The following is a 113,519-nucleotide window of genomic DNA, read 5'->3' on the forward strand; positions in this document are numbered from 1 at the left end:
CCTGCTATGCGGTCACATCGCTCTATCCGGCCGAGGTGAGCCTGGAAGACCAGACCGGCCTTGATGCCGCATATGCAGAACTGATCCGTGACGAAGCGGCAAATGTCGGCCTCGTTCCGTTGTTCAACTCGAACTATTCCTATGATCAGGAATGGTGGTTCGAAGAACCAATCGACGATATCGGCAACCTGGACGGCAAACTTGTCCGCTCGATCGGACCGCTGGTGAGCCTGATGATCGAAACCTGGGGCGGAGAGCCGGTCTTTGTCGCACCGAAGGAAGTCTTCCAGTCTGCCGAGCGCGGCGTTGTGGACGGCATCAACATGGGTGTTGCGACCTACTCGTCCTGGAAGCTCTGGACCGTCATGCCCTACATGGTCAATGCCAACCTGTTTTACGGCAACATCCAGTACATGATGAACAAGGACAAGTTCGACTCGCTCAGCGCCGAAGAACAGCAGGCGATGGTCGACGCAGCCGCCGAAACCGAAGCCTGGCTGAAACCGCGCTATGAAGCCTGGGTGGATCAGCAGGTCGGCAATGCGGTCATGTCCGGAGGCGGCCAAGCCGTCTCGATCCCGGACGATCAGCGCAAGGCACTGATTGCCAGCGTCAAGGATCAGTGGGACGTCAAGGTCGACGAAGCCTGTGGCGCGGAACTGGCTGGCAAGGTGCGCAACCTGCTCGCAAGCCACGCACCCTAAGCCGGTGCCAAGACCGGTGGCCCCCGATCTGCCTGGGGCCACCGCATTCCCTTCTCAAAAACGAGGCTTGCCATGGACACGGGGTTGGACCGTCTGATCCGGGGCGTCGAGCGTATCGTCATATGGGCCGCGGCCCTGGGCGGGATCGTCGTACTGGTGCAGATGATTTGGATTTCATACGGGGTGTTTACCCGCTATGGGCTGGGTAAACCTGACCGGCTTGTAACCGAAGCGACCGCGCTTTTGCTTTTCCCGGTCGCCTTCGCCGGGCTTGCGTTTGCACTCAGGGAAGATGCGATGCCGAAGGTCACCATGATGATCGACCTCTTTTCGGCAAAAGCACAACGCCTCTTCGCCATCATCAATCACATCATCATGCTCGGCGTCGGACTGTTCTTTGCCTATGCCGGGGTCAGCGCGACGATCCGCTCGTTCAATTCGGGCGTTGCCTCCGAAATCCTGCACTGGCCGCGCTGGTGGTTCTGGGCGCCGGGCGCCACGGCTCTGGTCCTTTTCGCATTCTATGCAGCGCTGAGACTGATCCGCCTTTTCCTCACCCCCGCATCGGAAGGAGACGACTGATGGAATGGTATACCGTCGGCCTTGGCCTTCTGGCTTTGCTCATGATCTTCATCGTGATCGGCCTGCCGATCCCGTTCGCACTGGCGGCCGCGTCGCTGCCCTTTCTCTGGGACATCCAGGGCTGGAAAACCTCGGTCGTCTCGTCCGAGCTCAAACTATGGGGGGTGTGGATTGACTATATCCTACTCGCTGTCCCGTTATTCGTCTTCTTAGGAGAGTTAATAGGCAAATCCAACATCGGCCCGAACCTCTATCAGTTCCTGCACCAGGGGGTGCGGATCAAAGGGTCGGCGGCCTATGGCTCGATCGGCGCCAGCGCCGGATTCGGGGCCGTCTGCGGCTCGTCCATGGTGGGCGCGCTGACCATCGGCGGCGTGGCCCTGCCCGAGATGCTGCGGCTGGGCTATGGCAAGCGGCTCTCGTCCGGTGTTCTGGCCGCGGGGGGGACGCTTTCGGTGCTGATCCCGCCAAGCCTGATCCTGCTTTTTTATGGCATCGTGACAGACCAGAGCATCGGCGACCTCTTTATCGCAGGTGTCATACCCGGGATCATTCTTGTGACCGGTTTCGTTGTGGTCGTCTTGGCCTGGGGCGTGTTGAAGCCCGAGGACATCCCGTCGAGCGAGGACGCGCAGAAGATGCCTTTGGCCATGATCCTGTCCACGGTCGGCCCGGTCCTTCTGATCGGCCTGGTGATCACGGTGGCGATCTATGCGGGCATCGCAACACCCACCGAGGCGGCCGCTGTGGCGGCTCTGCTGACGGTGATCCTCGCCTTTGGCGTGGGTGGCCTGACCTGGGATGGGTTCAAGGCCGCGCTGTTTTCGACCATGCGGACGATGGGGTATCTCGGCCTTCTGCTGTCGGCGGGTGTGCTGTTCGGGTTTGTGCTGACCTATTACCGGGTACCACAGCAATTCACCGAGCTGTTCCTGTCCTTCGATCTGTCGCCCTATACGGTTCTGGCCATCGTCATCGTGTTCTACATCGTGCTCGGGATGTTCCTCGAGCCGGTCTCGATGACCTTCATCACGCTCCCGACGATCTTTCCTCTGATGGCGGCCGCCGGGTTCGACCTGATCTGGTTCGGCGTCGTTTACACGATCACCATGGAGATCGCGGTGCTGACGCCGCCTGTGGGGTTAAACCTCTATGTCATACAGGCGATCAGTCGAGATGAAGTGTCGATCGGCGATGTCATCATCGGTTGTCTGCCCTTCATCGCCGCCATGGTCCTGCTGATCGCCATTCTCATTGTGTTTCCGGAGGTTGCCCTATGGTTGCCCGAACAGATGAATTGATCCGGCTGGACCCCGCCCCGCATCGCCGGGCCGGATCCGGAACACCTCTGGTTCTGGTCCACGGTTTTCTGGGGGGATCGGCGCAATGGGAAGCCGAGATCGAGCGCTTCAGCGGCAGCCATGACGTCATCGCCCCCGATCTGCCCGGCTTTGGCGAAGCCGCCGGACTGGCCGCCCGCAAGGGCGTTGATGGACTGGCCGATTACGTGATCGAGTTCCTGGACAAGCTGGGGATTTCCACCTTCGCACTGCTCGGGCATTCGATGGGCGGGATGATCGTCCAGACAATCGCCGCGAAGATCCCCGACCGGGTCGAAAAACTGGTTCTTTACGGGACGGGTCCGCTCGGGCTCATGCCGAACCGGTTTGAGACGATTGAGGAATCCCGTCAACGGTTTCGCGCCGATGGCGTCGCGAAAACCATTCGGAGAGTGGGCGCAACCTGGGTTCTGGACGCCGAAACGGATGCCGGTCGCGCCGTCGTCGCGCAATTGGCCCGCGTGGGCGACCCAGCCTCCAGCGAGGCGGCGCTCATGGCCTATGACGGCATGGAAACCTGGGACGGACGGGGCAATCTCGAAGGTATGTCGATGCCAACCCTGATCCTCTGGGGGGACACCGATCGTTCCTATCGCTGGCCTCAGGTTGAGGAAATGTGGACGAAGATCCCCAATGCGAAACTGGCGGTCATTCCCGGCACATCGCACGCGGCGCATCTTGAGAAACCGTGCCTGTTCCACTGCCTGCTTGCCGATTTTCTGAACTGACGCGGTCCGGGCAGCCCGGGCTTGCGGTTTTGCCGACCGCGTCAGTCTAAGATGACAAACTCCCGCCGCTTGCTGCATTAACAATCAAACCGGACCACCCGATGAGGACACGCCGCACCTGCGCCCGGGGAATCCGGCATGGATGTACGCGAGGCGCAAACATGGTTATCACGGACGAAAGCCGTTAGATGCGAAGTCCCCGCGCTGATGTATCCGATGCGGCCGGGCAGACACAGGGACCATGACATGAGCCACATCACCGTCGACCAGATCGAGCAGGCTCGGAAACGCATTGCCTCGACCATTCATCCCACGCCGGTGGTGCCATCGGACACGCTGAGTGCGCTGTGCGATACCTCTGTTTATCTCAAGCTGGAACATCAGCAGCGCACCGGGTCGTTCAAGCTGCGCGGGGCGACCAATGCAGTGCTGAGCCTCTCTGAGGACGAGCGCGCGCGTGGCGTGGTCGGCGTATCGACCGGAAATCACGGGCGAGGCCTCGCCTATGCGGCGCGTCAGAACGGGGTGAAATGCATCATCTGCATGTCCAACCTCGTGCCCCAGAACAAGATCGACGGTATTCGTGCGCAGGGGGCAGAGGTCCGCATTATCGGCCAGAGCCAGGATGACGCGCAGATCGAAGTGGACCGCCTCGTGGCCGAGGAGGGGATGACCATGATCCCCCCCTTCGATCACCCCGATATCATTGCCGGGCAGGGAACCGTCGGCCTTGAAAGCGCAGAGGCCGTACCAGAGCTTCAGATGGCGCTTGTCCAGGTGTCGGGGGGCGGGCTCATCTCGGGTGTCGCCGCAGCACTCCGATCGCGTATCCCGGGCATTCACATCATTGGCGTGTCGATGGAACGCGGTGCCGCGATGCATACATGTCTGAAAGCCGGAAAGCCGATTTTCGTGGAAGAAAAAGCAACTCTGGCGGATTCCCTTGGCGGGGGTATCGGGCTCGACAATGCCTATACATTTCCCATGACCCGGGATCTGGTGGATGAGATTGTCCTCGTCTCCGAAACCGAGATCGCCCAGGCAATCCGCCATGCCTACTGGAAAGAGAGCCAGATCATCGAAGGATCGGGCGCCGTGACGCTGGCCGCCCTTCTCTCGGACAAGGTGCGCCCGACAGGTCCGGCCCTTGCCCTTCTGAGCGGTGGTAACATCGACATGTCGCTGCACCACCGCATCATCTCTGGCGAAAATGTCGATGTAACGGAACAGGACTAAGCCATGCCCAATGTAAAAATCGTCTCCGAAGCCGAACTGCGCGCCTTGATCGCGCTGGACGCAGACGCCGTCGATTGCGTCGAACGCGGGTTTTGTGCGCTTGCCGAGGGCAAGGTCGTGATGCCCCCGATCATGTCGATGCCAGTCCGCGAACATAATGGCGAAATCTGCGTCAAGGCCGCCTATGTTCCGGGTATGGACAGTTTTGCCGTCAAGATGAGCCCCGGCTTTTTCGACAATCCCAAGCTGGGCCTGCCCAGCTCGACAGGGATGATGGTGCTGTATTCGGCGCGCACTGGCATGCTGGAAGCCCTGTTGCTGGACAATGGGTATCTGACGGATGTGCGCACCGCAGCGGCCGGGGCCGTCGCCGCGCGTCATCTCGCGCCCGCAGCCGCGGCCACCGCTTGCGTGATCGGCGCCGGGATGCAGGCACGGCTGCAACTCAAGGCACTCTTGCTGGAGCGCCCCATCACCTCGGCCACGCTCTGGGCACGTGACCCTGACAAGGCCCGGGATGTGGCAAGGGAATTGACTGACGAGCTTGGCATTCCAGTGACCGTGCCAGGTGAACTTGGCGAGGCCGTGTCGGCCGCGGATGTGGTGATCACAACGACGCCGTCATCAACCCCGCTTGTCATGGCAGACTGGCTCCGTCCGGGGCAGTTGGTCATCGCCATGGGATCGGATCAGGGGCACAAATGCGAATTGGAGCCTGCCTGTCTGACCCGCGCGGATCTCTACGTGCCCGACAGCCAGGCCCAGACCGCCGAACGCGGGGAATTGCGCGCAGCCATCGCGGCCGGGATCATTTCCGAAGACCAGAGTTTTGTCGAACTTGGACAGGTCGCCGCAGGGCTGGCACCGAAGCACACGGGCGACGACGCAATCGTGATCGCCGATCTCACCGGCACCGGCGTACAGGATACCGCAATCGCGACCTATGCTTTTGCAAAGGCCGCCGAGGCCGGGCTTGGCAGCGACTTCGCGAATTAGAGCCCCTTTCGCTCCGGTTCCCGACCCGCGCCACAAAGCGATGTCAGACGGCATGCTCCGGCGTGAAAATCTGCCTGCCGCCGCCATTGAACCGGTTGAGGTCAAATTCCCAGCGGGCTTTCGGCCAATGGATGTCCAGCCTGTGCTTTCTGGGCCGGTAGACCGCCGTATAAAGCGTGCCGAACCCTTCGGTGAAGGCCGTCGAATAGAGCGGCGGCCGCAGGAACGCACTGATGAACTTCTCCTGCGGTTCGACGTGAAGCGTCAGCCGTTGCAGCAGAAACCTTTCGCGCTCGACAGTGGCCGTAAACCTGGCGTGGCTGGCCCATTCGACACGTTCCTGATGGTTCGTGGCCACAGCGGCACTGGTGATCAGGGTCTCACGATCAGGCGCCATCAAGGCGGTCAGGTACTTCCGGTTCGCATCCAGAACAGTGACGTTATAGCTCATATGGGTCGGAACCCGCCTGAGCACTTCCCCCGCTTCCTTTGCGGTCTCGCAAGTCTGCAGCACGTATCTCAGGATCAAGGGGACGCCAAAGCCATCCCCAACCACCCTCCTGCCACCAAAGGTCAGCGAGACGGCCAGCCCGGCATCATTGATGCCATCGACAAGACCCCACATGCCATCGCTTGTACCCATCACTTTGCGGCCTTGCCAGCCGGTGTGCAGGATCAGCGAGTCGAACGCACCCGGATTGTAATCGTAATTCCGCACGAGCATCGGCTCGGCCCCGGGCCAGATCGCCTGACTGCAGCCCGAAAGGTAGGGAGGCGGGCAGTAAAACGACAAAAACCGGGAGCTGTGGTCTCCTCCGCCGACCAGCTCGCACAGCGTCTCGTAAAGCGGCACCAGCTCGGGCATATGCGCCTTGAGCGCCTTGAGGCTGTCCCAGTATCCCGGCCGCGCCTCGGCCCCTTCGCGAAGCCACCAGCGGTGATAATCCGGCCAGTACTCATGGAACAACCCGGCCCAGATGGGGCCGGGTTCGGCTTCCGATATGGCGCGCCAGTTCAGTTGCATCAGCGCGCAGGCACTACATGATCTTGAACGCCGGATCCGCGAAGGCAGGCCCTGCTTCGGCCACGGGCAACGGTCGGCCCTCGACCCCCTGTTTGATCCCGTGAATCCAGCGTTTGCCGCGCTCGTTCAACTTGAAGCCCGGTGTCATCGAGCGTCCGCGCGTCACGATGATCCCGATGTCGGCCCCCTCATAGCGGTAGTCGCCGGGTTGCAGGATACGCAGGAAGAACGCTTCGTTCTCGCTCTCGACAGCGCGGCGGTGATAGTCGAACCGGTCGAAATTGATGCTGCCATCCTCGTTCATCTTGTAGATGCCAGTCTCGGGCACCTTGGTGGCGATATCGACCGTGTCGTCTGTATGCTTGATCACCATCTGCGACCAGCTATCGATCATCGCCGGGTCCGCCCAACGCTGGTTCAGCTCCTCCACATCCAGGTTGAATTTCTTCTTCGAGAACTCAAGCAGGTGGAACAGGAAAAGCGGTGCGTCGGCATGGGCAAAGGCCGCATGGTTCGTCATGGACGATGCCCCGGTGATGCGCGGATTCAACTCGCCCAGCCAGATATCGTTGGTTTTCTTGTCGATCAGGAAATCGAGCTCGAAATACCCGCGATACCCCTCCTTGCGAAGCTGCTCGCCAAATTTGAAGGTCAGCTCCCGGGCCTGCTGGCGCACCTTGGGCGGGAAGGCGGTGGAGAAAATCTCGTTGCCGCACCAGCCGCCGCGATAGGGTGTCAATTCCTTGAAACCGACAAGCTCGGTCATCAGCGGGCCGACAATGGTGCCCTCCTTGGTGGCGCAGGCCTCGATGGCCGACCCGCGGCAGTCGATCCGCTTCATGATCTTGATCTCGCCCTCGCCGACAATCTCATGTTCATGGCGGCGGAAATCGGCCTCATTCTTGATAAAGAACGTCGTGTGCCCGCTATCGCCGAAGGCCGATTGCAGCACCAGATCATGCCCGATCCCGGCTTTCTCGCAGGTCTTTCGCAGGTCTTCGTAGGATTTGACCTCGGCCAGCACATTGGGCACCGACGGCACACCGGCCTTGTTGCCGATCCGCACGGTTTCGATCTTGTTGTCCATGCTCTGACGCAGCTTCGCCTTTGGGAACCAGACCTCGGCCCCCAGCTCCTTACTCAGACGCTCGGTCTCCTCATCGAACATCAGAAAGACAAATTTGGGTTTGCCGCCACGGCGTTTGATCAGGTCGATCACTTCCTTGTGCTGCAACAGGTAGTTGTTGATATCCTCGATCGACTGGAATTCGGCATGCGGCTGCTCGGACGGGCAGAACACGTTCGGATGCTTTCCGCCATAGCAGTCGATATAGCATATGTATTTGAAATTCTTGCACCATTCATCCAAACCCAGCAGGTTGAAATTGGTCGCCGAGATAAAATAGATCGGGTCCTCATTGCGGTGAAAGTGGCGGCGAATTTCAGATATGTTCTTCAAGACGGCCTTTGGCATGTGTGTCCTCCCTGCGTTTATTACTTATGGCGTTCATTATTGAGTTTCAGCCGCGCGGCATTTGTTTTGGCCTGCTGTTTCAGCGCCTTCTTGGTGAACACGCGAAGCCCGAGATCGTCGCGGTAGCCATGAATCTCGCTCACATCCAGTGCGCGCATGAAGGCCAGGATTTCCTTGCTCACCACCTGCCCCGGCACCAGGATCGGGAAACCTGGCGGATAGGGAATGATGAACTGGGCTGAAACCACATCATCGCCGCTGTCCAGCGCATCGTTGATCGAGCCGTCAAGCTCCAGATAGTCGCAATTCTTCTCATCATAGCTAAGGAAGAAGGCCGAGCGGATATCGCCTTCGCTGGTCATGTCGTCGGTACGGAACGCGTCATGGAAGCGGCTGAAATCCGGCAGCGGCGGCAAGTCATGCATCAGGTTGGCGACGCGCTTTTCGAACCCGCGACGCTCCATGATCGACGCATCATCCAGCAACTCGTCCAGCTCCTTGGCGATCTCGACCAGCACTTCGATCAGATAAGCCACGGAAGAGCGCGTCGTGCCGATATTCGTCATAAACAGCACGGTATTGCGCGACGTCTTGTTGATCTGAATACCGTATTTGTCCATCAGGATATCGGTCTTGAACGTGTCTCCGTCCCACCCCGTGCCACCGACCGCCAGAGTCACGCGGGTGGCGTCAAGAACGAACTCGTCCTTCTCCCAGCAATCCCAGATATCGGCCCAGCCCTGATCCGGGTCATAATAGCTTTGAAGGCCGCTTTCGCGGTGCTCTTCCGGGATCATGTCTCCGGCCGTCAGCACCTTGAAATACTTCTTCAGCAAGGGGTGCGTGTGGATCGCGCGGCGCATCGACATGGCCGCCTCGACCTGACGCTGGACAAACTCGAACCCTTCCAGTTCCACCTGCCGCCGCCCGACATCGAGGCTGGCGATGATCTGATAGTTGGGCGAGGTCGAGGTGTGGGTCATGTAGGCTTCGTGAAAACTTGCCTCGACCTCACCTTTGAAATCCTGGTCGTTGACATGGATCATCGAGCCTTGCCGCAGGGAGGTAAGCGTCTTGTGGGTCGATTGCGTCGCGTAGGTGCGCACGCGCGCATCTGGCGGGGGCAACAGCCTGGTATTGAGCAACGTTTCATCATCCGCACCGGCCAGTTCCGCCTGCTGCGCATCGTAAGCGGCGATGTGGCTGTCGCTGCGCAAACGTTCGCGCAGGTTATTGGCAGCGTTCATCGCGGTGCGCTGGCGATAAGTGGGGCCGAAACGGGCAAAGCCGAACCAGGCTTCGTCCCACAGGAACACGAGGTCCGGCTTGATCGCCAGACATTCTTCCATCACCCGCTCCACATTGTAGACGATCCCATCGAAGGTGCAGTTGGTCAGAAGCAGCATCCTTACCCGGTCGAGCTTGCCTGCCGCCTTGAGCTTCAGAAGCTGATGCTTGATTTCGCGAAGCGGAACCGCGCCGTACATGGAGTATTCATTGAGCGGATAGCTATCGAGATAAACGACCTGCGCCCCGGCAAGCACCATCCCGTAATGGTGCGACTTGTGACAGTCCCGGTCGACCAGCACGATGTCACCGGGCCGCACCAGCGCCTGCACCACGATCTTGTTGCAAGTCGAGGTGCCATTGGTGGCAAAATAGGTCTGCTTTGACCCGAACGCCCGGCTTGCCAGTTCCTGCGCTTCCTTGATGGGACCGTGCGGCTCAAGCAGGCTGTCGAGCCCGCCGGATGTGGCCGAGGTTTCCGCAAGGAAGATGTTGGGCCCGTAAAACGCCCCCATGTCCTGAATCCAGTGACTGCGCGAAATGGATTTGCCCCGGCTGATGGGCATGGCATGAAACACGCCGGTCGGTTGTTTGGAATACTCCACAAGTGCCGTGAAAAACGGCGTTTTGTAACGCGCCTGCACCCCGCGCAGAATATTCAGATGCAGCTCAAGGAAGTCTTCCTGATTGTAAAACACCCTCCGGCAAATACCCAGATCAAGCCCCGCGATATCCTCGACGGACCGGTCCGTGACCAGATAGGCATCAAGCTCGGGCCGGACCTTGGCGATCAGGCGGCAGAGTTCAGGGCCGTAATCCTCGGGGCTGAGCGCCTCGATGGTGTCGATCCCCCCTGCCCGGTCCAGATAGCGCGTCAGGATCGGCAGTTCGACCTTGGATTCCATGATCAGACCCGGCCGCACGACGATGGCCTGAATGTTATGATTGAAAAGAACCCCGATCAGCGCATCCTGAAGGCTGGGCACCACCACCGTTTCATAATGGAACGGGTCTTCGATCCGCCGCATTCTGGAGAAGTTGCTTTTCAGCCATCGCTCCTGGTGCTCATTGACGTCGTCAACGATCATCACCTCGAAATAGGGTTTGGCCAGTGCGCGCGCCTCGACGGACTGGATCACCTCATCTTCGTGTTCTTCGGCATCCGCGCTGTCGCGTTCAAGAGGGATATGGCGCCGCCGGTAGGCCCCGGTGGTCAGGGCACGGGTGATGCGCTGCACCGCAAAGGCCACGTCGTAATAGTTCTTGTGTTCGAATTGACGCCGGAGGTGATCGAACACCTGCATACCAGGAAAGGCCCAGTAGGCTTCGATCAGGGCAAGGGACTCAAAAAGCCCTTCGATCTTCTTCACTTGCGCTTCAGAGCGTGCTCCCTGAGGATCGCGGGACAGTGCGGAAGACGCTTCTCGCAGTGCGCTCCATCGATCAGATCGAAGCTGAATTGCCGAGTAATAGTCGCTCATTGACTGCATGGCAGGGCCCTCGCGTTATCGACAACGGACGAGCCCTCCATAGTGAGGGTTTATCGTCTGACGTCAACCGCCGGAGGTTTTGACGGGATCGAAAAGTTCCTGATGATCCCTCGGATGAGTACGGTGTGCATAGGGTTTCACAGGCTTTGCAGAGGTGCCTGCATCGTTCAACAGGATGCCCGCCCGCGACCCCTGTTTGGGTGTTTCAAGCGGCCCCAACTGATGCAGATACGCATCCGTGCCGCTGGCCCGGTCATAGACAGAAAAATCGACCGAGCGGTCGCGGAAACTCTTGAGCACCTGCCCCAGCCCTTTCATCCCCGTCTCGCGCTGGCGGCGCACCTGGTTCAGATCCAGCTCCAGCGGAAACATGTCCTCCTGCCCCGCGGATTGATGCAGCACCGTCGCCGACGGGTCGACGACGCAGGACCGGCCAACACCGCCGGCCCCCAGACCGTTCACATCAACCACATAGCATTGAAATTGCGCCGCCGTGGCGCGGGCAATCGCAAGTTCGGCATCGCGGTCGGTCGTGCCTGTCAGAACCGGGTGCAGCAAAACCTCCACGCCCTGGCTGGTGAGCTGGCGCGTGGTTTCGGGAAACCAGATATCATAACAGATCGAAAGGCCGAACCGCCCCACCTCGGGCACATCGAACACGCAGAACCCGGTGCCCGCCTCAACCCCCACCTCATACGGGCGGAACGGAAACATCTTGCGGTAAACGGCGACCGTCTCGCCGTAGGGATTGAGAACCGTCGAGGTGTTGTAGATCGCTCCATTTTCGGTGCGCTCGAACATCGAGCCGGGGATAAGCCAGATATTGTGCTTGACCGCCGCTTCGCGGAACCGGTCGATCGCCTCGTTGTGCAGCGGCAGTGCGGTCTTTGTCAGCGGCCCGTAGGGGGCCAGCTCACTGAACAGCACCATCTGTGTCCAGGGAAACCGTGCCATAAGAACATCCAGACGGTGGATCATGCCGTCTACATTCGGCTGCAATGCATTCACGTACATCTGCACACCGGCAACTGCGAAGGGCGTCATCTGGGTTGATCTCCGTAAGATGTCAGACGCGATGCTGACATGACAATGTTCCAAGTCAGAGGCACGTGATTGCCCCGGCACACTCGGTATATCGTTCATAAAGACTGTTCAAAACCGCTGCAATCGCAAAGAACCCCGTCTTTCATCGACGCCGGAGCGCTCCGTAGCATGGCGGTCGGCCTCGCCGGTCTCGGCGACAGCCCCAGGAACACAGGCACGGCCCGGGATCTCACACCGCGCTAAAAGGCGCGGCCCCGCGGCACGATCCTGCGATTAAAAGATGAAGTCGTCTGCGGTGAGACTGTGAGACGACACGCCCGAAACGGTGATCGTGAAATCCCCATATTCAATGACCGCACCGTTCGCCGTGTCCCTGATATCGAGATTTTGCATCGGGTTATGGCCCAGATCCAGTCCAACCAGCTTGATATGGTCGATCCCGACCTGGAAGTCGGTGATCACGTCATTGCCGTTGCCGGAGAGCGTGTTGAAGACAAACTCGTCCTGCCCCACCCCTCCGGTCAGCGTATCACTGCCGTACCCGCCGTTGAGCGTATCCTGGCCCGCTTCTCCATCGAGCACATCGCGACCGTACCCGCCCCCGAGGAAATCGTTGCCATCGCCGCCAAGCAGCGTGTCGTCATGATTGCCCGCACCGATCTGGTCATCTCCGGCTCCGCCATTGATCCTGTCGTGCCCGTGTCCTGCGCCAATCGTGTCATTGCCCGCGCCACCGGTCACGGTGTCATTGCCATAGCTCGCGGCGAGCCAGTCATGGCCATCGGCCCCCTGAACAAGGTCGTTTCCGGCACCGCCCGAGAAAATGTCGTCGCCTTCCCCGGCGTTGATGACGTCATTGCCCTCGCCACCGCCGCCCTGATCGTTGCCGGCGCCGGCGTTCAAGGTGTCATCGCCCAGACCGCCGCCCAGCAAATCATTGCCAGCGCCGCCGGACACCTGATCATCACCCTCTCCTCCGGGCAGGTTATCGTCTCCGCCATAGCCTGAAAGGGTGTCGTTTCCGTTGCCGCCTTTCAGGCTGTCGTTGTAATTGCTTCCATCGAGCAGGTCGGCCCCATCTCCACCTGCAATAAAGAGACCGGTTGTCGAACTGGACGGGCCCGGGCTCGTGGCGTTCGACGATGTGGTCGAGTTGCTTGGATCCAGCTCTCGCACTTCGGAACTGGTCAGCGTCTGATTGGAAAAGGAAAAGAACTCGACATTTCTGTATACATCGGTGCCCTCTGCGGATGTCACGATAATGTCGTTGCCTGATATCTCGACGGTAACCTCTGACGATCCGGCGTTGATTTTGACGGTGTCCACCCCTGCCCCACCGTCGATTGTATCGTTGCCCAAACCGCCGGCCAGCATGTTGTCACCGGCATTGCCGGTCAGATGGTTATGCCTCGAATTGCCGTAAAGAGACAGATCCTCAAGCCCCAGCAGCACGGCGTCAGTCGCTCCACTCAGAAGCGTCAGACTGGAAGACGACCGCAAGACCGTCTCATCGATCAGGTCGAGCTTCACGTTTTCTGACCCGATGTGAACAGCGGCGCTGATCTCGGTCGTGCCGTATGCGATCGTGACGGTCTGCGTGCCGCCCGACGTCACCTTCACGGAATAGCCGCCCGCCCCATAGGTTGTGTCGCTTTTACCCGAGAGGCTGAACGTGACGCCCCCGACGCCCTCGCCAACCGAGTAGAAATCATCGCCATTGATGTCATTATACACCACGCCCGTGAGGAAAGTTGCCCCGTTGCTCGTGGCGAAGTTCTGCGTGATCATGGTGGCGTCATAGCCCAAGTAATCGCCATTCGCCTGACCGATACCGACCTCCCGGAAGACCGGGTTCAGGAGGTTGGCTCGGTGCCCGTCACTGAGGATGAGGGCGCGATTGAGATGGTAGATCGCCTGCGTCGTGTCCAGCGTCCCTGAAGAGGCGCGATAGCCGATGTTTTCACCCCAGTGATAAGACCCGGAAAACACATATCCTGCGTCTTCCATTCTTTGACCGGCACTCGATCCGCCTGCGCCCGTGTGCGAAAAATCGTCATTGGCGATCATCCAGCTGGAATGCTGGCCCGCCGCAACATGCAGCGTATACGTTCCTGCGAGGGGGGAAGCAGAGCCTTGTGGCAAACCCAGAGCGGCTATTTCCTGAGACGTCAAACCGATGCGGACTGCTTCACCATACGGGTCCAGCCGAAAACTGTTCACCAGTTCGATCATCAGTTGTTCGTTACTCGAAACGGTCATTATCGACATCCAGGCAGTTGCGTAGCGCCGGACGAGAAAACCGCTTCTTTGGGGCTCCAATATGGAGCAAGTTTGACTTTTTGGCGTAAGTAAGACCGCCCAAGGTCTTATCTCGAACACAATTTAAACGGGGGGCACGCGCGTTGCAGCGCACGGTCATCGCGGTCTGCCGACATGCTCGCGCGACCTGACCCGAGCGCGGCTCAAACCATCGCTGAGGCGTCAGGCGTCACGGCCCGGCCTCTGCGGATGGCCGTCACGAAACCGGGGTTGGCGGGCGCGTTCCTCCCCTCGGACAAAAGCACCCGTCGGGGTCGGCCAAAAACGTGCAGGAGATCACTTCCGGTTCTATGGGGACGGGCATGGCGGCAAGGATCACCCTCGCCCGCCACCTGGAAAGCCGATCATTACCCGGTCACGAACCTCGGAAGCAGTTAACCGATTCTCAACGAATTGTGGTGATTCTGTGAGTTTGGACCAATCCGCCAAATTGCACTGTTGTGCTCACTTGAGACAATATCACAACATCTAGTGAGACTGTTTCCAAAAGCGCTCCAATTATGGCAAAATTATGGCGAGATTGCAGTAATTTAGGCCAAATTGCAGCATTTGTTTGGCCATTTCCAACTCAGCCGTTAACTTGAATTCCTGCCGAGACACCGGTCAGTGCTCGGCGATTTTTTCGCTCATCCGGTGGTTGCACCAAGGGGCTGGGTATTGGGGGTTGTTATGCGATTTCTGGCATATAATCTGATTAAGACGTTTTTGTTTGCTTCAGTTCGGAAAGGCCTGAGCCAATTCATCCGAACGCGGGTTCTGTCGAAACTGGTCTCAGGTGCCGCCGCCTTGTGCGCGCTGGCCTGGGTTGTCCTGATGTCGGCCAGCGCCGCGCAGGCACAGGACGGGGTCTGGGGATTTGCCGATCCGAATTACAGCCCAGCAGGGAACTGCGTCGCAAACAATGCGGAACTCATCAGCATCACCCCCGATCCGGGTTCCGCGCAGGGCAGCTGCACCTCGATCAATGACACAATCCAGCTGCCGGTGGATGTGACCTATAGCCTGAACGGTAACAATGTCCGAGATTTGCTGATCGCCTACGGTGTCGGTGGCTCCGGAACAATTGCATGGGATGATTGTCTCGCTCAGCCCGGTGCTTCCGATACCGATGGTTTGACCGATATTGACGGAGATACCTGCCTTGACGGCGCTGGATTGGTCGGCACCTACACAATCTCGCGGATCATCGATGTTGGGTGTGATCTGGATAATGACGGCACGATTGATTCCGGCACCGCCGTTGATCTTTGGGCTGCTTGGAAAAGCAACAACAACGGTGGCGAGCTGTTCGACGTCACGTCCCCGCAGTGTTTCGGGCCGACGGGCGGTACCGTTCTGTCCATCGCACCCAAGCTCACAGTCGCCAAGACCACGGTGAATGGAACCGGAACGTTCAATTTCACCGTTCAGGGTGCCCAGAACAGCGACCCATTCTCGCTGACCACTACGGCGGAGAATACGCCGGTTTTGAATCCCAATGACATTCTGCCTTCGCGGACTGGCGGTGGTTTCAACAATATGATCATAACCGAAACCGTTCCGGATGGCTGGACGGCGTCGGCCGTATGTACCGGATTGACTGCTGGCGTGGACTATACCGACGACGGCAATGGTGTGCTGACGATCAATGGGTCCGCCTTTGTCGATACAATTCCGCAGCAGGTAATTGAATGTACTTTCACCAATTCCCGCGATACTGCATCGCTGACGCTCGACAAGGTGGTCGAGAACGGCGTTGGCGGTACGGCGGTTGAATCTGACTGGACGATCTTTGCATCGACCGATGGCACGCTGGCCAATGCCGAACTGAGCGGCGCAGGCGCGGCGGGCTCCGTCGACGTCACCGGCACGCTCACGACAGACACCTACATTATCGGGGAGTCCCCCGACAATGCGGATTACGACCTGACCACGGTCTGTACAGGCATGACGAATTCCACCTTCGATCCGGGAACCGGAGAGCTCGTGCTGGCTGCCGATGAGGATGTCACCTGTACCCTTACCAACAGCTACAACAAATCGTCGCTGACGCTGATCAAGAACGTGATCAACGATAGCGGTGGCACCGCGGCACCGGGCGACTTCACGCTCAACTACAATGGTATTGCCGCCGCTCAGGGCGTGGCCATTGAGGTCGATCCTGGCAGTTTCACGCTCACCGAAACCTTGGTGACCGGGTATGCCGCCGGCAGCCCTGACATCAGCTGTGTGATCACCGGAACCAACAGCAGCTTCACCAGCCCGACCCTCACTCTGGCGGCAGGCGAAGGGGCTGTCTGTACCTTCAACAATGACGATATTGCGCCCACCTACGATATGGCGAAAACGGCAGACGTGCCTGCCGCAGGGGCCGGGGATACGGTCACCTATACCTTTGCCTTCACGAATAATGGCGACTGGCCGATTTCCAATCTGACGCCCGTCGACACGTCGTTCCCCGGCCTGAGCGTCATCGATTGCGGCGCAGGCGCGACCTCTATCGCATCGCTGGCCGCTGGTGCGACGGAGAGCTGTACAGCCACCTATCTGGTCACCCAGGACGATGTGGATGGAAACGGCAACGGGACTGTGGTTCCGACCGGCACCTGCGCCTCCGGCTTTGCCCTGGTGAACAACGCCACCTCGACAGCCGAAGAATCCGCACCCGACGCGGATCCGCTGACCGAACCCGACCTGACCAATAACAGCGCGACCGTCTGCCTCCCTGTCCGGGACGAGCGCTATACGATCACCAAGGTCGTGGACGATCTGGAGATCGACGCCCCGGCGCCGCTCACCTACACGGTGACCGTGGTCAATACCGGCAATGTGAGCCTGACCGGCGCGGTCTTCACCGATGCGCTGCTGCAGAACGGCGCCGCGCAGGCCTTCACCGAGAGCGATCTGAACCTCTCCGAGGGCGCCAACAGCGACGGCATCCTCGAGGTCGGCGAGACCTGGACCTATACCGGCACCTACAACGCCACCCAGGCCAATATCAACGACGGCAATGACCTGGTGAACACCGCCTCCATCGCCTTCGATCAGCTGCCCACCCCGCAGGAGGACAGCGCCACAACGACGATCACCCAGAACGAGGCCTATACGATCACCAAGGTCGTCGACGATCTGGAGATCGACGCCCCGGCGCCGCTCACCTACACGGTGACCGTGGTCAATACCGGCAATGTCGAGCTGACCGGCGCGGTCTTCACCGATGCGCTGCTGCAGAACGGCGCCGCGCAGGCCTTCACCGAGAGCGATCTGAACCTCTCCGAGGGCGCCAACAGCGACGGCATCCTCGAGGTCGGCGAGACCTGGACCTATACCGGCACCTACAACGCCACCCAGGCCAATATCAACGACGGCAATGACCTGGTGAACACCGCCTCCATCGCCTTCGATCAGCTGCCCACCCCGCAGGAGGACAGCGCCACAACGACGATCACCCAGAACGAGGCCTATACGATCACCAAGGTCGTCGACGATCTGGAGATCGACGCCCCGGCGCCGCTCACCTACACGGTGACCGTGGTCAATACCGGCAATGTCGAGCTGACCGGCGCGGTCTTCACCGATGCGCTGCTGCAGAACGGCGCCGCGCAGGCCTTCACCGAGAGCGATCTGAACCTCTCCGAGGGCGCCAACAGCGACGGCATCCTCGAGGTCGGCGAGACCTGGACCTATACCGGCACCTACAACGCCACTCAGGCCAATATCAACGACGGCAATGACCTGGTGAACACCGCCTCCATCGCCTTCGATCAGCTGCCCATCCCGCAGGAGGACAGCGCCACAACGACGATCACCCAGAACGAGGCCTATACGATCACCAAGGTCGTCGACGATCTGGAGATCGACGCCCCGGCGCCGCTCACCTACACGGTGACCGTGGTCAATACCGGCAATGTCGAGCTGACCGGCGCGGTCTTCACCGATGCGCTGCTGCAGAACGGCGCCGCGCAGGCCTTCACCGAGAGCGATCTGAACCTCTCCGAGGGCGCCAACAGCGACGGCATCCTCGAGGTCGGCGAGACCTGGACCTATACCGGCACCTACAACGCCACCCAGGCCAATATCAACGACGGCAATGACCTGGTGAACACCGCCTCCATCGCCTTCGATCAGCTGCCCACCCCGCAGGAGGACAGCGCCACAACGACGATCACCCAGAACGAGGCCTATACGATCACCAAGGTCGTCGACGATCTGGAGATCGACGCCCCGGCGCCGCTCACCTACACGGTGACCGTGGTCAATACCGGCAATGTCGAGCTGACCGGCGCGGTCTTCACCGATGCACTGCTGCAGAACGGCGCCGCGCAGGCCTTCACCGAGAGCGATCTGAACCTCTCCGAGGGCGCCAACAGCGACGGCATCCTCGAGGTCGGCGAGACCTGGACCTATACCGGCACCTACAACGCCACTCAGGCCAATATCAACGACGGCAATGACCTGGTGAACACCGCCTCCATCGCCTTCGATCAGCTGCCCACCCCGCAGGAGGACAGCGCCACAACGACGATCACCCAGAACGAGGCCTATACGATCACCAAGGTCGTCGACGATCTGGAGATCGACGCCCCGGCGCCGCTCACCTACACGGTGACCGTGGTCAATACCGGCAATGTCGAGCTGACCGGCGCGGTCTTCACCGATGCGCTGCTGCAGAACGGCGCCGCGCAGGCCTTCACCGAGAGCGATCTGAACCTCTCCGAGGGCGCCAACAGCGACGGCATCCTCGAGGTCGGCGAGACCTGGACCTATACCGGCACCTACAACGCCACTCAGGCCAATATCAACGACGGCAATGACCTGGTGAACACCGCCTCCATCGCCTTCGATCAGCTGCCCACCCCGCAGGAGGACAGCGCCACAACGACGATCACCCAGAACGAGGCCTATACGATCACCAAGGTCGTCGACGATCTGGAGATCGACGCCCCGGCGCCGCTCACCTACACGGTGACCGTGGTCAATACCGGCAATGTCGAGCTGACCGGCGCGGTCTTCACCGATGCGCTGCTGCAGAACGGCGCCGCGCAGGCCTTCACCGAGAGCGATCTGAACCTCTCCGAGGGCGCCAACAGCGACGGCATCCTCGAGGTCGGCGAGACCTGGACCTATACCGGCACCTACAACGCCACCCAGGCCAATATCAACGACGGCAATGACCTGGTGAACACCGCCTCCATCGCCTTCGATCAGCTGCCCATCCCGCAGGAGGACAGCGCCACAACGACGATCACCCAGAACGAGGCCTATACGATCACCAAGGTCGTCGACGATCTGGAGATCGACGCCCCGGCGCCGCTCACCTACACGGTGACCGTGGTCAATACCGGCAATGTCGAGCTGACCGGCGCGGTCTTCACCGATGCGCTGCTGCAGAACGGCGCCGCGCAGGCCTTCACCGAGAGCGATCTGAACCTCTCCGAGGGCGCCAACAGCGACGGCATCCTCGAGGTCGGCGAGACCTGGACCTATACCGGCACCTACAACGCCACCCAGGCCAATATCAACGACGGCAATGACCTGGTGAACACCGCCTCCATCGCCTTCGATCAGCTGCCCATCCCGCAGGAGGACAGCGCCACAACGACGATCACCCAGAACGAGGCCTATACGATCACCAAGGTCGTCGACGATCTGGAGATCGACGCCCCGGCGCCGCTCACCTACACGGTGACCGTGGTCAATACCGGCAATGTCGAGCTGACCGGCGCGGTCTTCACCGATGCGCTGCTGCAGAACGGCGCCGCGCAGGCCTTCACCGAGAGCGATCTGAACCTCTCCGAGGGCGCCAACAGCGACGGCATCCTCGAGGTCGGCGAGACCTGGACCTATACCGGCACCTACAACGCCACTCAGGCCAATATCAACGACGGCAATGACCTGGTGAACACCGCCTCCATCGCCTTCGATCAGCTGCCCACCCCGCAGGAGGACAGCGCCACAACGACGATCACCCAGAACGAGGCCTATACGATCACCAAGGTCGTCGACGATCTGGAGATCGACGCCCCGGCGCCGCTCACCTACACGGTGACCGTGGTCAATACCGGCAATGTCGAGCTGACCGGCGCGGTCTTCACCGATGCGCTGCTGCAGAACGGCGCCGCGCAGGCCTTCACCGAGAGCGATCTGAACCTCTCCGAGGGCGCCAACAGCGACGGCATCCTCGAGGTCGGCGAGACCTGGACCTATACCGGCACCTACAACGCCACCCAGGCCAATATCAACGACGGCAATGACCTGGTGAACACCGCCTCCATCGCCTTCGATCAGCTGCCCATCCCGCAGGAGGACAGCGCCACAACGACGATCACCCAGAACGAGGCCTATACGATCACCAAGGTCGTCGACGATCTGGAGATCGACGCCCCGGCGCCGCTCACCTACACGGTGACCGTGGTCAATACCGGCAATGTCGAGCTGACCGGCGCGGTCTTCACCGATGCGCTGCTGCAGAACGGCGCCGCGCAGGCCTTCACCGAGAGCGATCTGAACCTCTCCGAGGGCGCCAACAGCGACGGCATCCTCGAGGTCGGCGAGACCTGGACCTATACCGGCACCTACAACGCCACCCAGGCCAATATCAACGACGGCAATGACCTGGTGAACACCGCCTCCATCGCCTTCGATCAGCTGCCCATCCCGCAGGAGGACAGCGCCACAACGACGATCACCCAGAACGAGGCCTATACGATCACCAAGGTCGTCGACGATCTGGAGATCGACGCCCCGGCGCCGCTCACCTACACGGTGACCGTGGTCAATACCGGCAATGTCGAGCTGACCGGCGCGGTCTTCACCGATGCGCTGCTGCAGAACGGCGCCGCGCAGGCCTTCACCGAGAGCGATCTGAACCTCTCCGAGGGCGCCAACAGCGACGGCATCCTCGAGGTCGGCGAGACCTGGACCTATACCGGCACCTACAACGCCACTCAGGCCAATATCAACGACGGCAATGACCTGGTGAACACCGCCTCCATCGCCTTCGATCAGCTGCCCATCCCGCAGGAGGACAGCGCCACAACGACGATCACCCAGAACGAGGCCTATACGATCACCAAGGTCGTCGACGATCTGGAGATCGACGCCCCGGCGCCGCTCACCTACACGGTGACCGTGGTCAATACCGGCAATGTCGAGCTGACCGGCGCGGTCTTCACCGATGCGCTGCTGCAGAACGGCGCCGCGCAGGCCTTCACCGAGAGCGATCTGAACCTCTCCGAGGGCGCCAACAGCGACGGCATCCTCGAGGTCGGCGAGACCTGGACCTATACCGGCACCTACAACGCCACTCAGGCCAATATCAACGACGGCAATGACCTGGTGAACACCGCCTCCATCGCCTTCGATCAGCTGCCCATCCCGCAGGAGGACAGCGCCACAACGACGATCACCCAGAACGAGGCCTATACGATCACCAAGGTCGTCGACGATCTGGAGATCGACGCCCCGGCGCCGCTCACCTACACGGTGACCGTGGTCAATACCGGCAATGTCGAGCTGACCGGCGCGGTCTTCACCGATGCGCTGCTGCAGAACGGCGCCGCGCAGGCCTTCACCGAGAGCGATCTGAACCTCTCCGAGGGCGCCAACAGCGACGGCATCCTCGAGGTCGGCGAGACCTGGACCTATACCGGCACCTACAACGCCACCCAGGCCAATATCAACGACGGCAATGACCTGGTGAACACCGCCTCCATCGCCTTCGATCAGCTGCCCACCCCGCAGGAGGACAGCGCCACAACGACGATCACCCAGAACGAGGCCTATACGATCACCAAGGTCGTCGACGATCTGGAGATCGACGCCCCGGCGCCGCTCACCTACACGGTGACCGTGGTCAATACCGGCAATGTCGAGCTGACCGGCGCGGTCTTCACCGATGCGCTGCTGCAGAACGGCGCCGCGCAGGCCTTCACCGAGAGCGATCTGAACCTCTCCGAGGGCGCCAACAGCGACGGCATCCTCGAGGTCGGCGAGACCTGGACCTATACCGGCACCTACAACGCCACCCAGGCCAATATCAACGACGGCAATGACCTGGTGAACACCGCCTCCATCGCCTTCGATCAGCTGCCCACCCCGCAGGAGGACAGCGCCACAACGACGATCACCCAGAACGAGGCCTATACGATCACCAAGGTCGTCGACGATCTGGAGATCGACGCCCCGGCGCCGCTCACCTACACGGTGACCGTGGTCAATACCGGCAATGTCGAGCTGACCGGCGCGGTCTTCACCGATGCGCTGCTGCAGAACGGCGCCGCGCAGGCCTTCACCGAGAGCGATCTGAACCTCTCCGAGGGCGCCAACAGCGACGGCATCCTCGAGGTCGGCGAGACCTGGACCTATACCGGCACCTACAACGCCACCCAGGCCAATATCAACGACGGCAATGACCTGGTGAACACCGCCTCCATCGCCTTCGATCAGCTGCCCACCCCGCAGGAGGACAGCGCCACAACGACGATCACCCAGAACGAGGCCTATACGATCACCAAGGTCGTCGACGATCTGGAGATCGACGCCCCGGCGCCGCTCACCTACACGGTGACCGTGGTCAATACCGGCAATGTCGAGCTGACCGGCGCGGTCTTCACCGATGCGCTGCTGCAGAACGGCGCCGCGCAGGCCTTCACCGAGAGCGATCTGAACCTCTCCGAGGGCGCCAACAGCGACGGCATCCTCGAGGTCGGCGAGACCTGGACCTATACCGGCACCTACAACGCCACCCAGGCCAATATCAACGACGGCAATGACCTGGTGAACACCGCCTCCATCGCCTTCGATCAGCTGCCCACCCCGCAGGAGGACAGCGCCACAACGACGATCACCCAGAACGAGGCCTATACGATCACCAAGGTCGTCGACGATCTGGAGATCGACGCCCCGGCGCCGCTCACCTACACGGTGACCGTGGTCAATACCGGCAATGTCGAGCTGACCGGCGCGGTCTTCACCGATGCGCTGCTGCAGAACGGCGCCGCGCAGGCCTTCACCGAGAGCGATCTGAACCTCTCCGAGGGCGCCAACAGCGACGGCATCCTCGAGGTCGGCGAGACCTGGACCTATACCGGCACCTACAACGCCACTCAGGCCAATATCAACGACGGCAATGACCTGGTGAACACCGCCTCCATCGCCTTCGACGAATTGCCTGAACCGCAAAGCGACAGTGCCACAACGACGATTGCGCAGAATCCGGCCTTCACGATTGAGAAGGTTGCTGACAAGGACTCTGTCGGCCCCGAAGCCGAAAGCATCGACTATACCATCACGGTCGTGAACACGGGCAATGTCACGCTGACCGAGGTGAGCCTTGTCGATGAAACGACACAGGCCAATCTCGACGAGACCCAGACCTTCCCCATTCCGCTTGCATCCGGTCCGACACTGGTAAGCGGCGACGCGAACAATGACGGGAACCTGGATGTTGGCGAAACGTGGGTCTATGAGGCTTCCGTTGATGTCACCGACAGCATGCTTCAGATCACGGACAGCTTCAGCCCGGGACGCATCACCAATGTCGCCACCTTCGACGCATTGCAGGTCGATCCGGACTCGTCCGAGGCCGTGACAGATGTCGAACCGCAGTTCGTCAATCCCGCAGAAGCGATCGACCTGGTGATTTCCAAGACCGCCCCGCGTGAATATGTCCTTCAGGGCGACGTGGTTCCATGGGTGATCGAGGTCACGAATAACGGTGTCGTCGACACGCAAACCGTCAATGTGATCGACCGTCTTCCGGCTGGCTTCCTCTATCAGGACGGCAGTGCCACCATCAACGGTGCGGTCGCAACAGTCACGGTCAATGACGGGGTCGTCGCCTTCCCGCCGGTCGATGTCGCGCCCGGTGCAACCGTAGTGCTGCAATTGTCGACCTTCGTGTCGAGCAGTGTGCAGCCGGGCATTCACACCAACTATGCTGACCTGATCGATCCCGACGGGAATGTTGAGACGGCATCAGCCTCGGTCGTGCTCTCGGCGGAACCGGTGTTTGACTGCGGGACCGTGATCGGCAAGGTGTTCGACGACGTGAATCAGAACGGATACCAGGACGAGGCAAGAGAGCCCGGTATTCCGGTGGGTCTGGTTGCGAATGACGATATCTATCTCGGCGGCAAGGGCGGCAAAGGCAAACTTGCCCCGCCGGCGCGCGTCGAACCTCAGGGCGAGCCAGGTATTCCCGGCGTGCGCATCTACACGGTCAAGGGCGAAGTCTATACCACGGATGAGCATGGGCGCTTCCACGTGGCCTGCGCCGACCTGCCGCGCGATATCGGCTCGAACTTCACCATGAAGATCGACACGCGGTCGCTGCCGGCCGGTTACCGGCTGACCACGGAGAACCCGCGCGCGGTGCGCCTGACGCCTGGTAAGACGACCAAGCTGAACTTTGGGGCCACCATCTCGCGTCTGGTCCGGATCGATGTCGCGAACAATGCCTTCATTCCGGGCAGCAACGATCCGAAACCCGAATTCACTGCGGCCCTGGCGCGTGCTGTGATGAAGTTCAGCAATCAGCCTTCGACCGTGCGGATCAGCTATCTGCTGAAGGGCGAGGACAACCGGACTGCTCGGGTGCGCATGCGCAAGGTCGAAGCAGAGTTGCGGCAAATTTGGCGCAAGGAAGGGAAATTCAGGCTTATGGTTGAAAAAACGCTTCAACGCCCCAAGGGCTGAGGTAGGTTTACCATATACAGGCAATTCGAGCGGGCGTATAACAACATAAGCCAATTGCTAAGTTAGGGGAAACTTATTTAGGCGGGATATGATGCGTGTTTTGAAGATGCCCTTGGTGCTGGCACTGGTCATGCCAGGCACCACTTTGGGACAACCGATTAGTACAGACTGTACGCTGGTAAATGGAGTTCTTCCTGAAGCGTGCAAACAGCCAAACGCCGGAACTGTCGTCTCCATGCCAAGAGGCGAAAACACTGAATTAGAAGAGTTTTCCGGAGATCTTGGCGAAGAGGGGTTCTCGATCTCCATCGACGCGGTCGAGCCGGGAGCCGATCCTGTTGTCCTTGAGGGCAACGCGACGAGAATTAACGAGACGCGGCGCATTGACCGGCTGCTCAGCGATGCCAACGTGCAGGTTCGCATGGATGGGCTGACCATCGACCAGCGACTCGCCGTGACGACAAGCGACCTGAGAAGCACCTATACCGCCGGTGACACGGTGAATTTCCGGCTTTCGACGAATTATCCGGCCTATATTCAGCGGGCAGAGATCAGAATTTCGGAAGCCAGAAACCCCGGCAAGGTGATTGCCGTGGTTCCGGTGACGCCGAATGGCACCGCAGATTGGCAGATGCCCGATACCGGCACGACGGATATGCTCTATTCGGCACGCGTCTATGATGCGCGCGGCCGGTATGACGAAACACGCAGCCTGTCCCTGTCGCGCACATCGCGCCGCTTTGCAGATCCGCAACTGGACGGGCCGATAGTAGCGGCGGGCGAAACCGAAGACATGACGCGCCGCCGGACCATCCCGGTTCATGGCGGCTCTGTCACGGTGTTCTCCGATGGGCTGGCCCCCGGCAGCAGTGTCACCGTCATGGGTGAACCCGTGCCTGTCGACCAGAATGGCGCGTTCCTCGTACAACGCATCCTGCCGGTCGGAGATCAGACCGTGCGCGTCGGCGTCGGCCCGAAAGTGATTGAGCGCAATGTCGAAATCCCGAAGGATGACTGGTTCTATATTGCCACTGTCGATGTGACCATCGGCGAAGAGAGCGGCGACACATACGAAATCGGCCGCGTTGCCGGCTTCGCAAAGGGCAGAACCGCCAGCGGCTGGAACCTGACCGGTGCGGTGGATACGCGCGAAGGCGATCTCGATGTCATCTTCAGCGATCTAGACGCACGCGAACCGCTGAACCTGATCCGGTCGATCCGGGACGAAGACGTGTTCCTGACATTCGGCGACGATTCCACCTTCATCGAGGAAGCGCCGACCTCCGGCAAGATATTCCTGAAGGCCGAAAAAGACGGCTCGCATGTGCTGATCGGCGATTTCAAGGTGGCCGAGGAGCGTCTGAGCCTTGTTCGCAGCGACCGGACCCTGTTCGGCGCCCAGGTCGTTTATGAATCCTCGCAAAACCTGACCGAAGAAGGTCGGCCACGGCTGCGCTTCACGGGGTATGGTGCGTCGCCGGACCGCCTGGTTCAGCGCGACGTGTTCGAGGCGACAGGCGGCACGGGGTATTTCCTCAAGCGCCAGGGCCTGCTCAGCGGTACGTCGAATGTCTATGTTCAGTATGTCGATCCGGTGTCGGGTCGCATTGTCCAGCAACAGACGCTGGTCGAAGGGCGGGACTACCGGATCAACCATTTCCAGGGTGTCGTCATTCTGACGCAACCGCTCAGCCCCTATGCCGGGGACACGCTGCTTAACGATAATACATTGGGTAAATACGAAACCCGCCTTGTCGTGCAGTACGAATATGTGCCCACCCTGGGCAATGTCGATGGCACGTCCTTCGGTGGACGCGCCGAAGCCTGGCTGAGCGACAATATCCGCATCGGTTTCTCCGCACAGCACGAAGAAACGGGCCTGGCGGATAACAAGCTCTACGGTGCCGACGTTCTGCTTCGCAAAAGCGATCTGACCTATATGAACCTGGAAGTCGCGCAAAGCGAGGGCCCGGGTTTCGGCTTCGATACATCGATCAATGGCGGGTTTGACTTCATCACCATGCCCACGGTTGGCGCACCCGGAACAAAGGCGATGGCCTATTCCTTCGATGCGCGCGCGGATCTGTCCGAGCTGACCGATGGCCGCGTATCAGGCAGCTTCTCGGCCTATTACGACTATAAGGAAGCCGGGTTCGTTTCTGCCGATTACAACGTTGCCAACACCCAGACAGCCTATGGCGTTGCGGCGAATGTCGATCTCAGCGACCGCGCTTCGGTGCAGCTTGAACATGATCACTATGACGACTCGACCGGCAAAGAGCGTGACGATACCCGGGTTGGCCTGACCTTTGCGCTCAACCCGATGTGGACGACCGAAGCGGTTGTTCTGCATACGGACCGCAAGGATCCCCTCGCCCTGCCCGGCCTGAACGGAAGCCGCACAGACGCGGCGCTGCGTTTCACCTACTCTCCCAATGACGACTTCAGCGCATGGGTGTTCGGTGAGGCCACGCTGGAGCGCAGCGGAACGCTCACCAAGCGGGATCGCCTTGGTTTTGGCGCGCGTGCGCGCGTGTCGGACAAGATGACCGTCGAAGGCGAGATTTCCGATGGGTCGCTGGGGACGGGTGGCTATGCCAACCTGACCTACGACAAGGACGAGCAAACACAGTATTACTTCGGTTACCGGCTCGATCCCGAGCGCAAGCTGGAGGATACGACCTTCTTCGGCAGCGACGGCGGCACCTGGGTGGCCGGGGCCACCTCTCAGCTGAACGACAATGTGACCATCCGCGCCGAGAACACCTATGATGTCTATGGCAACCGCCCATCGCTGGCGTCGACCTATGGCGTCACCTACACGCCCAGCGAATATTGGGTTCTGGACGGTGGGATCATCTATGGTGAACGCGAAGACCCGGTGGGTGGCGACCTGCGCAGAGAGGGCCTGACCTTCTCCGCTCATTACACCAATGAAGATATCACGCAGGCCGGGATTTCGCTCGAATATCACCGCGAGAAGAACAACCTCTTCCCCGCTCAGAATCGCGAAACCTGGGGCGCGAGCGGATACCTGAGATATCAGGCGTCCGAAGAGTTCCGGCTTCTGGCAAATATCGACACGATCATCTCGGAATCCAACCAGTCATCCTTCCGCGATGGCCGCTATATCGAGGGTAAGATCGGTCTGGCCTATCGTCCGATCAACAACGACCGCTTCAACGCCCTGTTCAGCTATACCTATCTTGAGGATCTGCCGGGCACCGATCAGGTGAATATCGAAGGCGACCTGAACGGACCCCGCCAGAAGAGCCACATTCTGAATGCGGATGTCAGCTATGATCTGAACCGCCAGTTCACCCTGGGCGCGAAATACGGGTATCGGATGGCCGATGTCGAGACAGTCCGGGGCTCCGGCGTCTTTACCAGCAATACCGCGCATCTGGGTATCCTGCGGCTGGATTACCATGTGGTCCACAACTGGGACATCATGGTCGAAGCCCGCATTCAGAAGTTCGAAGAGGCGAATGTGACCGAGACAGGGGCCGTGATCGGAGCCTGGAGGCACTTTGGCAACAACGCCAAGATCGGGGTCGGCTATCAATTCGGCGACGTGGACGACGACCTGCGCTATATCGACGGGCGCAAGGAAGGTCCGTTCCTGAACATTCTCGCCAAGTTCTGATCCAGAGGCGAAGGGCGCCACGCGTCCCGTTAACATCGCGCAATCACCATATAGGGCGTCCAAGAGCTGGGCGCCCTATATTTTGTAGATTTCGCAAACAGAGTGTTTCGGGAAATTATCCATAAATTATGGTATGTTAGACGATGTATTGATTCGTATTCCTTGGGGGAGGAAGATGCGAGTTTGTCGTAGACATTTTTTAATTACCTTGCTTTCCACTCTGGGCACATCCGCTTACGCATCTCAGGGGTCGTATTCGCTCAAAGACCGGGCTCGATGGAAAAGTTTCGGGGTTGAAGACTGGGTTCTCAACGATCCCTTTGAGCGCGCTCTTCCAGGAGCTCAGAGGCAACCCTATTCAAGCTGGTCGCTGGCACATAGCGAAAGCAGGACGGATCAGGTGCTGGCCCTGATCGGTTTCGCCGAGGCTGGAAAGCTTCAGTATGATGCCATTCACGTGTCTGCCAGACGGCGCCCACACAAGCGCCCGACTGAGATGACCGTCGGCGAAGTGTTCCACTGGATCCGGAAAACACCGGGCCAGCAACATGCCATCGGTCGGTACCAGTTCATCCCGTCCACCCTTCTCATGCTGACAGACCGGGCCAATGTCGCGGCCCAGTCGCGTTTCAATCGCCAATTGCAGGACAAACTGGGTGTGATGCTGCTGCATGATGCGGGTTATCGTGAGTTTCTGAACGGCGAAATCACTTTGACCAAGTTCATGGATAATCTGGCCTGGATCTGGGCGGGGCTTCCCCTGCGCAACGGCAGGTCGGCATATCGCGGGGTTGCGGGAAACCGCGCGACGATTTCAAGAACGTTCTACGCAAAGCAGATGCAAAAGATCTTTTCCTGAACGGGGCCACCGCCCCTTCCGTGATCTTCAGGCAAGGCTTGTCCACAAATGGCCCGACCGACCGGCGCTGTGCCGCGGTAGAGCCGGGCTATGCTCAGACGCGCCGCCCCGATGTATCGAAATGCATCTCATCCTTTGCATCCCAGGCAAGCCCCACCTCGGTGCCTTCGGCGGGGATATCGGCCGCCGCCTCCTGGCGTACGGTAATCTGGGTTCCGTCCGCGCATTTCACATGGATCAGGCTCTCAGCGCCGAGCGCCTCGCTGAACGCCGCGTGACCGTTCAGCTTGCCACTACCGACAGCGGACAAACGCAGGTGCTCTGGCCGGATACCGATGCGCCGGTCGCCTGTACCGCCGATCAGGCTGCTGGACAGGAAATTCGTCGGAGGCGACCCGATGAAGCCTGCAACAAACTCGGTCGCCGGATTGGAATACACCTCAAGCGGCGCACCGATCTGGTCCGCGACCCCGCCGTTCATCACGATCATGCGGTCGGCCATGGTCATCGCTTCGACCTGGTCATGGGTGACATAGAGCGCCGTGACCCCAAGCGCACGTTGCAGCGCCTTGATCTCGAGCCGCATCTGCACCCGCAGCTTGGCGTCAAGGTTCGACAGGGGCTCATCAAACAGAAAGACCGCCGGTTTGCGCACGATGGCGCGCCCCATGGCGACGCGCTGACGCTGTCCGCCCGACAATTCGCGCGGCTTGCGCTGCAGATATGGCTCAAGCTGAAGCAGCTTCGCCGCCTCCGCGACCCGCTGCTCGATCTCCGGGCGCGGGGTTTTGGCGATCTTCAGCCCGTAGGCCATATTGTCGAACACCGACATGTGCGGATAAAGCGCGTAGTTCTGGAACACCATGGCGATATCGCGGTCCATAGGCTCGACATCGTTCACACGCCGGCCACCGATCTGTATCTCGCCCGCCGTCACTGTCTCAAGCCCGGCCACCATCCGAAGAAGCGTGGACTTGCCGCAGCCGGACGGGCCGACAATGACGATGAACTCACCATCCTCGACGTCAATCGAAACGCCGTGAATGACATCGGTCTTGCCAAAGGATTTCTTCACGTTTTCAAGGGTCAGTGTCGCCATTTGTCTTATTTCTCGCTTTCGACAAGCCCGCGGATAAAGAGCTTTTGCATCGCCACGACCACGATAACCGGAGGCACCATGGCCAGGATCGACGTCGCCATGATCACAGGCCAGTCGGCCACGTCATCGCCCGAGGGGAACATCTGTTTGATCCCCATCACGATCGTGTTCATCTCGGGATCGGTGGTGATCAGCAACGGCCAGAGATACTGGTTCCAGCCATAGATGAAGAGGATCACGAAGAGCGCCGCGATATTCGTCCGGCTCATCGGCAACAGGATATCGAAGAAGAACCGCATCGGCCCTGCCCCGTCGACACGCGCGGCCTCGGCCAGCTCGTCCGGGACCGTCATGAAAAATTGCCGGAACAGGAATGTGGCGGTGGCCGAGGCGATCAGCGGCAGGATCAGCCCCTGATAGCTGTTCAGCATTCCAAAATTCGCGATCACCTCATAGGTCGGCACGATCCGCACCTCGACCGGCAGCATCAGCGTCAGGAAGATCAGCCAGAAGAAGACCTTGCGCCCCTGAAACCGGAAATAGACGATGGCAAAGGCCGACAGCAGGCTGATTGCAATCTTGCCCAACGCTATCCCCAGCGCCATGACCAGCGAATTGCCCAGCATTGTCGCCACGGGCGCGTTCACGCCCGAGGTGAGCGCCTTTGCGTAATTGTCGAAAAACTGGTCGCCCGGCAAAAGTGGCATCGGCGGACGCACGATGGCCTGCTGATCGACGGTCGAGGCCACAAAGGCCAGCCAGATCGGAAAGAAGATAAACGCCACCCCGATGATCAGCCCCAGATGGGTCAGCCAGAGGCCCGCGCCGCGTTTTTCGACCATGCCGTTGCGCTCTGCCATCAGTAATGCACCCTGCGTTCGATATACTTGAACTGCACCACCGTCAGGATCGACACGATGACCAGCAGGATCACGGATTGCGCCGCGGATGACCCCAGGTCCTGCCCGACGAACCCGTCGGCGTAAACCTTGTAGACCAGAATGGTCGTGGCCTGTTGCGGGCCGCCGCTGGTGATGGTGTGGATCACGCCGAAGGTTTCGAAAAAGGCATAGATGATGTTCACCACCAGAAGGAAAAACGTGGTTGGCGACAACAGCGGAAAAACGATCGTGCGAAACCGCGTCCAGAAATGCGCACCATCGATCGCGGCGGCCTCGATCACCGATTTCGGGATCGCCTGAAGACCCGCGAGGAAAAACAGGAAGTTGTAACTGATGCGCCCCCAGGCACTGGCCACAACAACAAGGCCCATCGCCTCGCCCTCGTTCAGGACATGGTTCCAGTCATAGCCCAGAAGGCCCAGGTACCACGTGACCACCCCGACGCGCGTGTTGAACATGAACAGCCACAGCACCCCCGCCACGGCAGGGGCCACGGCATAGGGCCAGATCAGCAGCGTCCGGTAGGTGCCCGAGCCCTTGATCAACCGGTCAGCGAGAATAGCGAGGTAAAGCGCCACGCCCATCGAAACGACCGTCACAAGAACCGAAAAGATCGCCGTGGTCACGAAAGAGGCGCGGTAATAGGGATCCGAGAGCAGAAACTCGAAATTGCCAAGCCCGACCCATTGCATCGACAAACCGAAGGGATCGGGAATGTACAGGGACTGCCAGATGGCCTGCCCCGCAGGGTAAAAGAAGAAGATCGCCGTGATCAGGATCTGGGGCAGCACCAGAAGCAGCGGCAGCCAGATACCCTTGAAGGTGACGCGTTTTTCCATGAGCCATCAAAGGGGCAGCCCCGGCATGTGCCAGGACCGCCCTTTTCTCAGATTAACGGGCCGATTGCTCGAAACGGCGCAGCAGGGCGTTGCCACGCTCCACCGCCGAATCCAGCGCGGTCTGAGCGTCCTTGTCACCCGACCAGACCGCCTCGAGCTCTTCGTCGATGATCCCGCGGATCTGATCGAACGAACCAAGGCGCAGCCCCTTGGAATTGGCTGTCGGCTCTTTCGCGGTCATCTGGATCACCGCGATATCCGTGCCGGGGTTTGCGTCATAGAAGCCCTGCTCGCGGGTCAGGTCACCCGCTTCGGACGTGATTGGCAAATAGCCGGTATCCTGGTGCCATTTCGCCTGAATCTCGGGCGATGACAGGAAATCCATGAAGGCGGCAACGCCTGCGTATTCCGCATCCGTCTGCCCCTCCATCACCCAAAGCGACGCGCCGCCGATGATGGTGTTCTGAGGCTCATCCGCCACGGCCTTCCAATAGGGAAGCGGGCGTACTTCGAAATCGAACTCCGCTTCGGCCTTGATCCCGGCATAGCCTGCCGAGGATTCGGTAAAGAGCGCGCATTCACCGGCGCGGAAATTAGCCCCGCCTTCATTGCGGCGACCGGCATAGATAAACTTGCCATCCTTCGCCCAGTCGCCCAAGGCGCCGATATGCGCCACCTGTGCCGGGCTGTTAAAGGCCAGCTCGGTATCCGTCCCGTCAAACCCGTTCGATTTGGTCGCGAAAGGCGTGTCGTGATAGGCCGAGAAGTTCTCAAGGTGGATCCAGCTTTGCCAGGCCGTGGTCAGCGGGCAATCGACGCCCGCGCCCTTCAGCTGATCCAGCACATCGCCCACCTGCTCCCAGGTCGACATATCGGTATCCGGGTCGATCCCCGCCTCGGACAGCTTGTCACGATTGACCCAGAGCACGGGGGTGGACGAGTTGAACGGCAGCGACAGCATGTTGCCATCCGGCGAGGTATAATACCCTTTGACCGACCCGATATATTTGGACTGGTCAAAACCGTCGCCCATCACTTCATAGACAGGTTTGATCGCGCCCTTGGCCGCCATCATCGTGGCCGTACCAACCTCGAATACCATCAGGATATCGGGTTGCTCGCCTGCGCGGAACGCCGCGATCCCGGCATTCAGCGTCTCAGAGTAATTTCCCTTGTGGGTGGCGACCACTTTGTAGTCGGATTGCGAGGCGTTGAACGTCTCGACCTGTTCGGCAACCAGCTCCCCCAAACGGCCGGTGAATGCGTGCCAGAACTCAATCTCGGTCTGGGCCATCGCGGCCTGCGCCGATCCCAGCACAGCCGACGCGGCCAGGATACTCATCGTGTGTTTCATATTGTCCTCCCTTTTGGCAACTTTCAGAATGGAAAACCCATCCGGTACAGCACGTTTACCCGCGCTCTTTGAAAAGTTTACGACGATAGCATAGGTCAAGGAATCTTCCTTAGGAAGTCTAAGGCTATGCCGAATATGTCCCCCGTCAAGCCGTTACCCGGTCACGCCAATCGGCCCCGTGAAGAGACACGAAGAGGGGGGGCGTGCTCCATTTCGGAAAATCGGTTAAATCCTCAAGAAACACCGTGGAGTTTGCGCGCAGTCAGTCTTTCGCTTTGGACAGGATCAAACCCGCTGGATTACCACGCCAAGGGGCGCTCCCGGCGCTACCCGGTCCGCCCTGCTGTTCGGCTGTTAGCCCGAATGCTCCATGGCGATACCGCCTTGCAAGATCAGCCGGCCAAGCGGGTTCTGGACATGTTCCGGCACCGGGATCGGCAGGCAGGCTTCAAGCGCCGCAAAATCCGGCACGGTGTACTCGGTCGGCGACAGAAACTTCACCAGGCCCTCTTTCTTCACGCGGCTCATGATCCGGCTGACGGTTTCCGCATTCAACCCGAGGTAATCGGCAATATCCTCTCGTGACATCGGCAGCGCGGTATAGGCGTCATGTTCAAACCGGTGGATATTCCGGCGCGACATCTCAGCCAGAAACAGAATGACCCGTTCGCGACTGTCCAGCCGGCCCAGAGCAGAAACACGCCGCGACAAGGTTTCGAGCCGCTGATGCGTCACCGCGAAAATCGCCGCGATGAAGGCGGCGTTATTGTTCATCTCCGATGCCTGAGCTGAAAAATCCAGTTCGCAGATTGTACAGTCATCAAGCGCCTCCAGCCACAGGGGCGCATCGACATCCGGCAGCAGTCCGCAGACCATGTCGCCATCGGATTCAAGCCCGACGATCTGTCGGCGACCGTCTTCGAAGGCCCGGCAGATTGCGGCCGTGCCGCGCATGATGGTCAAGAATTTCAGACAATCCTGTTCCCGTCCGGTGATACGATCCCCTCGCTTGAGTTGCCGTGTTCTGGGCCGGTTGGAGACATGGCGTGGTTCAAGAAACTGGCACAGCCGACGACTGCATGCGATGCAATCATCGGCTTCTGCCTGTGCGGAATGTGTTTCGAGTCTCAGGTTCAATGCGGCGGCCGGTTCAAGGTGGACAGTTAAACATTGATCTCATGGTAACCTTTGATCGCGCCCAGGTATTTGACTTTGGTCAAAGTTTTCACGTTTTCGGCAAAGTCCCGCTTGTCGCGGCCCGATCCCGCCCCAGAGGCGGTAAAACGGCGCGGGTTCCACCCGCAAAACGCCGGTTTTCCTCGGCGCCCGCGCCGCAATGGATCAAAGCGGCGCGCCTTTCAGAGGGGCAAGCATGACCCCCTGCCCTTCCAGTTTCTCGCGCACAGCCCGCGCGATTTCGACGGCCTCGGGCGTGTCGCCATGCAAACAGATCGTATCGATCCGGGTGGGCAAATGTGCGCCGCTTGTGGTGATGATGGCGCCCGCCTGCACCATGTTCAGCACACGCATGGCGGCCTCGGAAGGGTCATGTATCACCGCGCCGGGCAGGCTACGGTCGACCAGCGTCGCATCGTCGTTATACGCGCGGTCCGCGAAGATCTCACAGGCAATCTTGCACCCCAGGGCGGAGGCCGCATCCTGCTGTGCGGTGCCGGCAAGTACCATGATCGTGATCTCGGGCGCAACGCCAAGCACCGCCTCATAGCAGGTCCGCGCCATTGCTTCATCTTCGGCGGCCATATTGGCCATGGCTCCGTGCAGTTTCACATGACGAAGCTCGGCCCCTTCGGCGCGTGCCATAGCCTGGGCCGCGCCGATCTGGTAGCGCACCAAGTTTGAGAGGCTCTCCGGGCGCAATGTCATCCGCTGGCGGCCAAATCCCTGCAAATCGGCAAAACCCGGATGCGCGCCGATGCCCACACCGCGCTTCTGCGCCGCGCGCATCGTGCGCGCCATCACATCCCAATCGCCGGCATGTAACCCGCAGGCGATATTGGCCGAGGTCACGATGTCCAGCAGGGCCAGGTCGTTACCCATGACCCAAGGGCCAAAGCTCTCGCCCATATCCGCATTGAGATCGACCGTCTTGCCCATCATGGCCTCCGTTCCAACTCGTCGCCCGCGCTCACACCGCTGATCAGTTGATAGGCCAGAAGGTCGGCCATGTCATGGGGATCGCGCAGAAGCGGGCGCACCGTGCTGCCAAGCGCCGCGCGCCGCGCCGCCTCGCGTCTTTCAATATCCGCAGCCTCCTTGAGCGCGATGAACTCAAAACGCAGCCTCGTCCCCGGCACGGCCTGCGCCACAATAGGAAGGTCGCTTGGAATCACCGAGCCGATACGGGGATAGCCCCCGGTCGTCTGGCATTCGCTGAGCAGCACAAAGGGCGTGCCGTCGCCGGTGATCTGAATGTCACCCGACACGATGACCTCCGACAGAACACTCAGCCCCGTTTGGCTGTGAAACCCCTCTCCATCGGGCACCCAACGCACGCCCATACGGTTGCCGCGCATGTCGCGGGTGAAGGTCGTTGCGGCAAAACGCTCCTGATCTTGGGGATTAAAAAAGGCCGTTTGCGGGCCGGTCACAACACGCACGGTGCCGCCCTCGTACCGGGGTACGGGATCAAGGGTCAGACCGACGCCGTTCAGGCCCGCGTCCTCTCCGACAGGAAGCCGTTCACCGGCCTGCACCGCCCGGCCGACAGATGCCGCCAGATGCACGCCCCGCGCGCCCAGAACCAACGGGGTCGCCACACCGCCGCCAAGATGTAGATACCCATAGCTGCCCTGCCGCGCCGCTCCGATCACCAGCCGCTCGCCCGCCCGCAGAAGATGACTTGCATTCCAGGCAAGGCTTTTACCGTCGATATTCGCCCGCATAGGCGCGCCGGTGAGCGCGATGCGCATATCTTCGGTGGCCTCGAACGCTCCGCCCAGACCCGCCAGCTCCAGCGCCGCCAGTTCCGGGCCTTGCCGAAGAAGAGCGGCCCCCTCCGCAAGGGCAAGCCGGTCCGCCGCCCCGCCGCGCGACACACCCTGCGCCAGGTATCCGGGCCGCCCGGCATCCTGCACCGTGACACCGGGGCTCGCGTGGTGGCAAATCAGCGCGCGGGTCATGTGAGCGGCTCGCAGGAGGCCCCGCCTTCGGGGTCTTGACGCATATTCTCCAAGGCCTCGGCGCTGGCCTCGGGAAAGAGCACCTCATCGCCCGGGCGCAAGGTGAAGGGGCTGTCGCTTTCGGGGCGAAACAGGCGAAAGGCGGTTTGTCCAATATGCCGCCATCCCGTCGGCGTGGTCACGGAAAACAGCACAAGCTGCCGGATCGCCACCACCAACGCCCCTTGCGGCACGTTATCGGTCAGCTTGGTCTGGCGCGGAATGTCCCAGTTTTCGGGCAGCTCGCCAAGATAGGGCTGACCTGGCGCGAAGCCGATGGTCTGCACACGCACGCGTGTCCGGCTGAGCATGGCGACCGCCTCTTGCGCGCTGACGCCTGCCGCGCGGGCCGCCTCCTCCAGCTGCGGGGCGAGCGCGGTGCCATAAACCGTGGGAATGCGCCACAATCGCCGCCCACCGGGCAGGTCCGCCGCACACCAGTCCTGCGCGTTCAGAAGCCCCTCAAGCCGGGCCTGCATCTCAACATGGGTCGCTGCGGCCAGATCAAATCGCAGATAGGCCGAGGCCAGCGAGGTCGAGCTTTCTTCCACGCCTCGCCAGCTTTCCCGCTCCAGCGCGGCCCGAAAGGCCAGCGCCGCACGGTTGGCAGGCTCCGCCAGCTTGTCACCGAAGCTGACAAGAAAACCGTCGACACCCAGAGGGCTGATCCGGGGAAAGCTCTGTGCGATCATCGGGGCCTCAGTAGAAAAGGGATGGCAGCCAGGTGGCCAGCCCCGGGAAGGCCAGAAGCAGCGCCAGCATGACAAACATGGTCAGCACGAAGGGCAGCGCGCCTTTCATCACATCGGTCATCACACCGGTCTTGCGCAACCCCTGCACCACATAGAGGTTGATCCCGATGGGCGGGGTGATCAGCGCGGTTTCCAGCAGCACCATCAGCAGGATGCCGAACCACACCGGATCAAAGCCCAGCGCCACCACGATGGGCGTTACCAGTGGGGCCATCGTGAGAAGCATCGACAGCGTTTCCATGAAGCAACCGATCACGACCAGAACCAGCACGATCATCAGCATCGTGCCCATCGGCGACCAGCCAAGCCCGGTGACGAAATCGGTCAATGCCTGGGTCAGTCCAATGATCGACAGCACGAAATTCAGGAACACCGCCGCAATGATGATCAGCATGATCATGGCCGTAGTGCGCATCGTACCTTCGATCGCCTGGCGCATCATGTCGATCGACATCTTGCCATTGGCCCAGGCCAGCGCCATCGCCGCCACCACACCAAGCGACGCGGCCTCGGTCGGGGTGGCAATCCCCGCATAGATCGAGCCGACCACGACGAGGAAAATCCCCAAGGGCGGGATCAGCGCGGGCAAGGCGCGTATCCGCTCCCCCCAGCTATAACGCAGCCGCTCCCCGCCCCAATCGGGCCGCATCGTGCAGGCGATGACCACGGTGATGATAAAAAGCGCCGCCAGAAGAAAGCCGGGAATGAAGCCCGCCAGATAAAGCTCGGGCACGGAGGTGTTGGTCAACAGCCCGTAGAGAATGAGGTTGATCGAGGGCGGGATCAGGATCCCCAGCGTGCCGCCTGCCGCAATGGTGCCCAGAAACAGCGGTTCGTTATAGCCGCGTTTCTGGATTTGCGGGATAGCCACGGTGCCAATCGTGGCGGCCGTGGCCACGGACGAGCCGGAGGTGGCGGCAAACAAGGCGGAAGACCCGATATTGGAATGCATCAGCCCGCCGGGCAGCCAGCCAAGCCATTTGACGATCCCGTCATACATCTTCTCGGTAATGCCCGCGCGCAGCAGGATCTCGCCCAGCATGACGAACATCGGGATGGCGACCAGAAGGAAGTCGGTCGAGGTTTGCCACGCCATGTCCGAAATGGCGCGGTGCAGCGGCATCGGACTGTCGGTCCATTGCAGGATCAGACCCAGCCAGCCGAGAGCGGCAGCGATGGGAACGGCCAGACCGATAAGGCCCAGAAGAATGAGGAGTGTTTTGATCAGCATGGCTCAGACACTTTCATCTTCGATCTGTTCGTCGATGGATTTGACGCCGATCAGCTCCTGCACGCCGTCCGTGTCACCCGCGAGGAACCGCTTCACCGCCACCAGCCCAAGCAACACGCCGGTGGCGACAAACAGCATCCAGCCGATCAGCCAGGGGATTTGCGGGATGGCCAGCGGCACGCGCATCGGCGTGATCGAGCGCGACCCATGTTTGAGCGTGTCGCCCACCATGGACCAGACCATCGTCGTGACCACCAGAGCAAAGCCGATAAGAAGCACCAGCCCCAGCATGTTGACAAACGGGTGCAGGCGGCGCGGGATCACCCCCATCAACGCATCCACCCGGATATGCGCGCGTTCGAACAACGCAAAACTCAGCGCAAAGGCCGTGGCCACGCCAAAGGCATAGCCCGAGATTTCATCCGCCCCGCCCAGGGACACATTGAGGAGCTTGCGCAGGATCACCTCCAGCGTGACCAGAAAGGCCGACAGCACGATCAGCGTGCCGCCGATCCAGGTCAGGATCAGGCTCAGCCTGCGGGACCGGGTGAGAAGAGCTTCGAGCATGAGATCAGCCTTTCGGATGGATTAAGGGCGGCCAATTCGTCTTGGCCGCCCTCTTGACTTACTTATTCAGCCTTGGCCGTGAGCCCGAGGATCGGACCCACCGTGTTGTTCCAGTTCTCGGCGCACTCCGCCCCGCAACGTTCAGCCCAACGGGCGAGAACGACCTCGGTCGCGATCTTGTCGCGTACGGCGAGGTCCGACTCGGAAGGTTGCACCAGTTTCATCGCACCGGGCTCGCCAATGCTGCACTCGCCGCCGGTGATGCAGGAAATGGCGATCTCGTCCTCGGTCGCCGTCTCGGCCCACATCCGGTCATTGAGTGCGGCAATCTCCTCCTGGAACAGTGCCTGCTGATCGGCGGACATGGAGTTCCACTTGTCCATATTCATGGCCCCAAAGGCGAGACCCCAGCCGACGCGCAGCGTGTAGGCATGGGTCGCCACCTGCTGCCAGTTGGCGGTATAGGCCGACATGGTGCCGGTGATCCCGCAATCCACCACGCCTTTTTCCAGCGCCGGGATCACCTCGGAGAAGGCCACCGTCACGGACGTGCCGCCAACGCCTTCGACGAAATCGCCCAGCGTGGTGGCGTAAACGCGGATTTTCTTGCCGTTGAGGTCCTCGATGCTGTTGATCTCAGCATTGCACCACAGTGTCTGGCTCGGGAACGGGTAGAGCATCAGCAGCTTGGCGTTGTAGATCTCGGCAAAGGCCTTTTCCAGCGTCGGAAAATACGCTTCGGCCACCTTGCGCTGGGTGTCGATATCCTGCGTGAGCGAGCTCAGATCCGCCCCTTCGAAGATCGCGTTTTCCGCCGCCACATAGCCCGGCAGGCCGAAGGCGAAGTCAAAGACGCCGTTCTTGACCAGCCGCATGATCTCAAAGCCCTTCAGGCCAAGACCCGATTGCGATTTGATCTCGCCAACGATCTGCCCGCCCGAGGCTTCGGCCAGACGTTCGTTGAAAAACGGGCCTTCATGTTTCTGATAATTGGTCAGGCTCGACCAGGTGCCAACGGCTTTCAGCACGACCGGATTATCGGCCATCGCTGTACCCGCCAGCATCGCCAGAGCGGCGGTTGCGGTGATCAGTTTCTTCATCGGTTCACTCCCTTGGGTTCATTGAGTTTGTAATTGGGAACCTCGGCGAACTCGCTGACATCCGTGATCAGCATATGGCCGGGTTTATGAGTAATGCAGAGCGGCAGGCCCGCGCTTTCGATCGCCACTTGCGGCGTGACCCCGCAGGCCCAGAAAACCGGGACCGCACCAGGGGTCTCGGGGGCCGCATCGCCCCAATCGGGCGCGGCGAGGTTTGTGATCCCGATCTTTGCGGGATCACCCACATGAACCGGCGCGCCATGAGCCAGCGGATACTTGGACGAGATTGCGATCACTTCGTCCACCCGCGCCTCGGGGATCATGCGCATACTGACCACCATCTTACCCGAGAACGGCCCCGCAGGCACGGTGTCAATGGAAGAGCGGAACATCGGCACCGTGGTATTATGATCGATGTGCCAAAGCGCGATGCCCGCCTGTTGCAATGCATTCTCGAAGGTAAAGGAACAGCCCAGCGCGAAGGCCACGAAATCCTCCTGCCACAGATCAAGGATATCTGTGACCGATCCCGCAAGCTTGCCGTCGCGATAAATGTTGTAAGCCGGAATATCGGTCCGGATGTCGATATCCGCGCCCAGGGTGAACATCATCGGGTTGCCCGTATCCGACACGCCCGAAATCGGGCAAGGCTTCGGATTGCGCTGGCAGTACCGCATGAAGTCAAGCGCATGAGACTCCGGCAGTATCGCCAGATTGGCCTGCAACAGCCCCCGACCCAAACCGGCCGTGTGCGAGGCATACTCACAGCCGCGAATGGCCGCACGCACCTCGCTTGCCGGGCGCTCTTTCAGAATGTCATAGCCAATTGTCACTGGTGTCCCCCGTTTGCGATAGAGCCTGACGGGGGCAAAAAATAAAATCAAATCTTAATTTTTTTCACATTTACATAAAATTTATTTATTTCTCGAATATCGCAACCCTACCTCGCGTGCGGTTTTTGCCGCGGTTTCAACGATATGCCGCCTGGGCTCACCCAGATAGGAGGCGGTAAAGGTCAGTGGATTGGGCACCCAGCCCGGATCAAACTCTCGAATCGTCCCGCGTGCCACATAGGCCGCGCCCAGCGCGCGCGGCAGAGCCCCCACACCCAGCCCGGCCTCCACCAGCCGAAAGCACGCTGACAGTGACGACGAGGGAAACATCGCCACCCCGGCCCCCACCCTCTCGGACAGCATCTCCTTGAGCTCACGATAGGGCCGTGTGTTGCGCGCATAGGTCAGCACCGGGCGGGTCAGATAAGCACTGGCCTCTTCCCCCTCAGGCGCATCGGCGGCGATGTACCAGGCCATATCGAAGCCGGGCAATTCGATATTGTCGACCGTATATTCAGAAATCGGCCCAAGCAGGATCGCCAGGTCGATCTCGCGGTTGAGCAGACCAGCGCGCAGATTGACCGATATGTCGACGTTGAATTCGATCTCCAGGCGCGGGTAAATCTCGTGCAGTCGGGTGATCAGGTCAGGCAGCCAGCACTGCGCAATCGTCTCCGAAACCCCGATCCGCAAATGTCCGTCCACGGCTTCGGGCGCGATAACCTCCCGTTGCATCTGATCGCTCAGTTGCTCGAACTGTTCGGCATAGCCCAGCAGTTTCTCGCCGCGTTTGGTCAGGATCATGCCGCCACCGCCGCGCTCGAACAAAGCCGTGCCCAGGCTCTCCTCAAGGTTCTTTATCCGCGTGGACACCGCAGGCTGGGTGAGGTTCAGCGCGACCGAGGCTTTCCCCACCCCGCCCAGCCGGACCACGGTCAGGAATGTTCGAAGATGTTCAAAGTTGATCGCGCTCATCTCATTCCCCTATCGCGGCCCAGACATATCCGAGAAACCGCTCCGGTTGCACAAAAATTCCACTCGGGCATTTCCCCGACAGTTTTCCATCCGAACAAGCCGGTCAGAAAGCTTGACTCCTCTCCGGATGCAGCATTTGATCAAAACCATAACAGCGTATTTGGGGGGTGCTGCATGATCGAAATCGACGGGGCGACCAAGATTTTCGGCGCAGGGGCTGACGCCTTTACCGCGCTTGATGATGTGACAGTCACCATTGATTCAAATGAGTTTTTTACGCTCCTTGGCCCCTCTGGCTGTGGCAAGACCACGCTTCTGCGGGTGATCGCGGGCTTTATCGATCCGACCCGCGGCAGCGTAAAACTCGATGGTCAGAACCTGCTCGATCAACCCCCCTACAAACGCCCGGTCAACACGGTTTTCCAGTCTTACGCTCTGTTTCCGCACCTCACCGTTGCCCAAAACATTGCCTTTGGCCTGGAGATGCTGAACCGCCCCAAGGCAGAGATCAAATCCACCGTCGAGGAGATGCTGGCCCTCGTCAAAATGGAGCCGATGGCCGACCGCAAGACCTCCGAGATCAGCGGCGGCCAGCAACAGCGCGTCGCACTGGCCCGCGCGCTCGCCCCCCGGCCCAAGGTGCTGTTGCTCGACGAGCCGCTTTCGGCGCTCGACTTCAAACTGCGCAAGGAGATGCAGCTTGAGCTCAAGCGACTACAGAGCGAGACCGGTATCACCTTCATCTTCGTGACGCATGATCAGGAAGAAGCGCTCACCATGTCAGACCGCATCGCCGTGATGAATGCGGGCACAATTCGCCAGATCGGCGGGCCGCGCGACATCTATGATCATCCCGCCGAGCGTTTCGTTGCAGACTTCATCGGCGACACCAATTTCATCGACGCCGAGCTTCTGAGCGCCGAAGGCAGCGCGGCCACCGTGCGCCTTGCATCCGGCAAGGAGATCATGGCCCGGGCCAGCGAGGACGGCCCCCCCGCCGGTGGCCCGGTGACGTTGGCCATCCGCCCCGAACATGCCAAGCTTGATGATCCCGACACCGCGCTTCTGCCCGGCACACTGCGCGAGGTGGTCTATTTCGGCACCGACACGCATTTTCATGTCGATCTTGAGGATGGCGGCTCTTTCGTGCTGCGCCGCCAGAACCAGCCCGATCAGGAAACCACCCTGCAAAACGGCGCACGTATCGGGGTCAGCTTCCCCGATGGGGTCGGCCAGGTGCTGAGGGATTGACACCATGAGCGACGCCGCCCTCCACCGCGCCCGCGCCGAGCGCCGCACCCGCCGCCTGCTGCTGGCTCCGTCCATGCTGATTCTGATCTTCGCCGCCAGCGGTCCGCTGCTGATCGTGCTGATCTACTCTTTCCTCACGCCCGGTGCCTATGGCGGGGTCGAGTGGGAGTTTTCCGCGCAAGCCTGGTTCAACGTGGTGGCCGAACGCGACTTTTTCACCGAAGAACTGACATTCGCCGACGCGCATCTGAGCGTGTTCTGGCGCTCGTTCAAGCTATCTCTGATCACCTGCATCCTGTGCCTGATCGTGGGTTTCCCGACCGCGTATTTCATCGCCACCCGGCCTGCGGGCAAGCGCGATATGTGGATGCTGCTGATCATGATCCCGTTCTGGACCAACCTGCTGATCCGCACCTTCGCCATCATGGAACTGATCCGCAACGAAGGCACGGTGAACACGATCCTGATCGGGCTGGGCATCATCGACGAACCGATCCAGCTACTCTTTACCGAATTCGCGATCCTGGTGGGGATGACATATGTCTATCTGCCGCTGATGATCCTGCCGATCTATGCCTCGATGGAACGGCTCGATTTCAATCTGGTGGAGGCGGGCTATGACCTCTACGCGACACGGCTCCAGGTGCTGCGCAAGGTCATCTTCCCGCTGGTGAAACCCGGCGTCGTCGCCGGATCCATCCTTGTCTTTGTGCCCTGCCTCGGGGCCTATGTGACCCCGCGTGTGCTTGGCGGGGGCACGCAACTCATGCTGGGTAACCTGATCGAGCTTCAGTTCGGCCAGCTCCGCAATTGGCCTTTGGGGGCCGCGCTTTCGCTCACGCTTCTGGTGGTGGTGATGGTGGCGCTCATCTTCTATGTCCGCGCCGTGGGCAAGGAGGAGACCGGCCATGGCCACTAGAGGCTTCAATGTCCGCAAACAAACCGGGTTCACCGCCATTGCCGTTCTGTGCTTTGCGATGCTCTACCTGCCGATCATTCTGCTGGTCGCCTACTCGTTCAACGCGGGCGAAAGCATCGCGGTCTGGGAAGGGTTTTCCTGGCGCTGGTATGTCTCGGCCTGGCAGAACGAAACCGTGCAGGATGCCACGATCCGCTCGGTGATCATCGCCACCTGTGCCTCGCTCATCGCCACCTCCGCCGCCGTGCTGGCCGCGCTCGCCACCACCCGCGTGAAGCCGTGGCGGGGACAAACCGTCGCCTTCGCCCTGATCAACCAGCCGCTGATGGTGCCCGAGATTGTCACCGCCGTGGCGCTTCTGATCTTCTTTGCCATGATCAAGGTCTGGACCGGCTATACCGGGCTTTGGTATCTGATCATCGCGCATTCGGCCTTCTGCATTCCGTTTGCATACATGCCCATCCGCGCGCGGCTGCAGGGCATGGACCTGAGCCTGGAACAGGCGGGCGCGGACCTCTACGGCACCCCCTTCAAGGTCTTCCGGCACATCACCCTGCCACAGCTCTTCCCCGGTATTCTGGCGGGGGCGATGCTGGCCTTCGTCATCTCGCTTGATGACGTGGTCATCACCGAGTTTGTCAAATCCGCCGGGCAGGATACACTGCCCACCTACATGCTGGGCCAGCTGCGCCGCGTCATCACGCCTGAGATCAACGCCATATCGACGGCGCTGCTCGCCGTGTCGGTGCTGATGGTCACGGCCTTCTTCTTTCTCAACCGGACGCGCAAATGATCCGGGTCACATAACCAACACCCAAGAAAACAGAGGAGATACATATGAAATATCTGTTGGGAACCACCGTGGCGATGACCATGGTCGCCGGGGCCGCGATGGCCGAAGGCGAATTGAACCTGTTCAACTGGGGCAACTACACCAGCCCCGAACTGATCGAGAAATTCGAGGCCGAGACCGGCATCAAAGTCACGATCACCGACTATGACAGCAACGATACCGCCCTCTCCAAGGTGAAAGCGGGCGGGCACGGCTTTGACCTTGTCGTGCCGTCCTCCACCTATATCCCGATCTGGATCAGCGAAGGGCTGCTGATGGAAGCCAAGCCCAACGAGATGGAAAACTTCAAGCATATGGACCCGCGCTGGGTCGATGTGGAGTTCGATCCGGGCCGCAACTACACCGTGCCGTGGCAATGGGGCACCGTGGGCATCACCGTGAACACCTCGGTTTACAGCGGCGACCCGCATACCGCCGCCGTGATCATGGACCCGCCGGATGAGCTCAAGGGCAAGATCAACGTCGTGCCGGAAATGAACGATGTGATGGGCATCGCCATCAACTATGTCGGCGGTGAGCAATGCACCGACGACAAGGAAGTGCTGAAACAGGCCCGTGACGCTCTGGTCGCCGCCAAGCCGCACTGGCTGTCGATGAACTACGGCAATATCGAAAGCTTCGTGAAAAACGATATCTCGGCCGGTGTCTACTGGAACGGTGCCAGCCTGCGGGCCCGCCTGCAGAACGAAGACATCGTCTATGGCTACCCCAAGGAAGGCTTCCCGATCTGGGCCGATAACGTGGCCCTGCTGGCCGATGCCAAGAACGTGGAAGAGGGCAAGGCCTTCATGAACTTCATCATGGCGCCTGAAAATGCCGCGATGATCTCGAACTTCGCGCGCTATGCCAACGGCATCAAGGGCTCCGAAGAGTTCATGGACCCGGTCATGACCTCGGCGCCCGAGGTGATCATCCCCGAGGAACTGGCCGGTGCCGGCTATGTCGCCAAGACCTGCCCGCCCGAGACGCAGGCGATCTATTCGAAGATCTGGACCGAGCTGACCAAGTAATCCGGTCAAGCCTTATGCGTGGCCGTGCCCTATCCCGGTGCGGCCACGTTTTCCTTTTTGCGACCTTGTTTCAACATTGGAGCCCACCATGGCACAGCCTGCCGATACCGTCATCCTGAATGGCAAACTGATCACATTTGACCCCGCTCAGCCCCGCGCCGAAGCGCTGGCCATCACCGGCGGGATGATCACCGCCGTTGGGTCCACCGCCGACATACGTGACCTGGCAGGGCCGGGTACGCGCGTGGTGGATTCGGGCGGAAACACGGTGCTGCCCGGTTTTATCGACAGTCATGTGCATCTTTTCGGTGGCTCGGTCGAGATGGGCTATCTCGATCTCTACGGCGTGCAGGGGCTGGAAAAACTGACCGAGGTCGTGCGCCCCTATGCCGCCGAGAACCCGGACGAGCCGATGCTTTTTGCCGTGCAGGCCGATTACTCGCTGATGGGGCCGGGCCGGTCCACCACGCGGCATGATCTGGATGCCGTTTTGCCTGACCGGCCCTTTGCCGTCTTCTCGCCCTGCCACCATACGATCTGGGCCAACACCAAGGCGTTGGAAATGGGCGGCGTACTGCATGGCGGCGAGGTGGATGAAGGCGCGCGCATCGTCATGGGCGAGGATGGCCTGGCCACGGGCGAGCTGCAGGAGCCATCGGCCTATGCCCCCGTGTTGCGCCACACCCGCCATGCGGGCCGTGACATGGCCGGACTGGTCACCGGGGCCAGCCCCGTACCAGCGCCCGGCCCCTCAGACCGCGCCCGCGACAAGGACGCGATCGAGCGCGGAATGAAACACTGCGCCAGCCATGGCGTGACCGGCCTGCACCTGATGGATGGCAACCTTTATCAATGCGAGCTTTTGTCAGAGATGGCCGATGAGGGCCGCAGCGCCTGCCGCGCGCAGGTGCCCTTTCATTACAAAAGCTTCGATCCCCTGGACCGGTTCGAGGAAGCCGAGGACATGCGCCAGCGGTTCAACACCGACATGGTCTGGTCCGGTATCACCAAGATGTTCATGGATGGCGTGGTCGAAAGCCGCACCGCCCTGATGCTTCAGCCCTATCCCGGCACCGACCATATCGGCGACGCGGTGTTCGAGGCCGAGCATTTCACCGAAGCCTGCATTCGCGCCGATGCGATGGGGTTGCAGATTGCCACCCATGCCATCGGCGATCTGGCGATCCGGCGCACGCTCGATGGCTATGAAGCGGCGCAGAAGGCCAATGGCAGGCGCGATGCGCGCCACCGGGTCGAGCATATCGAGGTGCTGCACCCCGACGACCTGCCGCGCTTTGCCGAGCTGGACGTTGTGGCCTCGATCCAGCCGGGCCATGCCCCCTTTGGCGGGTACTTCAACCCTGAAGGGATGAACACCGTCCTGCACCCGCATCAGATCCGTCTGGCCTTTGCCTGGCAGGACATCCGTAACAGCCGGGCAAAAGTCTGTTTCTCAACCGACTGGCCTGTGATCCCGGTCGACGTGATGCCCAATATCAAGGGTGCGGTATCCCCCACTCCGCTGGACGGCTATCACAACCAGGCGCAATCTCTGATGGACACGCTTGAAAGTTACACTGCCGCAAATGCCTGGCTGGAATTCCACGAAGGCAGCAAGGGACAGCTCAAGGCCGGGATGATGGCCGACGTGGTGATGATGTCTCATGATCTGGAGGCGGTCGAACCCAGCACATTGGGCGACACCCGCGCGGCATTGACGCTCTGTGGCGGGCGCGTAACCTGGGAGGCCTGAGGCCAAAGGCGACCCCCGGCGCCATTTGAACGCAGCGGGCCAGCATCCCACAGAGAGGGCCGGAGACCTCCCGCGCCCTACGGCAAAGAAAAAGGCGGGCCTTTCATGGTCCGCCTTTCCTCTGCATTCCTGACTGAAAAGCTACTTGCGCAGATAGGCGTCGCCAAAGCCCATCGCCCGGACCTGCTGCAAGGCGGCGCTCAACTGTCCCTGGGTGGCGAAAGGTCCGGCGACAACCACCTTGTACTGTCCTGATGACCCCATGCGGGCCGGAAGCCCGGCATTGGCCAGACGTTGCGCCGTGCGCTTTGCATTGCCCGGGTCACCGAACAATCCCACCTGCACATAGCGATGCGTCGCCGATGAGGGACTTGCCTGCACCTTGGGTTTCGCCGCGCTGGCGCGGGTCGAAACCGTGGCTGAGACCCCCGCGATCATCGGTTTACTGGCGCTCTTGGCAGGACCGTTCTCCATTCCGTCCCGCGACGCCAGCGGCGAGGCCCGGCGCACCGGTTGTTCCACCATCGCCGTCGCCGCGCGCGAAACCGGTTCGGTAGCGGAGGCCGAAACACCCGCCACGATCTGCGGCTCATAGCTTGTGTTGGGATATTGCAGATCGGGGTAGAGATAACGCACCTCTTTGCCGGTCCTGGCCTCAACAAGCCGCCTCGGCACGGTATTGGTCCAGCGCAGCTCCATCTGCGCCTTTCCCTCAAAGGTCTGATGCGCGCGCATCGGGTTCAGGCGGTCGTCATCCCAGGCGGCCTTGTACCCCTTGGGAATGTAGACGCCTTGGGTGGCGTTCTGCTGATCACGATAGACATGCTCAGGCACAAAGCGGGTCTGCGGGGTCGGCGCCATGGCCGCCCGTGTCAACGGTGCGGGCTGCGCATAGCCTGTGGTCTGGGCCGATCCGGTGGTCACCACAATGGCGGTCGGCATGGGCGCCGTACGCACCAGCTTATGTCCGGTATTGCCGTTGGCGATTGTCACATGCGAGGTCGCCTGCGGACCGCAGCGCACGGGCAACGAAGATTTCAGGTATTGGCTCGAAATGGCGCTCGCTCCGCGACAGGTGCTCTGACGCGGGGCCATCGTCTCGGCCTTGGGCGCCGGCTTGGCGGTCGCGATCGTGACGGTTGTCGCGGTCGGCTTGGCTGCAGGTTGCGGCGCGGGCTTGATCCGAACGATTGTGGGCTGCGCTTTTGGTTGCGGCTCCGGTGTCACCCGGATCACTTTCGGCTGTGTGCTGGCCACAGGCTTGGTCGCGGGCTTTGATTTGGCCACGCTCACCGTTGCGGCGGGTTTTGGTGCAGCCGGTGCCGGGGCCGGTTTGGCCGCCGGTTCCGGCTCCACGGTGATCATCACCGGTTCCTGCGCGGGTTGCGCCGCCACGACCGTCTGCCCCGCGATGCCGGGCAGGCTGGGCTGAAAACCGCAGATCACTTTACGGTTCCGGCTGACACGCGGCACCCAGGTGACATTCCCGTCAATCCCGGCACGCACAAAGACACAGCCGTTGCTGTCGACATATTGCCGACCCGTGTAGGACGCTGGTGGAAATTCCGCCGGGGCCTGCACACTCGAAACATTCTGAGCCTGAGCAGAGCCACCGCCATAGGTCATCGCGATCAGCGCGATCGCAAGCACTCTTTTTACGTTCACTATTCTTCCCCGCAAGTGTGGGGAAACAGTGCCTCAAATCGGCATTTGAGTAAACAGTTTATAGCCGTTTCGAGAACGGATTATTCGAAAAACAGGGACAATTATTGGCTTATTTAGTGCCAAACATCCTGTCACCCGCATCCCCTAGTCCCGGAAGGATGTAACCAACGTCATTTAGACGATCATCCAGAGCCGCCGTGACAATGGGCACATCGGGGTGATTTTTCTTCATCGTTTCAACCCCTTCAGGAGCCGCCAGAAGACACAGAAAACGGATGTCCGTGGCACCCGCCTTCTTGAGCAGATCAATCGCAGCAGAGGACGAATTGCCGGTGGCGAGCATCGGATCCACCACGATAACCAGCCGGTCCTCCAGATGATCCGGCACCTTGAAATAGTACTGCACCGGCTGCAGCGTTTCCTCGTCACGGTACAACCCGACAAAACCGACCCGGGCAGAGGGAATCAGCTCGAGCATGCCATCGAGCAGCCCGTTGCCCGCGCGCAGGATCGAAATCAGCGCAAGTTTGCGACCGGCAAGCACCGGGGCATCCATCTCCATCAGCGGCGTTTCGATCCGCTTGGTGGCCATCGGCAGGTTATCTGTGACCTCATAGGCCAGCAGCTGAGATATCTCACGCAGGAGCTGACGAAAGACCGCAGTCGAGGTGTCTTTCTCGCGCATCAGCGACAGCTTGTGCTGAACGAGCGGGTGCGAAACGATGGTCAGATGGTCGGTCATGTCCTCTCCTTCGGGCAGCGAAAGCGTTTCGGGCCGAATGATGTCTCATTGCGAAGGCGAAACGCGCCAGGCTCTTCTGTCTTCTCAGAAACCGCGGCGAAGGGCAACGCGTGTTTCAGCCCAGTTCCGCATGCACCAGCGGCGGCAGGGGAACGGCATCATCGCTGATCGTGATCGCCGCGCGCAAGGCCAGGGCGGCGCGTTGCGCATGATCCACCCGCGCCGCATGGATACGCAGCAGCGCATCGCCTTTCTCCACGCGCGCGCCAAGAGGCAGCACATCGCTAAGCCCCACCGAGGGGTCCACCGTGTCGGTCTCGACCTGCCGGCCGCCACCAAGGCCGATCACCGCCAGGCCCATCGCCTCGCCGTCCATAGCCGTCACCACACCGGCCCGCTCGGCCTTGAGTTCACGGATGACCGTGGCCTCCGGCAGAAAATGCGCCCATTCCTCGACAAACCGCACCGGCCCGCCCATGGCCGCCACCATCGAGCCAAACCGTTCCGCCGCCGAACCGTTTTGCAAAGCGGCACGGATCGCCTCTGCCCCCGCATCCACATCCTCGGCCAGCCCCGCCCCGGCAAGCGCCATCCCGCCCAGAGCCGCACTCAGCCCCGCCAACGCACCAAAGCTCTGACCGGTCAGCACGCGCATCGCTTCGGCCACTTCCAGCGCATTGCCCAGCGCCGGGGCCAGCGGCTGGTTCATGTCAGTCACCAGCGCCGAGGTGCGGCAACCTGCGGCATTGGCCGTTTCCACCAGTGCCTGCGCCAGTTCCTGTGCTGCCTGCGGCGTCTTCATGAAGGCCCCGCTGCCGCATTTGACATCAAGGACCAGCCCCTCCAGCCCGGCAGCAAGTTTTTTCGACAGGATCGAGGCGGTGATCAGGTCGATGCTCTCAACCGTCCCCGTCACATCCCGGATCGCATAGAGCCGCCGGTCGGCCGGGGCGACGTCGCCGCTCGCGCTTACGATGGCACATCCCGCCTGCCCCACGATCTGCCGGAAGCGACCTTCGTCAAGCGTGGTGCGCAGCCCCGGGATCGCCTCGATCTTGTCCAGCGTGCCGCCCGTATGGCCCAGCCCGCGCCCCGACACCATCGGCACATAGGCGCCGCACGCCGCCAGCGCGGGGGCCAGAACGAGGCTCACGCAATCCCCCACACCGCCGGTGGAATGCTTGTCGATCACGGGGCCGGGCAGCGCCCAGCCGAGTGTCTGCCCGCTGTCGCGCATGGCCTCGGTCAGCGCCACGCGCCCCTGCCCCTGCAACCCGTTCAGCAACACGGCCATAGCGAAGGCTCCGGCCTGGCTATCGCTGACCGATCCATCGGCCAGGCCATTGGCAAAGCTCGTATAATCCGCTTTCACCAGCGGGCGCCTGTCACGGATCGCGGCGATAATCCGGCGGGCATCCATCGCTTACCCCTGCCCCATATGCGCCGCGCCAAAGGCCCCGGGAAGCAACTCCGCCAGGGTCATCTCGCGGGTCTCTCCCGCACAGGTGGCAAGGGTAACCGCCACGTCCGGCGCGCCAAATTCGGCCAGTTTCTGACGGCATCCGCCGCAGGGGGTGACAGGTTCCGGACTGTCGGCGATCACCGCCACGGCGCTGAGCCGTGTCTCGCCCGCCGCGACCATTGCCGCGATGGCCCCGGCCTCGGCGCAGGTGCCTTCGGGATAGGCCACATTCTCCACATTGCACCCGGCATAGATCGTGCCGGACGCCGCCTGCACCGCCGCCCCCACCTTGAAGCCCGAATAGGGCGCATAGGCATTGGCGCGGACTGCGCGCGCGGCTTCAAGCAGGCTTTGCGACATGGGCATTCCTCCGGCAGGTTCTGGAATTCGAGATTGCGCGCTGCTTGGCGAAAGTGCAACCTTGTGTCACAGGCCATGCCGATATTGCCGATTGCGGCGCGCCGAAGAAATAGTTTAATGTTAAACTAAATTTCAAGAGGACGTCATGACCGACAGCCAGAACGAGACCCTCCGCCAGGCCGCCCTGCTCTATCACGAGCACCCCAAGCCCGGGAAACTGGAAATCCGCGCCACCAAGCCTCTGGCCAATGGCCGCGATCTCGCCCGCGCCTATTCGCCCGGCGTTGCCGAAGCCTGTTTGGAAATCAAGGCCAACCCCGCCGATGCCAGCCGCTACACCGCGCGCGGCAATCTTGTCGCCGTGGTTTCCAATGGCACCGCGGTGCTCGGGCTGGGCAATATCGGCGCGCTCGCTTCCAAGCCGGTGATGGAAGGCAAGGCCGTCCTGTTCAAGAAGTTCGCCAATATCGACTGTTTCGACATCGAGGTGAATGAGAGCGATCCCGAAAAACTGGCCGAGATCGTCTGCGCGCTGGAGCCGACCTTTGGCGCCATCAACCTCGAAGACATCAAGGCGCCCGATTGTTTCATCGTCGAGAAGATCTGCCGCGAACGGATGGGCATCCCGGTGTTCCACGACGACCAGCACGGCACCGCCATCGTCGTGGGCGCAGCGGCCACCAACGCGCTGCATGTCGCGGGAAAACGGTTCGAGGATATCAAGATCGCCTCCACCGGTGGCGGCGCGGCGGGCATTGCTTGTCTCAACCTGCTTCTGAAACTTGGTGTGAAGCGCGAAAATGTCTGGCTCTGCGATATTCACGGGCTGGTCTATGAGGGCCGCGACGTGGACATGAACCCGCAGAAGGCCGCCTTCGCCCAAAAAAGCGACAAGCGCACTCTGGAAGAGGTGATCGAGGGCGCGGACCTGTTCCTTGGCCTGTCCGGCCCTGGCGTGCTCTCCCCGACGCTGGTGCAGAAAATGGCTGAACGTCCGATCATCTTTGCCCTGGCCAACCCCACGCCCGAAATCATGCCGGACCTCGCGCGCGAGGTGGCCCCGGATGCGATCATCGCCACCGGCCGCTCGGATTTTCCCAATCAGGTCAATAACGTGCTCTGCTTTCCGTTCATCTTCCGGGGCGCGCTCGACGTGGGTGCGACCGAGATCAACGATGCCATGCAAATTGCCTGTGTCGAAGGTATCGCCGAGCTGGCCCGCGCCACCACCAGCGCCGAAGCCGCCGCCGCCTATCAGGGTGAGCGGCTGACATTCGGCGAGGATTACCTGATCCCCAAACCGTTTGATCCGCGCCTGTCCGGCGTCGTCTCGACCGCCGTGGCCAAGGCGGCGATGGAAACCGGCGTCGCCACACGGCCGATGGAGGACCTCAAGGCCTACCGCGCCAAGCTCGACGCGTCGGTCTACAAATCCGCGCTGCTCATGCGCCCGGTGTTCGAGGCCGCAGCCCAGGATGCCCGCCGCATCGTCTTTGCCGAGGGCGAGGACGAACGCGTGCTGCGCGCGGCCCAGGCCATCCTGGAGGAAACCAGCGAACAACCCATTCTGATCGGCCGCCCCAACGTGATCGAGCAGCGCTGCGAGCGATTGGGCCTCGATATCCGGCCCGACCGCGATGTGAATATCGTCAACCCAGAGAATGACCCGCGGTATCGTGACTACTGGGGCAGCTATCACGAGTTGATGCAGCGCCGTGGCGTCACGCCGGACCTGGCCAAGGCGATCATGCGCACCAACACCACCGCGATCGGGGCCGTCATGGTGCATCGCGGCGAGGCGGATTCACTGCTGTGCGGCACCTTTGGCGAGTATCGCTGGCATCTCAACTATGTGGCGCAGGTGCTGGGCAACAAGACGATGCAGCCCCAGGGCGCCTTGTCGATGATGATCCTCGAAGAGGGTCCGCTTTTCATTGCCGACACGCATGTGTGGTCCCTGCCCAGCCCTGAACAACTGGCCCATGCGGCCATCGGGGCCGCCCGTCATGCCCGCCGCTTCGGGGTCGAGCCGCGCGTGGCGCTGTGTTCGCAATCGCAATTCGGCAATCAGGCCGAAGGGTCCGGTAAACGCCTGCGCGAGGCGATTGCCATTCTCGACAGCCTGGAAACCGACTTCCAGTATGAGGGCGAAATGAATGTCGATGCCGCCCTCGACCCGGATCTGCGCGAGCGACTGCTGCCCGGGGGGCGCATGGAGGGGGCCGCCAACGTGCTGATCTTCGGCCATGCCGATGCGGCCTCGGCCACGCGCAACATCCTGAAGATGAAAGCGGGCGGGCTTGAGGTCGGGCCGATCCTGATGGGCATGGGCAACCGCGCGCATATCGTGACACCGGGCGTGACCGCGCGCGGCCTGCTGAACATGGCCGCCATCGCGGGTACGCCGGTAACCCATTACGGATGAGAAATGAGTCGCTTTTGCAGCTTGGGTGGTTTGCAATTTTGCAATAGCTGAATTTGCGCCTGTAAATTCGCATCAAAAATGGGGGTTTGCAAAAATTTGCACGCGAAACCTTGCAGATATTGCAAAGCCTTGCGCCAAACTGTCACGGTCTAGCGCCAACAGTCTTGCCGCAAGGGCAAGCGGTCCGTAACACAAATGCAAACCTGAGCGGAGGAGACGCACGATGGGATATCAAGAGGTCTATGACAGCTGGAAGGCAGACCCCGAGGGGTTCTGGATGCAGGCGGCCGAGGCGATCGACTGGGACCGCAAGCCCAGCAAGGCGCTTTTTGACGACAATGCCCCGCTCTATGAATGGTTCAAGGACGGCATGGTCAACACTTGCTGGAACGCGGTGGACCGGCATGTGGAGGGCGGGCGCGGCGCGCAGGCGGCCCTTATTCATGACAGCCCGATCACCGGCACCAAGCATGTCATCACCTATGCCGAGCTGAAAGACCGCGTTGCCTCTCTCGCCGGGGCGCTGCGCGCCAAGGGGATCGATAAAGGCGACCGCGTGATCATCTACATGCCGATGGTGCCCGAGGCGCTGGAGGCCATGCTCGCCTGTGCCCGGCTGGGCGCGATCCATTCGGTCGTGTTCGGCGGCTTTGCGGCCAATGAGCTGGCGGTGCGCATCGACGACGCCAAACCCAAGGCGATCATCGCTGCCTCCTGCGGGCTGGAACCGGGCCGCGTGGTACATTACAAGCCGCTTCTGGATGGTGCGATTGAACTGGCCAAGCACAAGCCCGACTTCTGCGTTCTGTTCCAGCGTGAACAGGAAGTGGCCGCCCTGATCGACGGCCGCGACTATGACTGGCATGCGTTCCAGGCCGGTGTTGAGCCTGCCGAGTGCGTCCCGGTCGAAGGCGATCACCCGGCCTATATCCTGTATACATCCGGCACCACCGGCGCCCCCAAGGGCGTGGTCCGGCCCACCGGCGGGCACCTTGTGGCGCTCAATTGGACGATGAAAAACATCTACAACGTGGACCCCGGCGATGTGTTCTGGGCCGCCTCGGATGTGGGCTGGGTCGTGGGCCACAGCTATATCTGCTACGGCCCGCTGATCCACGGCAACACGACAATCGTTTTTGAGGGCAAGCCCATCGGCACGCCCGATGCAGGCACCTTCTGGCGCATCATCGAAGAGCACAAGGTCAAGACTTTCTTCACCGCCCCCACCGCCTTCCGCGCCGTGAAGCGCGAAGACCCCAAGGGCGAATTCCTCAAGAAATACGACCTGAGCGGGCTGGGCGCGATCTATCTGGCCGGCGAACGCGCCGACCCCGATACCATCGAGTGGACGCGTGAGTTGACCGGTAAGCCCGTCTATGACCATTGGTGGCAAACCGAAACCGGCTATACCATCGCGGGCAACCCGGTGGGGATCGAACCGCTGCCGGTCAAGCTTGGCTCGCCCACCGTGGCCATGCCCGGCTATGACGTGCAGATCCTCGACGACGCAGGGCATGAGGTCGCCCCTGGTGAACTGGGCGCCATCGCCATCAAACTGCCCCTGCCCCCCGGCACCCTGCCGACGCTCTGGAATGCCGAAGAGCGGTTCCGCAAATCCTATCTCAACACCTTCCCGGGCTATTATGAGACGGGCGATGCCGGCATGAAGGACGAAGACGGCTATCTCTGGATCATGGCGCGCACCGATGACGTGATCAACGTCGCCGGCCACCGCCTCAGCACCGGCGGGATGGAAGAGGTTCTGGCCTCGCACCCCGATGTGGCCGAATGCGCGGTCATTGGCGTGAGCGATCAGCTCAAGGGTCAGATGCCCGTGGGCTTCCTGTGCCTGACCAGCGGCGTGAACCGCCCGCATGACGAGATCACATCCGAATGCGTCAAGCTCGTCCGCGAAAAGATCGGCCCTGTGGCGGCCTTCAAGCTCGCCGTGGTGGTGGATCGTCTGCCCAAGACCCGCTCGGGCAAGATCCTGCGCGGGACGATGGTCTCCATCGCCGATGGCAAGGAATTCAAGATGCCCGCCACCATCGACGATCCGGCCATTCTTGACGAGATCCGCGAGGCGCTGCAAACCATCGGCTACGCCAAGTGAGGCTGGCTCTTGCGCTGCTTCTCTGGCCTTTCGCAGTGCTGGCGGAGGAGCGCATGATGGACCTGCCCCTGACCGATGCGGCAGGCTGGAGCTATCTGAGCGATCAGGTGATGGGCGGGGTCTCTGACGGCCGCGCCCAGCTTGCCGAGGAAGACGGCCAGCCGGTGCTGCGGCTCACCGGCGACGTCAGCACCGCCAATCGCGGCGGGTTCGTGCAGGTGCGGCTCAAACTGCCCGCCCCTCTGCCTGCGGATGCCACCGGGGTGATCCTGACCGCGCGCGGCAACGATCAGCGCTATTTCATCCACCTGCGCACCCGCGGCACGGCGCTGCCCTGGCAGTATTATCAGGCCCCTTTCGATGTGACCCGGGACTGGCAACAGATCCGCCTTCCATTCGAGAGCTTCCAGCCGTCCGGTGGGCTTCTGCGCGCCACGCCGCGCCCGGGCAGCATTCAAAGCATCGGCCTGGTCGCCTATGGCCGGGATCACAAGGCGGATGTCTCTGTCACAGCCATCGGCTTTTATTAAAGCGTATCGAGCGGCATCACCGTCACAGGGCTGACCTCAAGTCCCATATCCGCGTTGCGCTGTGTGTCCGTTTCCGGTGGCTTCGGCAATGCGGCGCCCAGCGCAATGAGGGCAGCCAGCAGAAATGAACGGGTGATATAGAGCTTGCGCATGGCTTTTATCCTTTTGATCCAGCCTGTTACAGCTATGACTCAAAGAATGCGCCAGGGCCCGGAAGCCACGCAATAACAGCCGGATGTTATCGGATAACACGCAAGGTCTAAACGAACTGTTCGCGCAAAAGCCGTTCTTCCAGCCCATGACCGGGATCGAACAAAAGCCGGTGGGCGATGCTCGGCTCGGACCGGATCTCGACCCATTCCACATCACGCACGGCCTGCCCGTCACCCTCGGCCATGACAGGGCGTTTATCGGGATCGACCACATCAAACCGGACCTGCGCCGTCTTGGGGATCAGCGCCCCGCGCCAGCGCCGGGGCCGGAACGCCGCAACCGCCGTGATCGCCAGCACATCCGACCCGATAGGCAGGATCGGCCCGTGCGCGCTGTAGTTATAGGCGGTGGAGCCTGCAGGCGTGGCCACCAGCGCACCGTCACAGACCAGCTCTTCCAGCCTGAGCCGCCCATCCACGGTGATCCTGAGCTTGGCCGCCTGCGGCCCCTCGCGCAGCAACGACACCTCGTTGATCGCCAGCGCCTCATGCACATGGCCATCGCGGCATTGCGCCTTCATCGACAGCGGATTAATCACCTCTTCCTCGGCTGCCTCCAGGCGCTCCAGAAGATCACTCTCGCTGTATTCGTTCATCAGAAAGCCGACAGTGCCGCGGTTCATGCCATACACAGGCGCGGCCATGCCCTGCGTGCGGTGCAGCGTCTGCAACATGAACCCGTCGCCCCCCAGCGCCACGATCACGTCGGCCTCTTCCTCCTCCACATGACCGAACCGCGTAGCCAGCGCCCCGCGCGCGGTCTGGGCAATCGGCGCCTCGCTGGCGACAAAGGCAATCTTTCGGGTCATGTCGAGGCGGTCCTGTTTCTTATCGGCGGCATGCCGCTCTGATCGAAGCATAAGTTGCCGCCCAAGGCCAGTGCTGACGCTTCACCCTGAGAAATTGTCGGTTTCCGGGCTTTCCTGAGCAGGGTGTTTCCTATAGGAAATCCCCGAAACACACCCTTTCTGGAGCACTGTCCCCATGTCTGATTCCGGTTTCTTCACCGAAGCGCTCGCCTCGCGCGACCCCGATCTCGCCGATGCGATCACCAAAGAGCTGGGCCGCCAGCGCGACGAGATCGAACTGATCGCGTCGGAAAACATCGTCTCGTCCGCCGTGATGGAAGCACAAGGCTCGGTGATGACGAACAAATACGCCGAAGGCTATCCGGGACGGCGCTACTATGGCGGGTGTCAGTTTGTCGACATCGCCGAAAACCTCGCGATCGAACGCGCCTGCAAGCTTTTCAACTGTGGCTTTGCCAATGTGCAGCCCAACTCGGGCAGCCAGGCCAACCAGGGTGTGATGCAGGCGCTGCTGCAACCCGGTGACACGATCCTGGGCATGAGCCTCGATGCCGGCGGGCACCTCACCCACGGCGCGGCCCCCAACCAGTCGGGCAAATGGTTCAACGCCATCCAGTACGGCGTGCGCAAGCAGGACAACCTGCTGGATTACGACCAGGTCGAGGCGCTCGCCAAAGAACATAACCCCAAGCTGATCATCGCCGGCGGCTCGGCCATCCCGCGTCAGATCGACTTTGCCCGGATGCGCGAGATTGCTGACATGGTTGGCGCCTATCTGCATGTGGACATGGCCCACTTCGCCGGTCTGGTTGCGGCGGGCGAACACCCCTCGCCCTTCCCGCATGCCCATGTGGCCACAACCACCACGCACAAAACCCTGCGCGGTCCGCGTGGCGGCATGATCCTGACCAATGACGAGGATCTGGCCAAGAAGTTCAACTCGGCCATCTTCCCCGGCATCCAGGGCGGCCCCTTGATGCATGTGATCGCGGCCAAGGCCGTGGCCTTCGGAGAAGCTCTGCGCCCTGAATTCAAGTCGTATATTCAACAGGTTATCGCCAATGCTCAGGCGCTCTCGGATCAGCTGATCAAGGGCGGCCTGGATACAGTGACCCACGGCACCGACACCCATGTGCTGCTCGTTGACCTGCGTCCCAAAGGCGTGAAGGGCAACGACACCGAAAAGGCCCTGGGCCGCGCGCATATCACCTGCAACAAGAACGGCGTGCCCTTTGACCCTGAAAAACCGACCGTGACCTCGGGCATCCGCCTGGGATCGCCGGCAGGCACAACGCGCGGGTTTGGCGAGGCCGAGTTCCGCCAGATCGCCGACTGGATCGTCGAGGTTGTGGACGGCCTGGCGGCCAATGGCCCCGAAAATAACGGCGAGGTCGAGGAAAAGGTGAAGGCCGAAGTGGCCGAGCTCTGCGCCCGCTTCCCGCTCTATCCGAACCTCTGAGTTCAGGATGAAACAAGGCTCCGCGCAGCACCACGCTGCGCGGAGTTTTCTTTTTATGGCAATGCGTTAGCCTATAAACCCGCGCCAAAAAAGAACCACGACCACCAGCGCCCCGATGACCATCAGATTGAACACCTGATAGCCCAGCCAGCCCAGCAGCTTGCCCTTGCGCCGGTCCTTTGGATCCACCGCGCTCAAGTGCTCCATGAGCCCGGCAAAAGCCGCTTTGAGCTCTGCCATGTCGATCGTATTTGCCAGCTTCGGATGCACGATCCGCTCCTGCGCATCAAGGATCACCCTGCCCTGGCTTTGTTGCCGCGCGGGGAGCCTGCGGCCGGCGCGTTTGAGTTGCTTCGCCAGCGTCTTGCCCCCAACGCCAAGTTTCTCGCGCAGAAGGCCGCGCACCGTCTCGCTGCGTTGGTTTAACTCTTTTGCATCAATCACTTGGGGCATCCTCCGGGGGCAGGATAGCGCAAGGCGCAGGTCCGCTCAATAGCGCTGGCCCCATGCCCCACGGAGCGTTACAAAGGGGTATGCTGAACCAAATCACACATGGACAACCCACTGATAAACCTGGGCTTTTGATCGTTCACGGGCTGTATGGCTCGGGGCGGAACTGGGGGGTGATCGCAAAGCGTCTGTCGGATGAACGGCAGGTGGTGGCGGTGGATATGCGCAACCACGGCCTTAGCCCCTGGGAAAACACTCATACATATCAGGACCTTGCGGATGATTTGGCCGAGGTTCTGGAGGCATTGGACGGCCCCTTTGATGTTTTGGGGCACTCGATGGGCGGCAAGGCGGCGATGGTGCTGGCGCTACGTCAGCCCGCGCTGGTGAACCGGCTGATCGTGGCAGATATTGCGCCCGTGGCCTATACCCACACCCAGATACAGTATATCGAGGCGATGCGGGCGGTGGATTTGAGCAAGGTTAACAAACGCTCAGACGCCGAAGATCAGCTCAGACCGCTGGTGGACGATCCTACGCTGGTCAGCTTTTTCACCCAATCCCTTGATGTGAAAGAGAAAAAATGGCGCCTGAACCTCGACACGCTGGCCGGGGAAATGCCGCGAATCCTGTCTTTCCCCGAGATCGACGGAGAATTTGACAAGCCGACGCTGTTTTTGTCAGGCGCAAACTCGGATTACGTCAAGCGAGAGCACCGGGACCGAATCAAGTCTTTGTTTCCAAAGGCGGGTTTCCTGAAAATCCCCGGCGCGGGCCACTGGCTTCATGCCGAAAAACCGCGCGAATTCGAGGCGGCGGTCCGGGCTTGGCTGAACCGCTGAATTTTGTACAAAACGTACAAAATGACCCCCTGTTTTGTACAATCGGCAGTGGCGCGCGGCGGCGTCAGCTTTCGTAAAGCTTTTTCGCAATGACATAGCTGACCGGAAAGGCGGCCAGAAACCCCGCAAGCCCCCCGGCGAGGATCGGGAAAAGCGTCCCGTAGCCCAGCACCAGCGCCGCGACGATGCCCATACCCCCCAGGGTCGAGCCGATGAAAAGATGCAGGATCAGGCTGAGCCGAACCATCCACGGCCTCCGTCTTGTGATGCGGCTGACGGTAGAGCGGCACAGACTGGCGCGCCTTGATACAGGTCAGTTTCGCGGCACCTACAATATGTGACCTATCTGCCCACCTGTGGTGGAATATCACCCAAACCCAGCGAGATATGGTTGATCTGCCCCTCTGCGCCCGCTAGGACTGGCCGCACAGGTGCATAGACGCGGTATGTATTTTTCTGACGGCAAGGTCCGGCGCTCTTGGGTGGCGGGCCTTGTTTTTTGGTGGATGCGGGATGGCAGACATTAAAACCCCCGGTTCCGGTCCGAGGTTTACCCGTGAGGTGCCCCTCCGGGCAATTCACACAGAAAAGGCGTCAAAAGGTGCGCAGACGCGGTCTTTGCATTCTTCTGACGCCTTCCTGAAACACGTTTCCCCGAAGGGTCCCGCGTATCAAACCGCACCCCCGAAAGGGATTAGCGTGGCCGTCGGGCCGAAGCCCTTGGACCTGCCCCTCACCCCCGAAAGGGATCAGGACGCGTTAGCGTGATCCGAAGATCGCCACCAACCGCACAAGCACATCAGGACATGACATTTTCGTTGCTCCGAAGAGCGCGGATACCGACACATCCCCAGGGGAGTGGTTTGCAGAGGTCGTTAACCAGCGAGCTGGCCCCGGTTCCCCGCCCCGGCCCCCCGGCCAGCGCGCCCTGCGTCTGATCCAGGATCGTCAGCAGGTAGGTTGAGGATTGCGCGAGGGGGTGAGTCGGGCAAGGGAAAAATGCGGGGTGGGGTGAATTTCTTGGGGATTAAAGTGTTGATAAAGTTGAGGTTTTCTTGTGGATAAGTGGGGAAAGGTGAGGAGTGACAAGGGTTTGTGGGGGGATAAACTTGAAACGGATCAAACTTCCAAATTGTTAATACTAGCAAACACCAATTGCACTTGCGAAACGTTGTAATGCCACGCGGAGCATGCAAAGCTCTAGCAATCTCGCAACCAATTGGAGTAGCCCCCTGAAAGTGGTCCACCAACTGGGATAGATTATCCCGCAAATTGGAGGATCAGCGATGGCTGGAAAACGAGAGAAGCCCGAAGAGATTGTTTCGAAGCTTCGACAGGTTGAAGTTCTGCAGGGGCAAGGCGCGACGATTGTCGAGGCAGTGCGCCAAATCGGCGTGACGCAACAGACGTTCTATCGATGGCGAAAGCTCTATGGCGGGATGCAGCGGTCTCAGCTTGCCCGTCTGAAAGAGCTGGAGAAAGAGAACCAAAGGCTGCGTCGAGCGGTGTCCGATTTGACCTTGGATAAGCTCATCCTGACGGAAGCCGCAAAGGGAAACTTCTGAGCCCTTCGCGTCGCCGGAAATGCGTCGACCATGTGCGGCAGGAGCTTGGCGTGTCTGAACGCCGCGCCTGCCGCGCACTTGGGCAGCATCGATCGACGCAGCGCAAGGTCCCCCAAGGCCGTGCTGATGAAGCGCGATTGACCGACGACATCATTGAGCTGGCCGACCAGTACGGGCGCTATGGGTATCGCATGGTCACTGGTTTGCTGAACAACGCTGGGTGGTGTGTGAATCATAAGCGGGTTGAACGGATATGGCGGCGTGAAGGGCTGAAGGTTCCACAGAAACAGAAGAAGAAAGGGCGGCTTTGGCTGAACGACGGATCATGCGTGCGTCTCAGGCCCGAACGACCGAACCACGTTTGGTCCTATGACTTCGTGCAGGATCGAACCGCTGATGGGCGCGTCTATCGAACGCTCAACATCATCGACGAATACACCAGGGAGGCGCTGATGATCCGCGTCGATCGCAAACTCAACTCAACCGATGTGCTGGATGCACTGACCGACCTGTTCATCCTGCGTGGCCCGCCGGAGTGGATAAGATCCGACAACGGACCAGAATTTATCGCTCAGAAGGTGCGAGACTGGATCGCCGCCGTCGGAGCAAAAACGGCCTACATCGAACCAGGGTCGCCTTGGGAGAATGGATATTGCGAAAGCTTCAACGCCCGTTTCCGCGACGAGCTACTCAACGGCGAAATCTTCTATACCTTACGCGAGGCTCAAATCCTGATCGAGCAATGGCGCGTCCACTACAACACGGTCAGACCCCACAGCGCATTGGGTTACCGCCCACCCGCGCCCAAAAGCATCGTTCCAATGGACCAGAGGCCCACGATGCACTAACAATTAAACCGGACCACCCGAAGGGGGCACGCCAATCTAAATGGCATTACCTACTGCTTATTTGACAAGCGCTAAAAACCTAAAGCCTATTCTGGAAGCGATGCAAACCGCACAAGCTCCTGACAAATTCACAACGAGATTCCTGGTTAGTTTGGGCTTTTCGTCGAGCAGCGATCGTTTAATTATTGGCGTTTTGAAAGCGCTCGGTTTTCTAGACCAAGACGGCAAGCCCACTGATAGATACTATCGTTATCTTGACCAGACACAGTCTGAAAAGGTCTTGGCCGAGGGAATAAGAGAAGCTTACGAAGACCTGTTTAAAATACGCACAGACGCCCAAAACCTATCTTCTGCGGAAGTAATAAACAAAGCCAAAACGCTATCTCAAGGAAGCATGAGCGAGTCTGTTTTGAAGAAGTTTTCTCTAACTTTCAGCTCGCTAGTTAAGTTGGCCGATTTCTCTGATCCTGTTCTAGTCGCCGGTTCTCCTGCAAGCGTTACTGAGGACGAAACAGAGGATTCCACTGCTAGCGAAGTGGAAAAATCGCCGTCCAACCCCAAAAGACAAACAAAAAGCTCTTTGGGTGGGCTGCACTACAACATTCAAATCATTTTACCTGCCACACGTGATCCTGCGATTTATGATGCGCTTTTCAAAAGCTTAAAGGAACACATCATTGAGTAGTTCGAATGATCTTTACTCGGGTTTGTTTCGAGCATTTCTTACCGAAGAAGCACTAGACCGCGCTGGTCGTGTGAAAAGCTCAGCTTTTGAGGCCGATTTGGCTGAGCTTGAGCAACTGATAGGTTTGGCAGCGCTAGATGATGTTTTGGTTTCAAATGCGAAGAATATGTCTGTCGTCTACACAGCGATTGCAGCTTTCGAAAACTCCGTACGGGAATTGATAACTTCGACATTATTGGAAAATGTCGGTGCCGCGTGGTGGGAGGATTGCGTTTCAAAAAAAATCCGAGACGCAGCAGACTCTAGGCGAAAAGAAGAAGAAAAAGTGAAATGGCACACGCAACGTGGGTCAGACCCAATTCAGTACACCATGCTTCCCAATCTTCTGAACATCATCCGACAGAACGGCGATTATTTTGAGGACTTTATTCACGACATCGATTGGGCAGCCAGCATATTTGACACCGTAGAAAAGTCTCGAAATGTCATCATGCACAGCGGAACTCTATCAAAGAGAGACATCGCTCGTCTTGGTTCACTATTTAGAGACTGGAATACTCAGGTTGCCACCTAGATCAACCACCCACCTTCAGCACCGGTCCAACAATACACAAACGGGGTGGGCACGTGATTGGCTGCGCCAATACCTTCCGCCCACTCACCTTAAAAATGGATGCTACTCATCCATTTTTAAGGCGCTGATAAACGCCTCTTGAGGGATGTCCACCTTCCCGAACTGCCGCATCTTCTTTTTCCCGCCTTCTGCTTCTCCAGCAGCTTCTTCTTCCCTGATGCGTCGCCGCTAACCCGCGTCACCTCCCAAGAAACTCGGTGAGGCCGCAAATCGTGTGAGTAAACAAATCGCCTATCTGCAAAGGGGTGAAACTGTGGTCTCGCCCCCTGGTTTTGGTGCTTAGTCGATACCGAGCATCGACTTGGCTTCGGCGAGCTTGGCCATGGACGCGGCGTGATCGCCGCCGTCATGCAGCTCTTCACCCTCGGCGCGCAGGGCCTTGACCTTGGTCATATCGCCTTCGGACAGGCTGGCGCTTTCCATGGCGGCATCGATGGCGGCCATGTCGGCGGGGCAGGATCCGGCCAGCGCGGGGGCGGCGGCGAGGGCGAAGGCGGCGGTGAGAAGAATGTGTTTCATGTGTTCGATCCTCCTATTGAGACAAGTAAGGTAGCACGGCGGAGTGCAACGTCCAGTTGTTTGAGGGCGCTATGGACGTGAGCGGGCGTTGTCTGAGCAGGCGTTCACAGGCTGTTAACCCTGGGACGGGCATGATGCGGTATGTCGGAGTATCGCAGACCAAGGATCACCGGGGCGCAGGTGTTTTTCACCGTGGCGCTGGCGCGGCGGGGCTCGTCTCTGCTCACCGATGAGGTGACGCGCCTGCGCGAGGCGGTGCGGGTGACGAAGGCGGAGCGGCCGTTCGAGATCGGGGCCTGGGTTCTCCTGCCGGATCATTTGCATTGCATTTGGACGCTGCCTGCGGGGGATGCGGATTTCTCGACACGGTGGAGATTGATCAAATCCCGGTTTTCCCGCGGATTGCCGAAGGGGCCGCTGCGGGCGAGCCATGAGTTGCGACAGGAGCGGGGCATCTGGCAGAGACGCTTTTGGGAGCACCATATCCGTGACCGGAACGATTATCTTGTGCATTTGCGCTATTGCTGGATGAACCCGGTGAAGCATGGGCTTGTGGAGCGCCCTGAGGACTGGCCATATTCCAGCCTTCACCGCGATGCCCGTTTCCGAGCAGATATGGGTTTGGCGATGTAGGGTGCGTGATTTCACGCACCTGTGGCTGAGGGGCTGGTTTGGTGCGTGCAAGCACGCACCCTACGGAGTTGGATCAGTCATCCATCTTCAAAGCCGAAATAAACGCCTCCTGAGGGATATCGACCTTCCCGAACTGGCGCATCTTCTTTTTCCCCGCCTTCTGCTTTTCCAGCAGCTTCTTCTTCCGCGTGGCGTCGCCGCCATAGCATTTCGCCGTCACGTCCTTGCGCAAAGCGGATAGCGTCTCGCGCGCGATCACCTTGCCGCCAATGGCCGCCTGGATCGGGATCTTGAACATGTGGCGCGGGATCAGGTCCTTGAGCTTTTCGCACATGGCGCGGCCGCGCATCTCGGCGCGGTCCCGGTGGACCATCATCGACAGGGCATCGACCGGCTCTTCATTGACCAGCACGGACATCTTGACGAGGCTGTCCTCGCGGTAGCCCTCAAGCTGATAATCGAAGGAGGCATAGCCCTTGGTCACGGATTTCAGCCGGTCGTAGAAGTCGAACACCACCTCGTTCAAGGGCAGGTCATAGACCACCATGGCACGCGAGCCGGCATAGGTGAGGTCCATCTGGATACCGCGGCGGTCCTGGCAGAGCTTGAGCACGTCGCCCAGATATTCATCCGGCACCAGGATCGTGGCCTTGATGCGAGGCTCTTCGATATGGTCGATATGGGAGGGGTCGGGCATGTCGGCGGGGTTGTGCAGGTCGAACTGCGTGCCGTCCTTCATGTAGACGTGGTAGATCACCGAGGGCGCGGTGGTGATCAGCTCGATATCATATTCCCGTTCGATCCGGTCGCGGATCACCTCAAGGTGCAAAAGCCCGAGGAAACCGCAGCGGAAGCCGAACCCCAGCGCGGCGGAGGTTTCCATCTCATAGCTGAAAGAGGCGTCGTTCAGCGCGAGCTTTTCAATGGCGTCGCGCATATCCTCGAACTCGGCCGAATCCACCGGGAAGAGGCCGCAGAACACCACCGGCTGCGAGGGTTTGAAGCCCGGCAGCGGCTTGTCTGCACCCTTTTTTTCATGGGTGATCGTATCGCCCACCTTGGTGTCGCGCACCTGTTTGATCGAGGCGGTGATAAAGCCGATCTCGCCGGGGCCGAGCGCGTCGATGGGCTGCATCGCCGGGCGGAAGACGCCGATCCGGTCCACGCCATAGCGCGCGCCGGTCTGCATCATCTTGATCTGGTCGCCCTTCTTGAGCACCCCGTCCATGATCCGCACCAGCACGACGACGCCGAGGTAAGGGTCATACCAGCTATCCACCAGCATGGCCTTCAGGGGCGCGTCCGCATCGCCCTTGGGCGGCGGCAGGTGGTGCACGATGGCCTCCAGCGTTTCGGTGATGCCCTGGCCTGTCTTGGCGGAGACAGGAATGGCGCCCGAGGCGTCGATGCCGATGACATCCTCGATCTGCTCGGCCACGCGGTCGATATCCGACGCAGGCAGGTCGATCTTGTTGAGCACGGGGATCAGCTCGTGATCGGCATCAATCGCCTGATAGACATTGGCCAGCGTCTGCGCCTCGACGCCCTGCGTTGAGTCCACCACCAGAAGCGAGCCCTCGACCGCGCGCATGGAGCGGGAGACCTCATAGGCGAAATCCACATGGCCGGGCGTGTCGATCAGGTTGAGCACATATTGCTCACCGTTCTGCGCGGTATAGTCGATCCGCACGGTGTTGGCCTTGATGGTGATGCCCCGCTCGCGCTCGATATCCATAGAATCGAGCATCTGCTCTTTCATGTCGCGTTCAGCGACGGTGTTGGTCTGCTGAATCAGCCGGTCGGCCAGGGTGGATTTCCCATGGTCGATATGCGCCACGATGGAGAAATTGCGGATATGCGAAAGCGGTGTCATGGGCTTGATATGTAGGGGTTTTGAAGGGGGGTCAATGGGGTCTTTGTTGGAGTGAATGCGAATCCACGCAACGGGCCACCCGGAGAGGCGCACGGCAGTCTTTATTGCCCTTCTCACGCTGGAGCAAGAGCAACGGGCACCGGGAGTGCGGTGCGGGGACGGTCGGATTACTCCGCCGCGTCCTGCCCCGCATCCTCCATTGCCGCCAGCTCGCCCAGGGTCACGGGCTTCAGGGGCGGGCGGATGCGGTAGTGGCCGGTGGTGTCGGGGGGTTGGCCATGGGCGGCGGAGAGGAGGGCTGTGACCGTGAGGCCGCAATAGCGGCCTTGGCAGGGGCCCATGCCGGCACGGCCGAAGGCTTTGGTCTGGTTGGGGCCGGTGCAGCCGAGTTTGGCATAGCCGCGGATATCCCCGGCGGTGACTTCCTCGCAGCGGCAGATCACGGTGCTGTCGGCGGGGGCGAGAGCCTCGGCGCAGGGCGGATAGGCCGCATCGAGGAAGGGGCGCGCGGCCAGTTCGTGGGCGAGCGCGCGGCGCAGGGGGGCGGCCTGTGCGTCCCGGTTGGAGGCCGGGAGCTGGCCACTTTGCTGCGCGATCTGGAGGGCGGCGAGGCGCCCGGCAACTTCCGCCGCCTTCGCGCCGCCGATCCCGCCCCCGTCACCGGCAATGTATACATCCTGAACCGAGCTTTCGCCCCATGCATCAAGCTGTGGCACAAAGCAGGCTTGCGCGGAATTCCAGATATGCGCCACGTCGAGCGAGCGGGCGGCCTGGGTGTTGGGCACAACGCCGTGATGCAGAAAGACCGTGTCGCAGGCGAGGCGTTGCGCGCGCCCCCGGCTGGTGAAACGGACGGCCTCGGCCCGGTCCGCGCCCTCGATGGCAATGCCGGTCGCGCCAGTATAGCGCGGCACCCCGGCGCGACGGATTTCTGCCAGCATTTTCAGGCCCTTGATCATGTAGCGCCAGCCGCGCAGGGCGCCGGTGAGATGGCGCGCGGCGCGGGTCATGTCAGACAGGCTCTGGGTTTCGACCATGGCGGCGGGCGGCGTGCCGGCGCGCACCATCTGGGCGGCGATCAGATAGAGGAGAGGGCCGGAGCCAACAAGGACAGCGCGGCGGGCAAGCACGCCCGATTGCTTGAGCAGGATCTGCCCCGCGCCGGCGGTCATCACGCCCGGCAGGGTCCAGCCCGGCAGCGGCATGGGCCGTTCCAGCGCGCCGGTGGCCAGAAGGATGCGCCCGGCGGTAAGCTGGGCGGCGCGGCCCGCCCGCGTGTAGGAGAGGCGAAAGCCGTCTTCGATGGCCCAGACCACGGCGCCGGAGATATGCTCCACACCGCTCTGGCGGAGCGCCGAGGTCAGGGTTGTGCCGTGGGCATAGTCCGCGCCCAGAACCTCGCCGCGCAGGCCCGCCGCGCGGTCCACATCGCGATAGATCTGCCCGCCGGGGCGGGGCTGTTCATCGAGCAGGGTGACGGAGAGGCCAAACGCGGCCGCCTGGGCGGCGGCGGCCATGCCCGCGGGGCCGGCCCCGATGATGGCAAGATCACGCTGCGTCATTCCCATGCCTCCCCTGCCTGCGGGCGGGTCAGAACGAGCCCCTCGGAGACTTCCATCATGCAGGCTTGCCGGGTCACGCCATCGACCTCGACGAGGCAGTCGAAGCACGCCCCCATCATGCAGAAGGGCGCGCGCGGGGCGCCGGAGACGGGGGTGTGGCGGAACACCTCGACCCCTACCGCAAGCAGGGCGGCGGCGAGGTTGGCCCCGTCAGGCAGGCTCAGCGATGCGCCGTCAAAGGACACATCCACGCGCGGGGCGTCTTCGGTCTCAAGAAAGGGCGAAGCGGGATTCACTGAACACCTCCAGATCGGGCGCGGCCGCGGTCCCTTCGAGCCAGTCGGGCAAAAGCCGGGCATGGGCGGCGGCCAGGGTAATGCCGCTGTGACAGGTCACGAGATAGGCGCCGGGCATCTCGGCGCTTTGCTGATAGATCGGCAGGCCGTCGGGCGACAGCACCCGCAAAGCGCCCCAGCTGCGCACAAGCTGCGCCTTTGCCAGCGCCGGATAGGCGGCAATGGCCTCGGCGGCGAGTTTGCTCAGGCCGGGCTGGGTCACGCGGTCGTCATGGCCCACCTCTTCGTTGGTGGCTCCGATCTGAATGCCGCCTTCATCCACCTGCCGCGCGATGAGCGAGGGTCGATTGATCAGTTTCGGCAGTTTCTCGGTGATCAGCACCTGACCGCGCTGGGGCCGGATCGGCGCCTTGAAGCCCAGCTTGGGGCCCAACTGCGCCGCGCCCAGCCCGGCGGAAAGCACCAGTTTGCCAGAGGTCACGCGCGTGCCATCGGCGCAGGTGGTCACGAAGGCATCGGGCTTGGCCACATCGGTCACGGTCTTGGAGGTGAGCACCCGCCCGCCCAGGCGGCGCACATTGGCAGCCAGGGACATGAGCAGTTTCAAAGGGTTGGCGTGACCGTCCTGGTGATGCAGGATCGCGCCCACCACCTTCGGCCCGATATGGGGCTCTTCCTTGCGCAGGGCGTTGTGGCCAAGCACCTCATAGGGGTAATTGCCGCCCAGCGCGTCTTTGAGTTTTTCGTATTTGGCGACGGTCTCTTCCAGCGTTTCTTCGGAGAAATGCAGGTCATAACCGCCATTCTGTTCCAGGGGGATCGCCTGGCCGGTGCCATCGCCCAGCTCACCCGCGAAGTCAGCCCAGATCGAGGCGGATTGCTGTGACCATTCGGCATAGCGCGGCTGGTTCATGCCCTTGGATTGCACCCAGACGAGGCCGAAATTGCCCCGGCTGGCGCGGAACGACCCGTCATCGCCGTCCAGCACGGTGACCGTCCGCCCGCGCCGGAGCAGGCCCCAGGCGACCGAGAGGCCAACAACGCCGCCTCCGATAATGGCATAATCGGTGTCCATCGCGCTCATCCGCTGGTGAAAGGCTGTGTCAGGGCGACGTGTATCGCCGCCCTGAGAAGGGAGAGATCAGTTCCCGGCTGCGGCAACCTTATCGAGGATCGCCTGACCCCATTCGGCGCCGACATCTTCCAGCACCGCGGGCCAGACTTTTTCGCGCACTGTCGCGGCCATTGTGGCCAGTTCGTCATCGCTCAGCGTGGCCACGGTGGCCCCCAGTTCATCGACGAGGCGTTGCTCGTTCTTGGCCTGGTCGCTTTCGGCCACTTCCCAGCGGGTCGCCTCGAACGCGGCGGCCTGTTCCTTGAGGGTGGCCTGATCTTCGTCCGAGAGCTCGGCGAGGCTGCCGTTGGAGATGATCATGTACCACACTTCAAAATGCGTGTTGGCGGGGATGTAGGTTTTGGTCACGTCACGGAAGGAGGCATAGTAGCCTTCCGCGCCCGAGCCGATCACGCCGTCAACCACACCGGTCTGCACGGCGGTGAAGGCTTCGGAGAAGGGGATGGGTGCCGGGATGTAGCCCAGGGCTTCGCCGGTGAGCTGGAAGCTCTTGATGCCGGGCACGCGGACCTTGATGCCGTTGGGTTCGACCGAGCCCGCATTGGGGTTCTCGACATTCAGCGAGATGCCGCCGAAATAGACCGGATAGGCGGCGAGCATGGTGATGTCCTGCTCGGCGTAAAGCTCGGCCATGGTCTCGCGCACGACGCCGCCGGGGCCATAGACCGCGCGGGCCTGATCCCAGTTGCCGGCAAGATAGGGGAAAGAGCTGATCTGCATGCGGCGGTCAGCGGCGGTGGCGGCGGGTTGCGTCGCCATGTCGATGGCGCCCACGCTGATGCGTTCCTGCACGGTGGTGTAGTCGCCCAGCGCCGAGGCCGGGAAGATGTTGACATTGACAGAGCCGCCGGTGGCTTCGGCCACAGAGGCCGAGAAGGCGCGCAGCTCGACATCGATGGTGGCGTCCTGCGGGCGCACGTGGCTCATCTTGAGGTCGGCCGCAGAGGCGTAGCTGCTCAGCGCCATGAGGGCGGCGGCGGCAGTGGTCAGGAAGGCATGTTTCATTTGGATCTCCTCCGGTTTGGTGTTGGTTGGTTCAGGGGTTTCAGGGGGCCACGTCATATCCGAAGAAACGCGGCAGGAAGAGCGACAGGTCCGGCCAGAGCGAGGTGAGAAACACCACCGGCACATAGCCGAAGAGGATAAGCTTCATCGCGGGCGGGATCACCTTGGTGACCTTCACCTTGCCGATGCGCGCCCCGAGATAGAGGATCGAGGCATAGGGCGGCGTGACCCCGCCCATGGCCGTGTTGACCCCCATGATGGCGGCGAACTGCACAGGGCTGACGCCGATGGCCTGCATCAGGGGCAGAAGCAGCGGAGCAATCAGGATGATGGCGGTCACATCGTTGACGACCATGCCGACAAGGAACAGCATGATGTTGATCATGATCAGCAGCACGACCTTGTTCTCGGTGATCGAGAAGATGCCCTGCACGATTTGCTGCGGGATGCTTTCATAGACGAACATCTGGCTGAGGATCATGGAAAAGAGGATCATCATCATGATGGCGCCGACAGCGGTGGCGGCTTCCTTGCCGGCCGACAGGAAATTATCCCATTTCAGGCCCTTGTAGATCAGGAAACCCACCGGCACGGCATAGATCACAGCGACGGCGGCGGCCTCGGTCGGGGTCATGATGCCGCCATAGATGCCGCCCAGGATGATCACCGGCATCAGAAGCGCGGGGAAAGCATGAAAGCCGCGCCGCGCCACTTCGCCGGACAGCTCGGAAAAGCTGGGCTTGTCATCGAGCTTGAGGTTGAACTTGCGCGCCATGACGAGGTTGATCACCGAAAAGGCCACCATGATCAGCAGGCCCGGGCCGAGCGTGGCCAGGAAACAGGCCAGGATCGAGGTGTCGGTGACCCAGCCATAGACGATCATGGTGACCGAGGGCGGGATCAGCAGGCCCAGGATGGACGAGTTGGCAATGAGGGCGGTGGCGTATTCCCGCGGATAGCCGCGCGCCTCCATTTCCGGGATCAGGAGCGGGCCGATGGCGGCGATGCCGGTCAGCCCCGAGCCGGAGATGGCCCCGATCACGGCGCAGGACACGGCGGCCACCACGCCCAGGCCGCCGCGCACATGGCCGATAAAGGCGTTGACGAAGCGCAAGAGCGAGGCGGCTATCCCGCTTTCGGACATGATCGTGCCCGCCAGCACAAACAGAGGGATCGCGAGGATCACCGGGTTGCCAAGCTGCTGGAAGCCCCAGAGCATCATGCCTTTCATGGTCACGTCGCCCATGAAATACATCACCATCAGCGCCGAGCCAAAGCAGTAGGGCAGCGGCACGCCAAGCGTGAGCGTGATCACCAGAAGGGCGATGGCGACAAGGGCAATCTCGATCATTGCGGCGCTCCGTTGCGCAGGGTGCGGATGTGGCGCATCAGGTGCCAGGCGGTGTAGATCATCATCAGCGCAAGGCCAGTCAGAAGGGCGATGTCGGAATAGAAGGTCGGGATGTAGAGCGTCGGGCTTTCGCGCCAGACGCGCCAGGCATATTGCGTGTAATCCCAGGCCCAGCTCAGAAGCCAGAGGCCGACGATCAGGCTGATCACCTCGCCGATGATGGCAAGGATGGTGTGGCCGCGATCGGTTTTAATGAAGATTTCCAGCACGTTCGCGCGGATATGCGTGTTTTCGCGCGAGGCGTTGACCGAGCCGAGGATATAGAGCCAGAGCGTGGGATAGAGCATCGTCTCTTCCAGCCCCATGACCGGAACCTGAAGCACATAGCGGGTGATGACCTGAACGAACTGGCCCAGAGCCACGGCGCAGATCAGCGCGGTCAGCAGATACTTGGCGAATGTGTCCATATGTCCCCCGGCCTCCCAGATTGGTCTGAACAGGCTCGCCCACCATCTCACTGGAGGTTGGACATTAAATCAATTTGATAATATCTCTAACTTCATAAATTGAGTTTATGGAAAGGCTCTGCGATGCACCTGACCCTGCGCCAGCTTGCCACGTTTCGCGAAGTGATGCGCTCGGGCTCGATCAGTCAGGCGGCCCGCGCGGTGGGGCGCACGCAGCCGGCCGTGTCCACCATGGTGCAGACGCTGGAAAACCAGCTTGGCTTTGCCCTGTTCGAGCGCAGCCACGGCAAGCTGACCCCCACGCCCGAGGCACGGTTTTTCCTGGAAGAATGCGAGGATATCCTGGGCCGGGTCGAACGCACTGAGCGCACGCTGGAACGGATCAGCGCGTTGCAGTCGGGCACGCTCAAGATCGCGTGCCACCCGGCGGCCTCAAGCGTGTTCCTGCCGCGCCTTCTGACCCGTTTCCTGACCGGGCGCGAGGAATTGGCGGTGTCGTTCATCATGCGGTCGTCAGGGGTGATCGAAGACCTGATCGCCTCGCAGCAATATGACCTCGGCTTTTCCGAGACCCCGGCCCCGCGCCCGTCGATCCGCCAGTCGGATTATGACCTTGAATGCGTCTGTGTGCTGCCCTGGGGCGATCCTCTGGCCAGCGCCAGTGTGGTCACGCCACAGGATCTGGACGGGCGGCCGATGGCCGTTCTGTTCGAGGAACACCTGACCGCGATCCAGACCGAAGAGGCGTTTCGCGCCGCGGGTTGCCGGTTCAACAAGCGGCTGGAGCTGCGCACCTTTCTGCCCGGCCTGCAATTCGTGGCGGCCGGCACCTGCGTGATGGTCTGTGACATGATCACCGCCTATAGCCACATCCTGCAGGCCCCGGAGGGCGCGGCACTTGCGATCCGGCGGTTCCGGCCGCGCATTTCCAGCAGCGTGTCAATCCTCACGCCCGGCTATACGACGCAATCCATGGCGGGTCAGGCCTTTATCGCAGAGTTGAAAGCCGCGGTCGCGGGGGTCGAGCGAGAGATCAACACCCTGCTCGGCCCGCCCTGACCCCGCAGAACGGCCCGCCCCTGCCCGCGCGACCCGATCTTGTGAATTGAAAAACCGCGCCGGATCGGGCAAAAGACACCTACGGTTCGGGCGAGCAGGCACGATGAGGGCGAAACGCCCCGACAGGCCCGACCGGAGACAGAGGCGCAGAGATGAAACAGGTCATCCTTCTTTTGGTTATCACGGCGCTTGCGGGCTGTGGCGGCGTACACAAGGCCCGCAAGGACGCGCGGCTGGGTCAGTCCAGCCCGCCCCCGGTGGCGTCGACCCCGTCGAACCCGATCACGACGGGTGTGCAGAATGTGCCCGCCGCCCCGGTGCAGCGGCCCTTTGCCTCGGGCCCGTTGCAGAAGGCCTGTATCGCGTCCGACCGCAAGGCGCGCTCGCGCGAGCTGTGCGGGTGCATTCAGGCGGTGGCGGACCAGACATTGTCGGGCGCGCAGCAGCGCGTCGCCGTCAGCTTTTACGCCGATCCGCACCGCGCGCAGGTGATCCGCCAGTCGGACAAGGCATCGCACGAGGCATTCTGGCAGGCTTACAAGAATTACGGCGAGACAGCGCAGCGGATCTGCGGGTAAGCGTCAGGCCTTGAGCCGGTAGCCGCGCCGGAACATGCCGAGCGCGACCAGACCCACGGCCAGCGTCGACAGAAGCGCCACCGCAAGACCCAGCCAGGGCGAGCTGTCCGAGACGCCGATCATGCCATAGCGGAACCCGTCGATGAGATAGAAGATCGGGTTGAGATGCGTGGCCTCGTAAAGCCCGGGCGGCAGCGCCTGTACCGAGTAGAACGTGCCCGACAGGAAGGCGAGCGGTGTCACGATGAAATTGGTGATCGCGGCCATCTGGTCGAATTTGTTGGCAAAAATGCCCGCAATGATGCCGAGCCCGCCCAGAAAGGCCGCGCCCAGCGTGGCAAAGATGAGCGCCCAGAGCGGGTACACAGGCAAGAGGCCGAGGAAGACCGCAAGCCCCGACGCCACCGCCAGCGCCACCAGCACCCCGCGCCCCACGGCCCCGGCCATATAGCCCAGCACCATCTCGCCCGCCGAGAGCGGCGGCATGAGCGTGTCGACGATATTGCCCTGCACCTTGGAAATGACAATCGACGACGAGGTGTTGGCAAAGGCGTTCTGGATCACGGTCATCATCAGGATGCCGGGGGCGATGAAATGGGTGAAGGGCACGCCCATGACGTCCCCGCGACGCGGCCCGATGGCAATGGAGAAGATCACCATGAAGAGCCCGGCAGTGACCAGCGGCGCCAGGAGCGTCTGGGTCCAGACCGCGAGAAAGCGCTGCACCTCGCGCGAGGCGAGCGTGTAGAGCCCGAGCCAGTTCACCCGGCCGAAGCGGCGGGTGCCCATATCGGAGCGGGAGGGCATGTGGTCTGGTCGGTCGGTCATGTGATTCGATGCCTTGTAACTCGGGCGCGAAAGGTTAGAATAGGTGCCTGACCAAGAAACGGAAAGGGCGGCATATGAGCCGCCTTTTGAGATAAAGGAAGGCCGCACATGTCCTGGAGCGACGAGCGCGTAGAGCTGCTGAAGAAAATGTGGGGCGAGGGTCAGTCGGCCAGCCAGATCGCGAAAGAGCTGGGCGGCGTGACGCGCAATGCCGTTATCGGCAAGGTGCACCGTCTGGGCCTGTCGAACCGCAGCGGCGGGGCCAAGAGCAGCGATGCGGGCGCCAAGTCCAAGGCGGATGCAAAACCCAGCGCGAAGCCCAAGGCGAAAGCCAAGGCGGCCCCGAAAGCGGCCCCGGAGACCAAGGCAGAGGAGGCCCCGGCCCCGCAGCCCCAGACCCGCGCGCGCGCGGCGATCATCCCCGCGGGTCAGCGCCTGCCGCCGCAGCCTTCGGCGAACGAGATCGATCCCGAGGCGCTGGCGAAGGTGAGCGAGATCGAGAAAAAGGCGAAGAAGCTGACCCTGATGGAGCTGACCGAGCGGACCTGCAAATGGCCGGTGGGCGATCCGGCGACGGAAAACTTCTGGTTCTGCGGTCTGCCGGTGCAGTCGGGCAAACCCTATTGCGAGGCGCATGTGGGCGTGGCGTTTCAGCCGATGTCCTCGCGCCGCGACCGGAAACGGTAAAGAAAATTCTGCGAATTTTCTTCGCGCCTCCGGCGGGAGTATTTCAGGAACAATGAAAGCAGGGGGGAGCCTCTGCTTTTTTGCTTTGCGTGTCGGGGTGGCTGAGGTATAGCCGCGCCGATGAGCACCAACCCACCCGATCTGAGACCTGACCTGGCACGCGCACGCGTGAGCGACAGCCCGCGCAAGGGCCAGCCGAGCATTGGCATGGTGTCACTGGGCTGTCCCAAGGCATTGGTGGACAGCGAGCGGATCCTGACCCGGCTGCGCGCCGAAGGGTACGGGATCAGCGGAGATTATACCGGCGCCGATGCGGTGATCGTGAACACCTGCGGGTTTCTCGACAGCGCCAAGGCAGAGAGCCTGGAGGCCATTGGCGAGGCGCTGGCGGAGAACGGGCGCGTCATTGTCACCGGCTGTCTGGGGGCGGAGCCTGAGTATATCACCGGGGTGCATCCAAAGGTGCTGGCCGTGACCGGCCCGCATCAGTATGAACAGGTGTTGGACGCCGTGCATCAGGCGGTGCCGCCCAGCCCCGATCCGTTTGTCGACCTGTTGCCCGCGAGCGGTGTGAAGCTGACCCCGAGGCACTATTCTTATCTCAAGATATCAGAGGGTTGTAACCACAAGTGCAAGTTCTGCATTATCCCTGATATGCGGGGGCGTCTTGCCAGCCGGCCGGCCCATGCGGTGATCCGCGAAGCCGAAAAGCTGGTGGAGAACGGGGTTCGGGAATTGCTGGTGATCAGCCAGGACACCTCTGCTTATGGGGTGGATATCAAGCATGCCGAGGCGAACGGGCACCGGGCGCATATCACCGATCTGGCGCGGGATCTGGGGCGGCTGGGGGCCTGGCTGCGGCTGCATTATGTTTATCCTTACCCCCATGTGCGGCAGCTGATTCCGCTTATGGCGGAGGGGCTTGTGCTGCCCTATCTCGATATTCCGTTCCAGCACGCACATCCGGATGTGCTGCGCCGGATGGCGCGGCCTGCGGCGGCGGCGAAGACGCTGGACGAGATCGCGGCCTGGCGGCGGGACTGCCCGGAGATCGCTCTGCGCTCGACCTTTATCGTGGGCTATCCGGGCGAAACCGAGGCCGAATTCCAGACCTTGCTCGACTGGCTGGAGGAAGCGCAGCTCGATCGGGTGGGATGTTTCAAATACGAGAACGTGGAAGGCGCGCGGTCCAACGCCCTGCCCGACCATGTGGATGAAGGTGTGAAGAACGACCGCTGGAATCGCTTTATGGAAAAAGCGCAGGCGATTTCTGTGGAGAAACTGGCGGCCAAGGTTGGATCGATTCAGCAGGTGATTGTCGATGATATCGACGAAGACGGTATCGCCACCTGCCGCACCAAGGCCGATGCGCCCGAGATCGACGGCTGTTTGTTCATCGACGAAGGCACCGAGGCGCTGTCGGTCGGCGATATGGTGAGCGTCGAGGTGGACGAGGCCGGGGAATATGATCTCTGGGGGCGTCTGGTCTGAACGCCCGCATCATTCGGCACGGAGCGAAGCCAGAGAGAATCGACTTGATTTGTTATTAATAACAGATAATTGCGGCGCATAATTCAGATTGCCCACAGGATATACACAGGTTATCCACACTCCGCCCGGCCTCACAATCCCGCGAGCGGAAACAGAGTTTCCCCAACGTTACCAGTGACTTGCCAAAGGAAGCTTGGCAAGCTTGAAACTGCGCATGACGGATGGATAAAATTCATCCCGAATTGCGGGCAAAGACCGTGCGGGGAGACAACATAATCTTGACCCATGATCGGCATTCTGATGGCGCAAAGTTATGTGACCCTGCCTTCAGGAGGCATGAGCCGATGTCGTATCCGCAATACAGCAAAGCCGAAAGGATCGCCGACGGGGTGGTCCATGTGTTTGGTATAGGCGCGGCCCTGACCGGGGTCTGGGTGTTGTTTGCCATTCTGGATCAGAAGCTTGCAGGCGGAACCTACACCGCCGTGGCTGTCTATGCCGGGGCGCTGGTGCTGATGCTGAGCGCCTCGGGCGCCTATCACATCCTGGCGCATACCAGCGCGCGGCCCATCCTGCGGCGGATCGATCACGCGGCGATCTATGTGAAAATCGCGGGCACCTTCACGCCGCTGACGGTGATGCTGGGCTCGGGCTTTGCCTATGTCCTTCTGGCACTTGTCTGGCTTCTGGCGCTCATCGGGGCGTCGGCCAAGCTGATGGCGCGGCGCGGGGAAATGGGCACGGCGTGGCTGCCGTACTTCCTGCTTGGGGCGGCGGGGGTGCTGCTTTTTGTGCCGCTGGCGGGGGTTGTGTCGCTGCTGAGCCTGGTGCTGATGGGGCTGGGCGGGCTGCTCTATACGGTGGGCATCCTGTTTTACTGCTGGGAGAAGCTGCCTTATGCCAACGCGATCTGGCATGTTTTTGTGCTGGCGGCCTCGGCGTCGTTCTTTCTGGGCATCACGACCGCGCTGGCGCAGGCCCGCTGATCCCGCGTTTCAGGCGGATTTGCGGTGGCGCAGGCGTTCCAGCACCTCGGCATTCAGGCAATGCTGTGGCGCATCGCAATGCGCGGGACGGCATTTGGCAAGCCAGGACTCACAGGCACCGACATTGGGGCATGTGCGGCAGGTGGTGACAAGCCTGGCGTAATCGGGGGCCGAAAGCTCGCCCGCGGCCATCGCGTCATAGAGGCTGACCCCCATTGCGCGCGCCACCGAACGGGTCAGCCAGAAGTGCCGGGCGGGATCGCCCAGAAATCTTATTTCAGCGCTCATTCTCTTTCTCCTGGCCCCAGGGGCCAATCGGGGCCTGAAGGCGCGCGCACGCGATCAGGCTGTTTTGCCCTCTCTCAAACGGACGAGCATATCGGCATTGCGGCAATAGTCCGGAGCCTCATCCGCCGATCCCTGCCGCGCGGCGAGCCATGTCTCGCAGTCACCGGGGCAGGAGCAGCCGGTGCAGGACAGCACGGCATCGCCCAGCTGGTCCATGGTCATCCGGCCTTCCATCATGACCTCTTCCAGATCGACGCCTAGCGTGTTGGCCATCCGATCCACGAGATCCGCATGTTTCTTGAAAGTTACGTTGGTCATCCGACACCTCCCTAAGGTATCTCGCGCAGAGCGTGTGATGCCCTGACACTAGGGGAAGGGCCGATTGCGTGCTTTGATGTGGATCAACCGCGCAATGCACGCAGGTAGGCGGTGACGCAATCCTGCACATGCCGGAAGCGGTCACCACCCAGATGTTTGCCGCCATACCAACGGGTTACGACAATTATATGGTCGCGCAAATCCTCGCGTTCGAGCATCCGAAGGATCACCAGACCGGCCCCCGCCTCGCCGTCGTCGCCCTTGAGCGGGGTGCCGTCGCTGCCCAGAATCGCCCAGGTGTTATGGGTCGCCTTGGCGAATTTCTTGTCGCGCTTGAGCGCGCTCAGGAAGGCATCCACCCCGTCACGGCCGGTGACTGGCCCGCCGGAGACGGCATATTTCGAGCCGCGGTCGGAAATGACGCCGGTGAGTTGCAGCATTCAGAGCTGGGCGTCGACCTGGCGGACGATCTCCACGCGCTGTGCATTGGGCGGATGCGTGCCGAGAAACTGATCGCCCGGATCTGGAATCTGGGTGAAAAACTCCGCACCGCGCACGGGGTCATAGCCTGCGCGTTTGGTGATCACGGTGCCGAGCGCATCGGCCTCCAGCTCGAATTCCTTGGAATAGACACGCGCGCCCACTCCGGCACCGATATTGGTTGCCGTCTCGACCGCGGCATTGCTGGCCCCTGTGAGCGCGGTGAGCCCGCCAAAGATCAAAGCCCCTGCTTCGGCGACGTCTCGCTGCCGCGCGAGGTGGCCCGCGATATGGTGACTGGCCTCATGGCCCATGACAAAGGCCAGTTCATCGGCGTTGCGCACGCTGGCAATCAGAGCAAGGTTGAAGGCCAGGATCGGGCGGCCATTGGCATCGAGGGTCTGGAAGGCGTTGGGCGGCTGGCCCGGGCGGTCATCGAGCACGATCTTGAAATCGCAGTTGAGCCGGGGCGCGCGGGCGCGGCATTCCTGCTCGGCCACGGGTTCGACCGTGCGCACCACCTGAGCGAATTGCTGCAATTCGGCGCGCGCGGGCGTGGCCGCGACCGCCGGATCGAAGGCGGGTTGATCCTGCGGGTTCTGCACTGTCGCGACACAGCCCGAGAGCACAAGAGCTGAGATGATAACCAAGATACGCACTGCTCGTCTCCACCTTGAGAGGAAAGACAAGTTTAGCAGGGATTTGGCGCGCCGCCAGCCCCCGGATGATCACCTGAGCGTGTGCTTGCAAAGACCTGCCAAGCGGGTAATCTGCGTCCATGTTTTCCATTGAACACGAATTCGACTCAACGGTGATCACCCTTGTGGACGAGGGCGAGGCGCCGCTGAACGAGGATGTGATTATCAACGCATTCGAAGAGTGCGTGACGATCGAGCAATATGACCCGCGCACCGATCAGATGCACAAGATCACCCTGTCGATCGCGCAACTGACGGATCTGGGCGCGGCGCTGGATTTGCCCGAGGGCGTGTATCAGCGCGCGATGCAGGGCGAATGAGCTTTGGCCCTTGACGGATCGGCCCCCTGCCCTGACATGTGCGGGAACGATGTGACGATGAAGGGGGCCTCATGCCAGACCGAAACCAAGCCGCGCTCGACTTTCTGCTGACCCGCCGCTCGCGCCCGGCCAAAACGCTGGGCCTGCCGGTGCCGACCCGCGCGGAGCTGGAGCCGATTTTGCAGGCCGGGCTGCGCAGCCCGGATCATGGCAAGCTGGAGCCCTGGCGGCTGATCGTGCTGGAACGCGCCGCACTCATGCGCCTGGCGGGGCTGGTCGAGGCGCGCGGGCCCGAGCTGGGCCGCGCCCCGGAGGAGATCGCCAAGGCGCGCAGCCAGTTTGCCGATGCCCATCTGGCGGTGGCGGTGATCGAGGTGCAGAAGACCTCCGAGAAGATCCCGGCGATCGAGCAGAGCTATTCGGCGGGCGCGGTGTGCCTTGCGCTGCTGAATGCGGCGCTGGCCAGTGGCTGGGGGGCGAACTGGCTGAGCGGCTGGGCCAGCCATGACCGGGTCTGGGCCGAGGCCGCGCTGGGGCTTGGCGAGGGCGAGAGGATCGCCGGATTCATTCATATCGGCAGCGAAACAAGCGCCCCGCCCGAGCGGCCACGCCCGGACCCGGCAGCGGTGATTTCCTGGATGAGTGAATGATATTCACGAGCTTTTTCAAGGCGCTTGGTCAGATGGGTGACCGGCGTTTCCGCCGGGTTCTGTTTCTGGGCGTGGTGCTGACCATTGTGTTGCTGGTGGCGGCGACGGCGGGATTGTTCTGGCTGCTGGAGGGCTTGCCGGACGAGACCGGCCTGCCACTGATTGGCCCGGTGACTTGGCTGGACGATATCCTGCAATGGTCAAGCGTCGGGGTGATGCTGCTTTTGTCGGTCTTTCTGATGGTGCCGGTGGCCTCGGCGATCACGTCGCTGTTTCTGGACGAGGTGGCGCAGGCGGTCGAAGACAGGCATTACCCGGATCTGCCGCCTGCGGCGCATGTGTCCTTCTATGACGGGTTTCGCGATTCGGTGAACTTTCTGGGCGTGATCGTCGGGGCCAACCTGCTGGCGCTTCTTGTCTATATCCCGCTGGCCTTCATGGCGCCGGTCATCTTCTGGGCGCTGAACGGGTATCTGTTGGGGATGGAGTATTTCCAGCTTGCCGCGATGCGCCGGATCGGCCGGGTAAAGGCCAAGGAAATGCGCAAGAAACACCGCTGGACGATCTGGCTGGCGGGGGTGCTGATGGCGATGCCGCTGAGCCTGCCGCTGATCAATCTGGTGATCCCGGTGCTGGGGGCGGCGACATTTACCCATCTTTTTCACCGGGTGCAGGCGCGGGAGTGAAGGGGGCAGCTCATCGGGCCCTGACGTGCCCGCCTCGCGAAGCCGCCTGCAAGGGCGGATGAGCGGCCCGGCTCAGAAGTTTGGCGCGCGTTTCGCCATGTTGGCGGCAATCACTTCCATCTGGTGCGGCTTGCCGATGAGGTCGGCCTGTTCACGGCTTTCGGCCAGCAGCACCGCGTCCTCCCCCACCCCGCTTTCGGCCAGGCCGATCAGGCGCTTGGCCGCGCGGATGGCCGAGGGGCTTTTGCCCGCGATCATCGTGGCCAGCGCCACCGCGCGCGCCTGCGGGTCCTCGGCAAGCTCGGTCACCAGCCCCCAGCGCTCGGCCTGTGCGGCCCCGATCGGCTCGGCGCTGTAGGTCATCTGCCGGATCACATCGGAGCGCGCCAGCCGGGGCAGAAGCACCATGCCGCCCATATCGGGGATGAGACCCCATTTCATCTCCATCACCGCAAGCTTCGCGTCGGGGGCGGCCAAGCGAATATCCGCCCCGAGAGCGAGTTGAAATCCCGCCCCGAACACTGCGCCATGCAATGCCGCGATCACCGGCACCGGCAAGCGGTGCCAGACCATCGCCACCTCCTGAAAGAGGTTGGTGTTGCCGTGGGTGCGCGGCATGACCACGCCTTCGGGGTCTTGCGCGGCGAGTTGGGCAAAGCTCATCACATCAAGCCCGGCGCAGAAGCTCTTGCCCTCGCCAGAAAGTACGACGGCGCGGATATCCGCGTCGCTCAGCGCCTGCCCGGCAGCGACGATGGCCTCGGCCATGTCCGGGTCAACGGCGTTCATTTTATCCCCCCGTGTCAGGGTGACATGGGCGATGTGATCTTTGATTTCGGTCGTGACGCGGGCCATGGCGGGTCTCCTTTGCGGTCATGAAACCGCAAAGCGGGCCGCAGCACCAGTGCGACGTCAGGGCACGATGCGTTCGACCGCGCGCATCATCCCGAGCGATTTGTCATAGACCAGCGTGAGGATCCGCCGACCGCCCGCCTTGGCGGCAATGGTGGGCAGGCTGCGCACCGTTCCGGCGGCAAGGGCGGCGGCGATGAAGCCGCGGCGCGAGAGGTTGGGCATGACACGGCCCCTTACTTGTTGCGAACGATTCTCACCTAAGGCGCGAACCGGCGCGTTTCAAGGGCTTGCGCGCCACCGAAGGATGCCCCACTCTGCCCCGCATGACAGGACCTCGCCTCACCCCGCTTGCCCAATCGCTGCCCGCAACCGTGCCTTTTGTCGGCCCCGAAGAGCAGGAGCGCAACCGTGGCGCGGCCTTTGCCGCGCGGCTGGGTGCAAACGAAAGCGTCTTTGGCCCTTCGCCCGGTGCGATTGCCGCGATGCAGGCGGCGACGGGGGAGATCTGGATGTATGGCGACCCGACGAGCCATGATCTGCGCACCGCCCTGGCGGCACATCTGGACGTGCCAATGCCCTGCATCATGGTGGGCGAAGGCATTGACGGGCTTCTGGGCTATCTCGTGCGGCTGCTGGTCGGCGCGGGCGATACGGTGGTGACCTCGGACGGGGCCTATCCGACGTTCAACTATCATGTGGCCGGCTTTGGCGGGGTGTTGCACAAGGTGCCTTATGCGCAAGATTGCGAAGACCTGCCTGCGCTGATCGCCAAGGCGCGCGACGTGGATGCCAAGCTGATCTATTTCGCCAATCCAGACAATCCGATGGGAAGCTGGACCACGGGGGCCGAGATCGAGGCGGCGCTGACCGACCTGCCCGAGGGCTGTCTTCTGCTGCTTGACGAGGCTTACGCGGAGTTTGCCCCGGAGGAGGCTGTTCCTCGCATTGACGTGCACGACCCAAGGGTCATCCGTATGCGCACCTTTTCCAAGGGCTATGGCATGGCGGGGGCGCGCGTGGGTTATGCTTTTGGCGCAGAGCCCCTGATCACCGCCTTTCACAAGATCCGCAACCATTTCGGGATGAACCGGGTGGCGCAGATCGGCGCGCTGGCCGCTTTGCAGGATCAGGCGTGGCTGGCGCATGTGCGTGACGAGGTGGTGGCCTCACGCGGGGAGATCACCCGGATCGCGGCGGAAAACGGGCTGAGCGCCCTGCCCTCGGCCACCAATTTCGTGGCGGTGGATTGCGGGCGCGATGGCGATTTTGCCCGTGCGGTGCTGGCCGGGCTGGTGGGGCGCGGGGTCTTTGTGCGCATGCCCTTTGTGGCCCCGCAGGACCGCTGTATCCGGGTCAGTTGCGGCCGGGCAGAGGATATGGCGGCCTTTGCGGCGGCCCTGCCCGAAGCGCTGGCCGAGGCAAGGCGCTGAGACCCGAAGCAGCGGCGGAGCCCCACTGAAACAAGCACCACACAAAGAATTAACCTGACAGATGCATTTTCTGCGGTAAGCTCTGTCTCATGAGACAGCGACCCATCAGCCCGGCCCCCGATTACACCAACGCCGCATTGGTGATGGGGCTGGTGAACATGCTGTGGATCTTCATGGTGATCTGGGCCTGGATCGGCCTGCCTGCGATCCTTGTGCTGGGCTATGTGCTCGACAAGGTGATCAGCCGGATCGGGGCGCGCCGCCGCCGGTAGCCAGAACTGCCGCCGCCGCCTCAAGCGCGCCGCGCCCATGCGGCACATCAAGGGCGGTCAGCCCGGCCTCGACCGCGCCCAGCAGCCCCATGATCATATGCCCGTTGACATGGCCCATATGCCCGAAACGGAAAAACCCGTCTGCGGCATAGCTGCCCGGTTCGGCCATGCCCAGCCCGATGCCCAGTGTGACGCCCAGTTCGGCCTCGACCCAGTGGCGCAGTTCGGTCCCCTTGGGCGCCGGCAGGCTGAGCGAGGTGACCGCATGGCTGCGATGCGCCGGATTGGCCAGATTAAGCCGCAACGCGCCGCCTTCCTGCCAGGCGTCAGCAGCGGCCCAGATCGCGTGCGCGAGCGTTTCGTGGCGGGTCCAGATCGCCTCCATCCCCTCGGCATGGATCATATCGAGCGCGGCGCGCAGGCCAAAGAGATGATGGGTGGGGGCGGTGCCGCAGAAATACTGGTAGAACAGCTCGGGATCGGCGCGAGGGGTCCAATCCCAATAGCGGCTGACCCGGGGCATGTGCTTGCGTTTCTCGGCGGCGCGGGCGTTGAAAAAGACAAAGGCAAGGCCGGGCGGGACCATCAGCCCCTTCTGGCTGGCTGCGACCATGACATCGACGCCCCAGGCGTCCATCTCGAACCGGTCACAGGCGAGCGAGGCGATGCAATCGGCCATCAGCAGCGCCGGGTGGCCTGTGTCATCAAGCACGGCGCGCATGGCAGCGATGTCATTGAGCACCGAGGTGGAGGTGTCCACATGGGTGGCGAGCACGGCCTTGATCCTGTGCGTCTTGTCGGCGCGCAGGGCCGCGTCCAGCCGGTCCATATCCACCGGCGCCTGTTTGCCGAAATCGAGGATTTGCGGCTCGGCACCCAGCGCCTCGGCCATCTCAGCCCAGCCATGCCCGAACCGGCCTGTACAGGGCACCAGCACCGCCTCACCCGGTGCGATCGTGTTGGCCAGCGCGGCCTCCCACGCGGCATGGCCATTGCCGATATAGATCGTGGCCGCCCCATCGGTGCGCGCGACGCGCCTGAGATCGGGGATCAGCCCCGCCGTCAGCACCTCCAGATCGCCGCCATAGATGTTGGGCGCGGGCCGGTGCATGGCGCGCAGCACTTCCTCGGGCATCACCGAGGGTCCGGGAATGGCGCGATAGGCAGGTCCGGGGATATGGGGCATGGCTTGGCTCCTCAACGTCGTGGCGCACATTACGCGGCGCATCCGCGTCGTCAATCGCCTTGCCAGCCGCCCCCCCTGCCCCTACATGGGGGCGGCTGACGACACAAAGGAGCGGCAAGGGTGGTCAAAGGCCTTATCAAGCGGATCGGTGACTGGGAGCGGGAGACCCGCGCCTATTACAACACCGACCTCTCCACCCCCGAGAACCGCCGCCGCGCGCATATCTATAACCTGTGGTTCGACCACGCGGTGCTGCGCAAATTCTGGACCAATTTCTGGCCGGTGGCGCCGGGGGTCTATCGCTCCAACCAGCCGACGCATGCGCGGTTTGTCAAACTCAAGGCGATGGGTATCCGGTCGGTCCTGAACCTGCGGGGCGCTGCGGGGGCGGCGCATTACCTGGTGGAAGAGGAAAGCTGTCGCGAGCTGGGGCTGACCCTGGTCAACTGCACGCTGCACGCCCGCTTCGCGGCCCCGCGCGAGGATATCCTGGCGGTGATCCGCGCCTTCCGCGAGATCGAGAAGCCGTTCGTGATGCATTGCAAATCCGGGGCCGACCGGGCCGGGTTCGCCTCGGTGCTTTACCTGCATGTGATCGAGGGCCGCCCCCTCAGCGAGGCCCGCAAGCAGCTCGGTCTGAAATACCTGCATATGAGTTTCTCGCGCACCGGCATTCTGGGCTTCATCCTGGACCGCTATGAGGCGCGCAATGCCGAGAGCCCGATCAGCTTTGAAGACTGGGTGGCGACGGAATATGACCAGCAACAGATGCAGGACGCGTTTGAAGTCGAACGCAAACCCTGGTTCTGAGGCCGCGCCGGAAGAGTATTCTGCCTCCGGCGGGAGTATTTCGAGAACAATGAAAGGGCGGGCCTGTTTCATTGTTCCTTAAATACTCATATTCCAACCCTCAGTATTTTCGGGCCAGCTGTTCGGGGCTCGCCCCCAGAAGATAGCGGATCAGAAGTGTGAGATTGCGCGCGCCGCGGCGGAGCCATCCATCACGCCGATACTTGGCGGCACTGGTGGTGATGCGGCCGGGCAAGACATCGAGGCGGCGGCCAAGGGCGCGGGCCATGGCCACGTCTTCCATCAGCGGGATGTCGCGATAGCCCCCCACCGCGTCATAGTCGGCGCGCGAAATCAACAGGCCCTGATCGCCATAGGGCAGCCGCAAACTGCGCGCCCGCAGATTGGCCCAGGTGGCGACAAGTGTGGGCGCCAGCCCACGCGCATCGAAGCGCAGGCGGAAATGGGCGGGGCGATGGCGCGCCATCTGCGCCTCGACCAGCGCGGGCCAGTCGTCGGGCAAGAGGCTGTCGGCATGCAGGATCAGCAGCCATTCGCCCGTCGCCTGCGCCACTCCGCGCCGAAGCTGGCCGCCGCGCGAGGCAGGCCCGGTGACAAGCTGCGCCCCGGCCTCTTCAGCGATGGCAAGGGTGGTATCGGTCGAGCCGCCATCGGTGAGGATCAGCTCGCGGATCAGCGCGGCCTCCACCCCGGGCATGAGCCGCGTCAGGCAGGCGGGCAGGCTGTCGCCCGCGTTCAGCGTGGGGATCACCACCGAAAGCCGTGCGCGCATGTCATTGCCCCTGTTCCCTGTCGTCTGAGCGCTTATATTACGCGACAAGACGGAAGGGGAGAGCCGATGACACGCAGCATTCTGAAGATCAGCGGCGCGGATGCCGAGCATTTCCTCCAGGGGCTGATCACCAATGACATTGCCAGGCTGGATCAGGGGCTTGTCTATGCCGCGCTATTGACGCCGCAGGGCAAGTACGTGGCCGATTTCCTGCTCTGCCGGGAGGGTGACGGCATCCTGCTCGATGTCGACGCCGCGCTGGCGCCAACGCTCGCTCAGCGGCTGAACATGTATAAGCTGCGCGCCGATGTGCAGATTTCCGAGACGGGCCGCAAGGTCCGGCGAGGGGTTGGCGTGGCGCCGGACGGGGCGCTGGCGGATCCGCGCCATGCCGCGTTGGGCTGGCGGCTTTACGGCGGCGAGGGCGGCGATGACGGCACCGATTGGGATGCGATCCGCGTGGCCCATTGCATCCCCGAGACAGGCATAGAGCTGACCCCTGACACATACATTCTGGAAGCCGGATTCGAGCGGCTGAACGGCGTGGATTTTCGCAAGGGCTGCTATGTCGGCCAGGAGATTGCCGCGCGGATGAAGCACAAGACCGAGCTGCGCAAGGGGCTTGTGACCGTCGGGATCGACGGTTCGGCCGCCCTGGGCAGCGAGATCACCGCAAACGGCAAGCCCGTCGGCACAGTTTACACCCAGGCGAATGGCCAGGCGATTGCCTATCTGCGGTTCGACCGCACCGGGCCGGAGATGCAGGCGGGCGAGGCCAGGATCAGCTACACCCCATGAGCCTTGAGGCGGCGGTGACGGCCCTGACCGGGCAGGCCCTGCTTTACAAGGAGCGTTTGCATGGCGGCGATCTGTCGGAGGTGTTCCGGCTGACCCTCGCGCCCGATCACGCAACCATCGTGGCCAAGCGCGGGCCGATGGTGACGCGTGAGGCGCGGATGCTTGAGGCGATGGCGGAGGCAGGCGCGCCGGTGCCGGATGTGATCGGCGCCCATGGCGATCTGATGCTGATGGAAGACTTGTCGGAGGGACGGCTCACACCGGACATATGGGGCGACCTGGGCGCGCAGCTCAGCGCGATGCATGCGGTGACGGGGCCGTATTATGGCTGGCCCGAGGACTATGCGTTCGGGGCGGTGGCCATTCCAAACGCCCCCTGCCCCACCTGGCCCGCATTCTGGGCCGAGCGCCGGTTGATGGCCGCCCCCGATGCACTGCCTTCTGACCTGGCCCGGCGGGTGGAGGCGCTGGCCGTGCGGTTGCCCGAATTGCTGCCCGAAGCACCCCCGGCATCGCTCCTGCATGGGGACCTGTGACAAGGAAATCTGCTTGCATGCGGCGGGCAGGCCCGGATGATCGACCCGGCCTGTTACTACGGCCATGCGGAGGTCGATCTGGCGATGCTGGACTTTTTTGGCCGCCCCGCCCCAGATTTTACGCGACGTTATGGCGCGCCGGAGCCGGGCGCGGAAACACGCCGACCGCTTTATCAGCTCTGGCCGGCGCTGGTGCATCTGCGGCTGTTCGGCGCAGGTTACCGGCCCTTGGTTGAGGGGCTGCTGACCCGCGCAGGCGCCTGAATTCAGGCGCGTTCAGAATATTCCATCGTCTCGGTGTTGACCACGATCGCCTCATCGGGGCCGACGAAGGGCGGCACCATCACCTTCACGCCATTGTCGAGAATGGCGGGTTTGAAGGAGTTGGCCGCGGTCTGGCCTTTGACGACCGGCTCGGTCTCGACCACGGTGCAGGTGACCTTCTGCGGCAGCGTCGCATTAAGCGCCTCCGACTCGTAGAACTCCACCTGAATCGTCATGCCATCCTGCAGAAACGGGCGACGCTCGCCCAGGATTTCCGCTGGCAATTCAATCTGTTCGTAGGTTTCCGCATCCATGAAGACGAGCATCCCGTCGCTTTCATAAAGGAACTGCTGATCCTTCTGCTCAAGCCGCACACGCTCGACCTTGTCGGCGGAGCGGAAGCGCTCGTTCAGCTTGGAGCCGTTGCGCAGGTTGCGCAGTTCGACCTGGGCAAAGGCCCCGCCCTTGCCGGGTTTGACGTGCTCGACCTTCACGGCAGCCCACAGGCCGTCATTGTGCTCGAGTACGTTTCCGGGGCGAATCTCGTTTCCGTTGATTTTCGGCATTGTGGCAAAACCATGTCAAAAGGTTGATCAAAGATTGACTGACCCTATATCTGGGGTCAGCGGAGGGGGCAAGATGGCGAAATATCGTGCTGCATTTGCAAAAGATATGCATAGAATGCATAGGAGTTATGCATTTTAGGCCTATCCGAATCGATCAAAAATCGCCATAACCCACGCTACGCCAAAAACGCAAGAGCAATAAAAACAAGGACGAAACATGAAAGATTTCGTTGACGGCACCGCCTTCAATGCAGAGCAAGGCAATCGTGCGCGTAAACTTTTCGCAGCTGTTGTACTGGCTGCACTGGATGATGCCATTTCCGATGACAAGAAATATGGCAATGGTCCCGAGCAGATCGCTCGCTGGGCGCGGTCTCGTGATGGCCGCGAAGTGCTGAGCTGTGCCGGGATCGACCCGAACGAACGCGTCGTGTCGGGTCTTATGGAATTCGTCGGCAAAGGGGTGCGGACCTCTGTCGCGCTGTCGCGTGAAGAGAGCGAGCGCCGCAATGCCGCTGCCCAGGCCGAAGCCGCCTGAGCACTCCAGAACCAACCTCCAAAGGGAAAGCCCTGCCAGTGATGGCGGGGCTTTTTCTTTTCCGGACTTCGCTTTACCCTGTAGGCAGGATGGGGAAGCGCAATGGCTTATTACGATCTAGGCAGGTATTCCTGCCCTGTCACCACCACGTCGAAGAAAGCGCAGCGCTGGTTTGATCGTGGCCTGAACTGGACCTTTGGCTACAACCACGACGAGGCCGTCAAATGTTTTGAACGGGCGGCACGGCACGACCCGGGCTGTGCCATGGCGCAATGGGGCATCGCCTATGCGGTGGGCCCGAATTACAACATGGAGTGGCACCATTTCGATGATCCGGGCCGTGCGGCGGCCCTGGAACGGGCCTATGACGCGACGCAGGCAGCACTCGCCCTGCCCGATGTGACGCCGCCCGAGCGCGCGCTGATCGAGGCGTTGCAGGCGCGGTATCCGCAGCGCGAGGTGCCCGAGGATATCGACGAGATGAAGCCGTGGAACGATGCCTTCGCCGATGCGATGCGCGCGGTTTTTCACGCCCATCCCGATCACCTCGATATCCGCTGCGTGTTCGCAGAGGCGTTGCTGAACCTGACGCCCTGGCAAATGTGGAACCTGGCCGAGGCGCGGCCCGCCGACGGGGCCAGCACCGAGGAATGCCAGAGGGTTCTGGAGGCGGCGCTGGAGGATGATGCGCGCGCGATGCATCATCCGGGGATCACGCATCTTTATGTGCATCTGATGGAAATGTCGCCCACCCCGGAAAAGGCACTGAAGGCGGGCGATGCGCTACGCGAGCTGGTGCCGGATGCGGGGCACCTGATCCATATGCCCACGCATATCGATGTGCTCTGCGGGCATTACAGCAATGTGGTGCAGTGGAATGAGGCGGCGGTGCGCGCCGATATGGAATTCTATGCGCGCGAAGGGGCCTTTAACATCTATACCGGGTACCGGCTGCACAATCTGCATTTCATCATCTATGGCGCAATGTTTCTGGGTCAGATTGCCCCGGCCCTGCGCGCCGTGCAGATCATGCGCGAAACGGTGCCGGAGGCCCTTCTGAGGATGGAAAGCCCGCCCATGGCCGATTTCACCGAAGCCTATCTGAGCTTCGAGCCGCATATCCTGGTGCGGTTCGGCCGGTGGGAGGAGGCCACGCGCCTGCCCCTGCCCGAAGACCCCGAGCTTTACTGCTCGCTTGTGGCCAATGTGCATTATGCGCGGGGGGTGGCGCATGCGGCGTTGGGGAATGTGGCCGAGGCGGAGGCGGAGCAGGCGCTGTTTCACGCCGCCGTGGCGCGCATCCCCGAGACGCGGCGGGTGCATAACAACATAGTGGTGGACCTCATGAAGGTCGCCGCCGAGATGCTGGAGGGCGAGATCGCCTATCGCCGGGGCGCCTATGACGCCGCCTTTGCCGCGCTGCGCCGTGCCGCGCATGCGGAGGACACGCTGCCCTATGACGAGCCCTGGGGCTGGATGCAGCCGGCGCGGCATGCGCTTGGCGCGCTGCTTTTTGAGCAGGGCCATGTGGACGAGGCCGAAGCGGTGTTTCGCGAGGACCTGGGCCTGGGCGGACAGCTGAGCCGGGCGACGGTGCATCCCGATAATGTGTGGGCGCTGAAGGGATTGTATGATTGCCTGACGGCGCGCGGCGAAGACCGTGAGATCGTGCAGATCAAACAGCGGCTCGATCTGGCCAATGCCCGCGCCGACAAGGCCGCGCGCGCGCCCTGTTTCTGTGCGCAGGCGGCGATGTAGGGCACCACGTCAGGCCCATCGGCAGCCCCCGGGTTGGCGATTGGAACAGGTATTCTGCGGCGCTTTATCCCCGCCAAATCCGCGTGCAGAATGAGCGATGCGCCCAGCGTCACCATATAGCCAGCCCAGGTAGGGGGCTGGCTATGGGCCGTAACCGGCCTTGGGTGTTTCGCTCAGGCCGGATCGACAAACACCAGAACCCAGAACAGCGCGGGGGCCAGTTGCACCAGCGCGAGACAAGCGATCAGCAGCCGAGAACGCAGGCTTTCGAACCGGCGCATCAGGATCAGGCAAAAAAGCAGGGACAGGCCCGTTTCCACCGGGCCGACAATGCCCGCGTGATGCGCGGTGTCCCAATAGCTGATCGGGCTTTGAAAGACCCAATCGGACAGAGGCCAGAAATGCGGGCGGCCGTCGTCGTGATGCAGCGGAAAATCAAATGCCAGATGCAACAGCCCGGAGGCCGCGAAGATCATCGCGGTCCGCGCGCCCATCCACCAGGCCAGGGCAAAGCCCGCGCCCCAGACGATAAAGGAGTTATCGACGGCAAACACCGCCTGCCAGGCATCGGAGAAATAAAGCTGGTTGAACACCACATGCGGGCTGATGCCCAGCACATAGATGGACACGGCGGTCATCACATAGAGCGACAGGTCCGGGGCCAGCGCCCCGCCCAGCGCCGCCAGCGTCGTGCGGCGCTGATACGGCCGGGCAAAGGCCGCGGCGGCAAAGATCAGGTGGGCGGGTGTATTCATGTCTTTCCTTGCGCCAATACGCGGCCTATCACGGCGCAAGGCGATAATGGGGGCAAGCGATGCCACGGTCCATCATGATTCAGGGCGCGGGCTCGAATGTGGGGAAATCCATGCTCGTGGCGGGGCTGGCGCGGGCTTATACGCGGCGCGGGCTGAACGTGGCGCCGTTCAAGCCGCAGAACATGTCGAACAATGCCGCCGTGACTTCGGATGGCGGCGAGATCGGGCGCGCGCAGGCGTTGCAGGCCCGCGCCGCGGGGCGCGCCCCGCATACGGATATGAACCCCGTCTTGCTGAAGCCCGAGACCGAGACCGGCGCGCAGGTGATCGTGCAGGGCCAGCGCCGCGCAAGCCTTGAGGCGCGGGCCTTCGGGCAGGCCAAACCCGAGCTTTTGCGCGCGGTACTGGAAAGCTTCGGGCGGCTCAAGGCGGGGGCTGACCTGATCCTCGTCGAAGGCGCAGGCAGCCCGGCCGAAACCAATCTGCGGACGGGCGATATTGCCAATATGGGCTTTGCCGAGGCGGCGGGCGTGCCTGTGGTGCTGGTTGGCGATATCGACCGGGGCGGCGTGATTGCGCAGCTTGTGGGCACGCAAGCCGTGCTGTCGGGCGAGGATGCCGCGCGGATCAAAGCCTTTGCCATCAACAAGTTCCGGGGCGACGTGCGGCTGTTTGACGGTGGCCTGAAGGATATCGAGGCACGCACGGGCTGGCCTTCGCTGGGGGTCGTGCCGTGGTTTGATCAGGCCTGGCGACTGCCTGCCGAGGACGTTCTTGATATCGCTTCGTCGCCGGGCGCGGGTGTCAAGGTGGCGGTGCCGCAACTCAGCCGGATCGCCAATTTCGACGATCTGGACCCGCTGAGCGCCGAGCCCGGCGTGACGGTCGAGATCGTTCCGCCCGGGCGCGCCCTGCCCGGTGATGCCGATCTGGTGCTGATCCCCGGCAGCAAATCGACGATTGCCGATCTGGCGTTTTTCCGGGCGCAGGGCTGGGATGTGGACCTGACGGCGCATCTGCGGCGCGGCGGGCATATCTTGGGCATTTGCGGCGGCTATCAGATGCTTGGACAGGAGGTGGCGGACCCCGAGGGGATCGAAGGGCCCGCCCAAACGGTGCCGGGTCTGGGCCTGCTGGAGGTGCGCACGGTGATGCGCCCGGCAAAGCGGCTGACCCTGTCAGAGGCCCGCTATCTGCCGTCGGGGGATGCCGTTTCTGGCTATGAGATCCATATCGGAGAGACGGACGGGGCCGATTGCGCCCGCGCCTGGCTGGAGGTGGGGGGCGCACCGCACGGGGCCGCGCGTGCCGACGGGCGGGTGCTGGGCTGTTATCTGCACGGGCTGTTCAGCGCCGATGGCTTCCGGCAGGCCTATCTGCAACGGCTCGGCGGGCAGGCGGTGATCGGGTATGAACAGGCGGTCGAAGAGACGCTGGATGCCCTGGCCGACCATCTGGAACGGCACATGGACCTCGACAGGCTGCTTGCGCTCAGCGCAGAGGTCTAGAAGGGCGCGGCCCGGCGGGGCGTCTTATTCAAGCTCTTTCGTGGCCAGGGCGCGATGGATCTCGCGGCGCACCAGCTTGCGGACATTGCGGGTGATCCGCTCGCCCAGAGAGCCCTGCAATTCCTGACGGACAATCTCGGTCACCAGATCGCGCAGCGCTTCCTCATCCAGAACCGCCTCGTCATCGCCCAGCGGATCCTCTGCCCCGGCAAAGGCGTTGTCCTTGGCCGGTTCCGGACCGGGGTCCGGAGCCAGGGCTTCGGGGGCGAAATCATCCTCTTCGGCCACATAGGGTTCAAGACCCTCGTTGGGCGACACGATCTCGGCATCCTCGATCTCGTCCTGCCAGGTGAAGGGCTGAGTCGGCTCGGCGGCGTTGTCATCGCCGGGCGCGTCACCATCGGGTTCCCAGTCATCCTCGCGGGCGGCCACGGCCTCTTCAAAGCCGGCGGCGCGTTCCGACAGGGCGTCGACGGCGTTTTCCCGGCGCTCGTCATCCTGCCAGTGATCATCGTGGTCCTGCGGCGCGTCTGCCGCGGTCTCTTCCTCGGGCTCGGGCTCTGGGGCCGCTCCGGTGTCCTCGTCATCGGACCATTCATCCGGCTGCGGGCTGCCGTCATCGGGCTCGGCGGTGCCTTCAAGCGCGTCACTGCCGTCTTCTGCCTGTTCCGGAGTGTCGTCTTGCCAGGTGTCGGCCTCTGGCTCGGCCTCGGCATGGTTTTCCGGCTGCGCCGCGGCCGCCTCGTCCGCCTGCCCGGCCTCTTCGGCAGAGGCGCTCTTGGTTGCAGACACGCGCAATGCGGGCGTCAGAACGAGCGCGTCGGCGGGGGGTGTCTTGTCTTCCGATGCAGGGGCATCGCCGTCATCGGCCGCCTCTTGCGGCGCGTCCTTTTGCGCACGGTCATCCGCCGACACGAGCCGACGGATGGACGAAAGTACGTCCTCGATTTCCACATTCGTCACGGGATCTGACATACTGCTACCCATTCCTGCCTGGCTCGTAGTGTATCCAAGGGGGCGAAGGCGCACAATGGGTTAGGCGGTGTTTTAAGCGTAATTCCGGGGCATTCACGACCGGCACGCGCGCCGCTCACTCCTTGCCGAGCGCCTTGAGAACTTTGTCCAACTGCTTGCCCTGCTTGCTTTTTTCCACGGGCGCCTCTTTTACGAGGTTGTAATAGGCCGCCGGATCATAGGTCTGGACGTTGAGCCGCAGGTCCTTTGCCGTCAGCTCGCCCATCGAGGAGAGCACCGCATAGGAGGCGATGAACACATCCGCCTCGGCCGAGATCAGATTGGCCTCGGCATCGAGCAGGTCCTGTTCGGCATCGAGCACATCGAGCGTGGTGCGCGCGCCAAGCTTGGCCTCTTCGCGGACCCCGTTGAAGGCGACGCGCGCGGCGCGCACTTGCTGCTGGCTGGCGATGACACCTGCCCGCGCGGCGGCAAGCTGGGCATAGGCCACGCCGACATTCTGAACGACCTGATGGCGCACCACATGCAGGTTGGCCCGGAGCGCGTCGCGCTGTGCCATCGCCTTGCGCTTGGTGGCCGAAAGCGCCCCGCCCTGGTAAATCGGGCCGGTGACCTGAACGCCCAGGCTGCCGGTGCGGTTATACTCGTTGTCGAACACTTCCTGGCTGGCCCCGAGCCGCCCCTGCAGGCTGAGCGTCGGCTTCATCGCCGCGTCGGCCGCCATGATGTTCAGCTCGGCCGCGGCAATGTCATGCTGGGCGCGGCTCATTTCCGGGTGCTTGCGCACCGCCACGGCCTTGGCGGCGTCAACATTGCCCGACAGGCGCGGCGCGCTGCTGGGCGGGCGCAGATTGCCCGGCTTGCGGCCCACGGCGGCACGAAATTCCTCGACAGCCTGCAGATAATCCCCTTGCGCCAGCGCCAGCCCGGATTTGGCCTGAGCCAGCCGCGCCTCGGCCAGGGCGACATCGGTACGCGTCACCTCGCCCACCTCGAACCGGTCGCGGGCGGCACGCAGTTCCTGACGGATCAGGCGCAGGTTGTTTTCGCGCAGGGTCACGAAACGGGCATTGCGGCGCACGTTCATATAGGCCTGCACCGCCCGCAAGAGCACCTGTTGTTCAACCGAGATCAGCGCGTTGCGCGTGGCCAGCACGTTTTCCTTGGCGGCGTCGATCTGAAACTGGGTCCGACCGAAATCATAGAGCAGCAGACTTGCCGTGATGCCAAGGTTCACATCCGTTGCCCGGGTGCCCACGGTGATGGAATTGTTGCTCACGCGGCCAAAGGTGCGGGTGAGGTCCGCCGACCAGTTCAGGATCGGGCGCAGCCGCGACACGGCGATCGCCACATCCTCGTCCGCGGCGCGCAACAGAGCGCGGTTCTGATCCAGAAGGCCGCTGTGGTTATACGCGCTCGCCAGGGCATCGGCGAGGGTTTCGGCACGGGCGCTGTGCGGGGTGGAGACGCTCACAAGGCCCAGGGTCACCAGAGCCAGTGCGACGGCGCGAAACTGTTTGAGCATCAGCAGACCCTTTACAAATCGCCGCCGCGCGCCATCAAAGCGTGAACGCGGCGTGCTTTTCAAACCCCGGAAGCACCGGTGCACCGGCGTTGAAGGCAAAGCGCCAGCTGACGTCGCCATCGATCTTGTAGCCCACACGCACGACCCCCAGCGCCCCTTCCTGGAACAGGCAGCAGATGCGCCCGCCCTCCTTGAGCTGATCGGTGATCGCGTCGGGCAGATGCTCGACAGCGCCCTGCAGGATGATCACGTCATAAGGTCCGTGCTCTGCCGCGCCCTCGCTGAGGGGCCCGTGATGGACCACCGCGTTGTCAGCGCCCTGATCCAGAAGCAGTGTCTGGGCTTCCTGCGCGGCGTCTTCGTCGGGCTCGACGGCGACGACAAGCTCGGCCATGCGCGCCATGACGGCGGTGGAATAGCCCAGCCCCGCGCCGATATCGAGCACCAGCTCATCGCCGCGGATATCCAGAGCGTCGAGCATTTTCGCAAGCGTCCGCGGCTCCAGCATGACGCGCCCGCCCCCGAGATCGAGGTTTTCGCCCATATAGGCCGCCTCGCGGGCCTGGCGCGGCACGAACGCCTCTCGCGGCACCGAGAGCATCGCATCGATGATCGGGAACTTGGTCACATCGGAGGGGCGGATTTGCGTATCCACCATCATGGTGCGGCGGGCAGCGTAGTCGGTCATGGGCTAAACTCTTGTGTTCAGAATCCTTGTGCTCTGTTTTGACACAGAACCGCCGAGGCGACAATGGCCGAGGCGGCTCAAAACCTGTCCATGGTGTCGCGTCCTGACCCGCCGGACGCGCGGCACGTTCGGGGGCACGCAGGGTCTTGCAAGGGGCGCAGCGATCAGATACTCCGAGCCGACCACTTTGAGACGAGGCGAGTTGGCGGAGTGGTGACGCAGCGGATTGCAAATCCGTGTACACCGGTTCGATTCCGGTACTCGCCTCCATTTAAAAACAATCACTTAGCCGAATTCTTGTAGCTATACGTGAATTTCAAACACGGATATTTGAAATTATAGCGCCGAGCCGCCCCTGCCGCTCTAACTCGCAACGAAAGCGCATGTGTGAAAAATCGAGGCTATTGCCTTCTCTTGACGGGCAAACAAAGGACCAACACACAGACTTCTTAAGCAATATCTCAGCATCCCTGCCGTTGATCGAGAAACAAACGAATGTCCGGTGCAGGACAAACCTGCCATCAGGGAAGCTCCATTGGCCCGACATTTGATTCAAAGCAATGCACGGCGCTGCCTGTCGTGATAGAGTTGTAAGCTCCACAACGTTATCCCTTTCTTTTTTTGGGATTTTTCGAAGGACGCCAAAATGCATATCGAAGTCAGTACAGATAACAGCATCAAGGGGAGTGAAGCCATCACGGCCCAAATTACGGGATTGGTACAGAACGACCTGGCCTACCTTGCAGAACATATAACCAGAATCGAGGTCCATCTCAGTGATGCCAACGCCGACAAGTCCGGCCCAGATGATATAAAATGTGTTCTGGAAGCACGGCTCAAAGGCCAGCAGCCTATGGCCGTCACGGATTCGGCCTCGAGTTTAGAACAGGCAACGAGGGGCGCAGCCGGCAAGATGAAAAGCGCACTAGAAAGCACTCTCGGGAAACTAACGGACCGTCGCTAACATATTCGGCATCAATCTTTCATTTCACCGATCGATCTACACCCTCGGGCAATAAGGCATCTGACAATGATGGAGTTAGATTATGACAGACGAAGACAAGCTTTGGGCACTTGAAGAGCGGTTTTGGACGGAAGGCGCTGACAATGCGCGGAAGATGACGACAAAGGGCGCCGTATTTGTTCTCCCTTATCCGCCGGGAATACTTCAAGGCGACACTGTGTGGCGCGAGAGCTTAGTCGCGCAGAGGTGGCGGTCCGTCGTATTTTCGGAGCGCTACTATAAACAAGAAAAGAATGTTACCGTTTTGGCCTACCGTGTCTCAGCAGAACGCGGGGACACACCGATCTACGAAGCCCTTTGCACTTCCACCTACCTGCGGGATGAAGGCAAATGGCTTCGAGTTTTGCACCAACAAAGCCCCATAGCATAACTGTTCCACGGCCGCTGTACAGGCTTGCTGTGCGACTGTGGCGTTCCGAACGGTCAACGTCCGATTAGGGCACAGGACGAAGCCGCTGCCGCGGCAATGGCGCTTGTTGCGAGTGTTGCACGATGCTTCAGGGACCGCGCGTTTTGTGATCTGGCTGACTTGTTTGACGATTGAGGTTTCTCAATCGACAGACAGGAGGATTTCATGGTCAGCGAGAGAACCACACCGCTGCGGGAGCGGATGATCGAAGACATGCGTATTCGGGGCCTGGGGAACAAATCCCAGCAGGCGCACATCCGGGCGATCAAGGATTTTGCCGGTTTTCTGGGGCGCTCGCCCGACACGGCGACGCCGGAGGAGCTTCGCGGGTATCAGCTTCACATGACTGACACCGAGGTCACGCCCTCAGTCTACAACAGGCGCATCACCGCTCTGCGTTTCTTTTTCTCGATGACCTGCGGGCGGGATGAGATGAAGCGGTACATGCAGTTTCGCACAGAACCGCGCAAACTACCTGCGGTGCTCAGCGTCGAGGAAGTTTCTGATCTTCTGGCGGTCGCCCCCGGTCCGGGGCTCAAGTACCGCGCGGCGCTCAGCATTTCCTATGGCGCGGGGCTTCGGGCCTCCGAGGTCTGCAATCTCACCACCGGCGATATCGAAAGTGATCGGATGCTGATCCATGTTGTGCAAGGTAAGGGGCGGAAGGATCGCAAGGTGATGCTGTCGCCCGGATTGCTCGACCTTTTGCGCGACTATTGGTGCGAGGCACGCCCCGATCAGGGCACGGGCCGAAGACTTGCTGCCGGTTGAGTACTTCCACGTGGTCTTCACTCTCCCGTAGCCGACGTCCCTGTCGGTCGTGGAGGCATGCCCTCGTTTTCAGCAGCATGGATTGACGCCATGTCACGTGCACCTAGACGCGCCGGGTTCCGGTCCAGGACATCCCTGTCAGACTGGGGCGTCCGGCGCCCCGAATAGAGATGTCGCATATGTGCTGCAGAGACCCCGTCGGCCTCCATCACGAGGCGCACCATCGGATCAGCCAGCATTTCCTCAAGGAAGAAGTCGGACAACGCTCTGCCCGTCAGCTTGTCCCTGGCGCGGGCATAGTCCAGATCGGCAAGGGAAAGGGTCAGAGACCGCGCAAGCCCCGGATGCGATGTCCGGGGATGAAGTTTCACCAGGACTGAGGCTTTCCAGGCTGCAGGATTCTGTTGATCCGGGGGTGAAACCAACTCCGTTTCGATCTCGTACTCTCCCGCCGGGAGCGTCTCGTCAAAGCCTGGAACGGTGAACGGTCGGGAAAAAACCGCAACGGTCTTGCTCGTCAGTTCTTCCATTGGCGTGATCCTCTCCCTTGTTGCTGCGGGTGGTCCGCGCCCCAGTTAAGAATGGGGCGCGTGGCCTGTGAACGTCTCAAGATGTCTTGGATTTCGCTAGCGCATCCTCGCCGGCGGCCTTCGACTCGTTCTCCTTGGCTGGGGTCTTCGCGGTCTCCGCGGGCTTCGGCTTCATTGCGGCCGCAGCCCTGGCGGTCAGGTCCTTGAAGGACATATCATCGATCCTATGATTGGCCGGCGCCAACTCCTCGTCCATGTCGGACCGGGATGCCTGGCATCGATACTATCTATATAGGGGCTGGCGACCCGATTTACGATGGCGCGCCGCCAAGAAGACAAAGATCACACCAGATCGTCAGTCCAAACCTTGAACTCCGTCAGCGTGTTCTGACCAAATGTCTGGGTCAGAGGGACGTCAGCGGCATCGCGGCCCCGCGCGATCAGAATTCTCGCAAACTTAGGCTTGTTGTTCCGCGGGTCGAACATGTGCCATTCACCAGCGAGAAAGACCTCCATCCACGCCGCAAAGTCCCCGGGCGGATGAGGCAGAGGTTCACCGATGTCGCTCAGATATCCGGTGCAGTAGCGTGCCGGAATATTCATGCAGCGGCACAAGGCGATGGCGAGGTGAGCAAAATCACGGCAGACGCCCTGTCGCTCGGCCATTGACTGCGATGCGGTGCGCGTCGCTTTCGCCTGCATGTAGTCGAAGCGGACATGCCCATGCACGAAATCGCAGATCGCCTGAACGCGTGACCATCCCGGGTCCGTGGTCTCGAAAAGACGCCACGCCTCCTCCGAAAGAAGATCGGTATCGCAATACCGGCTGCCCCGAAGAAACACGAGGGTCTCGAAAGGCAGATCCTGGACCGCGTGCTGCTGCGCGCCAGGGGACGCGGGATCGGGTCGGCCATAGTCGCGGAAGATGCCATCCGTTGACAGCGCGAAGTCGCCCGCCGGAGCCAGGAGGCGCGTACACCAGTTGCCGAAGCCGTCGCGGTAGCTTTCGAGCGGCACGCTTGGCGACGTCACGAGGTAATCGGCACGCTCCAGATCGCCAAAGCGCGAGTAGTGGACGTTCAGCATCGCAATCAGCGGCGTCGGCTGCGGGAAGCTGTATCGCAGACGACACCCGATGCTGACCCGCATGCCAGACACACGGCCGCGCCTGGTCATGTCATGAGTATCTTGCAAGGATGAGCGTTCCGAGGCATCGGGCCGGTGCCATCCTGCGCAAGGACGGGGAAGGCCAGGGACGCTATCACTCCAGCCACGATGGTCAGCCTCGAGATCAACCTTGCCAGCGGGTGTCTCATCGCCGCTTGCTCCTTGGCGGACCAGAGTCCGCCGGTTGCAGCGCGAGTCTTCGATAGCCCAAGCGTGAGCGTTCCAGTCAGCCGTCGCGTGGGCGCGGGCGGCGGCGGGGAGCCCCTGGAATTCGATCTGGATGGCATTCCTTCGTTCTCGGCCACCTGGATCGCGAAGTCCGGCGGAACTGTCCGATGAGTACGACCGGTCATCGGGGCGACAACTTGTGCAGGGCCGCAGCGGCAAGAGCATGTTCCTTCTGGTGGTAGTCGCCGCGGAACTTGCCATCGACCTCCACCTCCCAGGTGCCGTTCCTTTCGCGCACCTGAACTCCACCGCGGTGCGGTGGCCAGTTCATGGAAGACCCCATTTCTCCTCTGCCTTTCGCCGACACGGGTTTCTTGTCGGTCAATTTCGACTCCTTCGCGATGGGCGCGCGCTCCTCTCCGAGAAGCATCACGGCGCGAATGAATTCTTCCGCGTAGTCGTCGGTTTCGCGGTAATCGTGTTCGTGCGGCACCATGCGCATCGGTTCCACGAACCGTTCTCGGAGGTGGTCGACGAAACGCGGCTCGGTACGTGCCATGTAAGCGATCAGGGCCTGCAGAATCCGTTCATGGGCCAACACGCGCCGTTCAAGATCGGTCGTCTCTGCTGCCGTCCTGGTTAGATGTTTCACTGATGTCATAGCGTATTGTCCTCCTCGCTGCGCGGTTCGACGCTGGATGTCGTGTGTTCGAGCGAGGCAGGCAGTCCTTCGCCTCGTCGCGATCCAACTCTTGCCATACACCTACCAGCCAAGCGCAAATCGTGTGCTGACGCAGATTAGGGGCACGGAAATTAAGTGGGTGTGTCTCGCTTGGAAGCGGAAAAAAGCCTGGGCAATCCACGTGCCATGACCAAGAAACTATTGCCCCAGCTCGACATCTGTGCGTGTCACGATTGGCGTCGAGGGGTCTTGCGCTGGTCGGGCCCTGCCGGTTGATGCCACGCCACCGTCGTCCGGGACGCTGCCCGGATCGCGGACGGGGTCTGCCTCGCCCTGCATGCCGCGCAGGAACTGGAACAGATCGCTGTCCGTCGTCAGGACAAGCGTCGTGTCATCCGAGATCATGTCGCCGTAGGCCTGCATGGTTCGGGTGAAATCGTAGAATTCGACCGAAACGGCATCGACATTGTAGGCGCCCGCATAGATTGCTGCTGCTGCGGCATCGGCGGCACCGCGGATTTCCTCGACAGCGCGATAGGCTTCGGACTGGATCTTGTTCAGATCCCGCACCCTGTTGCCTTGAATACGGGCCGCTTCACCGTTGCCTTCGGACAGGAATCTTTCGGCGATCTGCCGGCGTTCCGAGATCATGCGGTCATAGATCTTGGGTCGCACGCTCTCATTGTAGTTTATGCGCTTGAAACGAATGTCGAGAAGCTCAATCCCGAAGACGCGCACCTTCTCCGCCGCCGCCTCGAAGATCTGCTGCTCGACCAGCGCCCGCCCCTTCGTGATGGGAACCAGTGCGCCAATGTCCTGCGCAAGCTCCTGATCAGTCAGAAGCGTGTCCCGAAGCGGCGTCCGGCCCCTGGTCGTGCGCACAATCTCGATGAGTTCGTGCTTGGCGACGGCGTTCCGCGTCTCGCTACCGAGGATATCATCGAGGCGCGACTGGGCGCTGCGCTCGTCGCGCAGGCGCAGAAAGTACTGCAGAGGATCGGTGATCTTCCAGCGCGCGAAGAGATCGACCGAGATATAGAGCTTGTCTTTGGTGGGCATGTCCGATGGCGAGCCGTCCCACTCCAGAACCCGGCTGTCGATCCGGTTAACCTCCTGAACGAAGGGGAGTTTTATCTTAAGACCGGCCTCGGTGATCGGCGCGCCGACCGGTTTGCCGAACTGGGTGATGATGGCTTGCTCCACCTCCCCGACCGTGTAGATCGCGGATGATGCAGCGGCGAGACCGGCGACGGCGATCCCGGCGGTAATGGTCGAAATGGTCTTCATGGTTGCTCTCCTGTCTGTCGATCCAGGTTCAAAAGCGGCAGGATGCTTGCCGTGGACCCGTCGACAATGATCTTGGAGCCAATTCCCGGCAGAACATCCTGCAGGGTTTCGATGTAGATCCGGCGCCGGGTAACTTCGGGCGCCAGACGGTATTCCGTCAGGAGCGCCGTGAAGCGTGCCGCATCGCCCTCGGCTTCATTGATCCTCCTCAAGCGATAGCCATCGGCTTCGCGGATGCGCTGGTCCTTTTCGCCTTCGGCCAGAGGTATGACGCGGTTGTATTCGCGGCGGGCCTCGTTGATGATCCGCTCCTTCTCTTGTTGTGCCTGGTTGACCTCGTTGAACGAGGCCTGAACCGGCTGGGGCGGATTGATGTTCTTCAGCTGTACCTGATCGATGCTGATGCCCATCGCGTATTTGGTCGCGAGCGCCTGCATCTTCATCAGGGCTTCGCTTTCGATTTCCTGGCGCCCGACGGTGATCACCTCGTCGACTGTGCGGTCTCCCACAACTTCGCGCATGACGGACTCCGAGACGTAACGCAGGGTCGCGCTTGGCTCGCGCACTTCAAACAAGAACTTCCGGGGTTCGGAAATCCGGTACTGCACCACCCACTCCACGAGCGCGGCGTTGAGATCGCCAGTCACCATCTCGGTCTCGCGGCGACCGTCCGTCGGGCTCTGATAGGGATCGGAGGCACCCGGAGTCGTGAACCCGAACTCTTGTTTCAGCTGGCGCTTGACCGGGACCAACGTGGTCACGTCGATCCCGAACGGGATCTTGAAGTGCAGCCCCGGAGGGACCTCGGCCGAGTACTTCCCGAACCGTTGGACAATCGCGACGGAGTCGCTCGGCACGGTGTAATATGAGGACCACGCCCCAAACGCCGCAAGCGCAATGGCGGCCCCGATTGCAAGACGCTTCACCGGTGGCAGACCGTCCGGCAGGATGCCGTGCAGCCGATCCCGACCCCGCCTGAGAATTGCGTCAACCTCAGGGGGAACGCGGGTCTGCTTGTTTTTCCAAGGTCCGCGATCTTCCGGTCCATTGTTATCAGAAGGCATCGCAAGCTCCTATTTCGGTTTTGGCACTCGGTGCGATGCCTGGCTCGCGCGTTTGACGGTGCGAACCGTTTTGCGCCATCACATCGTCGGCTCTGAACAGCATGACCTCAGAGTTCCAGTTCCTTCAGGCAGGCTTGCGCAATGTCTCGGTCTGGGGCATCGGTTCCTGGCATCGTCGCCCAGCCGGCTGTCATGAGAGCGTCGCGCCTCTGGTAGGTTGAGGCTGCCCGGATCGTTGCAAGCTTGTCCACCCGAGCCGGGTCTGACCGCGCCATGTCGAGGCAGACCGGTACCATTGAGGCGACGACATCATTACGGGACATCGCCACCGCCCGGTCATTCGAAGTGCCGCCGGTCACCCAGCCACCCCATGTAAATCCGACGACGCCGACAAAGACAGCACCGATCACGGCACCATAGATGCCGGGTTTGAGCCATTCGGGAGTATTCATTTCAAGTCCTCCTGCGGAGAAGGCGCCGCCTCGCCGTGATTGTTCTTCTCAGTCGCGGCCCGATCCCGGCTCAGCGCCTCTTTCACGTCGCTGTCGGAAATCGCACGTAACTCGGTACGTCCCGCATGACCGCCCCTTCCGCGCACCGTCAGGTAGGTCGCCGTCCGTCTATAGGCCTCGAAGCTTAGCCCCTGGAGAAGCTCTTCTTCGACGAGAACCTCGTAGTCGCCCGCGGGCAAATCGCCCGGGTATCCCGGCAAGGTGAACGGGTTTGAAAACGTCACCGTCGATCTGGTCGACCGCATGTTCATCTCTGGTCTCCGCGATGTTGGCAGATCCGTCGCTCACCACTGTTGACGGCCCCTTGGAGTCCGGGACGGACCAGTCGAACGATTTAGTATCTTGTACCTCGGGATCGTCCGACTGGTGCTGACGCATGTTAGTCCCGGGCACCGAACCGGCTGCGACCCCGTCCTTTGGTCAGTCGCCCACACTGACCTGTGTAAGGGCGGCGAGACCGACCTGCGCGTATCCTTTGGGAAACAGGGGCGATCTGCGTTCCTGCAACCCTTGAAAGGATTGGCGATGGCCGACCCCAATGTTCTCAACCCGCACCCGCCCGAGTTCGATCGGTTTCTTCATGCGTCCGTCGGCGAGGACCGGAACGGCTATGCCGTGACAGTCCTTTCCACGCTTGCGCGGCTCGGTCTCGATCCATGGAACGAAACAGCTGAACTGGTCACGCTGGGACACGACGCCGCGCGCGCGCGGTTGGAAACGCTGCTTGCCCGGTTTCAGGATGTTCCCTCACTTGCAAGCGATCATGGCAGGGTCGCACGTGACTTGAGCCAGCTGCTTCCTGAAGGCCGGACGTCAGGTGCCCTGCAGCGCGCTGCCTCGACGGTGGCCGATGGCCGCCCGGGAACAAGCGGCGCGATCTGGGCGGTGCTCGCGATCATCTTTGTGCTGTTTCAGATGTTCATGGTTGGCGGGTCGGGGTCAGGCGAATGACCGTCTCAACCGCGACCGCGAGGAGACCGGCACATGCAGCGCACAAGTCCGGTACGCTTTCTCCACACGAACAGGGCATACTCTGGGAAATGGAGGAACACTTCTGGACCAGTGGCGCCGACAGTGCGCAGGCGACCACAGCAACCAACGCCGTTATGGTCTTCCCCTATCCGCCCGGCATCCTCCAGGGCGACCAGATCTGGCCCCATCTTCGCGAAAGGACCGGCTGGCGTTCCGTCGTCATGGCCGAACGGCGCGTGACGCGATGCGGTGACATCGCGATCCTCACTTACCGGGTCTCGGCTGAAAAAACCGACGTGCCGATCTACAAAGCGCTTTGCGCCTCAACGTACCTCAACGATGAGGACACCTGGCTGAGGATTTCCCACCAGCAAACTGTGGTGATTTAAGAACCGCAGAGGCAATCGACCTGCCGCGGGCGCCGGGACTAACCTGCGTCAGTGCGGCGAGGCCCTGGCACGGTTAGATGAGACGTGCCCGCCGAATATTTGGTGGCGCATCTTTTTCCGAGTACCCGAGAAGCGTGTGGGCGTGCCGATCCCCAAAGGGTCGGCATGTCGGCGCGCTTCTTATTCTCGGAACGTTCAGGAAAGGACAATTCCAATGACTCCCGAACAGAACAAGACTGCCGAGAAGATGACCTCCGTGAAGGCCGCGTGGGACAAGGCGCCCGCTGGTCCGAAGAAGGACGCGGCGCTCAGGCACTACGAGGCAGCCGAGAAGGCGAACACGGCGAAGAACGACGCCGAGACCAACAAGGAACTCGATGCGGCGAGCGAGAAGCTCTCGTGACATCCGACACCTGATGCAAACCTTGGCCGCCCCTCGCTTTGCGGAGGGCGGCCCTCTCATTTCAGGAGCGGGCCGCTCTGATCCAGATACGCCGGATCGAACTCGGCAAGTTCCACCAGCCCCTCATAGTCGTGAAACGTCACGCGGCCGTCCCGAAAGGTCACCAGTCCGTTCTCGCGAAGCTGCCGCAGGACGCGGTTCACGTGAATCGCACTAAGCCCCAAGGCATCTGCCAGGTGATACTGGGTCAGCGGGCAATCATACCCATCCTCAGTCCCCATGCCCACCAGCGCAAGCCGCGATCCCAGCTCCAGCAGGAAATGCGCCATGCGGGCGTCAGCATCACGCCTGCCGATCCCGACGAGATGCTCCACGACCATCGCCTCGTCCCTTGACGCTGCCCAGAGTATGGCGGTCGCCAAGCGAGGGGTCCGGGCGAACGCTTCCAACAGGTCGCTTGTCAGCACTTCGGCTGCCTCGATGTCCACGATGGGTTCGAAGCTGTGGTCCGACGTGCGCAACAGGACGCTGCGCAATCCCAGAAAATCTCCTGGCACCTGGAAATCCACGATCTGCCGGGTCCCGTCGGCCTGCAGTTTGTAGGAACAGACCCAACCCGCGGACAGAATATACGCGGCCTGAGCCGACTGGCCCTGATGCACCATATCACGCCCCGCGACGAAGGAGCGGCGACGCTGATGCAGTCGTTCAAGCACGGCCAGCTCGACCTCCGACAAAGCGACAAAGGCCGAAAGTTTGCGGGTCAGGGGGCTGTGTTCAACTGATGTCATGTGGCCTCCCGGCGTGTCGTGACCCAAGAGCAGAAATCGGCTCGGACACTGCTCTGGATCAGTCCAGCATAGAGCAATTCCTGCGAGATGTACGGATACATCTGAGTCTCACCTTCTCTCAGGTTCACGATGCCAAGGAAGGAAACTCAGATGTCCACCGCAAGCGAACATGCAGGCCAGGCCGCCCTATCGATCTGCGAGGCGCTCCTGCTTGCCATGAACGATCGCGGGTTGCTGCCGGAGCATGAGATCGTGGGGGTTCTTCGCGACGCCGCGGCGACCCATGAGAACGCGGTCGGTACCGAACTCGAAATGGAAAGGCACCGGGCCGTCGCCGAAATGATCAACACGATCATCGCTGGCGGGAACTCTGTTCGACGCCCGTGAACCGCTCGGGCGGCGGTGTCGATCCGAATTCTCGGAGTGGAGACCGAATAGGATACCGCGGACTTGCGCGCAACGCAGCTAAGCATTTGACCCGGCCCGTTTCGCCAACGAAACCTCGACAAGGAGAACGTCGATGTCATTCACTCCACTCCACGACCGGGTTCTTGTTCGTCGCATTGAAGGCGATGAGACGACGAAGGGAGGTCTCATCATTCCCGATACCGCTAAGGGGAAACCTCAAGAAGGCGAAGTCGTCTCCGTTGGCGCGGGCGGAAGACGCGAGGACGGCGAGCGCATCCCGATGGACGTGAAATCCGGCGACCGGATCCTGTTTGGAAAATGGTCTGGATCAGAGATCAAACTCGATGGCGAAGACTTTATGATCATGAAGAAGAGCGACATTCACGGCGTGATCGCATGAGTCCATAATCCCTCATTGCACCCTCAGTCCAAGGAACCCAAGAAATGTCCGCAAAAGAAGTTCGGTTTAGTACCGACGCCCGCGACCGCATGCTGAAAGGCATCAACACTCTGGCCAACGCCGTGAAGATCACCCTTGGACCCAAGGGCCGGAACGTCATTCTCGATAAATCCTGGGGTGCGCCACGCATCACCAAGGATGGTGTGACCGTTGCCAAGGAAATCGAGCTGTCGGATCATTTCGAGAATATGGGAGCGCAGATGGTCAAGGAAGTCGCGCAGCGCACCAATGACGAGGCTGGCGACGGCACCTCGACCGCCACCGTGCTCGCCCATGCGATTGTCCGGGAGGGCATGAAGTCGGTCGCGGCCGGCATGAACCCGATGGATCTCAAGCGCGGGATCGACAAGGCCGTTGCCGCGGTTGTCGCCGAGATCAAGACAATGTCCCGACCGGTCGGCGACAGCGACGAGATCGCGAAGGTCGGCTCCATTTCGGCAAACGGAGAGGTCGCGATCGGCCGCCAGATCGCCGATGCGATGGCCAAGGTCGGAAATGAAGGCGTGATCACCGTCGAGGAGAACAAGGGGCTGGAGACCGAGACTAAAGTGGTCGAGGGCATGCAGTTCGACCGCGGCTATCTGAGCCCCTATTTCATCACGAACGCGCAGAAGATGGTCGTCGAGCAGGATGACTGCGTCATCCTGCTTCACGAAAAGAAACTGACCACCCTCGCATCCATGGTGCCTCTGCTCGAGGCGGTGATGGAGGCCGAAAAGCAACTTCTGATCGTGGCCGAGGACATCGAGGGCGACGCGCTGGCGATGCTGGTCGTCAACAAGCTGCGCGGCGGCTTGAAGGTGGCGGCCGTCAAGGCGCCCGGCTTCGGGGATCGCCGCAATGCGATGATGGAAGACCTCGCCGTGCTGACGGGCGGTCAGGTGATTTCCGTGGATATGGGCACCAAGCTGGAGAATGTCACCATGGACATGCTCGGCACGGCGAAGAAGGTCGCAATCACCAAGGATCACACGACGATCATCGACGGTGCCGGCGAGAAGGACGCGATCGCGGCGCGCGTCACCCAGATACAGGCGCAGATCGAGGACACCACCTCGGACTACGACAAGGAGAAACTGCAGGAAAGTCTGGCCAAGCTTGTCGGCGGCATTGCCGTGATCCGGGTCGGCGGGGCAACTGAGATCGAGGTGAAGGAGCGCAAGGACCGCGTCGACGACGCGCTGAACGCCACCCGCGCTGCGGTTCAGGAAGGTGTCGTGCCCGGCGGCGGCGTGGCCCTGGTTCATGCCGGCAAGGTGCTGGCGACGCTGAAGGGCGAGAACGGCGATCAGAATGCCGGCATCAAGATCGTCCGGCGCGCGATCCAGGCACCATTGCGCCAGATTGCCGAAAATGCCGGGGTCGACGGATCGGTCGTTGTTGGCAAGGTCATCGAGAACGACAGCCGGAGCTTCGGTTTCGACGCGCAAGCCGAGGAGTACGTCGACATGCTGAAGGCCGGCGTTATCGATCCGACGAAAGTCGTTCGGATCGCACTGGAAAACGCCGCGTCCATTGCCGGGCTATTGATCACGACCGAGGCGATGGTCGCGCAAAAGCCCGAAAAGGGCGGCGCCGGTAACGAAATGGCCGATATGGGTGGAATGGGCGGAATGATGTGAATGGGCGGGGCCTGTGCGCAGGAGCCTCGGGACGAGAAATCACATTCCCGATGGACATGAACACCGATCTAGTCAGCACAATAATTCACAATAGGAGAAACGGAAATGACCAAAGGCAACAAGCAACGCGGCAACCGCGAAGCGAAAAAGCCTAAGAAGGTGAAGGAAAAGGTCGTTGCAACAGCCGACTTCACGAAGGGCAAAACCTTGACCAATCTAGGCGAGCACAAGAAGAAATAGGTAGAGGGCCAAGTGATTGGCTATCAGTGAATATTGGCTATCACTGAATACGGAGCCTGATGGCGGCGGGAGACGACGCGCATAACACTTTGGCAGAGCTTCCGCTGCGCAAGGCTGCACCTATGAGACGAGAAGCACCGGAGATTTCTTTCATTCGCGGGGGCCCGGACGCTTGCCGCCTGAGCCGTACGCGACGCGGCTGAGGCGCCGGCAACTGCGTCTCGTGGTCAACGCATCCGCGTTGCGATGACAAAGACTCTGTCGACCCGAAAAGGTATGCTTCTCCCGTGATCGATACTCATCAAGGCCTGCCCCACGAGGCAGCCGACAGCATAACGAAACCATTCGCACGCTTCCTGAAGATCGAAGCGGCAGCTGGTGGACTCCTGCTCCTGGCTGTTCTGCTGGCTTTGGGGCTGGCCAACTCGCCGTGGCAAGAAGGCTTTCTGCGTTTCTGGGAGACCCCCATCGGCCTCACATTCGGCTCGTTGGATTTCACCCGCTCTCTGCGGCACTGGATCAACGACGGTCTGATGACCCTTTTCTTCTTCGTGCTTTCTCTGGAACTCAAGCGCGAGTTGGTGCTGGGCGAATTGCGAAACCCTCGACAGGCCGCCCTGCCGTTCGCAGGCGCCCTGGGTGGCATGGTCGTGCCGGTCTCTCTGTATCTTGTGCTGATGTCCGGCCAGCCCGGCATACATGGCTGGGGAACCGTGATGGCAACCGATACGGCCTTCGTGATCGGGTGCCTGGCGCTCTTCGGAAGCCGGATCCCGCCCACCTTGCGATTGTTCCTGCTGTCTCTGGCCATCTTTGACGACGTCGGCGCAATCCTTGTGGTCGCCTTCGGTTACGGTGAGGCGTTGAACTGGTCGGCTCTCGGATTGGGCTTTCTGGGGATTGGTATCGTCGCAGGCGCGTCGCGCCTCGGGATCAGAAGCGTACCGGTCTATTTCCTTCTGGGAGCGGCAGTCTGGTTATGCTTCGACGCTTCTGGCGTCCACGCGACCATTGCAGGTGTCATTCTGGGCTTGATGACGCCAACGCGCATATGGGTGAGCGATGCCCGCCTGCGTGCAATCCTTGGGCGGGTACTCGCCGTTCCGGCCGGCGATCGTCGACATGGAGATGCCGCAAGCCACCGCGACCTGCGTCAAGCCGGCAGAGCGGTCACTGAGTCGCTCTCACCAGTCGAACGGCTCGAGATGATGCTGCACCCCTGGGTCGGCTTTGCAATCATGCCGATCTTCGCACTGGCAAATGCCGGCATCAAGGTTGAGGGTGTCGATTTCGTACAACCGGTCTCGCTGGCGATCATTGTCGGCCTGGTGTTGGGAAAACCGATCGGCGTCTTCGTGTTCGGCTGGATTGCCGTACGATCCGGCCTGGCGCAACTCGCGCCGGGCTTGTCGTGGCCTTTCATTCTGGCTGGCTCTTTTCTGACTGGGATCGGTTTCACGATGTCATTGTTCATCGCAGGCCTCGCATTCGACAGTTACGTCCTGAATGCGGCAAAGTTGGGTATTCTCGGCGGATCGGCGCTTTCGGCGATACTCGGCATCTCGCTTCTGATTTGGCTCACATTGCGAATGAGGTGACGAAAACACACAGCCGATGCGCTGCGCGACCTCGTTCATGTACCCTTACTATCCATCGTCGATGTCGACGCCGATCAGTTCTGAGATGCTTTTCTGCCCAATGTTGCTGCAACAGCCGACGACGCAGCGCAACGTGCAGCAACTGCCCGTAAGGAAGGGAACACGAATTGGAACGACACGGGAACCGGTATGGGCCTTGGCTGGCTCTGCGCCCTGCTGATCCTCGTACTGGTGGTCGTGGCCATAGAGGCACCGATCAAACTTCTTCGACAATAGGCGCAAGCCGGACAGGGCGCCCCGCCGTCCAGACACCGAGCCTATGTTATACTGCGCATGCAGTAGTGAGGGCTGTTTATTGGGCGACCCTTAGGGGTGCAACCTAGGAGGACGAGAAGATGAATTGGAACGACATGGGCTTCGGAATGGGTTTCGGGATGGGGTTTGGCTGGCTGTTCGGCCTGTTGATCCTTGTGCTGGTGGTTTTGGCCATAGCGGCGCTGATCAAATATCTTCGGAAATAGGAAAAAGGACTTCGCAATGACCTACACGATCAATCGCGTGATCTCCGGCGCAGGTATCGACGACATTGACTCTCGTGCGCGCAAGGCGCTGGCGGATCAGGGTTTCGGCGTTCTGACCGAAATCGACGTCAAGGCGACGATGAAGAAGAAGCTGGATGTCGAGATGCCGGCCTATCGCATCCTCGGAGCCTGCAATCCGAAGATGGCGCATCACGCCATCGGGATCGAGCCGCGTGTGGGTGCGATGCTGCCGTGCAACGTCATCCTGCGCGAGGTCGAGGATGGCGTCGAGGTCAGCGCCATCGACCCGGTTGCGTCGATGCAGGCGATCGAGAACAGCGAACTTACGGCTGTTGCGGGCCAGGTCCGAGACCTTCTCGCGAAGGCCGTTGCCTCGATCTGAGGTGGGGTTGCGCGCAATCATCCTCGTGGTGATGGCGATCCTCGGGATCGCCGTGCTCGGTGCCTGGCTATTCGCGCCTTCTGCTTTCGACCAGGCACGCGGCCTGATGGACGGCGAGCGTCTGGAGA

Annotated in this window: 108 protein-coding genes, 1 tRNA gene and 2 pseudogenes (2 of these 111 running past the window's edge); 54 read left to right on the forward strand and 57 right to left on the reverse strand. The window is 61.5% G+C overall.

Going from position 1 to position 113,519, the window contains the following annotated elements:
• The 6 genes from dctP (EI983_RS12980) to eutC form a co-directional block, all read left to right on the forward strand.
• A protein-coding gene (gene dctP, locus EI983_RS12980) for a TRAP transporter substrate-binding protein DctP (RefSeq protein WP_246162173.1) crosses the window boundary here: on the forward strand, positions 1-704 show its 3' portion. It extends 268 nt beyond the left edge of the window; 704 of the gene's 972 nt are visible here — the last part of the coding sequence; the start codon falls outside the window, past its left edge; it ends in the stop codon at positions 702-704.
• Positions 705-776: 72 nt separating this feature from the next.
• Entirely contained in the window at positions 777-1,286 is a 510-nt protein-coding gene (locus tag EI983_RS12985; RefSeq protein ID WP_157707802.1) for a TRAP transporter small permease, read from the forward strand.
• Positions 1,286-2,587 (forward strand): TRAP transporter large permease, encoded by a 1,302-nt coding sequence (locus EI983_RS12990; RefSeq protein ID WP_157707803.1) that lies wholly within the window; start codon positions 1,286-1,288, stop codon positions 2,585-2,587. Before EI983_RS12985 ends, EI983_RS12990 begins: the two co-directional genes overlap by 1 nt.
• On the forward strand, positions 2,563-3,354 hold the full coding sequence (locus EI983_RS12995; RefSeq protein ID WP_157707804.1) for an alpha/beta fold hydrolase: 792 nt from the start codon (positions 2,563-2,565) through the stop codon (positions 3,352-3,354). Before EI983_RS12990 ends, EI983_RS12995 begins: the two co-directional genes overlap by 25 nt.
• A 246-nt stretch (positions 3,355-3,600) precedes the next feature.
• Positions 3,601-4,590 (forward strand): hydroxyectoine utilization dehydratase EutB, encoded by a 990-nt coding sequence (gene eutB, locus EI983_RS13000; protein ID WP_157707805.1) that lies wholly within the window; start codon positions 3,601-3,603, stop codon positions 4,588-4,590.
• 3 nt (positions 4,591-4,593) lie between these two features.
• The gene (gene eutC / locus EI983_RS13005; protein WP_157707806.1) at positions 4,594-5,586 is read left to right on the forward strand and encodes an ectoine utilization protein EutC; all 993 of its coding nucleotides are present in this window, start codon (positions 4,594-4,596) and stop codon (positions 5,584-5,586) included.
• 43 nt (positions 5,587-5,629) lie between these two features.
• Here the strand turns inward: eutC and EI983_RS13010 are convergent, their stop codons facing one another.
• The 5 genes from EI983_RS13010 to EI983_RS13030 all read right to left on the reverse strand — a co-directional run bounded on the left by EI983_RS13010 (position 5,630) and on the right by EI983_RS13030 (position 14,164).
• A complete protein-coding gene (locus tag EI983_RS13010; protein ID WP_157709091.1) occupies positions 5,630-6,604 on the reverse strand; it encodes a C45 family autoproteolytic acyltransferase/hydrolase in 975 nt (324 codons plus the stop codon).
• 19 nt (positions 6,605-6,623) lie between these two features.
• Positions 6,624-8,084 (reverse strand): biotin carboxylase, encoded by a 1,461-nt coding sequence (locus tag EI983_RS13015; RefSeq protein WP_157707807.1) that lies wholly within the window; start codon positions 8,082-8,084, stop codon positions 6,624-6,626.
• Between the two features lie 20 nt (positions 8,085-8,104).
• On the reverse strand, positions 8,105-10,861 hold the full coding sequence (locus EI983_RS13020) for an aminotransferase class I/II-fold pyridoxal phosphate-dependent enzyme (protein ID WP_157707808.1): 2,757 nt from the start codon (positions 10,859-10,861) through the stop codon (positions 8,105-8,107).
• Positions 10,862-10,924: 63 nt separating this feature from the next.
• Positions 10,925-11,905: a carbon-nitrogen hydrolase family protein gene (locus EI983_RS13025; protein ID WP_157707809.1), complete on the reverse strand. Its 981-nt coding sequence runs from the start codon at positions 11,903-11,905 to the stop codon at positions 10,925-10,927.
• 273 nt (positions 11,906-12,178) lie between these two features.
• Positions 12,179-14,164 (reverse strand): CAP domain-containing protein, encoded by a 1,986-nt coding sequence (locus EI983_RS13030; protein WP_198389295.1) that lies wholly within the window; start codon positions 14,162-14,164, stop codon positions 12,179-12,181.
• 873 nt (positions 14,165-15,037) lie between these two features.
• Between EI983_RS13030 and EI983_RS13035 the strand changes: the two genes are divergently transcribed.
• The 3 genes from EI983_RS13035 (at position 15,038) to EI983_RS13045 (ending at position 29,406) form a co-directional block, all read left to right on the forward strand.
• Positions 15,038-24,901, forward strand: a complete 9,864-nt coding sequence (locus EI983_RS13035) for a DUF7507 domain-containing protein (RefSeq protein ID WP_198389296.1) — start codon at positions 15,038-15,040, stop codon at positions 24,899-24,901.
• A 235-nt stretch (positions 24,902-25,136) separates the two neighbouring features.
• On the forward strand, positions 25,137-28,547 hold the full coding sequence (locus EI983_RS13040; protein WP_157707812.1) for a TonB-dependent receptor: 3,411 nt from the start codon (positions 25,137-25,139) through the stop codon (positions 28,545-28,547).
• A 400-nt stretch (positions 28,548-28,947) separates the two neighbouring features.
• Positions 28,948-29,406, forward strand: a complete 459-nt coding sequence (locus EI983_RS13045) for a hypothetical protein (protein WP_157707813.1) — start codon at positions 28,948-28,950, stop codon at positions 29,404-29,406.
• A gap of 94 nt (positions 29,407-29,500) precedes the next feature.
• Here EI983_RS13045 and EI983_RS13050 read toward each other — a convergent pair whose 3' ends face one another.
• The 13 genes from EI983_RS13050 to EI983_RS13110 form a co-directional block, all read right to left on the reverse strand.
• The gene (locus EI983_RS13050; RefSeq protein WP_157707814.1) at positions 29,501-30,505 is read right to left on the reverse strand and encodes an ABC transporter ATP-binding protein; all 1,005 of its coding nucleotides are present in this window, start codon (positions 30,503-30,505) and stop codon (positions 29,501-29,503) included.
• A gap of 5 nt (positions 30,506-30,510) precedes the next feature.
• Positions 30,511-31,347, reverse strand: coding sequence for a sn-glycerol-3-phosphate ABC transporter permease UgpE (ugpE, locus tag EI983_RS13055; protein ID WP_157709092.1), 837 nt, complete (start codon positions 31,345-31,347; stop codon positions 30,511-30,513).
• Positions 31,348-31,364: 17 nt separating this feature from the next.
• Complete coding sequence (gene ugpA / locus EI983_RS13060; protein ID WP_157707815.1) at positions 31,365-32,246, reverse strand: sn-glycerol-3-phosphate ABC transporter permease UgpA; 882 nt, start codon at positions 32,244-32,246, stop codon at positions 31,365-31,367.
• 52 nt (positions 32,247-32,298) lie between these two features.
• The gene (gene ugpB / locus EI983_RS13065) at positions 32,299-33,600 is read right to left on the reverse strand and encodes a sn-glycerol-3-phosphate ABC transporter substrate-binding protein UgpB (RefSeq protein WP_157707816.1); all 1,302 of its coding nucleotides are present in this window, start codon (positions 33,598-33,600) and stop codon (positions 32,299-32,301) included.
• A 354-nt stretch (positions 33,601-33,954) separates the two neighbouring features.
• The gene (locus tag EI983_RS13070) at positions 33,955-34,554 is read right to left on the reverse strand and encodes a Crp/Fnr family transcriptional regulator (protein WP_246162412.1); all 600 of its coding nucleotides are present in this window, start codon (positions 34,552-34,554) and stop codon (positions 33,955-33,957) included.
• Between the two features lie 387 nt (positions 34,555-34,941).
• Positions 34,942-35,715: a LamB/YcsF family protein gene (locus tag EI983_RS13075; RefSeq protein WP_157707818.1), complete on the reverse strand. Its 774-nt coding sequence runs from the start codon at positions 35,713-35,715 to the stop codon at positions 34,942-34,944.
• A complete protein-coding gene (locus EI983_RS13080; RefSeq protein ID WP_157707819.1) occupies positions 35,715-36,740 on the reverse strand; it encodes a 5-oxoprolinase subunit C family protein in 1,026 nt (341 codons plus the stop codon). Before EI983_RS13080 ends, EI983_RS13075 begins: the two co-directional genes overlap by 1 nt.
• On the reverse strand, positions 36,737-37,471 hold the full coding sequence (locus EI983_RS13085; RefSeq protein WP_157707820.1) for a 5-oxoprolinase subunit B family protein: 735 nt from the start codon (positions 37,469-37,471) through the stop codon (positions 36,737-36,739). The genes EI983_RS13080 and EI983_RS13085 overlap by 4 nt, the downstream gene beginning before the upstream one ends.
• Before the next feature lie 7 nt (positions 37,472-37,478).
• Entirely contained in the window at positions 37,479-38,762 is a 1,284-nt protein-coding gene (locus EI983_RS13090; RefSeq protein ID WP_157707821.1) for a TRAP transporter large permease, read from the reverse strand.
• 3 nt (positions 38,763-38,765) lie between these two features.
• On the reverse strand, positions 38,766-39,329 hold the full coding sequence (locus EI983_RS13095) for a TRAP transporter small permease subunit (RefSeq protein ID WP_157707822.1): 564 nt from the start codon (positions 39,327-39,329) through the stop codon (positions 38,766-38,768).
• Positions 39,330-39,391: 62 nt separating this feature from the next.
• Positions 39,392-40,429, reverse strand: a complete 1,038-nt coding sequence (locus EI983_RS13100; protein ID WP_157707823.1) for a TRAP transporter substrate-binding protein — start codon at positions 40,427-40,429, stop codon at positions 39,392-39,394.
• Entirely contained in the window at positions 40,426-41,262 is an 837-nt protein-coding gene (locus EI983_RS13105; protein ID WP_157707824.1) for a putative hydro-lyase, read from the reverse strand. The genes EI983_RS13100 and EI983_RS13105 overlap by 4 nt, the downstream gene beginning before the upstream one ends.
• Positions 41,263-41,343: 81 nt before the next feature.
• Positions 41,344-42,237 carry a LysR family transcriptional regulator gene (locus tag EI983_RS13110; protein ID WP_157707825.1) on the reverse strand — a complete coding sequence of 298 codons (894 nt, stop codon included), beginning with the start codon at positions 42,235-42,237 and terminating at the stop codon, positions 41,344-41,346.
• A gap of 174 nt (positions 42,238-42,411) precedes the next feature.
• Between EI983_RS13110 and EI983_RS13115 the strand changes: the two genes are divergently transcribed.
• The 5 genes from EI983_RS13115 (at position 42,412) to EI983_RS13135 (ending at position 48,023) form a co-directional block, all read left to right on the forward strand.
• On the forward strand, positions 42,412-43,488 hold the full coding sequence (locus tag EI983_RS13115; protein WP_157707826.1) for an ABC transporter ATP-binding protein: 1,077 nt from the start codon (positions 42,412-42,414) through the stop codon (positions 43,486-43,488).
• A 4-nt stretch (positions 43,489-43,492) separates the two neighbouring features.
• Positions 43,493-44,407 (forward strand): ABC transporter permease, encoded by a 915-nt coding sequence (locus tag EI983_RS13120; protein ID WP_157707827.1) that lies wholly within the window; start codon positions 43,493-43,495, stop codon positions 44,405-44,407.
• Positions 44,397-45,200, forward strand: coding sequence for an ABC transporter permease (locus EI983_RS13125; protein ID WP_157707828.1), 804 nt, complete (start codon positions 44,397-44,399; stop codon positions 45,198-45,200). The genes EI983_RS13120 and EI983_RS13125 overlap by 11 nt, the downstream gene beginning before the upstream one ends.
• A 44-nt stretch (positions 45,201-45,244) precedes the next feature.
• Positions 45,245-46,270, forward strand: a complete 1,026-nt coding sequence (locus tag EI983_RS13130; RefSeq protein ID WP_157707829.1) for an extracellular solute-binding protein — start codon at positions 45,245-45,247, stop codon at positions 46,268-46,270.
• 88 nt (positions 46,271-46,358) lie between these two features.
• Positions 46,359-48,023 (forward strand): amidohydrolase, encoded by a 1,665-nt coding sequence (locus tag EI983_RS13135; RefSeq protein WP_157707830.1) that lies wholly within the window; start codon positions 46,359-46,361, stop codon positions 48,021-48,023.
• A 141-nt stretch (positions 48,024-48,164) separates the two neighbouring features.
• Here the strand turns inward: EI983_RS13135 and EI983_RS13140 are convergent, their stop codons facing one another.
• From EI983_RS13140 to EI983_RS13155, 4 genes are all read right to left on the reverse strand, one after another.
• A complete protein-coding gene (locus EI983_RS13140; RefSeq protein ID WP_157707831.1) occupies positions 48,165-49,688 on the reverse strand; it encodes an SPOR domain-containing protein in 1,524 nt (507 codons plus the stop codon).
• Between the two features lie 109 nt (positions 49,689-49,797).
• Positions 49,798-50,430 (reverse strand): uracil phosphoribosyltransferase, encoded by a 633-nt coding sequence (gene upp / locus EI983_RS13145; RefSeq protein WP_157707832.1) that lies wholly within the window; start codon positions 50,428-50,430, stop codon positions 49,798-49,800.
• A gap of 115 nt (positions 50,431-50,545) precedes the next feature.
• On the reverse strand, positions 50,546-51,850 hold the full coding sequence (locus EI983_RS13150) for a thymidine phosphorylase (protein ID WP_157707833.1): 1,305 nt from the start codon (positions 51,848-51,850) through the stop codon (positions 50,546-50,548).
• A 3-nt stretch (positions 51,851-51,853) separates the two neighbouring features.
• A complete protein-coding gene (locus EI983_RS13155; protein WP_157707834.1) occupies positions 51,854-52,252 on the reverse strand; it encodes a cytidine deaminase in 399 nt (132 codons plus the stop codon).
• Positions 52,253-52,397: 145 nt separating this feature from the next.
• Here EI983_RS13155 and EI983_RS13160 point away from each other — a divergent pair, with 145 nt between their 5' ends.
• The 3 genes from EI983_RS13160 to EI983_RS13170 all read left to right on the forward strand — a co-directional run bounded on the left by EI983_RS13160 (position 52,398) and on the right by EI983_RS13170 (position 57,320).
• Entirely contained in the window at positions 52,398-54,677 is a 2,280-nt protein-coding gene (locus EI983_RS13160; protein WP_157707835.1) for an NADP-dependent malic enzyme, read from the forward strand.
• Positions 54,678-54,900: 223 nt separating this feature from the next.
• On the forward strand, positions 54,901-56,790 hold the full coding sequence (gene prpE, locus EI983_RS13165; protein ID WP_157707836.1) for a propionate-CoA ligase PrpE: 1,890 nt from the start codon (positions 54,901-54,903) through the stop codon (positions 56,788-56,790).
• 53 nt (positions 56,791-56,843) lie between these two features.
• Positions 56,844-57,320: a CIA30 family protein gene (locus EI983_RS13170; RefSeq protein ID WP_157707837.1), complete on the forward strand. Its 477-nt coding sequence runs from the start codon at positions 56,844-56,846 to the stop codon at positions 57,318-57,320.
• Here the strand turns inward: EI983_RS13170 and EI983_RS13175 are convergent.
• Together EI983_RS13175 and EI983_RS13180 are read right to left on the reverse strand one after the other, a co-directional pair.
• Positions 57,317-57,472: a hypothetical protein gene (locus tag EI983_RS13175; protein ID WP_157707838.1), complete on the reverse strand. Its 156-nt coding sequence runs from the start codon at positions 57,470-57,472 to the stop codon at positions 57,317-57,319. The two genes, EI983_RS13170 and EI983_RS13175, sit on opposite strands and share 4 nt — an antisense overlap.
• 107 nt (positions 57,473-57,579) lie before the next feature.
• Entirely contained in the window at positions 57,580-58,341 is a 762-nt protein-coding gene (locus tag EI983_RS13180; protein WP_157707839.1) for an NAD kinase, read from the reverse strand.
• Between the two features lie 175 nt (positions 58,342-58,516).
• Here EI983_RS13180 and glyA point away from each other — a divergent pair, with 175 nt between their 5' ends.
• A complete protein-coding gene (gene glyA, locus EI983_RS13185; RefSeq protein ID WP_157707840.1) occupies positions 58,517-59,800 on the forward strand; it encodes a serine hydroxymethyltransferase in 1,284 nt (427 codons plus the stop codon).
• A gap of 66 nt (positions 59,801-59,866) precedes the next feature.
• On the opposite strand, the gene EI983_RS13190 is transcribed toward glyA, so the two are convergent.
• Complete coding sequence (locus tag EI983_RS13190) at positions 59,867-60,244, reverse strand: hypothetical protein (RefSeq protein ID WP_157707841.1); 378 nt, start codon at positions 60,242-60,244, stop codon at positions 59,867-59,869.
• A gap of 89 nt (positions 60,245-60,333) precedes the next feature.
• Here EI983_RS13190 and EI983_RS13195 point away from each other — a divergent pair, with 89 nt between their 5' ends.
• Complete coding sequence (locus EI983_RS13195) at positions 60,334-61,092, forward strand: alpha/beta fold hydrolase (protein ID WP_157707842.1); 759 nt, start codon at positions 60,334-60,336, stop codon at positions 61,090-61,092.
• A 64-nt stretch (positions 61,093-61,156) separates the two neighbouring features.
• Here EI983_RS13195 and EI983_RS13200 read toward each other — a convergent pair whose 3' ends face one another.
• The gene (locus EI983_RS13200; RefSeq protein WP_157707843.1) at positions 61,157-61,339 is read right to left on the reverse strand and encodes a CTP synthetase; all 183 of its coding nucleotides are present in this window, start codon (positions 61,337-61,339) and stop codon (positions 61,157-61,159) included.
• A 1,039-nt stretch (positions 61,340-62,378) separates the two neighbouring features.
• Between EI983_RS13200 and EI983_RS13205 the strand changes: the two genes are divergently transcribed.
• From EI983_RS13205 to EI983_RS13215, 3 genes are all read left to right on the forward strand, one after another.
• A protein-coding gene (locus EI983_RS13205; protein WP_157705192.1) for an IS3 family transposase occupies positions 62,379-63,505 on the forward strand; the annotation gives its coding sequence in 2 pieces (ribosomal slippage) (positions 62,379-62,643 and positions 62,643-63,505; 1,128 coding nt in all).
• Positions 63,506-63,545: 40 nt separating this feature from the next.
• Complete coding sequence (locus EI983_RS13210; RefSeq protein ID WP_157707844.1) at positions 63,546-64,190, forward strand: DUF5343 domain-containing protein; 645 nt, start codon at positions 63,546-63,548, stop codon at positions 64,188-64,190.
• A complete protein-coding gene (locus EI983_RS13215) occupies positions 64,183-64,764 on the forward strand; it encodes a Swt1 family HEPN domain-containing protein (protein WP_198389297.1) in 582 nt (193 codons plus the stop codon). The genes EI983_RS13210 and EI983_RS13215 overlap by 8 nt, the downstream gene beginning before the upstream one ends.
• 339 nt (positions 64,765-65,103) lie before the next feature.
• Here the strand turns inward: EI983_RS13215 and EI983_RS13225 are convergent, their stop codons facing one another.
• Positions 65,104-65,343 carry a hypothetical protein gene (locus tag EI983_RS13225; protein ID WP_157707845.1) on the reverse strand — a complete coding sequence of 80 codons (240 nt, stop codon included), beginning with the start codon at positions 65,341-65,343 and terminating at the stop codon, positions 65,104-65,106.
• Positions 65,344-65,484: 141 nt separating this feature from the next.
• On the opposite strand from EI983_RS13225, the gene EI983_RS13230 reads away from it, so the two are divergent.
• Positions 65,485-65,976 carry an REP-associated tyrosine transposase gene (locus tag EI983_RS13230; protein WP_157707846.1) on the forward strand — a complete coding sequence of 164 codons (492 nt, stop codon included), beginning with the start codon at positions 65,485-65,487 and terminating at the stop codon, positions 65,974-65,976.
• Between the two features lie 73 nt (positions 65,977-66,049).
• On the opposite strand, the gene lepA is transcribed toward EI983_RS13230, so the two are convergent.
• The 7 genes from lepA to EI983_RS13265 form a co-directional block, all read right to left on the reverse strand.
• The gene (gene lepA / locus EI983_RS13235) at positions 66,050-67,849 is read right to left on the reverse strand and encodes a translation elongation factor 4 (protein WP_157707847.1); all 1,800 of its coding nucleotides are present in this window, start codon (positions 67,847-67,849) and stop codon (positions 66,050-66,052) included.
• Positions 67,850-68,016: 167 nt separating this feature from the next.
• Positions 68,017-69,411 (reverse strand): FAD/NAD(P)-dependent oxidoreductase, encoded by a 1,395-nt coding sequence (locus EI983_RS13240; RefSeq protein ID WP_157707848.1) that lies wholly within the window; start codon positions 69,409-69,411, stop codon positions 68,017-68,019.
• Entirely contained in the window at positions 69,408-69,707 is a 300-nt protein-coding gene (locus tag EI983_RS13245) for a (2Fe-2S)-binding protein (RefSeq protein WP_198389298.1), read from the reverse strand. The genes EI983_RS13240 and EI983_RS13245 overlap by 4 nt, the downstream gene beginning before the upstream one ends.
• Positions 69,682-70,782 (reverse strand): NAD(P)/FAD-dependent oxidoreductase, encoded by a 1,101-nt coding sequence (locus EI983_RS13250; RefSeq protein WP_157707850.1) that lies wholly within the window; start codon positions 70,780-70,782, stop codon positions 69,682-69,684. Before EI983_RS13250 ends, EI983_RS13245 begins: the two co-directional genes overlap by 26 nt.
• Before the next feature lie 66 nt (positions 70,783-70,848).
• Positions 70,849-71,847 (reverse strand): TRAP transporter substrate-binding protein DctP, encoded by a 999-nt coding sequence (gene dctP / locus EI983_RS13255; RefSeq protein ID WP_157707851.1) that lies wholly within the window; start codon positions 71,845-71,847, stop codon positions 70,849-70,851.
• A 40-nt stretch (positions 71,848-71,887) separates the two neighbouring features.
• On the reverse strand, positions 71,888-73,198 hold the full coding sequence (locus tag EI983_RS13260; RefSeq protein ID WP_157707852.1) for a TRAP transporter large permease: 1,311 nt from the start codon (positions 73,196-73,198) through the stop codon (positions 71,888-71,890).
• Positions 73,195-73,665, reverse strand: a complete 471-nt coding sequence (locus EI983_RS13265) for a TRAP transporter small permease (protein ID WP_157707853.1) — start codon at positions 73,663-73,665, stop codon at positions 73,195-73,197. The genes EI983_RS13260 and EI983_RS13265 overlap by 4 nt, the downstream gene beginning before the upstream one ends.
• Positions 73,666-73,788: 123 nt before the next feature.
• Here EI983_RS13265 and EI983_RS13270 point away from each other — a divergent pair, with 123 nt between their 5' ends.
• Positions 73,789-74,724, forward strand: a complete 936-nt coding sequence (locus tag EI983_RS13270) for a LysR family transcriptional regulator (RefSeq protein WP_157707854.1) — start codon at positions 73,789-73,791, stop codon at positions 74,722-74,724.
• Between the two features lie 152 nt (positions 74,725-74,876).
• Entirely contained in the window at positions 74,877-75,302 is a 426-nt protein-coding gene (locus EI983_RS19360) for a hypothetical protein (protein WP_246162176.1), read from the forward strand.
• Positions 75,303-75,305: 3 nt separating this feature from the next.
• On the opposite strand, the gene EI983_RS13280 is transcribed toward EI983_RS19360, so the two are convergent.
• Positions 75,306-76,130 carry an ABC transporter permease gene (locus tag EI983_RS13280; RefSeq protein ID WP_246162177.1) on the reverse strand — a complete coding sequence of 275 codons (825 nt, stop codon included), beginning with the start codon at positions 76,128-76,130 and terminating at the stop codon, positions 75,306-75,308.
• A gap of 108 nt (positions 76,131-76,238) precedes the next feature.
• Between EI983_RS13280 and EI983_RS13285 the strand changes: the two genes are divergently transcribed.
• The 3 genes from EI983_RS13285 to trhA all read left to right on the forward strand — a co-directional run bounded on the left by EI983_RS13285 (position 76,239) and on the right by trhA (position 79,294).
• On the forward strand, positions 76,239-76,817 hold the full coding sequence (locus EI983_RS13285) for a GcrA family cell cycle regulator (protein WP_157707855.1): 579 nt from the start codon (positions 76,239-76,241) through the stop codon (positions 76,815-76,817).
• Positions 76,818-76,937: 120 nt separating this feature from the next.
• Positions 76,938-78,308, forward strand: a complete 1,371-nt coding sequence (gene rimO, locus EI983_RS13290; protein ID WP_157707856.1) for a 30S ribosomal protein S12 methylthiotransferase RimO — start codon at positions 76,938-76,940, stop codon at positions 78,306-78,308.
• A 344-nt stretch (positions 78,309-78,652) separates the two neighbouring features.
• Positions 78,653-79,294 carry a PAQR family membrane homeostasis protein TrhA gene (trhA, locus tag EI983_RS13295; protein WP_157707857.1) on the forward strand — a complete coding sequence of 214 codons (642 nt, stop codon included), beginning with the start codon at positions 78,653-78,655 and terminating at the stop codon, positions 79,292-79,294.
• A 9-nt stretch (positions 79,295-79,303) separates the two neighbouring features.
• Here the strand turns inward: trhA and EI983_RS13300 are convergent, their stop codons facing one another.
• From EI983_RS13300 to EI983_RS13315, 4 genes are all read right to left on the reverse strand, one after another.
• On the reverse strand, positions 79,304-79,582 hold the full coding sequence (locus tag EI983_RS13300; RefSeq protein ID WP_157707858.1) for a DUF6455 family protein: 279 nt from the start codon (positions 79,580-79,582) through the stop codon (positions 79,304-79,306).
• A 54-nt stretch (positions 79,583-79,636) separates the two neighbouring features.
• The gene (locus EI983_RS13305; protein ID WP_157707859.1) at positions 79,637-79,900 is read right to left on the reverse strand and encodes a DUF6455 family protein; all 264 of its coding nucleotides are present in this window, start codon (positions 79,898-79,900) and stop codon (positions 79,637-79,639) included.
• A gap of 83 nt (positions 79,901-79,983) precedes the next feature.
• Positions 79,984-80,340 carry a YigZ family protein gene (locus EI983_RS13310; protein WP_157707860.1) on the reverse strand — a complete coding sequence of 119 codons (357 nt, stop codon included), beginning with the start codon at positions 80,338-80,340 and terminating at the stop codon, positions 79,984-79,986.
• On the reverse strand, positions 80,341-81,039 hold the full coding sequence (locus tag EI983_RS13315; RefSeq protein WP_157707861.1) for a M48 family metallopeptidase: 699 nt from the start codon (positions 81,037-81,039) through the stop codon (positions 80,341-80,343). It abuts the gene before it with no gap.
• A gap of 119 nt (positions 81,040-81,158) precedes the next feature.
• Between EI983_RS13315 and EI983_RS13320 the strand changes: the two genes are divergently transcribed.
• The 3 genes from EI983_RS13320 to EI983_RS13330 all read left to right on the forward strand — a co-directional run bounded on the left by EI983_RS13320 (position 81,159) and on the right by EI983_RS13330 (position 82,734).
• A complete protein-coding gene (locus EI983_RS13320) occupies positions 81,159-81,398 on the forward strand; it encodes a hypothetical protein (RefSeq protein ID WP_157707862.1) in 240 nt (79 codons plus the stop codon).
• A gap of 71 nt (positions 81,399-81,469) precedes the next feature.
• Positions 81,470-82,048 carry a nitroreductase family protein gene (locus EI983_RS13325; protein ID WP_157707863.1) on the forward strand — a complete coding sequence of 193 codons (579 nt, stop codon included), beginning with the start codon at positions 81,470-81,472 and terminating at the stop codon, positions 82,046-82,048.
• The gene (locus EI983_RS13330) at positions 82,045-82,734 is read left to right on the forward strand and encodes an EI24 domain-containing protein (protein WP_157707864.1); all 690 of its coding nucleotides are present in this window, start codon (positions 82,045-82,047) and stop codon (positions 82,732-82,734) included. The genes EI983_RS13325 and EI983_RS13330 overlap by 4 nt, the downstream gene beginning before the upstream one ends.
• Positions 82,735-82,806: 72 nt before the next feature.
• Here EI983_RS13330 and EI983_RS13335 read toward each other — a convergent pair whose 3' ends face one another.
• Positions 82,807-83,589, reverse strand: coding sequence for a crotonase/enoyl-CoA hydratase family protein (locus tag EI983_RS13335; protein WP_157707865.1), 783 nt, complete (start codon positions 83,587-83,589; stop codon positions 82,807-82,809).
• 57 nt (positions 83,590-83,646) lie between these two features.
• Complete coding sequence (locus EI983_RS13340) at positions 83,647-83,811, reverse strand: Tat pathway signal protein (protein WP_157707866.1); 165 nt, start codon at positions 83,809-83,811, stop codon at positions 83,647-83,649.
• 101 nt (positions 83,812-83,912) lie between these two features.
• Here EI983_RS13340 and EI983_RS13345 point away from each other — a divergent pair, with 101 nt between their 5' ends.
• Together EI983_RS13345 and EI983_RS13350 are read left to right on the forward strand one after the other, a co-directional pair.
• Positions 83,913-85,019 carry a pyridoxal phosphate-dependent aminotransferase gene (locus EI983_RS13345; protein WP_157707867.1) on the forward strand — a complete coding sequence of 369 codons (1,107 nt, stop codon included), beginning with the start codon at positions 83,913-83,915 and terminating at the stop codon, positions 85,017-85,019.
• Between the two features lie 89 nt (positions 85,020-85,108).
• A complete protein-coding gene (locus EI983_RS13350) occupies positions 85,109-85,291 on the forward strand; it encodes a hypothetical protein (protein WP_157707868.1) in 183 nt (60 codons plus the stop codon).
• Here EI983_RS13350 and EI983_RS13355 read toward each other — a convergent pair.
• Entirely contained in the window at positions 85,260-86,477 is a 1,218-nt protein-coding gene (locus EI983_RS13355; RefSeq protein WP_157707869.1) for a pyridoxal-phosphate-dependent aminotransferase family protein, read from the reverse strand. The two genes, EI983_RS13350 and EI983_RS13355, sit on opposite strands and share 32 nt — an antisense overlap.
• Positions 86,478-86,597: 120 nt before the next feature.
• On the opposite strand from EI983_RS13355, the gene EI983_RS13360 reads away from it, so the two are divergent.
• Positions 86,598-87,287 carry a tyrosine-protein phosphatase gene (locus EI983_RS13360; protein ID WP_157707870.1) on the forward strand — a complete coding sequence of 230 codons (690 nt, stop codon included), beginning with the start codon at positions 86,598-86,600 and terminating at the stop codon, positions 87,285-87,287.
• Positions 87,288-87,387: 100 nt separating this feature from the next.
• On the opposite strand, the gene EI983_RS13365 is transcribed toward EI983_RS13360, so the two are convergent.
• Positions 87,388-88,059: a TIGR04283 family arsenosugar biosynthesis glycosyltransferase gene (locus EI983_RS13365; protein WP_157707871.1), complete on the reverse strand. Its 672-nt coding sequence runs from the start codon at positions 88,057-88,059 to the stop codon at positions 87,388-87,390.
• A gap of 66 nt (positions 88,060-88,125) precedes the next feature.
• On the opposite strand from EI983_RS13365, the gene ygfZ reads away from it, so the two are divergent.
• Entirely contained in the window at positions 88,126-88,857 is a 732-nt protein-coding gene (gene ygfZ, locus EI983_RS13370; RefSeq protein WP_157707872.1) for a CAF17-like 4Fe-4S cluster assembly/insertion protein YgfZ, read from the forward strand.
• Positions 88,854-89,657, forward strand: a pseudogene (locus tag EI983_RS13375) (fructosamine kinase family protein). The gene ygfZ and the pseudogene EI983_RS13375 overlap by 4 nt, the downstream one beginning before the upstream one ends.
• Positions 89,658-89,659: 2 nt before the next feature.
• Here EI983_RS13375 and efp read toward each other — a convergent pair.
• A complete protein-coding gene (gene efp / locus EI983_RS13380) occupies positions 89,660-90,223 on the reverse strand; it encodes an elongation factor P (protein WP_157707873.1) in 564 nt (187 codons plus the stop codon).
• 217 nt (positions 90,224-90,440) lie between these two features.
• Between efp and EI983_RS13385 the strand changes: the two genes are divergently transcribed.
• Positions 90,441-90,761, forward strand: coding sequence for a DUF6280 family protein (locus EI983_RS13385; RefSeq protein ID WP_157707874.1), 321 nt, complete (start codon positions 90,441-90,443; stop codon positions 90,759-90,761).
• A 102-nt stretch (positions 90,762-90,863) separates the two neighbouring features.
• Entirely contained in the window at positions 90,864-92,519 is a 1,656-nt protein-coding gene (locus EI983_RS13390) for a hypothetical protein (RefSeq protein WP_157707875.1), read from the forward strand.
• 173 nt (positions 92,520-92,692) lie between these two features.
• Here the strand turns inward: EI983_RS13390 and EI983_RS13395 are convergent, their stop codons facing one another.
• Positions 92,693-93,274 (reverse strand): cobalamin biosynthesis protein CobQ, encoded by a 582-nt coding sequence (locus tag EI983_RS13395; protein WP_157707876.1) that lies wholly within the window; start codon positions 93,272-93,274, stop codon positions 92,693-92,695.
• 59 nt (positions 93,275-93,333) lie between these two features.
• Here EI983_RS13395 and EI983_RS13400 point away from each other — a divergent pair, with 59 nt between their 5' ends.
• Positions 93,334-94,782, forward strand: coding sequence for a cobyric acid synthase (locus tag EI983_RS13400; RefSeq protein ID WP_157707877.1), 1,449 nt, complete (start codon positions 93,334-93,336; stop codon positions 94,780-94,782).
• Between the two features lie 24 nt (positions 94,783-94,806).
• Here the strand turns inward: EI983_RS13400 and EI983_RS13405 are convergent, their stop codons facing one another.
• From EI983_RS13405 to EI983_RS13415, 3 genes are all read right to left on the reverse strand, one after another.
• Positions 94,807-95,757, reverse strand: a complete 951-nt coding sequence (locus EI983_RS13405) for a hypothetical protein (RefSeq protein WP_157707878.1) — start codon at positions 95,755-95,757, stop codon at positions 94,807-94,809.
• A 115-nt stretch (positions 95,758-95,872) separates the two neighbouring features.
• Complete coding sequence (locus EI983_RS13410; protein ID WP_157707879.1) at positions 95,873-97,282, reverse strand: TolC family outer membrane protein; 1,410 nt, start codon at positions 97,280-97,282, stop codon at positions 95,873-95,875.
• Between the two features lie 34 nt (positions 97,283-97,316).
• Positions 97,317-97,970, reverse strand: coding sequence for a protein-L-isoaspartate O-methyltransferase family protein (locus tag EI983_RS13415; RefSeq protein ID WP_157707880.1), 654 nt, complete (start codon positions 97,968-97,970; stop codon positions 97,317-97,319).
• Positions 97,971-98,166: 196 nt separating this feature from the next.
• Here EI983_RS13415 and EI983_RS13420 point away from each other — a divergent pair.
• The 4 genes and pseudogenes from EI983_RS13420 to EI983_RS13435 all read left to right on the forward strand — a co-directional run.
• A tRNA-Cys gene (locus tag EI983_RS13420) sits at positions 98,167-98,240 on the forward strand.
• A 376-nt stretch (positions 98,241-98,616) separates the two neighbouring features.
• Complete coding sequence (locus tag EI983_RS13425) at positions 98,617-98,934, forward strand: HPF/RaiA family ribosome-associated protein (protein WP_157707881.1); 318 nt, start codon at positions 98,617-98,619, stop codon at positions 98,932-98,934.
• A gap of 82 nt (positions 98,935-99,016) precedes the next feature.
• A complete protein-coding gene (locus tag EI983_RS13430; protein WP_157707882.1) occupies positions 99,017-99,364 on the forward strand; it encodes a hypothetical protein in 348 nt (115 codons plus the stop codon).
• Positions 99,365-99,568: 204 nt separating this feature from the next.
• Positions 99,569-100,141, forward strand: a pseudogene (locus tag EI983_RS13435) (tyrosine-type recombinase/integrase); the annotation flags it as partial.
• Between the two features lie 50 nt (positions 100,142-100,191).
• Here the strand turns inward: EI983_RS13435 and EI983_RS13440 are convergent.
• From EI983_RS13440 to EI983_RS13475, 8 genes are all read right to left on the reverse strand, one after another.
• On the reverse strand, positions 100,192-100,704 hold the full coding sequence (locus EI983_RS13440) for a hypothetical protein (RefSeq protein WP_157707883.1): 513 nt from the start codon (positions 100,702-100,704) through the stop codon (positions 100,192-100,194).
• Between the two features lie 76 nt (positions 100,705-100,780).
• Positions 100,781-100,918 carry a hypothetical protein gene (locus EI983_RS13445; protein ID WP_198389299.1) on the reverse strand — a complete coding sequence of 46 codons (138 nt, stop codon included), beginning with the start codon at positions 100,916-100,918 and terminating at the stop codon, positions 100,781-100,783.
• Between the two features lie 128 nt (positions 100,919-101,046).
• The gene (locus EI983_RS13450; protein ID WP_217626486.1) at positions 101,047-101,853 is read right to left on the reverse strand and encodes a transglutaminase-like domain-containing protein; all 807 of its coding nucleotides are present in this window, start codon (positions 101,851-101,853) and stop codon (positions 101,047-101,049) included.
• A gap of 367 nt (positions 101,854-102,220) precedes the next feature.
• A complete protein-coding gene (locus EI983_RS13455; protein WP_198389300.1) occupies positions 102,221-102,700 on the reverse strand; it encodes a hypothetical protein in 480 nt (159 codons plus the stop codon).
• 219 nt (positions 102,701-102,919) lie between these two features.
• Positions 102,920-104,008: a protease modulator HflC gene (gene hflC / locus EI983_RS13460; protein ID WP_157707885.1), complete on the reverse strand. Its 1,089-nt coding sequence runs from the start codon at positions 104,006-104,008 to the stop codon at positions 102,920-102,922.
• Positions 104,005-105,072, reverse strand: coding sequence for an FtsH protease activity modulator HflK (gene hflK / locus EI983_RS13465; RefSeq protein WP_157707886.1), 1,068 nt, complete (start codon positions 105,070-105,072; stop codon positions 104,005-104,007). The genes hflC and hflK overlap by 4 nt, the downstream gene beginning before the upstream one ends.
• A gap of 107 nt (positions 105,073-105,179) precedes the next feature.
• Complete coding sequence (locus tag EI983_RS13470; protein ID WP_073038017.1) at positions 105,180-105,524, reverse strand: hypothetical protein; 345 nt, start codon at positions 105,522-105,524, stop codon at positions 105,180-105,182.
• Complete coding sequence (locus EI983_RS13475) at positions 105,521-105,835, reverse strand: hypothetical protein (protein WP_246162179.1); 315 nt, start codon at positions 105,833-105,835, stop codon at positions 105,521-105,523. The genes EI983_RS13470 and EI983_RS13475 overlap by 4 nt, the downstream gene beginning before the upstream one ends.
• A 274-nt stretch (positions 105,836-106,109) precedes the next feature.
• Between EI983_RS13475 and EI983_RS13480 the strand changes: the two genes are divergently transcribed.
• The 3 genes from EI983_RS13480 (at position 106,110) to EI983_RS13490 (ending at position 107,348) form a co-directional block, all read left to right on the forward strand.
• Positions 106,110-106,535 carry a hypothetical protein gene (locus tag EI983_RS13480; RefSeq protein ID WP_157707888.1) on the forward strand — a complete coding sequence of 142 codons (426 nt, stop codon included), beginning with the start codon at positions 106,110-106,112 and terminating at the stop codon, positions 106,533-106,535.
• A complete protein-coding gene (locus EI983_RS13485; protein WP_246162180.1) occupies positions 106,532-106,945 on the forward strand; it encodes a hypothetical protein in 414 nt (137 codons plus the stop codon). Before EI983_RS13480 ends, EI983_RS13485 begins: the two co-directional genes overlap by 4 nt.
• A gap of 214 nt (positions 106,946-107,159) precedes the next feature.
• Positions 107,160-107,348, forward strand: coding sequence for a hypothetical protein (locus tag EI983_RS13490; RefSeq protein WP_157707889.1), 189 nt, complete (start codon positions 107,160-107,162; stop codon positions 107,346-107,348).
• A gap of 56 nt (positions 107,349-107,404) precedes the next feature.
• On the opposite strand, the gene EI983_RS13495 is transcribed toward EI983_RS13490, so the two are convergent.
• Entirely contained in the window at positions 107,405-108,139 is a 735-nt protein-coding gene (locus EI983_RS13495) for a Crp/Fnr family transcriptional regulator (protein ID WP_157707890.1), read from the reverse strand.
• A 150-nt stretch (positions 108,140-108,289) separates the two neighbouring features.
• Here EI983_RS13495 and EI983_RS13500 point away from each other — a divergent pair, with 150 nt between their 5' ends.
• The 8 genes from EI983_RS13500 to EI983_RS13525 form a co-directional block, all read left to right on the forward strand.
• Positions 108,290-108,526 carry a hypothetical protein gene (locus EI983_RS13500; protein WP_157707891.1) on the forward strand — a complete coding sequence of 79 codons (237 nt, stop codon included), beginning with the start codon at positions 108,290-108,292 and terminating at the stop codon, positions 108,524-108,526.
• 133 nt (positions 108,527-108,659) lie between these two features.
• Entirely contained in the window at positions 108,660-108,947 is a 288-nt protein-coding gene (locus EI983_RS13505; protein WP_157707892.1) for a co-chaperone GroES, read from the forward strand.
• A 44-nt stretch (positions 108,948-108,991) separates the two neighbouring features.
• A complete protein-coding gene (gene groL, locus EI983_RS13510) occupies positions 108,992-110,629 on the forward strand; it encodes a chaperonin GroEL (protein WP_157707893.1) in 1,638 nt (545 codons plus the stop codon).
• 105 nt (positions 110,630-110,734) lie between these two features.
• Complete coding sequence (locus EI983_RS19460; protein WP_263720905.1) at positions 110,735-110,869, forward strand: hypothetical protein; 135 nt, start codon at positions 110,735-110,737, stop codon at positions 110,867-110,869.
• Positions 110,870-111,156: 287 nt separating this feature from the next.
• Complete coding sequence (gene nhaA, locus EI983_RS13515) at positions 111,157-112,467, forward strand: Na+/H+ antiporter NhaA (protein ID WP_157707894.1); 1,311 nt, start codon at positions 111,157-111,159, stop codon at positions 112,465-112,467.
• Between the two features lie 395 nt (positions 112,468-112,862).
• Entirely contained in the window at positions 112,863-112,988 is a 126-nt protein-coding gene (locus tag EI983_RS19465) for a hypothetical protein (protein ID WP_268888901.1), read from the forward strand.
• A gap of 16 nt (positions 112,989-113,004) precedes the next feature.
• Positions 113,005-113,391: a DUF302 domain-containing protein gene (locus EI983_RS13520; protein WP_157707895.1), complete on the forward strand. Its 387-nt coding sequence runs from the start codon at positions 113,005-113,007 to the stop codon at positions 113,389-113,391.
• Position 113,392: 1 nt separating this feature from the next.
• On the forward strand, positions 113,393-113,519 hold the 5' portion of the coding sequence (locus tag EI983_RS13525; protein WP_157709098.1) for a TVP38/TMEM64 family protein. 617 nt of this gene lie beyond the right edge of the window; the window shows 127 of its 744 coding nt (coding positions 1-127); its start codon is at positions 113,393-113,395; its stop codon lies beyond the right edge, outside the window.

The sequence above is a fragment of the Roseovarius faecimaris genome, from assembly GCF_009762325.1.
Classification (GTDB): Bacteria; Pseudomonadota; Alphaproteobacteria; order Rhodobacterales; family Rhodobacteraceae; genus Roseovarius; species Roseovarius faecimaris.

Bases quoted from the DNA above. Each gene is read 5' to 3' on its own strand.
- groL (WP_157707893.1), top strand. From the start codon at position 108,992: ATGTCCGCAAAAGAAGTTCGGTTTAGTACCGACGCCCGCGACCGCATG.
- EI983_RS13490 (WP_157707889.1), top strand. From the start codon at position 107,160: ATGACTCCCGAACAGAACAAGACTGCCGAGAAGATGACCTCCGTGAAG.
- EI983_RS13390 (WP_157707875.1), top strand. From the start codon at position 90,864: ATGGCTTATTACGATCTAGGCAGGTATTCCTGCCCTGTCACCACCACG.
- EI983_RS13415 (WP_157707880.1), bottom strand. From the start codon at position 97,970: ATGACCGACTACGCTGCCCGCCGCACCATGATGGTGGATACGCAAATC.
- EI983_RS13300 (WP_157707858.1), bottom strand. From the start codon at position 79,582: ATGAGCGCTGAAATAAGATTTCTGGGCGATCCCGCCCGGCACTTCTGG.
- EI983_RS13265 (WP_157707853.1), bottom strand. From the start codon at position 73,665: ATGGACACATTCGCCAAGTATCTGCTGACCGCGCTGATCTGCGCCGTG.
- EI983_RS13260 (WP_157707852.1), bottom strand. From the start codon at position 73,198: ATGATCGAGATTGCCCTTGTCGCCATCGCCCTTCTGGTGATCACGCTC.
- EI983_RS13350 (WP_157707868.1), top strand. From the start codon at position 85,109: ATGAGACAGCGACCCATCAGCCCGGCCCCCGATTACACCAACGCCGCA.
- EI983_RS13250 (WP_157707850.1), bottom strand. From the start codon at position 70,782: ATGGACACCGATTATGCCATTATCGGAGGCGGCGTTGTTGGCCTCTCG.
- EI983_RS13320 (WP_157707862.1), top strand. From the start codon at position 81,159: ATGTTTTCCATTGAACACGAATTCGACTCAACGGTGATCACCCTTGTG.
- EI983_RS13070 (WP_246162412.1), bottom strand. From the start codon at position 34,554: ATGCGCGGCACGGCCGCAATCTGCCGGGCCTTCGAAGACGGTCGCCGA.
- EI983_RS12985 (WP_157707802.1), top strand. From the start codon at position 777: ATGGACACGGGGTTGGACCGTCTGATCCGGGGCGTCGAGCGTATCGTC.
- EI983_RS19465 (WP_268888901.1), top strand. From the start codon at position 112,863: ATGAATTGGAACGACATGGGCTTCGGAATGGGTTTCGGGATGGGGTTT.
- EI983_RS13075 (WP_157707818.1), bottom strand. From the start codon at position 35,715: ATGGGCAAGACGGTCGATCTCAATGCGGATATGGGCGAGAGCTTTGGC.
- dctP (WP_157707851.1), bottom strand. From the start codon at position 71,847: ATGAAACATGCCTTCCTGACCACTGCCGCCGCCGCCCTCATGGCGCTG.
- EI983_RS13355 (WP_157707869.1), bottom strand. From the start codon at position 86,477: ATGCCCCATATCCCCGGACCTGCCTATCGCGCCATTCCCGGACCCTCG.
- EI983_RS19360 (WP_246162176.1), top strand. From the start codon at position 74,877: ATGAAACAGGTCATCCTTCTTTTGGTTATCACGGCGCTTGCGGGCTGT.
- EI983_RS13135 (WP_157707830.1), top strand. From the start codon at position 46,359: ATGGCACAGCCTGCCGATACCGTCATCCTGAATGGCAAACTGATCACA.
- prpE (WP_157707836.1), top strand. From the start codon at position 54,901: ATGGGATATCAAGAGGTCTATGACAGCTGGAAGGCAGACCCCGAGGGG.
- EI983_RS13110 (WP_157707825.1), bottom strand. From the start codon at position 42,237: ATGAGCGCGATCAACTTTGAACATCTTCGAACATTCCTGACCGTGGTC.
- EI983_RS13175 (WP_157707838.1), bottom strand. From the start codon at position 57,472: ATGCGCAAGCTCTATATCACCCGTTCATTTCTGCTGGCTGCCCTCATT.
- hflC (WP_157707885.1), bottom strand. From the start codon at position 104,008: ATGAAGACCATTTCGACCATTACCGCCGGGATCGCCGTCGCCGGTCTC.
- ugpB (WP_157707816.1), bottom strand. From the start codon at position 33,600: ATGAAACACACGATGAGTATCCTGGCCGCGTCGGCTGTGCTGGGATCG.
- EI983_RS13325 (WP_157707863.1), top strand. From the start codon at position 81,470: ATGCCAGACCGAAACCAAGCCGCGCTCGACTTTCTGCTGACCCGCCGC.
- EI983_RS13405 (WP_157707878.1), bottom strand. From the start codon at position 95,757: ATGTCAGATCCCGTGACGAATGTGGAAATCGAGGACGTACTTTCGTCC.
- EI983_RS13470 (WP_073038017.1), bottom strand. From the start codon at position 105,524: ATGAATACTCCCGAATGGCTCAAACCCGGCATCTATGGTGCCGTGATC.
- EI983_RS13035 (WP_198389296.1), top strand. From the start codon at position 15,038: ATGTCGGCCAGCGCCGCGCAGGCACAGGACGGGGTCTGGGGATTTGCC.
- EI983_RS13395 (WP_157707876.1), bottom strand. From the start codon at position 93,274: ATGAATACACCCGCCCACCTGATCTTTGCCGCCGCGGCCTTTGCCCGG.
- EI983_RS13365 (WP_157707871.1), bottom strand. From the start codon at position 88,059: ATGCGCGCACGGCTTTCGGTGGTGATCCCCACGCTGAACGCGGGCGAC.
- ugpE (WP_157709092.1), bottom strand. From the start codon at position 31,347: ATGGTCGAAAAACGCGGCGCGGGCCTCTGGCTGACCCATCTGGGGCTG.
- EI983_RS13430 (WP_157707882.1), top strand. From the start codon at position 99,017: ATGACAGACGAAGACAAGCTTTGGGCACTTGAAGAGCGGTTTTGGACG.
- EI983_RS13040 (WP_157707812.1), top strand. From the start codon at position 25,137: ATGCCAAGAGGCGAAAACACTGAATTAGAAGAGTTTTCCGGAGATCTT.
- EI983_RS13520 (WP_157707895.1), top strand. From the start codon at position 113,005: ATGACCTACACGATCAATCGCGTGATCTCCGGCGCAGGTATCGACGAC.
- EI983_RS13485 (WP_246162180.1), top strand. From the start codon at position 106,532: ATGACCGTCTCAACCGCGACCGCGAGGAGACCGGCACATGCAGCGCAC.
- EI983_RS13170 (WP_157707837.1), top strand. From the start codon at position 56,844: ATGATGGACCTGCCCCTGACCGATGCGGCAGGCTGGAGCTATCTGAGC.
- EI983_RS13100 (WP_157707823.1), bottom strand. From the start codon at position 40,429: ATGAAGAAACTGATCACCGCAACCGCCGCTCTGGCGATGCTGGCGGGT.
- EI983_RS13505 (WP_157707892.1), top strand. From the start codon at position 108,660: ATGTCATTCACTCCACTCCACGACCGGGTTCTTGTTCGTCGCATTGAA.
- EI983_RS13450 (WP_217626486.1), bottom strand. From the start codon at position 101,853: ATGCGGGTCAGCATCGGGTGTCGTCTGCGATACAGCTTCCCGCAGCCG.
- EI983_RS13130 (WP_157707829.1), top strand. From the start codon at position 45,245: ATGAAATATCTGTTGGGAACCACCGTGGCGATGACCATGGTCGCCGGG.
- EI983_RS13125 (WP_157707828.1), top strand. From the start codon at position 44,397: ATGGCCACTAGAGGCTTCAATGTCCGCAAACAAACCGGGTTCACCGCC.
- EI983_RS13200 (WP_157707843.1), bottom strand. From the start codon at position 61,339: ATGGTTCGGCTCAGCCTGATCCTGCATCTTTTCATCGGCTCGACCCTG.
- EI983_RS13495 (WP_157707890.1), bottom strand. From the start codon at position 108,139: ATGACATCAGTTGAACACAGCCCCCTGACCCGCAAACTTTCGGCCTTT.
- EI983_RS13195 (WP_157707842.1), top strand. From the start codon at position 60,334: ATGCTGAACCAAATCACACATGGACAACCCACTGATAAACCTGGGCTT.
- EI983_RS13280 (WP_246162177.1), bottom strand. From the start codon at position 76,130: ATGACCGACCGACCAGACCACATGCCCTCCCGCTCCGATATGGGCACC.
- EI983_RS13330 (WP_157707864.1), top strand. From the start codon at position 82,045: ATGATATTCACGAGCTTTTTCAAGGCGCTTGGTCAGATGGGTGACCGG.
- EI983_RS13455 (WP_198389300.1), bottom strand. From the start codon at position 102,700: ATGACATCAGTGAAACATCTAACCAGGACGGCAGCAGAGACGACCGAT.
- EI983_RS19460 (WP_263720905.1), top strand. From the start codon at position 110,735: ATGACCAAAGGCAACAAGCAACGCGGCAACCGCGAAGCGAAAAAGCCT.
- EI983_RS13500 (WP_157707891.1), top strand. From the start codon at position 108,290: ATGTCCACCGCAAGCGAACATGCAGGCCAGGCCGCCCTATCGATCTGC.
- efp (WP_157707873.1), bottom strand. From the start codon at position 90,223: ATGCCGAAAATCAACGGAAACGAGATTCGCCCCGGAAACGTACTCGAG.
- EI983_RS13225 (WP_157707845.1), bottom strand. From the start codon at position 65,343: ATGAAACACATTCTTCTCACCGCCGCCTTCGCCCTCGCCGCCGCCCCC.
- EI983_RS13090 (WP_157707821.1), bottom strand. From the start codon at position 38,762: ATGCTGATCAAAACACTCCTCATTCTTCTGGGCCTTATCGGTCTGGCC.
- EI983_RS13230 (WP_157707846.1), top strand. From the start codon at position 65,485: ATGTCGGAGTATCGCAGACCAAGGATCACCGGGGCGCAGGTGTTTTTC.
- EI983_RS13030 (WP_198389295.1), bottom strand. From the start codon at position 14,164: ATGACCGTTTCGAGTAACGAACAACTGATGATCGAACTGGTGAACAGT.
- EI983_RS13340 (WP_157707866.1), bottom strand. From the start codon at position 83,811: ATGCCCAACCTCTCGCGCCGCGGCTTCATCGCCGCCGCCCTTGCCGCC.
- EI983_RS13025 (WP_157707809.1), bottom strand. From the start codon at position 11,905: ATGACGCCCTTCGCAGTTGCCGGTGTGCAGATGTACGTGAATGCATTG.
- EI983_RS12995 (WP_157707804.1), top strand. From the start codon at position 2,563: ATGGTTGCCCGAACAGATGAATTGATCCGGCTGGACCCCGCCCCGCAT.
- EI983_RS13285 (WP_157707855.1), top strand. From the start codon at position 76,239: ATGTCCTGGAGCGACGAGCGCGTAGAGCTGCTGAAGAAAATGTGGGGC.
- EI983_RS13210 (WP_157707844.1), top strand. From the start codon at position 63,546: ATGGCATTACCTACTGCTTATTTGACAAGCGCTAAAAACCTAAAGCCT.
- EI983_RS13475 (WP_246162179.1), bottom strand. From the start codon at position 105,835: ATGAACATGCGGTCGACCAGATCGACGGTGACGTTTTCAAACCCGTTC.
- eutC (WP_157707806.1), top strand. From the start codon at position 4,594: ATGCCCAATGTAAAAATCGTCTCCGAAGCCGAACTGCGCGCCTTGATC.
- EI983_RS13335 (WP_157707865.1), bottom strand. From the start codon at position 83,589: ATGGCCCGCGTCACGACCGAAATCAAAGATCACATCGCCCATGTCACC.
- EI983_RS13160 (WP_157707835.1), top strand. From the start codon at position 52,398: ATGACCGACAGCCAGAACGAGACCCTCCGCCAGGCCGCCCTGCTCTAT.
- EI983_RS13425 (WP_157707881.1), top strand. From the start codon at position 98,617: ATGCATATCGAAGTCAGTACAGATAACAGCATCAAGGGGAGTGAAGCC.
- EI983_RS13400 (WP_157707877.1), top strand. From the start codon at position 93,334: ATGCCACGGTCCATCATGATTCAGGGCGCGGGCTCGAATGTGGGGAAA.
- EI983_RS13480 (WP_157707888.1), top strand. From the start codon at position 106,110: ATGGCCGACCCCAATGTTCTCAACCCGCACCCGCCCGAGTTCGATCGG.
- EI983_RS13270 (WP_157707854.1), top strand. From the start codon at position 73,789: ATGCACCTGACCCTGCGCCAGCTTGCCACGTTTCGCGAAGTGATGCGC.
- ugpA (WP_157707815.1), bottom strand. From the start codon at position 32,246: ATGGAAAAACGCGTCACCTTCAAGGGTATCTGGCTGCCGCTGCTTCTG.
- ygfZ (WP_157707872.1), top strand. From the start codon at position 88,126: ATGACACGCAGCATTCTGAAGATCAGCGGCGCGGATGCCGAGCATTTC.
- eutB (WP_157707805.1), top strand. From the start codon at position 3,601: ATGAGCCACATCACCGTCGACCAGATCGAGCAGGCTCGGAAACGCATT.
- glyA (WP_157707840.1), top strand. From the start codon at position 58,517: ATGTCTGATTCCGGTTTCTTCACCGAAGCGCTCGCCTCGCGCGACCCC.
- EI983_RS13095 (WP_157707822.1), bottom strand. From the start codon at position 39,329: ATGCTCGAAGCTCTTCTCACCCGGTCCCGCAGGCTGAGCCTGATCCTG.
- EI983_RS13050 (WP_157707814.1), bottom strand. From the start codon at position 30,505: ATGGCGACACTGACCCTTGAAAACGTGAAGAAATCCTTTGGCAAGACC.
- EI983_RS13080 (WP_157707819.1), bottom strand. From the start codon at position 36,740: ATGACCCGCGCGCTGATTTGCCACCACGCGAGCCCCGGTGTCACGGTG.
- EI983_RS13445 (WP_198389299.1), bottom strand. From the start codon at position 100,918: ATGTCCTTCAAGGACCTGACCGCCAGGGCTGCGGCCGCAATGAAGCCG.
- EI983_RS13305 (WP_157707859.1), bottom strand. From the start codon at position 79,900: ATGACCAACGTAACTTTCAAGAAACATGCGGATCTCGTGGATCGGATG.
- trhA (WP_157707857.1), top strand. From the start codon at position 78,653: ATGTCGTATCCGCAATACAGCAAAGCCGAAAGGATCGCCGACGGGGTG.
- EI983_RS13115 (WP_157707826.1), top strand. From the start codon at position 42,412: ATGATCGAAATCGACGGGGCGACCAAGATTTTCGGCGCAGGGGCTGAC.
- EI983_RS13020 (WP_157707808.1), bottom strand. From the start codon at position 10,861: ATGCAGTCAATGAGCGACTATTACTCGGCAATTCAGCTTCGATCTGAT.
- EI983_RS13155 (WP_157707834.1), bottom strand. From the start codon at position 52,252: ATGTCGCAAAGCCTGCTTGAAGCCGCGCGCGCAGTCCGCGCCAATGCC.
- EI983_RS13410 (WP_157707879.1), bottom strand. From the start codon at position 97,282: ATGCTCAAACAGTTTCGCGCCGTCGCACTGGCTCTGGTGACCCTGGGC.
- EI983_RS13085 (WP_157707820.1), bottom strand. From the start codon at position 37,471: ATGATCGCACAGAGCTTTCCCCGGATCAGCCCTCTGGGTGTCGACGGT.
- EI983_RS13015 (WP_157707807.1), bottom strand. From the start codon at position 8,084: ATGCCAAAGGCCGTCTTGAAGAACATATCTGAAATTCGCCGCCACTTT.
- EI983_RS13150 (WP_157707833.1), bottom strand. From the start codon at position 51,850: ATGGATGCCCGCCGGATTATCGCCGCGATCCGTGACAGGCGCCCGCTG.
- rimO (WP_157707856.1), top strand. From the start codon at position 76,938: ATGAGCACCAACCCACCCGATCTGAGACCTGACCTGGCACGCGCACGC.
- EI983_RS13120 (WP_157707827.1), top strand. From the start codon at position 43,493: ATGAGCGACGCCGCCCTCCACCGCGCCCGCGCCGAGCGCCGCACCCGC.
- hflK (WP_157707886.1), bottom strand. From the start codon at position 105,072: ATGCCTTCTGATAACAATGGACCGGAAGATCGCGGACCTTGGAAAAAC.
- EI983_RS13180 (WP_157707839.1), bottom strand. From the start codon at position 58,341: ATGACCCGAAAGATTGCCTTTGTCGCCAGCGAGGCGCCGATTGCCCAG.
- EI983_RS13385 (WP_157707874.1), top strand. From the start codon at position 90,441: ATGAAAGATTTCGTTGACGGCACCGCCTTCAATGCAGAGCAAGGCAAT.
- EI983_RS13440 (WP_157707883.1), bottom strand. From the start codon at position 100,704: ATGGAAGAACTGACGAGCAAGACCGTTGCGGTTTTTTCCCGACCGTTC.
- EI983_RS12990 (WP_157707803.1), top strand. From the start codon at position 1,286: ATGGAATGGTATACCGTCGGCCTTGGCCTTCTGGCTTTGCTCATGATC.
- lepA (WP_157707847.1), bottom strand. From the start codon at position 67,849: ATGACACCGCTTTCGCATATCCGCAATTTCTCCATCGTGGCGCATATC.
- EI983_RS13240 (WP_157707848.1), bottom strand. From the start codon at position 69,411: ATGACGCAGCGTGATCTTGCCATCATCGGGGCCGGCCCCGCGGGCATG.
- EI983_RS13310 (WP_157707860.1), bottom strand. From the start codon at position 80,340: ATGCTGCAACTCACCGGCGTCATTTCCGACCGCGGCTCGAAATATGCC.
- EI983_RS13345 (WP_157707867.1), top strand. From the start codon at position 83,913: ATGACAGGACCTCGCCTCACCCCGCTTGCCCAATCGCTGCCCGCAACC.
- upp (WP_157707832.1), bottom strand. From the start codon at position 50,430: ATGACCGACCATCTGACCATCGTTTCGCACCCGCTCGTTCAGCACAAG.